This is a genomic window from Glycomyces artemisiae (assembly GCF_003002955.1).
GTDB classification, from domain to species: Bacteria; Actinomycetota; Actinomycetes; order Mycobacteriales; family Micromonosporaceae; genus Glycomyces; species Glycomyces artemisiae.
The window spans coordinates 115,023-228,857 of sequence record NZ_PVTJ01000005.1 but is presented as its reverse complement, the minus strand read 5'-3'; the positions used below and the strand labels follow the sequence as shown (position 1 = coordinate 228,857).

General features: G+C 70.5%; 104 protein-coding genes and 2 pseudogenes (2 of these 106 running past the window's edge). 32 read left to right on the top strand and 74 right to left on the bottom strand.

What is annotated here, in order from left to right; all coding sequences use genetic code 11:
* The 6 genes in view from B0I28_RS14590 to kdgD are tightly spaced (at most 53 nt apart) and all read right to left on the bottom strand, a layout consistent with a single transcriptional unit that may run on beyond the window.
* Positions 1-131: the beginning of a tripartite tricarboxylate transporter permease gene (locus tag B0I28_RS14590; protein ID WP_106364575.1), read on the bottom strand. The gene continues 1,372 nt to the left of window position 1, outside the view; only the first 131 of its 1,503 coding nucleotides appear in the window; the start codon lies at positions 129-131; its stop codon lies off the left edge, out of view.
* A gap of 12 nt (positions 132-143) precedes the next feature.
* Positions 144-674, bottom strand: a complete 531-nt coding sequence (locus tag B0I28_RS14585) for a tripartite tricarboxylate transporter TctB family protein (protein ID WP_106364574.1) — start codon at positions 672-674, stop codon at positions 144-146.
* Positions 671-1,666, bottom strand: coding sequence for a Bug family tripartite tricarboxylate transporter substrate binding protein (locus B0I28_RS14580; protein ID WP_181245793.1), 996 nt, complete (start codon positions 1,664-1,666; stop codon positions 671-673). Before B0I28_RS14580 ends, B0I28_RS14585 begins: the two co-directional genes overlap by 4 nt.
* Positions 1,667-1,712: 46 nt before the next feature.
* Positions 1,713-2,987 carry an enolase C-terminal domain-like protein gene (locus B0I28_RS14575; RefSeq protein ID WP_106364781.1) on the bottom strand — a complete coding sequence of 425 codons (1,275 nt, stop codon included), beginning with the start codon at positions 2,985-2,987 and terminating at the stop codon, positions 1,713-1,715.
* Between the two features lie 53 nt (positions 2,988-3,040).
* Positions 3,041-4,414 (bottom strand): aldehyde dehydrogenase (NADP(+)), encoded by a 1,374-nt coding sequence (locus B0I28_RS14570; RefSeq protein WP_106364572.1) that lies wholly within the window; start codon positions 4,412-4,414, stop codon positions 3,041-3,043.
* On the bottom strand, positions 4,411-5,328 hold the full coding sequence (gene kdgD / locus B0I28_RS14565) for a 5-dehydro-4-deoxyglucarate dehydratase (protein ID WP_106364571.1): 918 nt from the start codon (positions 5,326-5,328) through the stop codon (positions 4,411-4,413). Before kdgD ends, B0I28_RS14570 begins: the two co-directional genes overlap by 4 nt.
* A 98-nt stretch (positions 5,329-5,426) precedes the next feature.
* On the opposite strand from kdgD, the gene B0I28_RS14560 reads away from it, so the two are divergent.
* Positions 5,427-6,314, top strand: coding sequence for a LysR family transcriptional regulator (locus B0I28_RS14560; protein WP_106364570.1), 888 nt, complete (start codon positions 5,427-5,429; stop codon positions 6,312-6,314).
* Positions 6,315-6,648: 334 nt separating this feature from the next.
* Positions 6,649-6,915, top strand: a complete 267-nt coding sequence (locus B0I28_RS14550) for a hypothetical protein (RefSeq protein WP_106364568.1) — start codon at positions 6,649-6,651, stop codon at positions 6,913-6,915.
* Positions 6,916-7,376: 461 nt separating this feature from the next.
* On the opposite strand, the pseudogene B0I28_RS28485 reads toward B0I28_RS14550, so the two are convergent.
* Positions 7,377-7,607, bottom strand: a pseudogene (locus B0I28_RS28485) (DUF397 domain-containing protein); the annotation flags it as partial.
* A complete protein-coding gene (locus B0I28_RS14540; protein ID WP_181245792.1) occupies positions 7,607-8,524 on the bottom strand; it encodes a helix-turn-helix domain-containing protein in 918 nt (305 codons plus the stop codon). The pseudogene B0I28_RS28485 and the gene B0I28_RS14540, both read right to left, overlap by 1 nt.
* Positions 8,525-8,711: 187 nt before the next feature.
* Here B0I28_RS14540 and B0I28_RS14535 point away from each other — a divergent pair, with 187 nt between their 5' ends.
* Positions 8,712-9,071, top strand: coding sequence for a hypothetical protein (locus B0I28_RS14535; RefSeq protein ID WP_146148104.1), 360 nt, complete (start codon positions 8,712-8,714; stop codon positions 9,069-9,071).
* A complete protein-coding gene (locus B0I28_RS14530) occupies positions 9,061-9,351 on the top strand; it encodes a hypothetical protein (RefSeq protein WP_106364564.1) in 291 nt (96 codons plus the stop codon). Before B0I28_RS14535 ends, B0I28_RS14530 begins: the two co-directional genes overlap by 11 nt.
* Positions 9,352-9,406: 55 nt before the next feature.
* Here the strand turns inward: B0I28_RS14530 and B0I28_RS14525 are convergent, their stop codons facing one another.
* On the bottom strand, positions 9,407-10,390 hold the full coding sequence (locus B0I28_RS14525; protein WP_106364563.1) for a heme o synthase: 984 nt from the start codon (positions 10,388-10,390) through the stop codon (positions 9,407-9,409).
* Positions 10,391-10,603: 213 nt separating this feature from the next.
* Here B0I28_RS14525 and tkt point away from each other — a divergent pair, with 213 nt between their 5' ends.
* Genes tkt through pgl form a run of 6 tightly spaced genes read left to right on the top strand, consistent with a single transcriptional unit; the run spans position 10,604 to position 18,701 of the window.
* Positions 10,604-12,682 carry a transketolase gene (tkt, locus tag B0I28_RS14520; protein ID WP_219926768.1) on the top strand — a complete coding sequence of 693 codons (2,079 nt, stop codon included), beginning with the start codon at positions 10,604-10,606 and terminating at the stop codon, positions 12,680-12,682.
* Positions 12,683-12,733: 51 nt separating this feature from the next.
* Positions 12,734-13,855 carry a transaldolase gene (tal, locus tag B0I28_RS14515; protein ID WP_106364561.1) on the top strand — a complete coding sequence of 374 codons (1,122 nt, stop codon included), beginning with the start codon at positions 12,734-12,736 and terminating at the stop codon, positions 13,853-13,855.
* Complete coding sequence (locus B0I28_RS14510; protein ID WP_106364560.1) at positions 13,852-15,468, top strand: glucose-6-phosphate isomerase; 1,617 nt, start codon at positions 13,852-13,854, stop codon at positions 15,466-15,468. The genes tal and B0I28_RS14510 overlap by 4 nt, the downstream gene beginning before the upstream one ends.
* Positions 15,469-17,004, top strand: a complete 1,536-nt coding sequence (zwf, locus tag B0I28_RS14505; protein ID WP_106364559.1) for a glucose-6-phosphate dehydrogenase — start codon at positions 15,469-15,471, stop codon at positions 17,002-17,004.
* 12 nt (positions 17,005-17,016) lie between these two features.
* A complete protein-coding gene (locus B0I28_RS14500) occupies positions 17,017-17,961 on the top strand; it encodes a glucose-6-phosphate dehydrogenase assembly protein OpcA (protein ID WP_106364558.1) in 945 nt (314 codons plus the stop codon).
* On the top strand, positions 17,958-18,701 hold the full coding sequence (pgl, locus tag B0I28_RS14495; protein ID WP_106364557.1) for a 6-phosphogluconolactonase: 744 nt from the start codon (positions 17,958-17,960) through the stop codon (positions 18,699-18,701). The genes B0I28_RS14500 and pgl overlap by 4 nt, the downstream gene beginning before the upstream one ends.
* A 180-nt stretch (positions 18,702-18,881) precedes the next feature.
* Here the strand turns inward: pgl and B0I28_RS14490 are convergent, their stop codons facing one another.
* Positions 18,882-19,235, bottom strand: coding sequence for an RNA polymerase-binding protein RbpA (locus B0I28_RS14490; protein WP_106364556.1), 354 nt, complete (start codon positions 19,233-19,235; stop codon positions 18,882-18,884).
* 186 nt (positions 19,236-19,421) lie between these two features.
* Positions 19,422-20,015 carry a TetR/AcrR family transcriptional regulator gene (locus tag B0I28_RS14485; RefSeq protein ID WP_106364555.1) on the bottom strand — a complete coding sequence of 198 codons (594 nt, stop codon included), beginning with the start codon at positions 20,013-20,015 and terminating at the stop codon, positions 19,422-19,424.
* 88 nt (positions 20,016-20,103) lie between these two features.
* Here B0I28_RS14485 and B0I28_RS14480 point away from each other — a divergent pair, with 88 nt between their 5' ends.
* Positions 20,104-21,480, top strand: a complete 1,377-nt coding sequence (locus B0I28_RS14480; RefSeq protein ID WP_106364554.1) for an MFS transporter — start codon at positions 20,104-20,106, stop codon at positions 21,478-21,480.
* 18 nt (positions 21,481-21,498) lie between these two features.
* A complete protein-coding gene (locus B0I28_RS14475) occupies positions 21,499-22,506 on the top strand; it encodes an NADP-dependent oxidoreductase (protein WP_106364553.1) in 1,008 nt (335 codons plus the stop codon).
* An 87-nt stretch (positions 22,507-22,593) separates the two neighbouring features.
* On the opposite strand, the gene B0I28_RS14470 is transcribed toward B0I28_RS14475, so the two are convergent.
* Both B0I28_RS14470 and B0I28_RS14465 read right to left on the bottom strand, forming a co-directional pair.
* On the bottom strand, positions 22,594-22,836 hold the full coding sequence (locus B0I28_RS14470) for a hypothetical protein (protein WP_106364552.1): 243 nt from the start codon (positions 22,834-22,836) through the stop codon (positions 22,594-22,596).
* A gap of 78 nt (positions 22,837-22,914) precedes the next feature.
* Positions 22,915-23,331, bottom strand: a complete 417-nt coding sequence (locus B0I28_RS14465) for an Hsp20/alpha crystallin family protein (protein ID WP_106364551.1) — start codon at positions 23,329-23,331, stop codon at positions 22,915-22,917.
* Positions 23,332-23,461: 130 nt separating this feature from the next.
* Here B0I28_RS14465 and B0I28_RS14460 point away from each other — a divergent pair, with 130 nt between their 5' ends.
* Complete coding sequence (locus tag B0I28_RS14460) at positions 23,462-23,791, top strand: MerR family transcriptional regulator (RefSeq protein WP_219926766.1); 330 nt, start codon at positions 23,462-23,464, stop codon at positions 23,789-23,791.
* A 65-nt stretch (positions 23,792-23,856) separates the two neighbouring features.
* Here B0I28_RS14460 and secG read toward each other — a convergent pair whose 3' ends face one another.
* The 28 genes from secG to B0I28_RS14320 all read right to left on the bottom strand — a co-directional run bounded on the left by secG (position 23,857) and on the right by B0I28_RS14320 (position 50,229).
* Positions 23,857-24,102, bottom strand: a complete 246-nt coding sequence (gene secG / locus B0I28_RS14455) for a preprotein translocase subunit SecG (RefSeq protein WP_219926789.1) — start codon at positions 24,100-24,102, stop codon at positions 23,857-23,859.
* Between the two features lie 235 nt (positions 24,103-24,337).
* Positions 24,338-25,123, bottom strand: a complete 786-nt coding sequence (gene tpiA, locus B0I28_RS14450) for a triose-phosphate isomerase (RefSeq protein WP_106364548.1) — start codon at positions 25,121-25,123, stop codon at positions 24,338-24,340.
* Between the two features lie 2 nt (positions 25,124-25,125).
* Positions 25,126-26,322, bottom strand: coding sequence for a phosphoglycerate kinase (locus tag B0I28_RS14445; RefSeq protein WP_106364547.1), 1,197 nt, complete (start codon positions 26,320-26,322; stop codon positions 25,126-25,128).
* Between the two features lie 7 nt (positions 26,323-26,329).
* The gene (gene gap, locus B0I28_RS14440) at positions 26,330-27,325 is read right to left on the bottom strand and encodes a type I glyceraldehyde-3-phosphate dehydrogenase (RefSeq protein ID WP_106364546.1); all 996 of its coding nucleotides are present in this window, start codon (positions 27,323-27,325) and stop codon (positions 26,330-26,332) included.
* Between the two features lie 283 nt (positions 27,326-27,608).
* Positions 27,609-28,595 (bottom strand): DNA-binding protein WhiA, encoded by a 987-nt coding sequence (whiA, locus tag B0I28_RS14435; RefSeq protein WP_106364545.1) that lies wholly within the window; start codon positions 28,593-28,595, stop codon positions 27,609-27,611.
* Between the two features lie 3 nt (positions 28,596-28,598).
* Positions 28,599-29,516 (bottom strand): gluconeogenesis factor YvcK family protein, encoded by a 918-nt coding sequence (locus B0I28_RS14430; protein WP_106364544.1) that lies wholly within the window; start codon positions 29,514-29,516, stop codon positions 28,599-28,601.
* 6 nt (positions 29,517-29,522) lie between these two features.
* Positions 29,523-30,461 (bottom strand): RNase adapter RapZ, encoded by a 939-nt coding sequence (gene rapZ, locus B0I28_RS14425; RefSeq protein WP_106364543.1) that lies wholly within the window; start codon positions 30,459-30,461, stop codon positions 29,523-29,525.
* Between the two features lie 93 nt (positions 30,462-30,554).
* Positions 30,555-32,441 (bottom strand): excinuclease ABC subunit UvrC, encoded by a 1,887-nt coding sequence (gene uvrC, locus B0I28_RS14420; protein WP_106364542.1) that lies wholly within the window; start codon positions 32,439-32,441, stop codon positions 30,555-30,557.
* A 37-nt stretch (positions 32,442-32,478) separates the two neighbouring features.
* On the bottom strand, positions 32,479-33,405 hold the full coding sequence (locus B0I28_RS14415; RefSeq protein WP_245888979.1) for a serine protein kinase RIO: 927 nt from the start codon (positions 33,403-33,405) through the stop codon (positions 32,479-32,481).
* Between the two features lie 214 nt (positions 33,406-33,619).
* Positions 33,620-34,426, bottom strand: coding sequence for an ABC transporter permease (locus B0I28_RS14410; RefSeq protein WP_106364541.1), 807 nt, complete (start codon positions 34,424-34,426; stop codon positions 33,620-33,622).
* On the bottom strand, positions 34,416-35,204 hold the full coding sequence (locus tag B0I28_RS14405) for an ABC transporter permease (protein WP_106364540.1): 789 nt from the start codon (positions 35,202-35,204) through the stop codon (positions 34,416-34,418). Before B0I28_RS14405 ends, B0I28_RS14410 begins: the two co-directional genes overlap by 11 nt.
* Positions 35,205-35,207: 3 nt before the next feature.
* On the bottom strand, positions 35,208-36,017 hold the full coding sequence (locus B0I28_RS14400) for an ABC transporter permease (protein ID WP_106364539.1): 810 nt from the start codon (positions 36,015-36,017) through the stop codon (positions 35,208-35,210).
* On the bottom strand, positions 36,010-36,807 hold the full coding sequence (locus B0I28_RS14395) for an ABC transporter permease (RefSeq protein WP_106364538.1): 798 nt from the start codon (positions 36,805-36,807) through the stop codon (positions 36,010-36,012). The genes B0I28_RS14400 and B0I28_RS14395 overlap by 8 nt, the downstream gene beginning before the upstream one ends.
* The gene (locus B0I28_RS14390; RefSeq protein ID WP_106364537.1) at positions 36,804-37,802 is read right to left on the bottom strand and encodes an ABC transporter ATP-binding protein; all 999 of its coding nucleotides are present in this window, start codon (positions 37,800-37,802) and stop codon (positions 36,804-36,806) included. The genes B0I28_RS14395 and B0I28_RS14390 overlap by 4 nt, the downstream gene beginning before the upstream one ends.
* On the bottom strand, positions 37,753-38,703 hold the full coding sequence (locus B0I28_RS14385; RefSeq protein ID WP_106364536.1) for an MFS transporter permease: 951 nt from the start codon (positions 38,701-38,703) through the stop codon (positions 37,753-37,755). Before B0I28_RS14385 ends, B0I28_RS14390 begins: the two co-directional genes overlap by 50 nt.
* Entirely contained in the window at positions 38,700-39,170 is a 471-nt protein-coding gene (locus B0I28_RS14380; protein WP_146148103.1) for a hypothetical protein, read from the bottom strand. The genes B0I28_RS14385 and B0I28_RS14380 overlap by 4 nt, the downstream gene beginning before the upstream one ends.
* A gap of 43 nt (positions 39,171-39,213) precedes the next feature.
* Entirely contained in the window at positions 39,214-40,119 is a 906-nt protein-coding gene (locus B0I28_RS14375; protein ID WP_106364534.1) for an HTTM domain-containing protein, read from the bottom strand.
* Positions 40,116-40,580 (bottom strand): hypothetical protein, encoded by a 465-nt coding sequence (locus tag B0I28_RS14370; protein WP_146148102.1) that lies wholly within the window; start codon positions 40,578-40,580, stop codon positions 40,116-40,118. Before B0I28_RS14370 ends, B0I28_RS14375 begins: the two co-directional genes overlap by 4 nt.
* Before the next feature lie 30 nt (positions 40,581-40,610).
* Complete coding sequence (locus tag B0I28_RS14365; protein ID WP_106364532.1) at positions 40,611-41,018, bottom strand: thiol-disulfide oxidoreductase DCC family protein; 408 nt, start codon at positions 41,016-41,018, stop codon at positions 40,611-40,613.
* Positions 41,019-41,028: 10 nt separating this feature from the next.
* Complete coding sequence (locus B0I28_RS14360; RefSeq protein WP_106364531.1) at positions 41,029-41,847, bottom strand: shikimate dehydrogenase; 819 nt, start codon at positions 41,845-41,847, stop codon at positions 41,029-41,031.
* Positions 41,844-43,112, bottom strand: a complete 1,269-nt coding sequence (locus B0I28_RS14355) for an endolytic transglycosylase MltG (RefSeq protein WP_181245791.1) — start codon at positions 43,110-43,112, stop codon at positions 41,844-41,846. The genes B0I28_RS14360 and B0I28_RS14355 overlap by 4 nt, the downstream gene beginning before the upstream one ends.
* Positions 43,113-43,120: 8 nt before the next feature.
* On the bottom strand, positions 43,121-43,600 hold the full coding sequence (ruvX, locus tag B0I28_RS14350; protein WP_106364529.1) for a Holliday junction resolvase RuvX: 480 nt from the start codon (positions 43,598-43,600) through the stop codon (positions 43,121-43,123).
* Positions 43,601-46,282: an alanine--tRNA ligase gene (gene alaS / locus B0I28_RS14345; RefSeq protein WP_106364528.1), complete on the bottom strand. Its 2,682-nt coding sequence runs from the start codon at positions 46,280-46,282 to the stop codon at positions 43,601-43,603.
* 29 nt (positions 46,283-46,311) lie between these two features.
* Complete coding sequence (locus tag B0I28_RS14340; RefSeq protein WP_106364527.1) at positions 46,312-46,605, bottom strand: hypothetical protein; 294 nt, start codon at positions 46,603-46,605, stop codon at positions 46,312-46,314.
* Positions 46,606-46,657: 52 nt separating this feature from the next.
* Complete coding sequence (locus B0I28_RS14335) at positions 46,658-47,146, bottom strand: DUF948 domain-containing protein (protein ID WP_181245790.1); 489 nt, start codon at positions 47,144-47,146, stop codon at positions 46,658-46,660.
* 154 nt (positions 47,147-47,300) lie between these two features.
* On the bottom strand, positions 47,301-47,861 hold the full coding sequence (locus tag B0I28_RS14330; RefSeq protein ID WP_106364525.1) for a hypothetical protein: 561 nt from the start codon (positions 47,859-47,861) through the stop codon (positions 47,301-47,303).
* Entirely contained in the window at positions 47,851-49,257 is a 1,407-nt protein-coding gene (locus B0I28_RS14325) for a replication-associated recombination protein A (protein ID WP_245888978.1), read from the bottom strand. The genes B0I28_RS14330 and B0I28_RS14325 overlap by 11 nt, the downstream gene beginning before the upstream one ends.
* 105 nt (positions 49,258-49,362) lie before the next feature.
* The gene (locus tag B0I28_RS14320) at positions 49,363-50,229 is read right to left on the bottom strand and encodes a hypothetical protein (protein ID WP_106364523.1); all 867 of its coding nucleotides are present in this window, start codon (positions 50,227-50,229) and stop codon (positions 49,363-49,365) included.
* Between the two features lie 211 nt (positions 50,230-50,440).
* On the opposite strand from B0I28_RS14320, the gene B0I28_RS14315 reads away from it, so the two are divergent.
* Entirely contained in the window at positions 50,441-51,505 is a 1,065-nt protein-coding gene (locus B0I28_RS14315; RefSeq protein ID WP_245888977.1) for a PQQ-dependent sugar dehydrogenase, read from the top strand.
* An 83-nt stretch (positions 51,506-51,588) separates the two neighbouring features.
* Here B0I28_RS14315 and B0I28_RS14310 read toward each other — a convergent pair whose 3' ends face one another.
* The 6 genes from B0I28_RS14310 to metF all read right to left on the bottom strand — a co-directional run bounded on the left by B0I28_RS14310 (position 51,589) and on the right by metF (position 57,913).
* Positions 51,589-52,908 (bottom strand): serine/threonine-protein kinase, encoded by a 1,320-nt coding sequence (locus B0I28_RS14310; protein ID WP_146148101.1) that lies wholly within the window; start codon positions 52,906-52,908, stop codon positions 51,589-51,591.
* Positions 52,909-53,125: 217 nt separating this feature from the next.
* Positions 53,126-54,922: an aspartate--tRNA ligase gene (gene aspS, locus B0I28_RS14305; RefSeq protein WP_106364520.1), complete on the bottom strand. Its 1,797-nt coding sequence runs from the start codon at positions 54,920-54,922 to the stop codon at positions 53,126-53,128.
* 167 nt (positions 54,923-55,089) lie between these two features.
* Positions 55,090-55,611, bottom strand: a complete 522-nt coding sequence (locus B0I28_RS14300; protein ID WP_181245789.1) for an SAV_6107 family HEPN domain-containing protein — start codon at positions 55,609-55,611, stop codon at positions 55,090-55,092.
* Positions 55,612-55,867: 256 nt separating this feature from the next.
* Complete coding sequence (locus B0I28_RS14295; protein ID WP_106364519.1) at positions 55,868-56,248, bottom strand: tetratricopeptide repeat protein; 381 nt, start codon at positions 56,246-56,248, stop codon at positions 55,868-55,870.
* 38 nt (positions 56,249-56,286) lie between these two features.
* The gene (locus tag B0I28_RS14290; RefSeq protein WP_106364518.1) at positions 56,287-56,895 is read right to left on the bottom strand and encodes a hypothetical protein; all 609 of its coding nucleotides are present in this window, start codon (positions 56,893-56,895) and stop codon (positions 56,287-56,289) included.
* 112 nt (positions 56,896-57,007) lie between these two features.
* A complete protein-coding gene (gene metF / locus B0I28_RS14285; RefSeq protein ID WP_106364517.1) occupies positions 57,008-57,913 on the bottom strand; it encodes a methylenetetrahydrofolate reductase [NAD(P)H] in 906 nt (301 codons plus the stop codon).
* A 95-nt stretch (positions 57,914-58,008) separates the two neighbouring features.
* Here metF and B0I28_RS14280 point away from each other — a divergent pair, with 95 nt between their 5' ends.
* On the top strand, positions 58,009-59,061 hold the full coding sequence (locus tag B0I28_RS14280; RefSeq protein WP_106364516.1) for a polyprenyl synthetase family protein: 1,053 nt from the start codon (positions 58,009-58,011) through the stop codon (positions 59,059-59,061).
* A gap of 35 nt (positions 59,062-59,096) precedes the next feature.
* Here B0I28_RS14280 and B0I28_RS14275 read toward each other — a convergent pair whose 3' ends face one another.
* Positions 59,097-61,610, bottom strand: coding sequence for a tetratricopeptide repeat protein (locus B0I28_RS14275; RefSeq protein ID WP_106364515.1), 2,514 nt, complete (start codon positions 61,608-61,610; stop codon positions 59,097-59,099).
* A gap of 156 nt (positions 61,611-61,766) precedes the next feature.
* Between B0I28_RS14275 and B0I28_RS14270 the strand changes: the two genes are divergently transcribed.
* The gene (locus tag B0I28_RS14270) at positions 61,767-63,038 is read left to right on the top strand and encodes an MFS transporter (protein WP_181245788.1); all 1,272 of its coding nucleotides are present in this window, start codon (positions 61,767-61,769) and stop codon (positions 63,036-63,038) included.
* A 356-nt stretch (positions 63,039-63,394) separates the two neighbouring features.
* Positions 63,395-64,093 (top strand): hypothetical protein, encoded by a 699-nt coding sequence (locus tag B0I28_RS14265; RefSeq protein WP_106364513.1) that lies wholly within the window; start codon positions 63,395-63,397, stop codon positions 64,091-64,093.
* Between the two features lie 131 nt (positions 64,094-64,224).
* Here B0I28_RS14265 and B0I28_RS14260 read toward each other — a convergent pair whose 3' ends face one another.
* From B0I28_RS14260 to B0I28_RS14225, 9 genes and pseudogenes are all read right to left on the bottom strand, one after another.
* Positions 64,225-65,412, bottom strand: a complete 1,188-nt coding sequence (locus B0I28_RS14260; protein ID WP_106364512.1) for a PrsW family intramembrane metalloprotease — start codon at positions 65,410-65,412, stop codon at positions 64,225-64,227.
* Positions 65,409-66,002, bottom strand: coding sequence for a hypothetical protein (locus B0I28_RS14255; protein ID WP_106364511.1), 594 nt, complete (start codon positions 66,000-66,002; stop codon positions 65,409-65,411). The genes B0I28_RS14260 and B0I28_RS14255 overlap by 4 nt, the downstream gene beginning before the upstream one ends.
* Before the next feature lie 140 nt (positions 66,003-66,142).
* The gene (locus B0I28_RS14250) at positions 66,143-67,240 is read right to left on the bottom strand and encodes a branched-chain amino acid aminotransferase (RefSeq protein WP_106364510.1); all 1,098 of its coding nucleotides are present in this window, start codon (positions 67,238-67,240) and stop codon (positions 66,143-66,145) included.
* 183 nt (positions 67,241-67,423) lie between these two features.
* The gene (locus tag B0I28_RS14245; RefSeq protein ID WP_106364509.1) at positions 67,424-68,461 is read right to left on the bottom strand and encodes a 3-isopropylmalate dehydrogenase; all 1,038 of its coding nucleotides are present in this window, start codon (positions 68,459-68,461) and stop codon (positions 67,424-67,426) included.
* A gap of 174 nt (positions 68,462-68,635) precedes the next feature.
* Positions 68,636-70,234 carry a phosphoglycerate dehydrogenase gene (gene serA, locus B0I28_RS14240; protein WP_106364508.1) on the bottom strand — a complete coding sequence of 533 codons (1,599 nt, stop codon included), beginning with the start codon at positions 70,232-70,234 and terminating at the stop codon, positions 68,636-68,638.
* 356 nt (positions 70,235-70,590) lie between these two features.
* Positions 70,591-71,016 (bottom strand): regulatory protein RecX, encoded by a 426-nt coding sequence (locus B0I28_RS14235; protein ID WP_106364507.1) that lies wholly within the window; start codon positions 71,014-71,016, stop codon positions 70,591-70,593.
* 3 nt (positions 71,017-71,019) lie between these two features.
* Positions 71,020-71,127: pseudogene (locus tag B0I28_RS28625) on the bottom strand (hypothetical protein); the annotation flags it as partial.
* On the bottom strand, positions 71,102-72,160 hold the full coding sequence (gene recA / locus B0I28_RS14230) for a recombinase RecA (RefSeq protein ID WP_106364506.1): 1,059 nt from the start codon (positions 72,158-72,160) through the stop codon (positions 71,102-71,104). The pseudogene B0I28_RS28625 and the gene recA, both read right to left, overlap by 26 nt.
* 120 nt (positions 72,161-72,280) lie before the next feature.
* Positions 72,281-72,484, bottom strand: a complete 204-nt coding sequence (locus tag B0I28_RS14225) for a DUF3046 domain-containing protein (RefSeq protein ID WP_106364778.1) — start codon at positions 72,482-72,484, stop codon at positions 72,281-72,283.
* A gap of 91 nt (positions 72,485-72,575) precedes the next feature.
* On the opposite strand from B0I28_RS14225, the gene B0I28_RS14220 reads away from it, so the two are divergent.
* From B0I28_RS14220 to B0I28_RS14210, 3 genes are all read left to right on the top strand, one after another.
* A complete protein-coding gene (locus B0I28_RS14220; RefSeq protein ID WP_106364505.1) occupies positions 72,576-73,148 on the top strand; it encodes a TetR/AcrR family transcriptional regulator in 573 nt (190 codons plus the stop codon).
* Between the two features lie 37 nt (positions 73,149-73,185).
* Positions 73,186-74,658, top strand: a complete 1,473-nt coding sequence (locus B0I28_RS14215; RefSeq protein WP_146148100.1) for a M48 family metalloprotease — start codon at positions 73,186-73,188, stop codon at positions 74,656-74,658.
* A gap of 195 nt (positions 74,659-74,853) precedes the next feature.
* A complete protein-coding gene (locus B0I28_RS14210; RefSeq protein WP_219926764.1) occupies positions 74,854-75,300 on the top strand; it encodes a DoxX family protein in 447 nt (148 codons plus the stop codon).
* Between the two features lie 37 nt (positions 75,301-75,337).
* Here the strand turns inward: B0I28_RS14210 and B0I28_RS14205 are convergent, their stop codons facing one another.
* From B0I28_RS14205 to B0I28_RS14185, 5 genes are all read right to left on the bottom strand, one after another.
* The gene (locus B0I28_RS14205) at positions 75,338-77,113 is read right to left on the bottom strand and encodes an Hsp70 family protein (protein ID WP_106364502.1); all 1,776 of its coding nucleotides are present in this window, start codon (positions 77,111-77,113) and stop codon (positions 75,338-75,340) included.
* A 133-nt stretch (positions 77,114-77,246) separates the two neighbouring features.
* Positions 77,247-79,121: a DEAD/DEAH box helicase gene (locus tag B0I28_RS14200; protein ID WP_245888976.1), complete on the bottom strand. Its 1,875-nt coding sequence runs from the start codon at positions 79,119-79,121 to the stop codon at positions 77,247-77,249.
* A gap of 309 nt (positions 79,122-79,430) precedes the next feature.
* Positions 79,431-80,465, bottom strand: coding sequence for a GNAT family N-acetyltransferase (locus B0I28_RS14195; protein ID WP_106364500.1), 1,035 nt, complete (start codon positions 80,463-80,465; stop codon positions 79,431-79,433).
* 57 nt (positions 80,466-80,522) lie between these two features.
* Positions 80,523-81,545 (bottom strand): GNAT family N-acetyltransferase, encoded by a 1,023-nt coding sequence (locus B0I28_RS14190; protein WP_181245787.1) that lies wholly within the window; start codon positions 81,543-81,545, stop codon positions 80,523-80,525.
* A gap of 84 nt (positions 81,546-81,629) precedes the next feature.
* Positions 81,630-82,649 (bottom strand): GNAT family N-acetyltransferase, encoded by a 1,020-nt coding sequence (locus B0I28_RS14185; RefSeq protein WP_146148098.1) that lies wholly within the window; start codon positions 82,647-82,649, stop codon positions 81,630-81,632.
* 154 nt (positions 82,650-82,803) lie between these two features.
* On the opposite strand from B0I28_RS14185, the gene B0I28_RS14180 reads away from it, so the two are divergent.
* Positions 82,804-83,388, top strand: coding sequence for a SigE family RNA polymerase sigma factor (locus B0I28_RS14180; RefSeq protein WP_245888975.1), 585 nt, complete (start codon positions 82,804-82,806; stop codon positions 83,386-83,388).
* On the top strand, positions 83,381-84,580 hold the full coding sequence (locus B0I28_RS27280) for a hypothetical protein (protein WP_181245786.1): 1,200 nt from the start codon (positions 83,381-83,383) through the stop codon (positions 84,578-84,580). Before B0I28_RS14180 ends, B0I28_RS27280 begins: the two co-directional genes overlap by 8 nt.
* Positions 84,581-84,643: 63 nt before the next feature.
* Here B0I28_RS27280 and B0I28_RS14170 read toward each other — a convergent pair whose 3' ends face one another.
* From B0I28_RS14170 to B0I28_RS14160, 3 genes are all read right to left on the bottom strand, one after another.
* The gene (locus tag B0I28_RS14170; protein WP_106364496.1) at positions 84,644-84,847 is read right to left on the bottom strand and encodes a cold-shock protein; all 204 of its coding nucleotides are present in this window, start codon (positions 84,845-84,847) and stop codon (positions 84,644-84,646) included.
* 264 nt (positions 84,848-85,111) lie between these two features.
* Positions 85,112-87,079, bottom strand: a complete 1,968-nt coding sequence (locus B0I28_RS14165; protein ID WP_425433443.1) for an ABC transporter ATP-binding protein — start codon at positions 87,077-87,079, stop codon at positions 85,112-85,114.
* 136 nt (positions 87,080-87,215) lie between these two features.
* On the bottom strand, positions 87,216-87,476 hold the full coding sequence (locus B0I28_RS14160) for a helix-turn-helix domain-containing protein (protein WP_106364494.1): 261 nt from the start codon (positions 87,474-87,476) through the stop codon (positions 87,216-87,218).
* 105 nt (positions 87,477-87,581) lie between these two features.
* On the opposite strand from B0I28_RS14160, the gene B0I28_RS14155 reads away from it, so the two are divergent.
* Entirely contained in the window at positions 87,582-88,805 is a 1,224-nt protein-coding gene (locus B0I28_RS14155) for a hypothetical protein (RefSeq protein ID WP_106364493.1), read from the top strand.
* 128 nt (positions 88,806-88,933) lie between these two features.
* Here B0I28_RS14155 and B0I28_RS14150 read toward each other — a convergent pair whose 3' ends face one another.
* Positions 88,934-90,553 (bottom strand): ABC-F family ATP-binding cassette domain-containing protein, encoded by a 1,620-nt coding sequence (locus B0I28_RS14150; protein ID WP_106364492.1) that lies wholly within the window; start codon positions 90,551-90,553, stop codon positions 88,934-88,936.
* 262 nt (positions 90,554-90,815) lie between these two features.
* Between B0I28_RS14150 and B0I28_RS14145 the strand changes: the two genes are divergently transcribed.
* Complete coding sequence (locus tag B0I28_RS14145) at positions 90,816-91,637, top strand: M23 family metallopeptidase (RefSeq protein ID WP_181245785.1); 822 nt, start codon at positions 90,816-90,818, stop codon at positions 91,635-91,637.
* Between the two features lie 91 nt (positions 91,638-91,728).
* Here B0I28_RS14145 and B0I28_RS14140 read toward each other — a convergent pair whose 3' ends face one another.
* From B0I28_RS14140 to B0I28_RS14130, 3 genes are all read right to left on the bottom strand, one after another.
* Positions 91,729-92,721, bottom strand: a complete 993-nt coding sequence (locus B0I28_RS14140) for a LacI family DNA-binding transcriptional regulator (RefSeq protein ID WP_106364490.1) — start codon at positions 92,719-92,721, stop codon at positions 91,729-91,731.
* On the bottom strand, positions 92,721-95,558 hold the full coding sequence (locus B0I28_RS14135; protein ID WP_106364489.1) for a glycoside hydrolase family 3 protein: 2,838 nt from the start codon (positions 95,556-95,558) through the stop codon (positions 92,721-92,723). Before B0I28_RS14135 ends, B0I28_RS14140 begins: the two co-directional genes overlap by 1 nt.
* Positions 95,559-95,841: 283 nt before the next feature.
* Complete coding sequence (locus tag B0I28_RS14130; protein WP_219926763.1) at positions 95,842-97,089, bottom strand: ROK family transcriptional regulator; 1,248 nt, start codon at positions 97,087-97,089, stop codon at positions 95,842-95,844.
* Between the two features lie 282 nt (positions 97,090-97,371).
* Between B0I28_RS14130 and B0I28_RS14125 the strand changes: the two genes are divergently transcribed.
* From B0I28_RS14125 to B0I28_RS14105, 5 genes are all read left to right on the top strand, one after another.
* On the top strand, positions 97,372-99,057 hold the full coding sequence (locus B0I28_RS14125; RefSeq protein ID WP_106364488.1) for a type 2 periplasmic-binding domain-containing protein: 1,686 nt from the start codon (positions 97,372-97,374) through the stop codon (positions 99,055-99,057).
* A gap of 159 nt (positions 99,058-99,216) precedes the next feature.
* The gene (locus B0I28_RS14120; protein WP_219926762.1) at positions 99,217-100,122 is read left to right on the top strand and encodes an ABC transporter permease; all 906 of its coding nucleotides are present in this window, start codon (positions 99,217-99,219) and stop codon (positions 100,120-100,122) included.
* On the top strand, positions 100,119-101,054 hold the full coding sequence (locus tag B0I28_RS14115; RefSeq protein ID WP_106364486.1) for a carbohydrate ABC transporter permease: 936 nt from the start codon (positions 100,119-100,121) through the stop codon (positions 101,052-101,054). The genes B0I28_RS14120 and B0I28_RS14115 overlap by 4 nt, the downstream gene beginning before the upstream one ends.
* 138 nt (positions 101,055-101,192) lie before the next feature.
* On the top strand, positions 101,193-102,146 hold the full coding sequence (locus B0I28_RS14110) for an ATP-binding cassette domain-containing protein (protein WP_106364485.1): 954 nt from the start codon (positions 101,193-101,195) through the stop codon (positions 102,144-102,146).
* The gene (locus B0I28_RS14105) at positions 102,143-102,949 is read left to right on the top strand and encodes an ABC transporter permease (RefSeq protein WP_106364484.1); all 807 of its coding nucleotides are present in this window, start codon (positions 102,143-102,145) and stop codon (positions 102,947-102,949) included. The genes B0I28_RS14110 and B0I28_RS14105 overlap by 4 nt, the downstream gene beginning before the upstream one ends.
* On the opposite strand, the gene B0I28_RS14100 is transcribed toward B0I28_RS14105, so the two are convergent.
* Positions 102,939-105,809: an AfsR/SARP family transcriptional regulator gene (locus B0I28_RS14100; RefSeq protein ID WP_181245784.1), complete on the bottom strand. Its 2,871-nt coding sequence runs from the start codon at positions 105,807-105,809 to the stop codon at positions 102,939-102,941. The genes B0I28_RS14105 and B0I28_RS14100 overlap by 11 nt on opposite strands.
* Before the next feature lie 290 nt (positions 105,810-106,099).
* Here B0I28_RS14100 and B0I28_RS14095 point away from each other — a divergent pair, with 290 nt between their 5' ends.
* Positions 106,100-106,588 (top strand): Imm1 family immunity protein, encoded by a 489-nt coding sequence (locus B0I28_RS14095; RefSeq protein ID WP_181245783.1) that lies wholly within the window; start codon positions 106,100-106,102, stop codon positions 106,586-106,588.
* A gap of 74 nt (positions 106,589-106,662) precedes the next feature.
* A complete protein-coding gene (locus tag B0I28_RS14090) occupies positions 106,663-107,208 on the top strand; it encodes a GNAT family N-acetyltransferase (RefSeq protein WP_106364481.1) in 546 nt (181 codons plus the stop codon).
* A gap of 210 nt (positions 107,209-107,418) precedes the next feature.
* On the opposite strand, the gene xylA is transcribed toward B0I28_RS14090, so the two are convergent.
* Genes xylA through B0I28_RS14075 form a run of 3 tightly spaced genes read right to left on the bottom strand, consistent with a single transcriptional unit; the run spans position 107,419 to position 112,298 of the window.
* Positions 107,419-108,591, bottom strand: coding sequence for a xylose isomerase (gene xylA, locus B0I28_RS14085; RefSeq protein WP_106364480.1), 1,173 nt, complete (start codon positions 108,589-108,591; stop codon positions 107,419-107,421).
* A 13-nt stretch (positions 108,592-108,604) separates the two neighbouring features.
* Complete coding sequence (xylB, locus tag B0I28_RS14080; RefSeq protein ID WP_106364479.1) at positions 108,605-109,996, bottom strand: xylulokinase; 1,392 nt, start codon at positions 109,994-109,996, stop codon at positions 108,605-108,607.
* A 4-nt stretch (positions 109,997-110,000) separates the two neighbouring features.
* Positions 110,001-112,298 carry a TIM-barrel domain-containing protein gene (locus B0I28_RS14075; RefSeq protein ID WP_106364478.1) on the bottom strand — a complete coding sequence of 766 codons (2,298 nt, stop codon included), beginning with the start codon at positions 112,296-112,298 and terminating at the stop codon, positions 110,001-110,003.
* Positions 112,299-112,527: 229 nt separating this feature from the next.
* On the opposite strand from B0I28_RS14075, the gene B0I28_RS14070 reads away from it, so the two are divergent.
* Positions 112,528-112,998, top strand: a complete 471-nt coding sequence (locus B0I28_RS14070; protein ID WP_106364477.1) for a Dps family protein — start codon at positions 112,528-112,530, stop codon at positions 112,996-112,998.
* An 83-nt stretch (positions 112,999-113,081) separates the two neighbouring features.
* Here B0I28_RS14070 and B0I28_RS14065 read toward each other — a convergent pair whose 3' ends face one another.
* Positions 113,082-113,835: the 3' portion of an endo-1,4-beta-xylanase gene (locus B0I28_RS14065; protein ID WP_219926761.1), read on the bottom strand. Its footprint extends 680 nt past the window's final position; the window shows 754 of its 1,434 coding nt (coding positions 681-1,434); its start codon lies beyond the right edge, outside the window; the stop codon is at positions 113,082-113,084.

Sequence of the window (113,835 nt, the reverse complement as noted above, 5' to 3'; positions counted from 1 at the left end):
ATCGTCGCGGCCGGGCCGAGGCCCGGGAGCACGCCGATGAGCATCCCCACGGTGACGCCGATGAGGCAGAACAGGAGGTTCTGCGGCTCGAACGCCACCGCGAAGCCGGAGAGCACGGTTGAGAAGTCCATGGTCCGCTCCGGCTAGAACGCGATGATGTGCGGCAGCGGCACACCGAGTCCGAGGATGAACAGGGCGTACGCGACGGCGGTGGCGGACACGGCGACCGCGGCGCTCGTCAGCCACGACTCGCGGCCGAGGAACCGCAGCCACGCGAACAGCAGCAGCAGCGTCGGCAGCTCGAACCCGACGACCTCGAACAGCGAGGCGTAGACGGCGAGCGCGGCCGCGGCGGCGAGCACCGCGCCCGTCCCGCGCGTGAACGACTCCGTGCGGTTCGCGGGCGCGGCCTCGAAGACCTTGGCGGACAGGGCGACCACCACGATCGCGACGCCGCAGGCGACGAGGAGCGCGGCGACGACGAGGGGCCACAGGCCCGGCCCGGGGTCGGTGAGGCTGCCGAGCTTCAGGCCGAACGCGAGCCATGCCGCGAACGCGCCGAGCGCGATCGGCAGCGCCCCGGCGACGACGGCCTGCGCGCGCCCGCCGGCCCGCGGCTCGTCGGCCCCCTCCTCCTGGGGCGCTTCGGCGTCGGACATGACGGCCTCGCTCATGCGCCGTCGCCGAGCTGGAGTCCGGCGTCCTCGACCAGGGCGGCGTACTCGGCGGCGGCCTCCGAGAGGTGCGTCTTGGCCTCCAGGTTGTCGACCTCCCAGCGGTCCATGTAGTTGTCCTGGAGGAACTGGCCGTACTCGGCGCCCTCGCGGGCCTCTTCGAACGCGAGCGAGAGGACGCCGGCGGTCTCGTCCGGGACGTCGGCGGGGGCGACGATGAAGCGCCGCTGGTCCACGACCACGTCGAACCCGGCCTCGACGGCGGTCGGCACGTCCTGGAGGAACGGGCTGCGCTCCTCGGAGAACACCGCGATCGGGCGCAGTTCACCGGCCTCGACCTGCGGCATCGTCTCGGCGAGCGAGGCGGACACGGCGTCGACCTCCTGCCCGAGGAGGGCGGTGACGGCGGAGGCGCCGCCGTCGAACGGCACGTCGGTGGCGTCGATCCCGGCGCCGGTGAACAGCAGCTGCGCCGAGAGCTGCGAGCCGGTGCCGACGCCGGTGGTCGCGTAGTTGACCGAGTCGGCGGCGAGCAGGTCCTCCAGGGTCTGGTACGGCGAGTCGGCGTGCACTACGAGGACGTACGCCTCGTTGGTGAGCGTCGTGATGATCCGCAGGTCGTCGATGATGACCGCCTCCGGGTCGTCGACGGCGAGCGGCGTGATCGCGAACAGCGACTTGACGGCCAGGGCGATCGAGTAGCCGTCGGCCTTGCCCGCCAGCAGCTCTTTGAGGCCGACGGCGCCGTTGGCGCCGGGCTTGTTGGTGACGGCGAGGGACTGGCCCAGGGGCTCTTCGGCGGCCTTGGCGATCGCGCGGCTGATGAGGTCGCCGGACCCGCCCGGGTCGAAGGGCACCATGAAGTCGACGGCTCGCTTCGGGAAGTCGCTCTCCGCCGCGTCGGCGCCGCCCTGGACTTGGCAGGCCGCGAGGGCGGCGAACGGGGAGACGGCGGCCGCGGCGAGCAGCCCGCGTCGGGGGAAGGGGTTCATGCGTTCTCGACTCCTCATTGAGTGTGTTCAGTTCGTAGGGACGGTGTCAGGCCAGGCAGGGGCGCTTCGGGTCGAAGGTCCAGCCGGGGACCAGGTACTGCATGGCCGCGGCGTCGTCGCGCGCGCCGAGGCCGTGCTTGAGGTAGAGCTCGTGCGCGGCCTCGACCTGGTCCAGGTCGAGGTCGACGCCGAGTCCGGGCGCGTCGGGCACCGGGATCCGCCCGTCGCGGATCTGCAAGGGCGCCTTGGTGAGGCGCTGGCCGTCCTGCCAGATCCAGTGGGTGTCGATCGCGGTGATCGCGCCGGGGGCGGCCGCGGCGGCGTGGGTGAACATCGCCAGCGACACGTCGAAGTGGTTGTTGGAATGGGAGCCCCAGGTGAGGCCCCACGCCTCGCAGAGCTGGGCGACGCGCACGGAGCCGGACAGGGTCCAGAAGTGCGGGTCGGCGAGGGGGATGTCGACGGCTCCGGCGCGCACGGCGTGGCCGAGTTCGCGCCAGTCGCAGGCGATCATGTTGGTGGCGGTGGGCATCCCGGTGGCGCGGCGGAACTCGGCCATGACTTCGCGTCCGGAGTACCCGCCCTCGGCTCCGCAGGGGTCCTCGGCGTAGGCAAGAATGCCGCTTAGGTTACGACACAGGGCAATTGCCGCTTCGAGGGACCAGGCCCCATTGGGGTCCAGGGTGATTCTGGCTTCCGGGAACCGCTCGGCGAGCGCGGTGACCGCGGCGGCCTCTTCGGGGCCGGGGAGGACGCCGCCTTTGAGCTTGAAGTCCTTGAAGCCGTAGCGGTCGTAGGCGGCCTCGGCGAGCGCGACGACCGCGCCGGGGGTGAGGGCCTCCTGGTCGCGCAGGCGGAACCAGTCGTCGACGCCTTCGACATCGCTGTCGCCGTCGCGGTACGGCAGGTCGGTCTTCCCCTTGTCGCCGATGAAGAACAGGTACCCGAGGACGGGCACGTGGTCGCGTTGGACGCCGTCGCCGAGCAGGGCCGCGGCCGGGACGTCGAGGAACTTCCCGAGCAGGTCGAGCAGGGCCGCTTCGAGTGCGGTCTCGGCGTGGACGGCGACGCGCTGGTCGAAGGTCTGGCGGCCGCGTCCGGCGGCGTCGCGGTCGGCGAACGTGCGCCTGACGTCGGTGAGGATCGCGTTCCAGGTGCCGATGGGCTTGCCGACCACCAGTGCGCGCGCGTCTCCGATGGTGTCGGCGATGGCCTGCCCGCCGGGGACCTCGCCGACGCCGGTGGCGCCGGAGTCGTCGGTGAGGATCACGAGGTTGCGGGTGAAGAACGGGCCGTGTGCGCCGGACAGGTTGAGCAGCATGGAGTCCCGCCCCGCGACGGGGACGACGCGGAGGCCCGTGACGACGGGGGTGCTCACCGCAGCTCCTCCGGGAGGAGTGCGGCCGGGAAGTCCTGGTAGGCGACGGGGCGCAGGAACCGGTCGATCGCGAGCGTGCCCACGGAGGTGGTGCGGGCGTCGGTGGTCGCGGGGAACGGCCCGCCGTGGACCGTCGCCTCGCCGACCGCGACCCCGGTGGGCCAGCCGCCGTGGACGATCCGCCCGGCGAGCAGTTCGAGCCGCGGCACGAGCCGGGCGGCCTCCTCGGCGTCGCCTGCTCCAGTGTGGATCGTGGCGGTGAGCTGGCCTTCGAGGACGTCGATGATTCGGTGCGTCTCCACCTCCGAGTCGACCGCGACCACGAGCGACGTCGCCCCGAAGATCTCCTCGCGCAAAGCGGGCTCGGCAAGGAACGTGGCGGCGTCGGTGCGGTACAGCGCGGCGGCGGGCTCGCCGGTCCCCTGGGCGACGAGTTCGGTCCCGGGGAGGGCGGCGAGGCGCTCGCGGCCGGTCTCGTAGGCGGCGCGGATGCCGTCGGTGAGCATGGGCTGCGCGGGCGTCTCCGCAAACGATGAGGCGGCGGTCTTGAGGAACGCGTCGAGCCCGTTCCCGGTGCGCGCGAACACGAGTCCGGGGTTCGTGCAGAACTGCCCCGAGCCGAGGACCGCGGACGCGGCGAAGCCGCGGGCGAGCCCTTCGGCGTCGTCGGCGAGCGCGCCGGGCAGGAGGAACACGGGGTTGACGCTCGACATCTCGGCGTATACCGGGATCGGCACGGGCCGCGCGGCGGCGGTCGCGGCGATGGCGAGCCCGGCGGCGCGGGAGCCGGTGAACGCGACGGCCTTGATCCCGGGGTGGGCGACGAGCGCCTGGCCGAGGGTGCGGCCGGGGCCGAACAGGAGCGTGAAGACCCCTTCGGGCAGGCCGTGCTCCTTCAGTGCGTCCCGGATCGCGTCGCCGACGAGGCGCGACGTGTCCGGGTGCGCCTCATGGGCTTTGACGACGACGGGCGCCCCCGCGGCCAGCGCGGCGGCGGTGTCGCCCCCGGCCGCGGAGAACGCCAGCGGGAAGTTGCTGGCGCCGAACACGGCGACCGGCCCGAGCGGCACGTGCCGCAGCCGCAGGTCGGGTTCGCCGGGGGCGGTGCGGGGCCGGTTCCAGGCCGGGTCTTCGAGGAGGCGGGCGAACATGCGGAGCTGGTTGCAGGTGCGGCCGCGCTCGTTCTCGGCGCGGGCGACCGGCAGGTGGGTCTCGCGGTGCACGGTCTCCGGCAGGTCGGGGATGGCTTCGATGCGGTCGGCGATCGAGTCGAGGAACGCGGCGCGGACGCGCGGGGCGGTCTGCCGGTAGGCGGCGAACGCGGCGGTTGCGGCGGCGACGGCCTGGTCGACTTCGGGGAACGTGCTCATGCGGCGGCCTTCCCGATCAGTGCTGCGAGCGCGGCGAGCTCGTCGTCCCGCAGTTCGGTCAATGGCGGTCGGACGGGCCCGGCGCTCCGTCCGACCGCGCGCATCCCGGCCTTGACGATCGAGACGGCATAGCCCTTACCGAGGTTGCGGATCTCCAGGTAAGGGAGGACGAATTCGCGCAGGCGGCGGTAGACCTCGCCGGAGTTCTGGGCGCGCACGTCGTCGTAGAACGCGAGCGCGAATTCGGGGACGAAGTTGAAGATCGCCGAGGAGTAGGTGGTGACCCCGAGCTGGAGGTAGGGAAGCGCGAACGTTTCGGCAGTAGGAAGACCGCCGATGTACAGCAGCCGGTCGCCCAAGGTGGCGTACAGCCGGGTCATGAACTCGATGTCCCCCACGCCGTCCTTGAACCCGATGAGGTTCGGGCAGGCGTCGGCAAGGCGCGCAACGGTGTCGACCCCGTACACCGCGTTCGCGCGGTGGTAGACGATGACGCCGAGCGAAGTGGCGTCGCAGACGGCCTTCACGTGCGCGAACAGCCCGTCCTGCCCGGCCTCGGTCAGATACGGCGGGAACAGCAGCACCGCGTCCGCACCGGCCTCCTCGGCGTCCTTCGCGAAGGCGGCGGCCTGCGCGGTGCCGAGCCCGGCGGGGGCGACGATCGGGACGGCCCCGGCCGATTCCTTCACGGCGGCCCGCACGACCTGCGCGGTCTCCGCGGCGGTCAGCGAGAAGAACTCGCCGGTGCCGCCCGCGGCGAACAGCCCGGCGGCCGGGAACGACGCCAGGTGCGACAGGTTCTCGCGGTACGCGGCCTCGTCGAACGACAGGTCGTCGCGGAAGTGCGTCACCGGGAAGGACAGCAGCCCGGAACCGAGGGCCGTCTGGATCTCCGCGGGGGCGAATCGGGTCATTCGGGGGGAACTCCTGTGGTCGTAGGGATGGGACGACACTAGAAGCAGTTCCCATACCCGTCAAACACCGTTTGGACATCACCCGATACCTTCAGGGCATGACCGAAGGCAGTTACACCCTCGACCAGCTCCGCGGCTTCGTCGCCGTCGCCGAAGAGGGCCATTTCGGGCGCGCGGCCACCCGCCTCCACATGACCCAGCCGCCCCTGAGCCGCCAGGTCCAGCGCCTGGAGCGGACGATCGGCTTCGAACTGTTCACCCGCAACTCAACCGGCGCCGACCTCACTCCCGCAGGCCGCGTGTTCCTGGAAGAAGCCCGCCGCCTCCTGACTTCCGCCGACATGGCCCCGCTGCGAGCCCGCCGAGTAGCGGCGGGAACGGCCGGAACGATCAGGATCGGCTTCACGGCCGTCTCCGCGCTCACGGTCCTCGGCGAGTGGATCAAAACGGCAGCCGCGGAACTCCCCGAAGTCGACCTGGTCCTCAGCGAGATGGTCACCCACGCCCAACTCGACGCGCTCCTCGCCGGAGAGATCGAAGTGGGCCTGGTCCGCCAGGTCCCCCGCTCAGAAATCCTCGACGCCCGCTTGGTCTCCACGGACACCCTGGTCCTGGCGGCCCCGAAGGAGCACCCGCTCACCCGCCTCGGCCGCGCCCCCGCGCTCGCCGACATCGCCGAGCACGACGTGGTGACCTACTCCCCCAGCGAGGCCTGGTACTTCTACGAGCTCGTGGTCGCGGCCTTCCGCAACGCGAACGTCAAGCCCCGCTACGTCCAGCACATCAGCCAGGTCCACACCGTCGCCGCCGTCGTCAACGCCGGCCTCGGAGTCGCCCTCGTCCCCAGCTCCGCCGCGACCCTCGCCCTCCCCAACCTCGAATTCCTCACCATCCCGGACATGCCCCGCGACACCGTGGAACTCTTCTGCACCTGGAGAACAGCCCACACCAACCCCGCGCTGGCCGCCCTCCTCGACCGCGTTTGAGCACACAATCCGCGAACCGACCATCCCCTTCAGCGAGACCGCCATCGATGCCGTTGGTGTGCGATCCTCATGTAGCTCAGATTGCCGAACGAGGGGCGAATGATGTGGACTTCTTGATTGCGACATGGCGTCGAGTGCGGCCCTGGATCTCGGCTATGGCGGTGTGCGCCATGATTATGTACGGCTACTACCTTGCCGGTGACCGTGAGCCGGATGCGATCGCGAGGGGGACCTGGGGCACTGCTCTGGTCGGAGTCCCCTCGCTCGCCGTGCTTTGGATTCTCGATCGGAGCGTTCAGGCCATCGAGACTCGGCGAAAGGCCCGCCGAGACACATGAGGTTCATCGCCGAACATGCCCTTGCGCTAGGGCTGACCCTCACCGGTGCATGCATCGCATTCGCGATCGCGCGGTTCCTCTTCTACCCGCGGGGATCGAAGAAACTCATCGCCGACATCTTGATAGTCGCGTTCCTCTTCCTCGCCACCACCTTCTGGTTCGTGGTCAACCGTGACTACATCGTCGAGCACGACACCACCTTCGCGGATCTCGTCGAGGAACCGCGAACTTCCGTGCCGCCCCAGACTGGTACCGAGGAGTGAAAAGCCGCGTTCAGCGAGTTCGCACTGCTCTGGCCTGAGGGAGAAGCGCTCCAGACCGAACGGCCAGAGAATCTGATCAGCTTCGACCCCGAGACCGGCGGCTACTACGCGGGTGAGGGGACGGCGGAAGGTGCAACCCTCTTCGCCGCCATCGGCTTCGAAGGCGACGAGGTCGACTGGTTCACCTGTCATGCGGTCGGGTCCGCACCGCAACCACCGAGGACTTCCTCAACACCTGCTGGACCGCTGCGGCGGTCACCGGCGCCGACCAGGCCGCAGGCGCCGAGTGGTTCGCATCGGTGCTTGAGCCCGGAGCGGGCGAGCCGAACCAGATCATGCAGGGCAGCGAAACCGTCTGCCCCGCCGAGCTGCTCGCAACCTCGCTGAGCTCGGCTGAGACCTATCTCAACATGCAGTTCAGCATTACTCCTGCGCCGGACTGCTGAGGAGCTTAAGTCGGTGAAGTCGAACTCGCCGTCTTTGGCCCCGGCGAGGAAAGCGGTCCATTCGGCGCGGGTGTACACGATCACCGACCCCTCGGGGTGCCGCGAGTGCCGCACCGCGACCCGGCCAGAGCCGTCAGCCAGAGGACCGGCCTCCACACACTGCCCGCCGTTGTCGGAGCTGCGGGTACTGGTGCGCCAAGGGATTCCAGCCAGCTCCGATGCCGAGAGCTGCTGATCGGTGCTCATCAAGACTCCTTCAAGCGGTTCGCGATCATTTGCCGGGATCGCTTGGGGCTGAGCGCCTGGCTATCCAGATCATTCCACACATCGCTGAACCGCTGGACGGTCGGTTCTTCGATGAACAGCGGCCCACCGAGGGTGTCGATGTAGGCGACTGGCGTGTAGGGCTCGGGCAGCTCGAACAGGGTGAAGGTTCCTTGATGCCCGGCATGCGGCGCCCGGTCGACCGGCATGATCCGCACCTCGATGTTGTCGCGTTCGCTCTGCTCGATCAGGTGCTCCAGTTGTGCACGCCAGATTGCGGCGCCGCCGATCGGCCGGTTGAGCACATACTCTTCCAGGATCACCGCGAAGCTCGGTCCACCATCGTCTGAGAGCACTCGCTGGCGATCGATTCTGAGGTCGACCCATCGTTCGATTTGGTCTTCGCTCGCCTTCCGCTCGTCCACGTTCCGGATCAGCGCCTCGGCATAGGCGCGGGTCTGGAGGAGGCCGTGGACGACCATGACCTGATAGGCGCAGATCCGGTCCGCGCGGCTTTCGAGCCACGGGAGGTTGATGAATTCTTCTCCCAGGTCGTCGCGATGCTGATCCCACCAGCCCTTCTGCCACGAGTCTTTGCATATCTGCTCGAAGCCCTCGCGCTCCTTCCGATCCGACACGCCGTAGAGGGAGAGCAGGGCCTGCAGGTCGATAAGGCGGATCGGGAACTCACCGTTCTCGTATCGGCTGATAGTGCTCGCATCCCGCTGGAGGTATTCGCCGACCGCTTTGAGCGGGAGTTTCTTGGAGTTCCGGAGCTCGCGCAGCTTCTCGCCGAGCCACTGCGAGCGAAGGCTCGGTCCGGGGTTGGATACGCCTGCCATTTCGCCTCCATCGTTCTGTCGGGTGATCGACAGAAACTTCGCGGCTCGTCGCGCCACGCAATCTTGATTCACTCACAACCGTGTGCCATGATACCAACTAGGCGTGAGAAGTCGATCACCGGATTCTGGTGACAGGGTTCGCGGAAGCGGGCATTTCGCGTCTTCCACCGAAAGCAGCCGGGGCGGGTCGAATGGCCTAGGAAACCTGTCCCGCCCCGGCCTAACAGACAGCGGAGGTTGATCCGTGTCCACATCTATTGTCGCGCACGCGCCCGACAATCCCAACCATGATCGGCGCGGGGCCGACCCGCTCGTGCGAGGGATCTTCGGCGACCGGCAGAACCAGTTCACCGTCCGGGCCTCCAGCGCCACCGCTCCGGACTCGTTCCAGGTGTCGGTCGCCGAGAACCCGGCCAATCTCGTGCTCATCGTGTCCGGGCTCAACACCGGGCACCTCCACGCCACCTGGGGGCAGGGCTGGCGGGGCTTCGCCCCCGACTGGAAGGCCTGGTTCGAGGACTCGGCCTTCGGCGTGTTCTACAACGGCCGCGCCATCGACAACCGGCCCCGGCCCGAAGGGCGGGTGCGGTTCTGTGACGGCTAGATCCCCCGAGACCGAGTCCCACCCGGACTCCGACGGGTGGCTCGGGGACTTCCGCCGCGGCCCGGCGGTGTTCGCCCTTTACCGGGAGACCACCTACGCACTGGGTCCTGCCGAGTACCGGATCGAATGCAACGACGGCGTCGGGCCCAAAGCGATCTGCCGGTTCGTCGACGAACCCGAGCCGGTGCCCGAATGGGTCCCCGGCTGGGCGGGCGATCCGTGGTGCCCATGGATCCTCGAACAGGCCCGGCGACTCATCGCCGCACCAGAGAACACCTGAACACGGATCGGCGGGGCGGCCCTTCGGGCCGCCCCGCCGATTGCGTTCGCTTGTCCTACATGAGGAAGGAGTCGACCGCCAGCGCCAGGAACAGAAGCGTCAGGTAGCTGGTGGACCAGTGGAAGAGGCGCATGGGCTTGGGGTCCTCGCCGCGGTTGACGCGGCCCAGGAGCTTGTGGCACTCCCAGACGAACATGCCGCCCGCGACGACGGCGACCGTGCCGTAGAGCCAGGTGGCGCCGAGGGGGACGGCGATGAGGGAGACGGCGAGCATGGCCCAGCCGTAGACGACGGACTCGACGGCGACGCGCTTCGCCGGGGCGACGACCGGGAGCATCGGGATGCCGGCGGCGGCGTAGTCGTCCTTGAACTTCATGGCGAGGACGTAGAAGTGCGGGGGCTGCCAGAGGAAGACCACCGCGAAGAGGATCCAGGCCATCCAGGACATGTGCCCGGTGACCGCGGCCCAGCCGATGAGCACGGGGGCCGCGCCGCACGCGCCGCCCCAGACCGTGTTGTACGGGGTGGTCCGCTTGAGCCAGATCGTGTAGACGACGTCGTAGTAGACGATCGCGCCGAAGGTGAGGAGCGCGGCGAGCCAGTTGACGAGCAGGCCCATGCCGAGGACCGCCACCGCGCCGATGACGAGGCCGAAGACCAGGGCGTTGCGCGGCTCGATCTGGTGCTTGGCGAGGGGGCGCCGCGAGGTGCGGGCCATGAGCTGGTCGATGTCGCGGTCGATGTAGCAGTTGATCGCGTTGGCCGACCCGGCGGCGAGCGCGCCGCCGATGAGGGTCGCGAGGACCGCGGTCAGCGACGGGAGCGCGTCGAACTCCATCCGGGCCGCGACGAGCATCGCGGGGATGGTGGTGATGAGGAGCAGCTCCACGATGCGGGGCTTCGTCAGCGACACGTACGCGCCGACGATCGTCTTCCAGCCGGGCCGGGCCGCCGCGGCGGCTTCGGGGTCGGGCAGTGAGATGCGCTTGCGGGCGGGCCGGGGGGTGTCGGCGACGGCCTGGGTCGGGTCCTCGTTCATCACGGCCCACCATACGGGCGGTGAGGTTGTGACCCGGCCGCGGGTCACGGGCCCCTAGCAGGCGCTTTCCAATGCGAGGACTGCTCGTGGGCGGGTTCACAACGAGCGGAATTCCGCCTCCCGAGAGAGTGCGCATAAAGTTCACCGCGTGTAGGTAGGGTCAGAAGACACACGTCAAGGGCCCAAATACGACGAGTACCAAGGAGTATCGCAGTGGCACAGTTCGAGTGGACCGAACTCGATCAGAAGGCGGTCGACACCGCCCGGCTGCTCGCCGCCGACGCCGTCCAGAAGGCCGGCAACGGCCACCCCGGCACCGCGATGAGCCTCGCCCCCGTGGCGCACACGCTGTTCCAGAAGGTCATGCGGCATGACCCGAGCGACCCGCACTGGGAGGGCCGCGACCGCTTCGTGCTCTCCTGCGGCCACTCCAGCCTGACGCTGTACGTGCAGCTGTACCTGGCCGGGTACGGCTTGGAACTGGACGACCTGAAGAGCCTGCGCCAGTGGGGTTCCCTCACCCCCGGCCACCCCGAGGTGGGCCACACCGCCGGCGTCGAGACCACCACCGGTCCGCTCGGCCAGGGCCTGGCCACCGCGGTCGGCATGGCGATGGCGGCCCGCCGCGAGCGCGGCCTGTTCGACCCCGAGCCCGAGCAGGGCGAGAGCCTGTTCGACCACTTCGTGTACGTCATCGCCTCCGACGGCGACATCGAGGAGGGCGTCACGCACGAGGCCTCCTCGATCGCGGGCGTGCAGGAGCTGGGCAACCTGGTCGTCATCTACGACGACAACGAGATCTCCATCGAGGACGACACCCGCATCGCCCTCGGCGAGGACGTCGCCCAGCGCTACGAGGCCTACGGCTGGCACGTGCAGCACGTCGACTGGCGCGACGGCGACGGCTACAAGGAGGACCCGAAGGCCCTCTTCGAGGCCATCGAGAAGGCCAAGGCCGTCACCGACAAGCCGTCCTTCATCCGCCTGAAGACCATCATCGGCTGGCCCGCGCCGAAGAAGCAGAACTCGTACGCCGCGCACGGGTCCGCGCTCGGCGCCGACGAGATCGCCGCGACCAAGGAGATCCTCGGCTTCCCCGCCGACGAGTCCTTCTACGTCGAGGACGCCGTGCTCGCGCACACCCGCGAGGCCGTCGCCCGCGGGCGCGAGGAGCACTCGGCCTGGCGCACCGACTTCAACAACTGGGGCGCCGCGAACCCCGACCGCAAGGCCCTGCACGACCGCCTGTGGGCGGGCGAGTTCCCCGAGGGCTTCGAGGACGCGTTCCCCGAGTTCGAGCCGTCCGCGAAGGGCGTCGCCACCCGGTCCGCGTCCGGCAAGGTCCTCTCGGCGCTCGCGCCGGTCCTGCCGGAGCTGTGGGGCGGCTCGGCCGACCTCGCCGGCTCCAACAACACCACGATGGACGGCGAGCCGTCGTTCCTGCCGCTGAGCCGCCAGACCAAGGCGTACCCGGGCAACCCGTACGGCCGGACCCTCCACTTCGGCATCCGCGAGTTCGCGATGGGCACGATCCTCAACGGCATCAAGCTCCACGGCCCGACCCGCCCGTACGGCGGCACGTTCCTCGTGTTCTCCGACTACATGCGCGGCGCGGTGCGCCTGGCGGCCCTCATGAAGACCCCGGTCGTGTACGTGTGGACGCACGACTCGATCGGCCTCGGCGAGGACGGCCCGACCCACCAGCCCGTCGAGCACCTCGCGGCCCTCCGCGCGATCCCGGGCCTGGACGTGATCCGCCCCGGCGACGCGAACGAGACCGCCGTGGTCTGGAAGACCCTGCTCCAGAAGCAGGACCGCCCGGCCGCGCTGGCGCTGACCCGCCAGAACATCCCGGTGTGGGACCGCGCGAAGTTCGCTTCGGCCGAGGGCGCCGCGAAGGGCGCGTACACGCTGCTCGACACCGACGGCACCCCCGACGTGATCCTGCTCGGCTCCGGCTCCGAGGTCCAGCTCGCGGTCGAGGCCGCCGAGACCCTCGCGGGCGAGGGCGTCAAGGCCCGCGTGGTCTCCGTCCCGTCCATCGAGTGGTTCGAGGAGCAGGACGACGACTACAAGGAGTCGGTGCTGCCCAAGGCCGTCAAGGCCCGCGTCTCCGTCGAGGCGGGCATCGCCCTCTCGTGGCGCGGCCTCGTGGGTGACGCGGGAGTCAGCGTCTCCCTGGAACACTTCGGTGCCTCCGCGCCGTTCGAGAAGCTGTACGAGGAATTCGGGATCACCGCCGCCGCCGTCGCGGATGCGGCCCGCTCCTCCATCAAGAAGGCACAGCAGTAATACAACTGAACTGAAGCGGATCAAGTACTAGCTGGAAAGCTGGAGGAACCGATGAGCGCGAACGAGAACCTCGCGGGCCTGTCGGCCGCGGGCGTGTCGGTCTGGATCGACGACATCTCCCGGCACCGACTGGAGTCGGGCAACCTGAAGGACCTCATCGCCGGATCTTCGGTGGTGGGCGTGACCTCGAACCCGACCATCTTCGCCACCGCCATCTCCAAGGGAGACGGCTACGACGGGCAGATCGCCGACCTGGCGGTCCGCAAAGTGAGCGTCGAGGAAGCCGCTCGCGCCATCACCACCTACGACATCCGCTGGGCCGCCGACGTCCTGGCCCCGGTCTTCGAGCAGACCGGCGGCCAGGACGGCCGCGTCTCGATCGAGGTCGACCCGCGGCTCGCCCACGACACGAAGGCGACCATCGCGGAGGCCAAGTACCTGTGGTGGGCCGTCGACCGGCCCAACACCATGATCAAGATCCCGGCCACCGAGGCCGGCCTCCCCGCCATCACCGCCGCGATCAGCGCGGGGATCAGCGTCAACGTGACGCTCATCTTCTCCCTGGAGCGGTACCGCGGCGTCATGGACGCCTACATGGCGGGCCTGGAGGGCGCCAAGGCCGCCGGGCACGACCTCTCGCAGATCCGCTCCGTCGCCTCGTTCTTCGTGTCCCGCGTGGACTCCGAGATCGACAAGCGCCTCGACGCGATCGGCACCGACGAGGCCAAGGCCCTCAAGGGCAAGGCCGCGATCGCCAACGCGCGCCTGGCGTACCAGGAGTTCGAGAACGCGTTCGCGTCCCCGCGCTGGGAGGCCCTCGCGGCCGCCGGGGCCGTCCCGCAGCGGCCGCTGTGGGCGTCGACCTCGGTGAAGAACCCCGACTACCGCGACGTCATGTACGTCGAGGACCTCATCGCGCCCGGCACGGTCAACACCATGCCCGAGGGCACCATCCACGACTTCGCCGACCACGGCGAGGTCGAGGCCGACACCATCCGCCCCCACTACGCGGACGCGGCCACGGTGATGCTCCAGCTCGAACGCGTGGGCATCGACTACGCCGACGTCGTCAAGGTCCTGGAGGACGAGGGCGTCGAGAAGTTCATCGTCTCCTGGAACCAGCTCCTGGAGCAGATCGAGTCCAAGCTCGAAACGAGCGGAGAACAGAAGTGAGCGACCCGATGGGCAGAATGGAAGCCGCAGGAGGACTGGCGGTCACCACCGGCGTCGACGTGAACGGCGGCGTCGACCGGCTCAAGAACGACGACGTCCCCGCCAGGCTCGCCGCCAAGGACGCCACCCTGTGGGGCCCCGAGGCCGAAGAGGAGGCGGCGATCCGGCTCGGCTGGGTCGACACGTTCGTCAAGTCCAAGGAACTGGTCGCGCCGCTCGCGAAGCTCCGCGCCGACTTCGCCGAGCAGGGCATCGACCACATCGCCCTGTGCGGCATGGGCGGGTCCTCGCTCGCCCCCGAGGTCATCTCCCGCACCCTCGACCTGGGCATCTCCGTGCTCGACTCCACCGACCCCGGCCAGATCCTGGCCGAGCTCGGCGAGGCCTCGCTGCGCCGCACCGCGGTCGTCGTGTCCTCCAAGTCCGGGTCCACCGTGGAGACCGACTCCCAGCGGCGCGCCTTCGAGGCCGCGTTCAAGGGCGTCGGCGTCGAGGACTTCGCGAGCCGCTTCGTGTTCGTCACCGACCCCGGCTCCGAACTGGAGAAGCTCGCGAACGCGCAGGGCTCGCACCTGTTCCTCGCCGACGCCACCGTGGGCGGGCGCTACTCGGCGCTCACCGCGTTCGGGCTCGTCCCGACCGCGCTCGCGGGCGCTGACATCGCCGAGCTCATCGACCAGGCCGAGACGTTCGCGACCTCGATCACCAGCGACGCCGACAACCCGGCCGTGGTCCTCGGCGCGGTCATCGCCGCGCAGCCGACGATCACCATCGCCGACGACGGCACCGGCATCGTGGGCCTGGGCGACTGGGCCGAGCAGCTCATCGCCGAGTCCCTCGGCAAGGACGGCAAGGGCACCCTCCCGGTCGTCCTCGAAGGCCCGGCCGCGCCCGGCGCCCGCGGCTCCGACCGCGTGTACGCCACCGTCGGCGGGTCCTCCACGGGCCTGCCGCAGTCCGGCTCCTCGCTGGCGATGCCCGACGTCGTGGTCAACGGCCCGCTCGGCGCGCAGTTCCTCGCGTGGGAGCTCGCGACCGCGTACGCCGGGTACCTGATCGGGATCGACCCGTTCAACCAGCCGAACGTGACCGAGTCCAAGGAGAACACCAAGCGCATCCTCGCCGACGGGCTCCCCGACGAGCGCCCGCACGCCGTGGACGGCGCCGTGGAGATCTACGGCTCGCACGCCGACACCGTCGCGGGCGCGCTCGGCGAGGTGCTCACCAACGCCGACAACGCGGACGCGTACATCGCCGTCATGGCCTACCTGGACCGGATCGACGACGCCGAGGTCGCGAAGCTCCGCGCGGGCCTGGCCGAGCGCACCGGCGCGCCCGTCACGTGGGGCTGGGGACCGCGGTTCCTGCACTCCACCGGCCAGTTCCACAAGGGCGGCCGCCAGACCGGCGTGTTCCTCCAGCTCACCGGCGCCGTCGGCGTCGACCTGGAGATCCCCGACCGCGAGTTCACCTTCGCGGGACTCCAGGCCGCGCAGGCCGCCGGGGACCGCCAGGCCCTCGCCTCCCGCGAGCGCCCGGTCGTGCGCCTGCACCTGACCGACCGCAAGCGCGGCATCAACCAGCTCGTGCACGCCCTGAGGGAGCTGAGCTAGATGGGTGACCACGTACTCGCCAACCCGCTGCGCGACCCCGCCGACCGGCGCCTGCCGCGCATCCCCGAGCCGTGCGCCCTGGTGATCTTCGGCGTCACCGGCGACCTCGCCAAGAAGAAGCTCATCCCGGCGATCTACGACCTCGCCAACCGGGGCCTGCTCCCGGCGTCGTTCGTGATCGTCGGCTTCGCCCGCCGCGACTGGGGCGACGAGACCTTCGAGGAGATGTCCCGCGAGGCCGCCAAGTCCCACGCGCGCACCCCGTGGCGCGAGGAGGTGTGGGCGCGCCTGTCCGGCAACTTCAAGTTCGTGCAGGGCGCGTTCGACGACGACGAGGCGTTCGACGCGCTCGACGCCACCGTCGACGAGCTGCGCATCACGCACGGCATCGTCGGCAACGCCGCGTTCTACTTCTCGATCCCGCCGCTCGCGTTCCCCACGGTCCTCAAGCAGCTCAAGCGGACCGGCATGTCCGACAACCGCCAGGACCGCGGCGGCTGGCGCCGCGTCGTCGTCGAGAAGCCCTTCGGCGAGGACCGCGAGTCCGCGAAGGAGCTCAACCAGCTCGTCGACGACGTGTTCACCGCCGAGGACGTGTTCCGCATCGACCACTACCTCGGCAAGGAGACGGTGCAGAACATCTTCGCGCTGCGCTTCGCGAACGCCATGTTCGAGCCGATCTGGAACTCCAACTACGTCGACCACGTGCAGATCACCATGGCCGAGGACGTCGGCATCGGCACCCGCGCCGGGTTCTACGACGACAACGGCGCCGCCCGCGACGTCCTCCAGAACCACGTCCTCCAGCTCCTCGCCATCGCGGCCATGGAGCAGCCCAACGGGTTCGAGGCCGAGGAGATCCGCACCGAGAAGCTGAAGGTCCTGCGGGCCATCAAGCTCCACGACGACCTGGAGTCCACCGCGATCCGCGGCCAGTACACCGACGGCTGGGTGCAGGGCCGCCCCGTCAAGGGCTACCTGTCCGAGGAGAACATCCCGCAGACCTCCACCACGGAGACCTACGCGGCGGTGCAGCTCGGCATCCAGAACCGGCGCTGGAACGGCGTCCCGTTCTACCTGCGCACCGGGAAGCGCCTCCCCAAGCGGGTCACCGAGATCGCGGTGGTCTTCAAGGAGGCCCCGCACATGCCGTTCGCCGACTACGACACCAAGACGCTCGGCAACAACCAGCTCGTGATCCGCGTGCAACCCGACGAGGGCATCACCGTCAAGTTCGGGTCGAAGGTCCCGGGCACCGGCATGGAGCTGCGGGACATCTCGATGGGCTTCGGCTACGGCGAGACGTTCACCGAGTCCAGCCCCGAGGCGTACGAGCGGCTCATCCTGGACGTGCTCCTGGGCGACAAGACGCTGTTCCCCGACGCGCAGGAAGTCGACGCGTCGTGGGCGGTCATCGACCCGCTCGAAGCGTACTGGCAGTCCACGAAGCCCGAGCCGTACGAGTCCGGCACGTGGGGCCCCGCCGGGGCCGACCTGATGCTCCAGTCCTCCGGCCGCCGCTGGCGCCGGGCGTAGAAGGGTCCTGACATGCATCTGAAGGACACCACCACCGGCGACATCATGAAGGCCCTGGAGAAGCAGCTCCACGAGACCGGCGGCGGCGCCTCCGGCCTGGCCCTCAACCTGGTCGCCCTGACCACCGAGGACGAGCGCGAGGAGGTCGAGAAGGCCGCCTCGTTCGCCGCGCAGGAGCACCCGTACCGGCTGATCCTCGCGATCCCCCGGGACGTGGACGCGCCCGAGCCGCGCATCGACGCCGAAGTGACCGTAGGGGAACGGCTCGGGTCCGCCGAGGCGATCATCCTGCGCCTCGACGGCCCGGCCGCCGCGCACCTGACCTCGATCGTGCTGCCGATGCTCGCACCGGACGTGCCGGTCGTGACCTGGTGGCTGCTCGACCCGGTCCGCTACGGCCTGGAGCACGAGCTGCGCTCGTTCGCCGACCGCCGCATCACCTACTCGGCCCGCGCGGCCGACCCGGTGCAGTCGCTCTACCGCCGCGCCGAGTCCTACGCCGCGGGCGACACCGACATCTGCTGGACCCGCATCAGCCTGTGGCGCTCGCTCATCGCCAGCGCCTTCGACGGGGTCACGCAGTCGGTCGAGAAGATCACCATCAAGGCCGACGACGGCGACCCGTCGGCGCAGCTCATGGCCGCGTGGCTGCACACGCGCCTGGGCGTCGCGCCCGACGTGGTCGACACCGAGGTCGAGCGCAACTCCGAGCACCTGCCCGCGATCGCCTCCGTGGCGTTCACGATGGCCGGCGGGGAGACGATGGAGGTCGAGCGGAAGTCCGACGGGACCACGGTCCTGCGCCAGGCGGGGCTCCCGAAGCGCCGCCAGACGCTCCAGGGCCGGACCCTGGGCCAGCTGCTCGCCGAGGAGCTGCGGCACATCGACCCCGACACCGCGTACCGGCGGGTCCTGGACACGTTCCAGGAGCAGTACGCGGCGGAGCACGCGGTATGAGCCGCTCGGGCGCGGTGATCGTCCACGAGGGCGCCGAGGTGCTCGCGGAGGCGGTCGCGTCGCGGCTCATCAACCGGCTCGCCGACGTGCAGGCGCAGCGGGGCGAGGCGTCGATCGCGCTGACCGGGGGCCGCATCGCGGCGCGCGTGTACCAGTACGTGCTGGAGTCGGAGATCCGCTCGGTCGTGGACTGGTCGAAGGTCGACTTCTGGTGGGGCGACGAGCGGTTCCTGCCCTCGGGCGACCCGGAGCGGAACGAGACCCAGGCGCGCGCGGCGTTCCTGGACAAGCTCCTGATCGATCCCGAGCGGGTGCATCCGATGGCCGCTTCGGACGTGGTGGACACGCCCGAGGAGGCGGCGGCGCTGTACGCGGCCGAGCTGGAGGCCGCTTCCGGCGGTTCCGGTCTGCCCGCGTTCGACCTGCTGCTCTTGGGGATCGGCGAGGACGGCCACGTCGCGTCGCTGTTCCCGGGCAACCCGGCGCTCGACGCCGAGGGCGCGGCCGTGGGGGTGCGCAACTCCCCCAAGCCGCCGCCCGAGCGCGTCTCGCTGACGCTGGAGGCGATCAACGCCGCTTACACGGTGTGGATCATCGCTTCGGGCGAGGGCAAGGCGGCGGCCGTGGACGAGGCCCTGTCGGAGGGCGAGCTCCCGGCGGGCCGCGTGCAGGCCCAGGGCCACACGCGCTGGCTCGTCGACAAGGACGCGGCGGCGCAGCTGAAGCACCTGGAGTTCTAGCGCAAGCGTAAGGGCCCGGATCGTGCATCCTATAGGAAATAGGATGCACGATCCGGGCCCTCGGTCTGTTCGGCCTCCCTTGCGGGCGCTGTCGCGCTGGGGTGGTGGGACCCTGTCAGCGGTGCGCGGCCGGCGCTCCGATCACCCAACCTAGTGACGGGCGGTCTGGTGCGGGGTGGTTCAGAAGAGGGATCGTTCGCCGCGGGCGGCGGCCCTGGCGGCGAGCGCTTCGGCGAGGAGGTCTTCGGCCTCCTCTTCGCTGCGGCGCTCGCGTACGTAGTTCAGATGGGTCTTGTACGGCTTGACGGTTCGCTGTTCCGGGGGATTGTCCTGGTCGGGGCCGGCGGGCCAGCCGCAGCAGGTGCAGTCCCATTCCTGCGGTACTTCCACGTACAGTGCGAATTGCAGTACGGTCTCGTGTCCTTTGGCGCACCAGTACTTGATGTTCTGCCGGGGCACCGGCTCGCCGCGCTCGGTGTGGAGACCGGGGATGGCGCCGATGCGGGTGCCGCGGATGGCGTGTCCGTTGGACATATGTGTGATCGCTCCTCACAGACAGGGGATCTACTGTGGATGTAGACCGGGCGCGACCACGGTTGCGGAGCGTCAGCGGGAGGAAGACCGTGACTCCCCGAGGGCGTGGCCGTGGAGTCACCGGCCGGAGCGGCTGGGGCACCGCCCTGAGCAATTCTATGACGTAACCCACACAGTGGCAAGATGTCATGTATGGGGGTTGTGCGACGGCGCGGCGAGCACCGATTGCACCGTCGCGTCGACGATGCGGGCGGCGTCGGCGGTCGCGATGCGGCCCCCGCGATGCTCTTCGGCGGCGCCGTGGAGCACGTACTGGACGACGTTCACGAGCCAGTCGACGGGCAGGTCGGTCCGGAACACGCCTTGATCGCGGCCGCGGCGCACGAGTTCGGCGACGCGGTCACCGGCGCCGCCGTGGAGTTCGCGGATGCGCCCGGCCGGGAGGACGCCTTGGGCGGAGGCGAGCAGGGCGGCCGATTCGGCGACGAGCTCCCAGCTTGAGGCGAGGAGCCTGCTGAGCGCGTCGCGGGCGTCGCCGCTCAGGTCCACCGCGGAGAGGGTCGCCTCGCCCGCTTCGAGGACCGCGACGAGTGCGGCCTCGACGAGGTCGGCGCGGGTCTTGAAGTGGCCGTAGAGGGTCATGCGCCCGACGCCCGCGGCTTCGGCGATGGCGTCGATGGTCGCGTCGGGGTCGCGGCTGAGCAGGTCGCGGGCGGCGGCGGTGATGCGGGCGATGCTGCGTTCGGCGTCGGCCCTGCGGCGCGGGCGGGTGCTCGTCATGGCACCAGCCTATCTCGTACGGGAATATACGAGATAAGCTCCCGGTTGTAACTCGTACTTCCTCATACGATTTAACGGAGACCCGTCAATGGACACCGACCAGACCACGCCCGAACAGGAGCACCGCCACCCCGCGCGATGGCGGATCCTCGCGTTCCTCGGCATCGCGCAGCTCATGCTCATCCTCGACGTCACCGTCGTCGCGATCGCCTTGCCGCACATCGATACCCAGCTCGACATGAGCCGCCAGGCCCTCACCTGGACCGTCAGCGCCTACACGCTCGCCTTCGGCGGCCTCATGCTCCTCGGCGGCCGGCTCGCCGACCTCGTCGGCGCCAAGCGCGTCGTCATCGCCGGACTCGTGGTCTTCACCGCGGCGTCGCTGGTCACCGGCCTCGCCGAAACCTCGGCGATGCTCCTCGGCGGGCGCGTGGCCCAAGGCGTGGGCGCGGCGCTCCTGTCGCCCGCGGCGCTCTCGCTCGTGGTGCGGCTCTTCGAAGGCGACGAGCGGAACAAGGCTCTCGGCGTCTGGTCCGCCCTCGGCGGCGGCGGCGCGGCCCTCGGCCTGCTCCTCGGCGGCGTCCTCACCGCCGGACCCGGCTGGCCCTGGGTCTTCTTCGTCAACGTGCCGATCGGCCTGGTCGTGCTCGTCGCCTTGGCCGCCATGGTCCCCGCACAGGGCCCCGCCCCGTACGGCGCCCGGCTCGACGTCCTCGGCGCGCTCCTGGTCACCGCGTCCTCCGGCGCCCTGATCTACGCGCTCATCAACGCGGGCGACGCCGGATGGCTCTCCCCCGCCACCGGCTGGCTGGTCCTTGCGGCCGTCGCGGGCTACGCGCTGTTCGCACTGTGGCAGCGCAAGTCGAGCGCGCCGCTGATGGACCTCGCGCTGCTGCTCCGGCGGCCGGTCGCCACCGGGACGTTCCTCATCCTCATGGCGACGGTCCTCATGATCGCCGTGTTCTTCCTGGGCACCTTCTACTTCCAGCACGCCCTCGGCTACGGCGCCCTGCGCACCGGCCTCCAGTTCCTGCCCGTCGCCCTCGCGACCATGGTGGGTGCCAACCTCACCGGCCGCACGATCGCGAAGCTCGGATCCCGCCCGCTCGCGGTCGCGGGCCTCGTCGTCGCGGCAGCGGGCCTGGCCGTTCCGGCGCTGTGGCTCAACCCGGTCGCGGCGACGATCGGCGTGGCCGTGGCGGGCGCCGGAACGGGCGCCCTGTACGTGGTCGCCTCTGCGACCGCCCTCGGCCAGGTCGCCCCCCACGAGTCCGGGATCGCCTCGGGCCTGGTGAGCACCTTCCACGAGTTCGGCGCCTCCTTGGGCGTCGCGATCGTCTCCAGCGCCGCAGCCGCCGCCATCGCGGGAAACTCGCTCGACGGGTTCACCAACGGCTTCATCGTGATCGCAGTCGCCGCGGCCGTCGGCGCCGTGATCGCCGCACTCCTGACGCCCCGCAAGTAGATGAGAGAAGGTAGACGCATGCAGACCGCAAGGCAATGGCAGCTCGCCCGCCGCCCGCAAGGGGCCGCGACCGCCGAGGACTTCGCCCTCGTCGAGGTGACCGTCCCCCGACCCGGCCCCGGGCAGGTGGTCGTGCGCAACACCCGCCTGTCCGTGGACCCGTACATGCGAGGACGCATGGACGACAAGCCCTCCTACATCGCCCCGTTCGAGCTGCACAGTCCCCTGGAGGGCGCCGCGGTCGGCGTGGTGACCGAGTCCCGCGCCGACGGCTTCAAGCCGGGCCAGGTCGTGGAGCACTTCGCGGGCCTGCGCGAAGTGTCGGTGCTCGACGCGGCGGCGGTCTCCCCCGTATCGCTCGACGGGCACGAGCCCGAGACGTTCCTGGGCCCGCTCGGCACCACCGGGTTCACCGCCTGGCTGGGCACCACGGAGATCGCGCCGGTCCGCGAGGGCGACACGGTGTTCGTGACGGGCGCGGCCGGGGCCGTCGGGGGCCTGGCCGGGCAGATCGCGCGGCTCCGCGGGGCCGCGCGCGTCATCGGCAGCGCCTCCGGAGCCAAGGTCGAATACCTGGTGGACGAGCTCGGCTACGACGCCGCGTTCGACTACCGCGGCACCGATCCCGCGGAGGAGCTGTCGCGGCTCGCACCCGACGGCCTCGACATGGTCTTCGACAACGTCGGCGGCCCGCAACTGGAGGCCGCCCTCGGGCGGTTGCGGCTCGGGGCCCGGATCGCCTTGTGCGGCATGGCAAGCCAGTACGACGGCCGTGAGCCCTACGGGATCACGAACCTGTTCGAGCTGACCAAGCAGCGCGCCACCGCGCGCGGTTTCATCGTCAGCGACCACTACGACCAGCTCGCGCAGTTCCGCGAGGAGGTCGGCGGCTGGCTGCACGACGGGCGGCTGTCGTACCGCGAATCGGTATTCGAGGGCATCGAGAGCGTCCCCGAGGCGTTCCTCGGCATGCTGCGAAGCGGCGCGCCGACCTCGGGCAAGGTCATCGTGCGCCTAGAGGGATGAGCACCCCGGTCCCGCTGCCGCCCAGCGGAAAGCGTCGGCCTCCGCCCAGGGACACCCCGAGCACCGGGCGGAGGCCGTGCGGCCGGATCAGGCGGGAACGAGGCGGTCTTGAGCGCCCGGTCGGCGCTCAGGGGAGATGACGCACTCGCCGCACCGGTGCTCGCCGCCGAGGTCGGGGGCGACGCCCCAGCCCTCCGCTTCGGCGGCCGAGCACAGCACCGGCCAACTGAAGTACGAGTCGTCGCCGCAGCGGAACAGGGCTCCGCACCCGTCGCAGGACAGCTCGTACTCGACACCGCCGTCAAGGCGGTCGTGACAGGCTCCGCTCATGTCATATGCCTCCAAACCGGGGCGCGTCCGGCCGTGGCCCGGGGCGCCCCGGATCTCCAGATGCCGCGGCGGGCGCGGCTACTGCTCGATCTCGCGCTTGCCGGTGCCGATCAGCACCTTGCGCGGTTTGGCCTCTTCCGCCACCGGGATCCGCAGCGTGAGCACGCCGTCCCGGAAGGACGCCTCGACGTGCTCGGTGTCGAGGGCGTCGCTGAGGAAGATCTGCCGCATGAACACGCCGGTCGGACGCTCGGAGTGGATCACCTCGCGGTCGCCCGCGTCGGCCGCGCGGCGCTCGGCCCGGACGGTGAGGACGTTCCGCTCGACCTCAAGGTCGATGTCGGCCTCCCGGACGCCGGGCAGGTCCAGCTCGACGGTGAAGGAATGCTCCTCCTTCCACGCGTCCATCGGCATCATGAGCTGGGAATCGTTGCGGGACAGGAACTGCTGCGCGAGACGGTCGAGCTCTCGGAACGGGTCCGTACGCATCAGCATCGAAGGTCACCTCCTGGATGAGACCTGAGAACGTAACGACACAAAATTTATAGCGCGCGTTTGAGATTTCGTCAAGCCGTCGGAGAGAGATAAACTGGATTCGTCAGGAGCACAGGCAGCAGGAGGAAATGTGGCACCGGATTCGCGGCCTCTCGACCGACACGCGTCCGACCACGCGGTGTACGGCATCTCGGTGGCGGCCGAGCTGATGAACCTCGCGCCGCAGACGCTGCGCGTCTACGAGGCCCGCGGCCTCATCGAGCCGAGCCGCACCGCCGGCGGCACGCGCCGCTACAGCGACGACGACCTCGGCCGCATCCAGCGGATCGGCGAACTGCTCGCCGGAGGGCTCAACCTCGCCGGGATCAAGCTGGTCCTGGAGATGGAGGTCGAGAACCAGCGCCTGCACTCCGAGCTCGGCGACGTGCGCAAGCGCCTGGAGCGCTACGAGGGCTCCTGAACGCGGCACGAAGGAGGGCCCCGACCGCGGTGCGGTCGGGGCCCTCCTTCGAAGTCTTTGGGGCTCTACACGAGCGTGCGGAGCAGGAGCCCGAAGGCGATGATGCAGGCGAACCAGATGATGCCCACACCGATGGTGATCCGGGTCAGGTTCTTCTCCGCAACGGAGGAGCCCGCCGCCACCGATGACATGCCGCCGCCGAACATGCTCGACAGACCGCCGCCCTTACCCTTGTGCAGCAGCACCATCAGGATAAGAATCGCGCTGGACAGCAGCAGGATGACCAGCAGGGCCCAAGTCAGAACCGTCATCATCAGTGATCGGGTGTCCTCTCAGCAAATCTGGCCCGGTTTGGGGCTTGGGCCACGCACGAGTCTAGCGGAGCAGCGGTTTATCGCCGAATGCGGTGTCCCTGGGTAGCGACAACGCCGTACATAGGTCGCTGGGTAGGGACATTCGATATGCAAGGAGCCGCCGTACGTCGTTGTACGGCGGCCCTGTCTGCGTCCCGCAGTGCTCAGCTCGGGCACTGCGGGCGAAACTTTCTTACGCTCCCGCGTGCTCCGGGAAGCGGACGATCTTGGCGAACTCCTCAGCGTCGAGCGAAGCGCCGCCCACGAGGGCGCCGTCGATGTCGGCCTTGCCCATGATCTGGGCGACGTTGGAGGACTTCACCGAGCCGCCGTAGAGGATGCGGACCCGCTCGGCCACGGCGCCGAACTTCTCGGCCAGGGCCGAGCGCAGGGCACCGATGACCTCCTGGGCGTCTTCGGGGGTGGCCGTGCGGCCCGTCCCGATGGCCCAGACCGGCTCGTACGCGACGACGACCTTGGCGAGCTCTTCCTCGGTGAGCCCGTCGACGGCGGCGATGAGCTGGCTGACCGTGTGCGGGACGTGGTTCCCCGCCTCGCGGACGTCCAGGGCCTCGCCGACGCAGAGGATCGGGCTGATGCCGTTGTTGAGCGCCTGGCGGACCTTCGCGGCCACCAGCTCGTCGGACTCCTCGTGGTACTGGCGGCGCTCGGAGTGGCCCACGGCCACGTACGAGCAGCCCAGCTTCGCGAGCATCGAGCCGGCGATCTCGCCGGTGTACGCGCCCGACGGGTGCGCCGACAGGTCCTGCGCGCCGAAGCCGATGGTCAGCTTGTCGCCGTCGACCAGCGTCTGCACGCTGCGGATGTCGACGAACGGCGGGAGGACGACGGTCTCGACCGCTTCGAGCTGCTCGCGGGTGAGGCTGAAGGCCAGCTTCTGCACCAGCGCGATCGCTTCGAGGTGGTTGAGGTTCATCTTCCAGTTGCCGGCGATGAGCGGCTTGCGGGTCTCAGTCATGTTCACTTCTCCAGTGCGTCCAGGCCGGGGAGCGTCTTGCCCTCAAGGTATTCGAGGGACGCGCCGCCGCCGGTCGAGATGTGGCCGAAGCCGTCCTCGGGCAGGCCGAGGGTGCGGACCGCCGCGGCGGAGTCGCCGCCGCCGACCACGCTGAACGCCTCGGAGTCCACCAGCGCCTGGGCGACGGTCTTCGTGCCCGCGGCGTAGTCGGGGAACTCGAAGACGCCCATGGGGCCGTTCCAGAACACGGTCTTCGCTCCGGCGATCCGCTCGGCGAACAGCTTCGCGGACTCGGGGCCGATGTCGAGGCCCATGCGCTCGGCCGGGATCGCGTCGACGGCCACCGTGAGCGGCTCAGCGTCGGCGGCGAACTCGGCCGCGGTGGTCGTGTCGACCGGCAGCAGCAGTTCGACGCCGAGTTCGGCGGCGCGCTCCAGGTAGGTCTTGCAGGTCTCGATCTGGTCCTTCTCCAGCAGCGACGAGCCGACCTCGTGGCCCTTGGCCGCGAGGAACGTGAACATCATGCCGCCGCCGACGATGAGCGTGTCGACCTTGTCGAGCAGGTTGTCGATGACCGCGAGCTTGTCGGAGACCTTCGCGCCGCCGAGGATGACGACGTACGGCTGCTCGGGCTTGCCGGTGAGCTTCGAGAGGACCTCGACCTCTTTGGCGATGAGCCAGCCCGCGTAGTGCGGGAGGAGCTTCGCGACGTCGTACACGGAGGCGTGCTTGCGGTGGACCGCGCCGAACGCGTCGTCCACGTACAGGTCGCCGAACGCGGAGAGCTGGCCGGCGAACTCGGCCCGCTCGGTGTCGTCCTTGCTGGTCTCGCCCTTGTTGAAGCGCAGGTTCTCCAGCAGGAGGACGTCGCCGTCGCCCTGGGCGACGGCCTTGGCCTCGGCGTCGGTGCCGACCGTGTCGGCCGCGAAGGCGACCTCGCGACCGAGGACCTCGCCGAGGCGCTTGGCCACGGGGGCCAGCGAGAAGGCGGGGTCCGGGGCGCCCTTCGGGCGGCCCAGGTGCGAGCAGACCACGACGCGGGCGCCGGCTTCGGCGAGCGCCTTGATCGTGGGCGCGACGGCGCGGATGCGGCCGTCGTCGGTGATGGTCTTCCCGTCCAGAGGCACGTTGAGGTCGGCGCGTACGAGTACGCGCCGACCGTTGACGCCCTCCTGGAGGAGTTCGTCGAGCGTCTTCATCAGACTGCTAGCCGACCAGCTTGACCAGGTCGACGAGGCGGTTCGAGAAGCCCCACTCGTTGTCGTACCAGCCGAAGACCTTGACCTGGTTGTCGATGACCTTGGTCAGGAGGCCGTCGATGATGCAGGAGTGCGGGTCGGTCTCGATGTCCTTGGAGACGATCGGGTCCTCGGTGTAGTACAGGATGCCCTTGAGCGGGCCCTCGGCGGCGGCCTTGAGCGCGGCGTTCACTTCCTCCTTCGTGGTGGCCTTGGAGGCCTCGAAGGTGAGGTCGGTGATGGAGCCGGTCGGGACCGGGACGCGCAGCGAGTAGCCGTCGAGCTTGCCGTTGAGCTCGGGCAGCACCAGGCCGACGGCCTTGGCGGCGCCGGTCGTGGTGGGCACGACGTTCAGGGCGGCGGCGCGGGCGCGGCGCGGGTCCTTGTGCGGGCCGTCCTGGAGGTTCTGGTCCTGGGTGTAGGCGTGGATCGTGGTCATCAGACCCTTCTCGATGCCCACGGACTCGTTCAGGACCTTCGCCATCGGGGCGAGGCAGTTGGTGGTGCAGGACGCGTTCGAGATGATGTGGTGGTTCTCGGCGTCGTACTTGTCGTGGTTGACGCCCATGACCACGGTCAGGTCCTCGTTCTTCGCCGGGGCGGAGATGATGACCTTCTTGACCGAGCCGCCCAGGTGGGCGGCGGCCTTGGTGCCGTCGGTGAAGAAGCCGGTCGACTCGATGACGACCTCGGCGCCGACCTCGTCCCACGCGATGTTGGCGGGGTCGCGCTCGGCGAACGCCTTGATGGTCTTGCCGTTGACGGTCAGCTCGCCAGCGCCGACCTTGACCTCGTAGGGGAGGCGACCCAGGATCGAGTCGTACTTCAGCAGGTTGCCGATGGTCTCGGCGTCGCCCAGGTCGTTGAAGGCGACGATCTCGATGTCGGCACCGGAGGCGAGAACCGCCCGGAAGAAGTTGCGCCCAATGCGGCCGAAGCCGTTGACGCCAACGCGGATGGTCACGTGCCCATCTCCTCGCTAGAACAGGATCGGATATCTGAATGAGACCGGAGGCGGTCTCGCACGCGATCCGTTCAGCCGAAGAGCGACGGTGGAACAGATCGCTGTTCGGCCACGTCGCCGAGCACTCCTTGACCCTAACCGCTCCGGTTCGCAGACCTTCCGCGGCGGGTTCCCCCGATCATGTCACACCCGGGACGGGGGTGTGACATCGCGGTTAAGCCTAACCCGTGAGCAGGCGGTCGAGGCGGGTACGCCATGCGTCGCGAATCGGGGCGAAGCCGCCCTATGCGACCAGCATTTCCTCTTCGGCGACTACGTCGTCGGGCCCGGGGACGCCGGTCTCCTGGGCGCGTTTCGTCGCCATGTTGATGAGGCGCCGGATCCGGCCCGCGATGGCGTCCTTGGTAAGGGGCGGGTCGGCGAGCGCGCCGAGCTCTTCGAGGGAGGCCTGGCGGTGTTCGAGGCGCAGGCGGCCCGCGGACGCGAGGTGCTCGGGGACGTCGTCGGCGAGCACTTCGAGGGCCCGGGTGACCTTCGCGGCGGCGGCGACGGCGGCGCGCGCGGAGCGGCGCAGGTTCGCGTCGTCGAAGTTCGCGAGCCGGTTGGCGGTGGCGCGGACCTCGCGGCGGACGCGGCGCTCCTCCCAGGTGAGGACGGAGGCGTGGGCGCCGAGGCGGGTGAGCAGCTCGCCGATGGCGTCGCCGTCGCGGATGACGACGCGGTCGACGCCGCGCACGTCGCGGGACTTCGCGGCGATGCCGAGGCGGCGGGCCGCGCCGACGAGCGCGAGCGCGGACTCGGGGCCGGGGCAGGTCACTTCGAGCGAGGAGGACCGGCCGGGCTCGGTGAGCGAGCCGCGGGCGAGGAACGCGCCCCGCCAGGCGGCCTCGGCGCAGCACGGGTAGGCGCCGACGACGTGGTTGGGCAGGCCCCGGACGGGGTAGCCGCGCTGGTCGGTGAGGCCGATCTGCTTGGAGAAGGCCTGGCCGTCGGCCATGACGCGCAGCAGGTAGTGGTTGTTGCGGCGCAGGCCCGCGGCGACGAGGACGTGGATCTCGGACTCGTAGTTGTAGAGCTTGTCGATCATCCGCTTGGCGCGGCGGGCGACGTTCCCGGCGTCGACCTCGGCCTCGACGACCACGTTGCCCTGTCCGACGAGGTGGAGGCCCCCGGCGAACCGGAAGAGCGCGCCGAGTTCGGCGCGCTGGCAGCAGGACTTCGCGACCTCGATGCGACTGAGCTCGTCCTTGACCTCCGCGGTCATCGCCATTCGTTAACCACCATCTTCGACCAGCAGGTTTCCCAATACGGCGGCCAGGGATCCGACGTCGTGCGTGACGCCGTCGGCGGCGAGGTCCGCCGCGACCAACCGGGCCTCCAACGATTGTGCCGCACTGTTCAACGATCCGGGATCGTCGAGGGTTCGGGCGTCGCCTGACACGACGTAGTGAAACCGGACACCTTCAGCGTATCGCCGCAGCGTGTCGACGTGCCCGGCGAGCGTCAGGCCGTCGGTCTCCTTCTCTTCGGAGAGGTTGAGCACCACGATCTTGCGGGCCTTGGAGGCGGCGATGGCCTCGCGCAGCGAGGGCAGGAGCAGGTGCGGGATCACGGAGGTGTACCAGGAACCGGGCCCGAAGACGTGCCAGTCGGCCTCGGCGACCGCTTCGAGGGCCTCGGGGCAGGCGGGGGCGTCGGCGGGCAGGAGGCGCACGTCCGCGACCTGGCCGTCGGCGACCGCGACGTCGTGCTGGCCGACGATCGTGCGGGTCCCGGCGCCTTCGGCGAGGTCCGCCTCGATGTCGAGCGGCGTGCACGACATGGGCAGGACGCGGGCGCGGGAGCCGACGATGCGGCCCGCGGCGGCGACGGCGTCGACGGGGTTGGCGTGCCGTTCGAGCAGCGACAGCAGCACGATGTTGCCGACCGGGTGCCCGGCGAGGAAGTCGTCACCACCGAAGCGGTGCGAGAACAGCTCCGCGGCCTCCGCGCGGGACGGGTCGGCGGTCGCGACGAGGGCCTTGCGCAGGTCCCCGGGCGGCAGGACGGGCCTGGTCGCGCGTATGTCCCCGGAGGAGCCGCCGTCGTCGGCCACGGTGACGACGGCCGTGAGCTCGACGTCGAGCCTCGAAAGCGCGCGCAGCGAGGCCGACAGGCCCCGCCCGCCGCCGAACGCGACCACTTTCTGCATCAGCGGTTACCTCGGATCGGGGGTGTCGGTGGTGCGGTGACGGAGTAACTCGTTCCCGCGGTCCCGGTGGTGGGTGTTCGCGGGGAACCCGGCCGCGTTCAGGCGCTTGGCGATCTCCTCGGAGATGGCGACGCTGCGGTGCTTGCCGCCGGTGCATCCGATGGCGATCGTCATGTACCGCTTGCCTTCCCGCTCGAAGCCCTGGGTGGTGCCGAGCAGGAGCGCCGTGTACGACTCGACGAACTCCTCGGCGCCGTCCTGGCCGAGCACGTACTCGGAGACGTCGGGGTCGGTGCCGGTGTGCTCGCGCAGGGCCGGGACCCAGTACGGGTTGGGAAGGAATCGTACGTCAGCGACGTAATCGGCGTCGCGGGGGATGCCGTACTTGAACCCGAACGACATGCAGGTGAACTGGAGGCGCGGCGACGACGGGGCGAGGAACGCGTCCTCGACGCGGGCGCGCAGCTGGTTCTCGTTCAGGTGCGTCGTGTCGAACAGGGTGTCCGCGGAGCCGCGGGCCGGCTCCAGGAGGCGCCGCTCGGCGGCGATGCCGTCTGCGAGCATCCCGTCCCCCTGGAGCGGGTGGGCCCGGCGGACCTTCTCGAAGCGGCGGATGATGACGTCGTCGTCGGCGTCGACGAACACCAGGTGCGGCTTGAAGCCGCCCTTGCGGAGGTCCTCGATGACGCCCACGAGGTCGGTCATGAACGCGCGCGAGCGCACGTCGAGGACCATCGCGGTCCGGCGGACCTCCTCGCCGCCCGCGGCGGCCAGCTCGGCGGCCTGGCCGACGAGCGACTCCGGGAGGTTGTCGATGACGTAGTAGCCGACGTTCTCCAGTGCGCGGGCCACTGTCGAGCGTCCGCCGCCGGAGATGCCGGTGACGATGACGAGGTCCAATTCGCTGCGGTCGCTCGAACCCGCATGCACTGCTGCCACACCCATAAGTCAAGTATCCCCGAGTTCGTTCCAACCGCCGTGCTGACACGGCCCCGGCCCTGCGGCCGAATTGACAAGCGTATAGCTACCAGAGCCGTCTCAAGAGCCGTTGTCGTCGGGATTACGCAGATGTGTCTGCAAAGCCTCCGCCAGTTTCGGCCCGATACCGGGCACAGCCTCCAAATCGGACAGTTCGGCCTCGCGGATGCGCTTCACGGACCCGAACTGCTTCAGGAGCGCCTTCTTCTTCGACTCCCCCAGGCCCGGCACCGAGTCGAGTGCGGAGGCCGTCATCTTCTTGCGCCTCCTGGTGCGGTGCAGGGAGATCGCGAAGCGGTGGGCCTCGTCGCGGACGCGCTGCATCAGGTACAGGGCCTCGGAGGTGCGCGAGAGGATCACCGGGAACTCCTCGCCGGGCAGCCAGATCTCCTCCAGGCGCTTGGCGAGCCCCGCGAGGTTGATCGTGTCGATCCCCAGCTCCTGGAACACCTGGTCGGCGGCGGCGACCTGCGGCTGGCCGCCGTCGACGACGAGCAGCTGCGGCGGGTAGTGGAAGCCGCGCTTGGGCTCCTCGTCGCCGTCCTCGACAGGCGATCCGGCGGGCTGGTCCCCGAGCTTGGAGAGGCGGCGGCGCAGCGTCTCCTGGAGCGACGCGAGGTCGTCCTTGCGCTCGCCCTTGATGACGAAGCGCCGGTACTCGCTCTTGCGCGGCAGGCCGTCCTCGAACACGACCATCGACGCCACGACGTCCTCGCCCTGGGACTGCGACACGTCGTAGCACTCGATGCGCAGCGGCGCCTCCGGCAGGTCCAGGGCGTCGGCCAGCTCTTCGAGGGCCTTCGAGCGCGACGTCAGGTCACCGGCGCGCTTGAGCTTGTGCCGCTGGAGGTTCTCCAGCGCGTTCTTCTCCACGGTCTCGGCGAGGGCCCGCTTGTCGCCGCGGCGCGGCACGCGCAGGTCGACCTTCGCGCCGCGGCGCTCCGACAGGAGCTCAGCGAGGGCCTCGTGGTCGTTCGGCAGGGCCGGGACCAGGACCTCCTTGGGCACGACCTCGTTCTGCTCGCCGTAGAACTGGAGGCAGAACCGCTCGACGATCCCGGCCAGGTCCACCGGCTCGGCCTTGTCGATGACCCAGCCGCGCTGGCCCCTGATGCGGCCCTTGCGCACATGGAAGACCTGGACGGCCGCTTCGAGCTCGTCGTCGGCGACGGCCATGACGTCGCAGTCGACGTCCTCGGCGAGGACCACGACCTGCTGCTCCAGGACCTTGTCGAGGGCGGCGAGGTCGTCGCGCAGGCGCGCGGCCCGCTCGAATTCGAGGGCCTCGGAGGCCTCCTGCATCTCGGCGAGGAGGCGGCGGCGCACGGGCGCGGTCTCGCCGGACATGAACGCGCAGAAGCCGTTCACGAGTTCGCGGTAGTCCTCGGCGGAGATGCGGCCGACGCACGGCGCGGAGCACTTGCCGATGTCGGCGAGAAGGTTCGGGCGGTTGATCCGGTTGCAGCGCTTGAACTCCGTGTCGGAGCACGTGCGGATCGGGAAGACCCGGGTGAGCAGGTCGAGGGTCTGGCGGATGGCCCACGCGGACCCGAACGGCCCGAAGTAGCGCACCCCTTTGCGGCGGTTGCCGCGCATGACCTGGGCGCGCGGGAACTCCTCCCCCACGGTCACGGCGAGCCACGGGTAGGACTTGTCGTCCTTGAACATGACGTTGAAGCGCGGGTCGTACTCCTTGATCCAGGTCCACTCCAGCTGGAGTGCCTCGACCTCGGTGGCGACCACGGTCCACTCGACGCTCCGCGCGGTGGTCACCATGCGGCGGGTGCGCTCGTGCAGGCGGGTCTCGTCGGCGAAGTACGAGTTCAGGCGGTTCCTGAGGTTCTTCGCCTTGCCGACGTAGATCACGCGCCGGTCGCGGTCCCGGAACCGGTAGACGCCCGGCTGCGTGGGGATCGTGCCGGGGGCGGGACGGTAATCAACTGCCACAACACAAGGCTATATCCCGCCCCCGACACCACCGCCGTTACGGCCTGGCCGCCAGCGCCAGGACCTCCGCGTGGAGGTCGTCGACCAGCGCGCGGTCGATCCCGCGGTTCGCGAACCAGGAGCCGAGGTTCTCGACGTCCCGGCTCAGGAAGTCCATCCCGAGCGGGTTCGCGTAGATGTCGACGACCTGCGGGAGGTCGAGGACGATGAGGCGGCCCTCGTGGACCACCGTGTTGTACGGCGAGAGGTCGCCGTGGGCGAAGCCGAGCTCGGTCATGCGGCGCAGGGCTTCGGCGGCCTGCTCCCACAGGCTCTCGGCCTCGTCCGGCTCGGGCCGGGTCTCGGCGAGCCGGGGCGCGGCGGTGCGGCCGTGCCCGATGAACTCCATGAGGACCTCGGTGCCGTGGACCTGCACGGGGTAGGGCACGGGGACCCCGACCTGGTAGAGGCGCTTGAGCGCGTCGAACTCGGCCGCGGCCCAGCGGCCCGCGGCCTGTTCGAGGCCGAACGTGGTGCGCTTGGCCATGGCGCGGTTGTCGCGGGAGCGCTTGGCGGCGCGCCCGACGGTGTAGTCGCCGGCCCGGTTGAACTGGGTGTGCTCGGCGCTGCGGTAGCGCTTGGAGGCGAGGATCACGGCCCGGTCGGTGCCGGGGAGTGCGCGTTCGACGAGGAACACGTCCGCTTCCTTGCCGGTCTTGAGGACGCCGAGCTCGTAGTCGACGGCCCCGTGGTCGGTGATGACCCAGTCCGGCAGGGGCTCGGGGCCGCGCTGGAGCGGCTCGGAGTCCCACCAGATCGACCATCGGTCCCCGGCCGGGGGGCGGTCGTCGTTCGGGATCTCGTCGAAGACGGTGCGCATCGACTCGTAGCGTTCGCGCTCCTCATCGGAGAAGACTTCGCGGGACCCGCGGTCGCGGCGCTTGGTGGACTGGAAAGAGTCAGAGAATTGCTGCTTGCGAGGCAAGGTGAATGGCTCCTGTGAGGAAGTCCGTCCGCCGCGAAGAGAAGATTAGGAGGCGGCGACGGGAGGTGAACTGGGATTCATGGCGTGGGCGTAGACAACGACAGCCATCAGTAACACCTCCATTCCTCACGAGCCCCGGGGCGATCCGCCTCCGGGCAACGGATGCCAGGTTAGCGGATCGCGCCCGGGGCGCGCAAGTCTTTTATTTGCGGTCCTAGTGGCCTGCGGAGTCGTAGGCGCGCAGGCCCATGCGGAAGACCCAGACGGCGACGGCGGCGGATATGCCCGCGGCGACCGGGGCGGTGGCGATCCACCACGGGTCGAGCCGGCCGGTGAGGATCTGCGCGGGGATGAAGCTGGCGAACGCGAGCGGGAGGCCGAAGGTGAGGACGAGGCGGACCGCGGCGGGGAAGATCGTCAGCGGGAAGCGCATGGCCTCGTTCTGGAGTTCGGTGACCATGAACGCGATGACCGGGGAGCGGCCCTTCATCCAGAAGTTCGCGGCGTTCCCGAGCGTCAGCAGGGAGGCCTGGATCACGATGGCGCACACCATGAGGAGCAGGCCGACGGGGACGGCGGACCAGCCGAGGCCCGCGCCGGTCCAGCCGATGGCGAGCATGACGACGCCGAGGGTGGCCTCGCCGAAGACCTGCATGCCGACGTGCTTGGAGCCGACCTGGACGATGACGGGCGCGGGCCGGGTGATGCGGTAGTCGATGTCGCCTTCGACCACCATCTTCCCGGTGTCCCAGATGCCGTCCCAGAACAGGGCCGTGGAGGACCAGGAGGTGGCGAGGAACCCGGCGAGGACGAGCATCTCGTGGTAGCCCCAGCCGTCGATGGTGTTCACGTTCCCGAACAGGATCGTCAGGAACGCGAACAGCATGATCTGCCAGAACGTGCCCGCGACGGCCATGACCCAGAAGTCGGCCGGGTACTCGCCGATCGAGCGCAGGTAGGCGCCGATCGAGCGGCGGTAGACCCCGAACGCGTGCCGGGGCCCGGAGAGTTCAGCCGCCATGGACGGTCACCTTCTTCACGAGCTGGGACCAGATGAGCCTGCCGAGGACCCACAGGCCGACGGCCCAGGCCGCCTGGGCGGCGAGGAGCCCGAGCGCGCCCGCGGTGCCGACGCGGCCGAGGTAGATCGAGGCGGGCGTGGTGGTGAAGTGGACGAACGGGAGGGACCAGGCGACCCCTTGGAGCCACCCGGGCATGAGCGCGAGCGGCACCATCATCCCCGAGAAGAACGCGAGCATCGTGTCGCGGGCCCACTGGATGCCCAGGTACCGCTGTGTCACGAAGCAGGTCAGGATCGACAGGTACGAGATGCCGAACGCGAGCGGGAAGATGAGCAGGAGGCTCACCGCCGTCAGGGCCGCGGCGAGCGGCGAGACGGGCCCGGCGGGCCGGAACAGCACGACTGCGGCGGCGGTGCCGATGAGCGCGGCGGGGACCGAGGCGAGCATCCCGCCGATGTACTCCCCCGCGCGGGCGCGCTGGAAGTCCACCGGCTTCGTCAGGTCGACGGCCACGAGTCCGTCGAGGATGCGGTTCGCCATCTCCCAGTCGGAGCCGGCCCACGCGAGGGTCGAGGTGAGGAAGCCGATGATGAGGTACGCCTTCATCGCCTGCCAGTCGTAGCCGCCCATCTCGCCGTCGCCGATGAGGTGGTTCCACACGGCGAGGCCGGCCAGGAGCGACCAGCCGCCGAAGACCACCGAGAAGATCCACGTGGACTTGTAGGCGATCTTGCGCTTGAAGGAGATCGTCGCGAGCGCGACGTCGACGCTTGCCATGTGTCAGTGTCCAGACGAGTCGTAGGAGCGCAGCCCGAGGCGGTACACGCCGACCGCCGCGAGGACCGACGCGGCGGCGGCCAGGGGCGGGCCGACGAGCCACCAGGGGCCGAGGTGGCCGGTAAGGACCGCGACGGGCACGAAGTTGACGAACGCGACGGGCAGCACGAACATGGTCACGAGCTTCACCGCGGCGGGGAACAGCGCGAGCGGCAGTGTCATCGCGTTGTGCTGGAGGTCGAGCATCACGAACGCGAAGACCGAGTTGGTGCCCTTGATCCAGAAGTTCACCGCGCACAGCATCGTGATGAGCGCGCATTCGATGACGATCGCGCACGCCAGGCCGAGGACGCCCGCAGGGACGGCGGCGAGGCCCATGCCCGCGCCGATCCACCCGTAGACGGCCATGACGAGCCCGAACGCGACCTCGCCGAAGCCCTGCATGCCGATGTGGGAGCTCGCGACCTGGACGACGACCGGCGCGGGGCGGGTGATGCGGTAGTCGATCTCGCCCTTGAGGACGTACGTGCCGGTGCTCCAGATGCCGTCGCACAGCAGCGCGGTCGAGCCCGCGGCCACGGTGAGGAGCCCGGAGAGCATGAGCATCTCGTGGTACCGCCAGCCCGCGACGTCGGGGACGGCGGCGAACAGGACGGTGAGGAACGCGAACTGGAGCACGTTCCACATCACGCCCGCCGAGGCCATGACCCAGAAGTCGGCCGGGTACTCGGTGATGGCGCGGATCTGGGCGACGATCGAGCGGCCGTAGACGCCGCCAGCGTGGCGCACCGGATGGGTCGTCGTGTCAGCCACCGTGCACCGTCACCTTCTTGACCGCCTGGTTGAAGATGAGCCGCGCCCCGAACCACATCCCGGCGGCCCAGGCCGCCTCCGCCGCGAGGAGCCCGAGGGCGCCGGCGGTGTCGACGTGGCCGAGGTAGATCGCCGACGGCGTGGTCGTGAAGTGCGGGAACGGCAGGGCCCAGGCGATGGCCTGGAGCCAGGAGGGCATGAACGCCAAGGGGATCATCATCCCTGAGAAGAAGCCGAGGAGGGCCTCGCGCAGCCACATGACCCCCAGGTACCGCTTGGTCCAGAAGCACACCAGGACCGTCAGGTACGTGATGCCGAATGCGAGCGGGAACACCAGGAGGAGGCTGACGGCGGTGAGGATCCCGGCCGTGACGGAGACGGGGCCGGGCGGGTCGAACAGCAGCCAGGCCCCGGCCACGCCGAAGACCACGGTGGGGACCGTCGAGCACATCGATCCGATGTACTCGGCCGCGCGGGCCCGCTGGAAGTCCACCGGCTTGGTCAGGTCGATCGCGACGTGGCCGTCGAGGATGCGGTCGGCGATCTGCCAGTCGGCCGCGCCGAAGACCATGGTCGCGGTGATGAACCCGATGATGACGTAGGCGCGCATGGCGTCCCAGTCGTAGCCCGAGAGCGCGCCGCCGGAGAGGAGCTCGCGCCACATCGCCATCGAGACGAGCATGGCGCCGCCGCCGAGGACGAGGCCCACGAGCCACTGGGTCTTGTAGGCCAGGCGGCGCTTGAACGCGATGACCGCGAACGCGCGGTCGACCGCGAAGGCACTGCTCACTTGGTGAGTTCTCCCGCGTAGAGGCGGCGGATGACGTCCTCGATGGATGGTTCCGAGAGGGACAGGTCGCGCGGCGAGAGTTCGGCGGTGAGCCCGCCGAGGACCTCCGCAGTGGTGAAGCGCGCGGACTCGTAGGTCACCACGACTTCGCTGGGGGCCTCGCCCGCGGCCCACTCGTACTGCGGGTACTTCAGTTCCAGCGCAGGCACATCCGCGGCCTCCTCCAGGAACAGCTTCACGGCCTTGGTGGTGATGTAGTGGGCCTTGAGCTGCGTGATCGGGCCGTCGTAGGCGACCGCGCCCTTGTCGATGACGACGATCCGCTCGCAGACCTCCTCGATGTCGGCGAGGTCGTGGCTCGTCAGGAGCAGCGTCGTGCCGTCGTCCACGAGCTCGCGCAGGAACGCCCGCAGGCGGTCCTTCACGGAGATGTCCAGGCCGATCGTCGGCTCGTCGAGGTAGACCATCTTGGGCGCGTGGATGAGCGCGCACGCCAGGTCCGCGCGCATCCGCTGCCCCAGTGAGAGCGTGCGCGCCAGCGCGGGCATGAACTCGCCGAGGTCCAGCAGCTCGTCGAAGCGCGCGATGCGGGCCTTGTAGTCCGCGTCGGAGACGCCGTACATGTGCTTGAGGAGCTTCAGGGACTCCTCGACGGGCAGGTCCCACCACAGCTGGGTGCGCTGGCCGAAGAGCACGCCGATGTCGTGCGCGTTGGCGATGCGCTCGGTGTGCGGGTCGCGGCCCATCACCCGGACGGTGCCCTCGGAGGGGCGCAGGATACCGGTGAGGAGCTTGACGGTGGTGGACTTGCCCGCGCCGTTGGGTCCGACGTACGCGACCGATTCGCCCGGCTCGATCGACAGGTCGATGCCGTCGACCGCGGTGTAGTTCTTGTACTTGCGCTGGGCGAGGTGCTTGACCGCGCCCTTGAAGCCGGAGGCCTTGTCAGGTCGCCGGAAGGTCTTCGTGAGGTTGCGGGCTTCGAGAATCGGCATTGTTCAACGGTATGGAAATTGGAGCGCTTTCCTCAACTCGTTTCCCGCGCTTCAGTCTGCGAACCAGGTCACGGGGCGAAACGCGCTCCAGGGGCAGGAAGCAGGCCATGGCGACCATATGGGGCAGGAAGCTGATGCCGACGGCGAGGTACACGGAGACGTGGAAGCAGTACAGGAACGCGACCGCCGCGTACTTGAGGCGTTTGGCGGCAATGAACATGATGATCGGCGTCAGCAGCTCGAAGCTCACCATGCCCCACTGGACGGCGCGGAGCATCCACGGGTAGTCGAGCATCCAGGTGGAGAACTCGGTGCCGCGGCGGATGATCGCCCAGGTCATGGTCGCGGAGTTGACCCATTCGAAGCCGCCGTAGCGGAACTTGGCCCAGGCGGCGAAGAAGTAGGTGCAGATGACGCCGATCTGCACGAGGTTGAAGCCCCAGCCGACGTGCTCGGCGAGGTGCTCCCGGTCGCCCCACTTCGCTTTCGGCATGGTGGGCAGGAGGAACAGGAGCAGCAGGAACGCGAACTTGCCGTGGTCGACCTTCCCGTAGGACATCGCGATGATCATCCACTCGAAGTACGCGGCGGCGACGATCCAGCCGAACAGGCGCGGCCGCCAGCCGAACATCATGGGGACGGTGGCCGCGAGGAGGACCACGAGGGTGCCGACGACGATCCAGTAGTTCGGGACGGGGAAGACCGGCAGGACGCGGGCGATGAACAGCGGCTGGTAGAGCTCGCCGGGGACGTGGCGGTGGCCGAGGATCCACGGCATGTACCACCACCAGTCGACCCAGATGAAGGCGCCGGCGAGGAACCGCATGGCGGCGACGCGGCCGAGGGCGACGGGCTGGAAGAACCAGCCGACGGCCTTCTGCTGCAAGGGGAGCTGGGTCACGCGTCGGCTCCGTCCCGGGTGTAGGCGGCCTCGACGACTTCGAGGACCTCGCCGGTCTGGTGGCCGTCTTTGAGCTCGTAGCGGCGCTCGATGATCTCGACGGTGACGATCTCGGGCTTGTCGGGGTTGGCGTTCTCGTACGCCTGCGCGATGTATTCGAGGAGCGCGGGGTCCTCGATGAAGCGGCTCTTCTGGCCTTCGAGTTCGGCGCGGCGGAACCCGGTGACGGCCTCGGTGAGCTTGAACCGCTCGCCCTCTTCGTTCACGGCCTCGACGCGGGTCGATCCGGCCCAGCCGTCGAGCGACATCGAGCCGGAGTACATCTTGAAGGGCGCGAACGGGAAGTAGTCGTCGCCGCCCCAGAAGGTGGTGGCGGTGACGAGCGCGAGGACGACCATGGTGATCGAGACGCGCAGGACGCGTCCCTTGGGCCGGACCCTGGAGATACGGGGTAGGTAAGGGGACACGGCAAGAGTATGGCACGGGCCCGCCACGAGGGGCGGACCCGCGTCAGGCGTCGAACTGGGGTTCGGGCTCGCGGGCCTTCGGCGGTTCGGCGCGGCGGCGGTCCTTGAGGCGGCGGAGGATCGCCTTCGGGTCGATGCGCTCCAGCGGCAGGAAGCAGGCCATGGCGACCAGGTGCGGCAGGAAGCTGATGCCGATCGCGAGGAACACGGTGAGGTGGAAGCAGTAGAAGAACGCGACGATCGCGTACTGGACCCGCTTCCACTTGTACACGAACAGGACGACCGGGGTGAGCAGCTCGAACGCGATCATGCCCCACTGGGCGACGTGCAGCAGCCACGGGAAGTCGAGCATCCAGTCCGAGAAGACCGTGCCGCGGCGGATGATCGCCCACGTGAACACCCCGGAGTTGGCCCAGTCGAAGCCGCCGTAGCGGAACTTCGCCCACGCGGACAGGAAGTACGTGAGGACCACGGCGATCTGGACGAGCTTGAAGCCCCACCCGGCGCGCTCGGAGAGGTGCTCCCGGTCGCCCCACTTCGCGTGCGACGGCATGAGGCAGAGCACCAGGAGCAGAGTCATGAACCCGAAGCTGGCGTGATCCACTTTGCCGTAGGAGTTGGCGATGACCATCCACTCGAAGTACGCGGCGAACAGGATCCACCCGAACAGCTTGGGCCGGTAGCCGAACATCATCGGGACGGCCGCCGCGAGCATCACGATGAGCGTGCCGGTGACGAGCCAGTACGTGGGGGTGGGCAGCGGCAGCACGCGGCCGACGAACAGCGGCTGGTACAGCTCGCCGGGGACGAAGCGGTGCCCGAAGATGAAGGGCATGTACGCCCACCACTCGATCCACACGTAGAGCCCGGCGAGGAACCGCATCGCGGCGACCCGGCCCAGCGGCACGGGCTCGAAGAAGAAGCCGTTCACGGCGCTGCGGACGCTCACGCGGTCCCCTCCTCGGTCCAGGCGGCGACGACCTCTTCGGTCTCCTCGCCGGTGCGCGCGCCGTCGACCAGCTCGTACCGTTTCGTGATGATCTCGGCGGCGACGATCTCGGGCTCGTCGGGGTGCGCGGCCTCGTACGCCTCGGCGATGTAGGCGAGCAGGTCCGGGTCCTCGCGGAAGCGGGTGAGCTGCCCTTCGAGCTCGGCCCGGCGGAAGCCGGTGTCGTTGTCGCTGATGGCGATCCGCTCGCCCTCGGCGTTCTCCAGGAACACGTTGGTGGAGTCGGCCCAGCCGTCGGTGTCGTGGGCGCGGGAGTACATCTTGAAGGGCGCGAACGGGAAGAAGTCGTCCTCGCCCCACACGGAGGTCGCCATGAGCGCCAGGACCATCGCGAGGGCGGCGCCGACCCGGACGGTCCGGCCGGCGCGCGTCAAAGGGCGTTCGGTGCGGTCAGCGGACATCGGGGAAGTATGGCACGGCCTCGTCGGCGGTCAGCCGCTGCTCTGCTGCCCGCGGAGGCGGTCGCGCTCGGCCTGCGGCAGGGAGCACGCGGCGGTGCCGCCCGGCAGGCGGTGCCGGTTGCGCGCGATGAACCGGTACACGGGCCAGGCGATCCACGAGACGGGCTTGAGGGACAGGGCCCACCCGATGGGCCGCCAGTACCACTGGGCGCGGCGCAGGAGCACCGCGATCGCGTCCGGGCCCGAGCGCTGGAAGTTCAGCTCGACCCACATGACGGCCGCCTCGGCCTCCTCCTGGGTGACGCCGAGCGCCACCAGGTCGGCCCACTGCCACGGGACGACGCGCGCGGTCGTGCGCACGTGCTTCTCCAGGAAGTTCGCCGACGTGGTGCAGAACGCGCAGTCGCCGTCGTAGAGGAAGACGTGATCTTCGTGCATCGTCGGTCCTTCACTCGGTCCGGGACGGGACCGCGTCGTAGAGTGCGCGGCGCATCGCCGCCACCGGGGCGTCCGCGACGCCCGTGAACTGGGTCCACTGACGCACCGCCTGCGCGAGCAGGAGCGCGAGCCCGTCGAGGACGCGCACGCCCTCGGCCTCGGCCCCGGCGGCCAGCGGCGTCGGCCACGGGTCGTACAGGATGTCGAACAGGACGGCGTCGGCGGACCAGTCGGGCCGGAGGTCGTCGGTGACCCCCTTCGGGACCGTGGCGACGACCAGGTCGGCCCGCCCGGCCCGGGCGGCGTCCTCCCAGTCGGCGGCCTTCAAGCGTAGCCCCAGGCGCGAGGCGACCGGTTCGAGCTCGCGCACGGCCTCCCGGCGGCGCGCGTACACCGTGACCGACGACGCTCCGAGCTGCTGCGCGGCCGCGAGCGCGCCGCGCGCGGACCCGCCCGCGCCGAGCACGGCGACCTCCTCGGCCTCCTTCATGCCGATCTCCGCGAGCGCGTCGACCATGCCGGGCGCGTCGGTGTTGTCGGCGAGGCGGCGTCCGCCGCGCAGGACGAGCGTGTTCGCGGCGCCGATCGCCTCGGCGACCGGAGTGGCCTCCGTGGCGACGTCGAGCGCGACCTCCTTGAGCGGCATGGTGAGCGAGAGGCCCGCCCACGACTCGTCGAGGCCGTCGACGAACGCGGCGAGACCGGACTCGTCGCACTCGTGGCGCGTGTACGTCCAGTCGGCGAGCCCCGCCGCGGCGAAGCCCGCGTTGTGGATGACCGGCGAGAGCGAGTGCCCGATGGGCTTGCCGAGGACGGCGGCCTTCATCATTGGATGCCGTTCTCCTCGGCGATCTCGATGTTCGCCTGGTGCTCCTCGTAGGTCGCCGCGAACAGCGCGGAGCCGTCCTCGTAGGCGGTCACGAAGAACAGCCAGTCGCCCGCCTCCGGGGCCACCGCCGACTCCAGCGCCGCGGCACCGGGGTTGGAGATCGCGCTCGGCAGGTACCCGGCGTGCTCGGGGGCCGAGGGGGACCACGGGTTGTCGGGGTCGCGCATGACCGAGCCCCAGTCGATGTCCTCGCCGGAGGTGATCGCGTCGTCGCCGTTGAGCAGGCGCCCGTAGTTCCAGATCGCCTCGGACTCGAAGCAGTTGCAGTTCGTCTGCTCGTGGTCGTACGGGTTCAGGTACATCTTGTTGTACATGACCTGGGCGATCTTCGGGTCGTCGGTGGCGATGCCGGACTCGGACTGGACGATCGAGGCGACTTGGAGCGCCATCCACGGGTAGATCTTGAACTCGCCGTTCGTGGGCGGGTAGAACGTCTGGTTCTCCATCGCGCTCGGGTCGTAGTCGGGGTCCGGGTCCTGGATCGAGGAGAGCTTGTCGAGGAAGCCGATCTCGTCGATGGTCTCGTTGAACCGCTTGACCATCTCCGTGAGCATGGCCTCCGCGGTCCAGGTCTCGTCGAACTCGTACGCCGACGGGAACAGGAAGCCCTCCACGGACTTCACCTGCCGGTCCGAGAAACCCTCGAACCAGATCGGGTCGACGCCGAGCGCCTCGGGGTCCTGCGCGGCGGCCTCGAAGTCCGCGATCGGGACGCCGGTGTAGGAGGAGAGGATCTCGTAGATCTCGAAGGACCGCTTGCCTTCGGGGATGACGACGTGGTCCATCGTGAGGTTCGCCGGATCGGTCATGAACGCCAGCGCGGAGGCCGCGGACATCTCCTCCTCCATGGCGTAGGAGCCCGCCTGGATGGTGGTGCCGGAGTCGCCGTCGTCCTCGGAGGCGTTGAGGAACGCCTTCGCGGAGGCGACCACGCCCTGGGTTTCGAGCTCGGAGGCGATGTCGGAGACGAGCCAGCCGGACTCGACGGTGATCATGACCTGGTTGCCGTTGCCGTCGCCGGTGAAGTCCTCGGCGACGAAGTAGTCCTTGACGATGTTGTTGTACGCCCACCAGCCGCCGACGCCGAGGACGCCGAAGAGGGCGACGACCAGGGTCATGGCGATCAGGGACTTGCCGGAGTCCTTGCGGCGGTGGCTGCGCGGTGCCGCCGAGCGCTCGTCCTCGGTCCTGAAATCGCCGAGCATCCTTGTCCCTACCTCCGCCGACGGTCCAACCATTGCTGGAGGATCTCGACCGCGGCCGCCTGGTCGACGATGGAGCGCTTCCGCTTCCCGCGCACCCCGCCTTCGTTCAGGCGGCGGGTGGCGACGGCGGTCGTCATGCGCTCGTCGGTCAGGGTCACCGGCGTTGGCGAGACGTGGTCGGCGAACCGTTCCACCCAGGCTCGGGTGTGGGCGGCTGCCGGCCCCTCCTCACCCGAAAGAGTAACGGGTAGGCCGACGACGATTTCGACCACATCGTATTCCCGGGCCGTTTCGGCGATTTCTTGAATATCGGCCGGAATGTGCTCACCAGCGGTTCTAAGGTCGCGACGAACCGTCGCGACCGGAGTGGCCAGGAGACCGTCCGGATCGCACACGGCGACCCCGATGCGGGCCTTGCCCAGATCGATGCCGAGACGGCGGCCCCGCACCCACTCGGTGGGTGCGGGGCCGGTGCTTGCGTCTTCCATCTACGCGCCGATGGCGCGGACGACCGCGTCCAGCAGCTGCGGGGCCTGGTCGGCGGGCACGCCGCCGCCCTGCGCGACGTCGTCGTTGCCGCCGCCCTTGCCGGACAGCGCGGCCTTCACGAGCGCCGCCGCCGAGACGTGCTGCGCCTTCGCGGCCGCGTTCGCCGCCACGACGATGCTGGCCTTGCCGCCGGCAGTCGCGACGACCGCCGCGACACCCGGCTGGTCCTCGGGCAGGTGCCCGCGGATCTGCATCGCGAGGTTCCGCACGTCGCCGCCCTTGGTGCCCTCGGGCGCCTGGACCGCGGCGACCTTCACGGCCCCGACCTGCTTGGCGTTCTGCGCGAACTCGGCCGCGCGGCCGGACACCAGCTTCGCCTGGAGGCCCGCCAGCTCGCGCTCGGCGTCCTTGGAGCGCTGGAGGATCGCGCGGACGCGTTCGAGGACGTCGCCGCGCTGCGCACCGATCTCCTCGGCGATCTGCGAGACGAGGTCGCGTTCACGGGCGAGGTAGCGGTACGCCTCCATGCCCGTCGCGGCCTCGACGCGGCGCTGGCCGGAGCCGACCGAGGACTCGCCGGTGAGGACGAGCGGGCCGATCTGCGCCGAGTGCGAGACGTGCGTGCCACCGCAGAGCTCGCGCGACCAGGGGCCGCCGATCTCGACCACGCGGACGGTCTCGTCGTAGGTCTCGCCGAACAGCGCGACCGCGCCGAAGTCCTTCGCCTCGGGCAGGCTCATGTACTTGACAGAGACGGGCAGGTCGTCGCGGACGGCCTTGTTCGAGACCTCCTCGATCTCGCTCTTGGTCTCGTCGGAGAGCTTCGCGCGCCACGAGAAGTCCAGGCGCAGGTAGCCGGGCCGGTTGAACGAGCCGGACTGGAGCGCGGTCGGGCCGAGCACCTCGCGCAGCGCCGCGTGCACCACGTGGGTGCCCGAGTGCGCCTGGCGGGCGCCGAGGCGCCATTCGGCGTCCACGGTCGCCTCGACGCGGTCGTCGAGGACGAGCTCGCCTTCGAGGACGCGCACCTGGTGGACCACGAGCTTCTTCACGGGCCGCTGCACGTCCACGACCTCGCCGAAGAAGCTGGGGCCGGTGAGCTTGCCCGCGTCGGCGTGCTGGCCGCCGGACTCCGCGTAGAACGGGGTCCGGTCGAGCACGACCTCCACGATCTGCCCGGACTTCGCGACCGGGACCGGCTTGCCCTCGGAGAGGATCCCGATGACGCGGGACTCGGTCTCCAGCGTCTCGTAGGCCTTCCAGTCGGTCGGGCCCTGGTCCTGGAGGAGCTGCCAGTACGCGGACAGGTCCGCGTGGCCCGTCTTGCGCGCGGCCGCGTCGGCCTTCGCGCGCTGGCGCTGCTCCGCCATGAGCTGGCGGAAGCCCTCCTGGTCGACCGAGAGCCCCTGCTCCTCGGCCATCTCCAGGGTCAGGTCGATCGGGAAGCCGTACGTGTCGTGCAGCTCGAACGCCTTGGACCCGGACAGGGTCTTCCCGCCCTCGGTCTTGGTCTCGGCGACCGCGGTGTCGAGGATGGTGGTGCCGTGCTTGAGGGTCTTCAGGAACGCCTCCTCCTCGCCGTACGCGTAGGAGGAGATGCGCTCGAAGTCCTGCGCGAGCTCGGGGTAGGACTTGCTCATGCAGTCGCGGGCCACGGGGAGCAGCTCGGGCAGCGCGGGCTTGTCGTAGCCGAGGAGGCGCACGGAGCGGATCGCGCGGCGCATGATGCGGCGCAGCACGTAGCCGCGGCCCTCGTTGGAAGGCACGACGCCGTCGCCGATGAGCATGAGCGCGGACCGCACGTGGTCGGCGACGACGCGGAAGCGGATGTCGTCCGGGTGCGACTCGGAGGCGGTGTGCGAGGTGGAGACGCCGTAGCGCTTCCCCGTCAGCTCCGACGCCTTGTCGATGAGCGGGCGGACCTCGTCGATCTCGTACATGTTGTCGACCCCTTGGAGGATCGACGCCATGCGCTCCAGGCCCATGCCGGTGTCGATGTTCTTCTTCGGCAGGTCGCCGAGGATCTCGTAGTCCTTCTTGGCAGGGCCCGCGCCGCGCTCCTGCTGCATGAACACGAGGTTCCAGAACTCCAGGTAGCGGTCCTCGTCGACCTCGGGGCCGCCCTCGGGGCCGTAGTCGGGCCCGCGGTCGTAGTACAGCTCCGAGCAGGGGCCGCAGGGTCCGGGGATGCCCATGGACCACATGTTGTCTTCCTGGCCCCGGCGCACGATGCGGTCGAGCGGGAGCCCGATCTGCTTGTGCCAGATGTCGATCGCCTCGTCGTCGTCGAGGTAGACCGTCGCCCAGATGCGGTCGCCGTCCAGGCCCAGGCCGCCCTGCTCCACCGAGCCGGTGGTCAGGTCCCAGGCATAGCGGATCGCCTGCTCCTTGAAGTAGTCCCCGAAGGAGAAGTTGCCGTTCATCTGGAAGAACGTGCCGTGGCGCGAGGTCTTGCCGACCTCGTCGATGTCGGGCGTGCGGATGCACTTCTGCACCGACGCCGCGGTGTCCCACGGCGGCTTCGCCTGGCCGAGGAAGTAGGGCACGAACTGGACCATGCCCGCGTTGATGAACAGCAGGTTCGGGTCCTCGATCGCCGGGAGCGGTGCGCTGGGGACCACCGTATGGCCGTTGGACTCGAAGAACTTCAGAAACCGGCGTCGGATTTCAGCGGTCTCCATGGGGCACCTCCTTCAAGGTCTCGCTACTGCTAGAACAACCGGCCCGCGGCCCGGTCGTCGTCTTCGTCTTCTTCTTCGGTGAGGAGCGGCGCGATGTCGTCGCCGCGCTCGATCGCCTCGTACAGCTCGGCCTCCTTGGCCTGCTTGGCCTCGGAGACGTCGGCCCAGAACGATTTGAGCGATTCCCTCATTCCAGCACCGGCATCGCCGATCCGCTCGGCGACCCCGCCCGGAGTGACCGACTCCGCCGCCTTGGTGATCTTGCGGACCACCACGACGCCGACCACGACACCGATGCCTACCCAGATCATCCGCTTGAGCACGGGGACCCCTCAATCCGTTTTACGAACGATGTCACTTCGAAGCGCGGCGGTGCTATTTCGCTGCACGGCGGCGGGCCTTCGCGGACCGCTTGGCCTCGCGCTTGGTCTGGCGCGACGCCTCGACCATGCGGCGGACCTGGTCCTCGTCGTAGCCCTGGTTGCGCTTCTTCACGGCCGTGCGCAGGCCGAAGCCGAACGCGGCGGCCTTCACCAGCGGCGAGCCGACGGCCGAGACGACCAGGCTCGTGATGTTCGCGACGTTCGAGGAGATGTGGGCGGCGTTCCCGGTGATCGCCGAGACCTTCTCCAGTTCGCCTTCGACCTGCACGAGGGAGGCGTTCACGTTGTCGAGCGTCGTGTTCGCGTTCCGCAGGATCGGGCCGATCTCATGGTCGACCTTGTCGAGGATGCCGTTGACGCGCGCGACCGTGCCGTTGAGCTTCCGGATGAGGCCCACCGCGAGCATGAGGCTGAAGATGAAGAACGCGACCGCGGCGATGAGCAGCGCGACTTCCCAAAGGCCGACATTGTTGAACTCCACTGCCAACGTCTCGCCTGGCACAGCTCTTCCCCCTTGCTGAAGCATTGACCGACCGGTGCGGCTGGTGAATGGACCCGGTTCTCGCGTAGAAGCGACGCAGCCACGACCTTACCTTGCGGGATCGGACATCCGACGCAACGGGGCGCGGCCCGGCCTATCCGGCCTCGGTGAGGGCGCGGCGGTCCTCCGCGAGGCGCGGCAGGGCCGCCTGGGCGGCGACGACCGCGGTCACTTCCGAACCGACGCACAGCTCGTACCGGTCGTCGCACTCGACGGGGACGACCCACAGCTCCAGGTACAGCTCGTCGCGCACATAGCAGCCCTCCTCGCCGATGCCGCCGACGCACGTCCCCGGCTCGGCCGGGGCCCACCCGGCGTTGAGCACGGCCTCCCAGTACACCTGGGACGTGTCCTCGACGGTCCCCTCGGACTCCCAGGTGCGCATGCGGACCCGGCACTCCCCCACGCACCAGCGCGAGCCGTACGTCTCGTCGGCGACGCTCACGGCGGCCCACGCCGGGACGGCGAGCTCGTCGGCGGCGCGGCGGGTCGGGTCGACGGTGACGGCGCGGCCGAGGAACAGGACCGCGGCCACGAGCAGCACCGCCGAGACGCCGATCGCGATCACGCCCATGCGCAGCCGCTCGATCCGGGCCCCGGTGCCCTCCAGCGCCGCCGCGAGGCGGCCCGGCCGCGGCGGGCGGTCAGTCGCCATCGGCGGGCTTCCGGCCCTCGTCGGCCTTGCGGACGATGCGGCGGAGCTTGTCGAGGCGGGGCCCGATCTCGCCTTCCAGGCCGTGGCGGGTGGGCCGGTAGTAGTCGCGTCCGGCGACGACGTCGGGCGCGTACCGCTGCGGCACGACGCCGCGCGGGTCGGCGTGCGGGTAGACGTAGGCGGCGCCGTGGCCGAGGTGCTTCGCGCCGCCGTAGTGGGCGTCGCGCAGGTCCGGCGGGACCGGGCCGATCTTCCCTTGGCGCACATCGCGAATGGCCTCGTCGATCGCGGTGATCACCGCGTTCGACTTGGGGGCGGTCGCAAGGTGCGCGACGGCCTGCGCGAGGTTGATGCGGGCCTCGGGCATGCCGATGCGCTCGACCGCGGTCGCGGCGGCGGTCGCGGTCTGGAGCGCGGTCGGGTCGGCCATGCCGACGTCCTCCGAGGCGAAGATGACCAAGCGGCGGGCGATGAACCGCGGGTCCTCCCCGGCGACGACCATGCGCGCCAGGTAGTGCATCGCGGCGTCGACGTCGGATCCGCGGAGGCTCTTGATGAACGCGGAGGCGACGTCGTAGTGGCCGTCGCCGTCCCGGTCGTAGCGGACCGCGGCGGTGTCGATGGCGGCCTCGACGACCGCGACGGTGATGGTGTCGTCCTCGCCGACCGAGAGGGCCGCGGCTTCGAGGGCGGTCAGGGCCTTGCGGGCGTCCCCGGCGGCGGTGCGCACGAGGTGCTCGCGGGCTTCGGCCTCAAGGGTCACTTCGCCGTTCAGGCCGCGCTCGTCGGCGACGGCGCGGTCGACGAGCTCGCCGATGTCCGTGGCGTCGAGCTCCCGCAGTGTCAGGAGCACGCAGCGGCTGACCAGCGGCGCGACCACGGAGAAGTACGGGTTCTCGGTGGTGGCGGCCAGGAGCGTGATCGTGCGGTCCTCGACGGCGCCGAGGAGCGAGTCCTGCTGCGTCTTGGTGAAGCGGTGGACCTCGTCGATGAACAGGATCGTCTGGGGGCCGCCGGTGCGGCGGATGCGGCGGGCCTCGTCGATCGCGGCGCGCACGTCCTTGACGCCGGAGTTGAGGGCCGACATCGCGCGGAAGCGCCGGTCGCCGGACTGGGCGACCAGGTGCGCGATCGTGGTCTTCCCGGAGCCGGGCGGGCCCCACAGGATCACCGAGAGCGGCTGGCGGCCCTCGACGACCTGCCGCAGCGGCGACCCCGCGCCGAGCAGGTGGTCCTGGCCCACGAGCTCGTCGAGGGCGCGCGGGCGCATGCGCACCGCGAGCGGCTCGTCGCCGGTGGCGGCGCCGGTGCCGAGGATGCCCGACTGCTGCGGATCGGGCGGCTGGGCGATATCGAACAGGCCTGGTGCGTCCATCTCGCCTTCAGCGTAAGCCATGCGCATGAGCGGACCGCACAACCGAGACGTTGCTGTGGGCTGTCGTCCGGACGCGCAAAGGGCCGCCGCACCGGTCGGTGCGGCGGCCCTCAAGGCGTGCGGGGGCTACATGCCCGAGCGCATGAACTCCTCGAACGGGACGAGGTTGTCCGTGTCGGGGGCCGCGATGTCGTACGAGCCGCCGATCTCGGTGATCTCGGAGGTCATCTCCATGACGATGCCGTCCATCTCGGGGAGGGCCATGGTCATCGACTTGAGCAGGCCGTTGTCGTCGAGGGTCACGGTCACCTCGGTGCCTTCGAGCGCGGTGGCGTCGGCGTCGGGGATGTCCTCGACGAAGGGCGCGAGCGCCTCGGAGTCGGCGGAGAGGGTGCCGGTGAAGGTGTTGTCGCCGGTCTCCTCGACGTTCTCCAGGCTGCTGAGCATGGTCTCGGTCTGGGCCTTGAGGTCCAGGCCGCCGAACTGGCCGTAGACCTCGGCCATGTCGCCCTCGGTCATGTCGAGGGTGAACCAGGCGTCCTCGCCGTACTGCTCGGCCATGCCGTCGAACATGCCGCCGCTGAACTGCATGTAGGCGGTGTCGCCGACGATGATCGACTCGGAGTGCATGTCGCCGAACAGGGAGGCCATGCTCGGGTCGATCTCCTCGCCGGCGGCCTCGGCCATGGCGCTCATGGAGATGTCGCCCACGGACTTGGCGTTCTCGCCGTCGACCGTGGTGGTCATGGTGACGAACTCGGAGCCGCTGACGGTCATGGACGACTCCATGACGTAGGAGTCGTCGTCGAGCCCGGTCACGGCGGCCAGCACGGCCTCCTGCGGGGACAGGGCCGCGGCGGCCTCGTTGTCCGCGGTGTCGCCGGACCCGCCTCCGGCGGTGTCGTTGGAGCCGTCGCCGCAGGCGGCGAGGCCGAGGCCGAACGCGGCGACGGCGACGACGCCGGTGAGGCGCAAGGAGGTGCGGGAGTGCATGGGTGTGCTCCTGGGGTCTGGGGATCTGCGTTCCTGCTCTGAGCTTAAGGGACGCGGGCAACGCGCCGGGGTACGGCTCCGTTCACATGACGGGACCGTTGCCGGTGGACATCACGGGCGATACCTGCTTAGGATGGCAATTCCATCGAAATACCTCAATGTCATGATTTCTCCGCTTCCGTACCGGCACCACGAGAGAGAAGGAGCAGCCATGCGACGCAGACTGCCCGCCATCGGCGCGGCGCTCGCCGGGATCATGCTGGCTTCGGGCGCCACCGCGGCGTCCGCGCAGGACGAGGCCCCCGCGCAGAACCCGGCATTCGACTTCGCGAACGGCGACACCGTCGCCACCGGCCTTACCATCCCTTGGGGGCTCGCATTCCTCCCGGACGGCGTCTCAGGCCTTGTGGCCGAACGCAACTCGGGCGACGTGCTGCGCATCGGCACCGATGCCGACCCGGCCGTCCTGGGGACGCTCGACGTCGTCGGCGGCACGAGCTCGATCGACGAGCGCGGGCTCCTGGGCCTGGCCGTCTCGCCGACGTTCGCGACCGACGGCTGGGTCTACGCATATCTGTCCACTGCGGAGGACAACCGGGTCGTGCGGTTCACCCTCGAATCGTTCGACCCCGAGCCGGTCGTCACCGGCATCCCCTCCGCACTCAACCACAACGGCGGCCGCCTTGCGTTCGGGCCCGACGGCAAGCTGTACATCACCACCGGCGACGCGAACGACACCGCGAACGCGCAGGACCTCGACAGCCTCGGCGGGAAGATCCTGCGGGCGAACCCCGACGGCTCAGTGCCCGAGGACAACCCGTTCGAGGGATCGCTGGTCTACACGTGGGGCAACCGCAACGTCCAGGGCCTGTCCTGGGACGCCGACGGGGACCTGTACTTCTCGGAACTGGGCCAGAACACCTGGGACGAGCTGAACTTCGGCGTCGCAGGCGGCAACTACGGCTGGCCCGAGGTCGAGGGCACCGGCGGGGGGCCCGAGTTCGTCGACCCGATCGCCACCTGGTCGACCGCGGAGGCGTCCCCTTCGGGCGCTGAAGTCGTGGGCGACACCGCCTACATCGCGGCCCTGCGCGGCCAGCGCCTGTGGACGGTCCCGGTCGCCGACGGCGAAGCGGGAGAACCGGTCGCGGTCCTTGAGTCGACCCTCGGCCGCATCCGCACGGTCGAACTCGGACCGGACGGCTGGCTGTGGGTGACCACCTCGAACGGCAACGGGACCGACAAGGTCTTGCGGTACAGGCCGATCGAGGCTTAGCGAACGCGCTGCGGCCCGCGGATCGTGCATCCTATAGGAAATAGGATGCACGATCCGCGGGCCGCGCTGTGCGCCTGCGAATGTCAGCCGGTAGCGGCCTCGCTGGTCGGCTCCTCGGTGGTCGGATCTTCCGACGTCGGATCCTCGGAGGTGGGCTCTTCCGTAGTCGGCTCCTCCGTTGTGGGTTCCTCGGTGGTCGGCTCCTCGCTCGGCGTCTCCGAGGTCTCCTCGTCGGTGGTCCGGTCCCAGGTGTCGTCGTCGTCCTCGGTGGTCGTTTCGTCTTCGGTCGGCGACTCGCTCTCGGTCGTGACCGTCTCTGCGGGCGAGGACGTGTTGTCGGTGATGTTCCCCGAAGGATCGTCGTTGTTGGTATTGATCCACCAGATCAGGCCGCCGATGAGGGCCAGAGCCGCGACGATGCCCGCGATGATGAACCACATCGTGGCGCGGTTCTTCTCCTCGGTCTGGCCGAGCTGGCTCGTGGGCTGCGCGGCGGTGTCGCCGCCCGCGCCCGCGGCCATGGCGCCGCCGAGGAGGGCCGTCTGGTCGGAGCCGAAGTACTGGGTCTGCTGGCCGTCGGGCGGGGTCGATCCGGCGGCGGGGAGGGCGCCGGTGACGACGCGGCCCTCGCGGGCGGAGCGGGCCATGTCGGCGGCCGAGCCGTAGCGGGCGCGCGGGTCCTTCTGGAGGGCCTGGAGGACGACCTGGGCGACCCCGGGCGGGATGTCGCGGGAGAGCGGGGGCGGGGCCTGGGTCATGTGGCCGTTCATGACCGCGACGGGCGTGTCGGAGACGAACGGCGGGCGGCCCATGAGGGCCTCGTAGGCGACGATGCCGAGCGAGTAGAGGTCGCTGGCGCCGGTCAGCTCGGCGCCGTTGAGCTGCTCGGGTGAGGCGTACGCGAGGGTGCCCATGACGGTGCCGGTCTCGGTGAGGCCGGAGGCGCCGCGGGCGGCGGAGATGCCGAAGTCGACGATCTTGGCGGCGCCGGTCTCCTCGTCGACGAGGAGGTTCGCGGGCTTGATGTCGCGGTGGATGATGTCGTGGCGGTGGGCCGTCTCCAGGGCGTCGGCCGCGGCGGCGACGATCTGCATGACCTCGGCGGGCGGGAGCGGGCCGCGGTCGCGGAGGATCTCGGCGAGGGACCGGCCGCGGACGAGCTCCATGACCAGGTAGGAGATGAGGCCGTCGTCGCCCTCCTCCTCGCCGTAGTCGTAGAGCGCGACGATGCCGGGCGACTGGAGCGCGGCGACGGCGCGGGCTTCGAGCTGGAACCGGGCGCGGAACTTGTCGCTGTTGGAGAGTCCGGCGTGCAAGATCTTGATGGCGACGGTGCGGCCCAGCCGGGTGTCGGTGCCCTTCCAGACCTCCCCCATGCCGCCCGCGGCCAGTCGTTCGTCCAATCGGTAGCGCCCCGCCACCGAGGTCCCGCTCTGCACGTCGAACCCGCTCCTCTTACTCCTGCATCGGCCGGATGTTACATATATCAGCCGTCAACGCGCCGCGGCCACTTCCCAAGGACTCCTGCCAGTTCGGAAAACGCTGAGGGGCGGCCGGGCACTCCGAAAACGAGTGCGGCCCGAGCCGTCGGCTCGGGCCGCGCACTACGACATCGTAGGGCTAAGAGGCAACGGGGTCGGTACCCGCTTCCTCCTCTTCCGTCTCCGGAACGTAGTCGATGCCCGCCTCTTCGCGTTGTTCGGGCGTGATCGGCGTGGGGGCCGAGGTCAGCGGGTCGAAGCCGCCGCCGGTCTTCGGGAACGCGATGACGTCGCGGATCGAGTCGGCGCCGGACAGGATCGCGCAGACGCGGTCCCAGCCGAAGGCGATGCCGCCGTGCGGCGGGGCGCCGTACTTGAGGCCTTCGAGAAGGAACCCGAACTTCTCCTTGGCGTCCTCGTGGGTGAGGCCGAGCACGTCGAAGACGCGGGACTGGACCTTGCCGTCGTGGATACGGATGGACCCGCCCGCGATCTCGTTGCCGTTGCAGACGATGTCGTACGCGTACGTCAGCGCGTGCTCCGGGTCGGTCTCGAACTTGTCGATCCACTCGGGGTTCGGGGAGGTGAACGGGTGGTGGATCGCGGTCCAGCCGCCGTCGTCGGTGCGCTCGAACATGGGGGCGTCGACGACCCAGCAGAACGCCCACGCGTCGGGGTCGATGAGGCCGGTGCGCTTGCCGAGTTCGAGGCGGGCGGCGCCGAGCAGCTCCTGGGCCTCGCGGCGGTCGGCGGAGGCGGCGAAGAAGACCGCGTCCCCGGCCTTGGCGCCGACGGCGTCGGCGAGCCCGGCGAGGTGCTCCTCGGAGAGGTTCTTGGCGACGGGGCCCTTCGGCTCGCCGGTCTCGGCGTTGAAGGTGATGTAGGCGAGGCCCTTGGCGCCGCGCGCCTTGGCCCAGTCCTGCCAGCCGTCGAGCTCCTTGCGGGTCTGGGATGCGCCGCCGGGCATGACGACCGCGCCGACGTAGCCGCCCGCGTCGATCGCGCCGGCGAAGACGCGGAACTCGGTGCCGCGCAGGTAGTCGGTGAGCTCGACGAGCTCCTGGCCGAAGCGCAGGTCGGGCTTGTCGGAGCCGTACCGGTCCATGGCGTCGTGCCAGGTCAGCCGCTGGATCGGGGTCGGGATCGCGTAGTCGGCGAGTTCGGCCCACAGCGCGGAGACGATGCGCTCGCCGAGGGCGATCACGTCGTCCTGGTCGACGAACGAGGCCTCGATGTCGAGCTGGGTGAACTCGGGCTGGCGGTCGGCGCGGAAGTCCTCGTCGCGGTAGCAGCGGGCGATCTGGTAGTACTTCTCGAAGCCGCCGACCATGAGGAGCTGCTTGAACAGCTGCGGGGACTGCGGGAGCGCGTACCAGGAGCCGGGCCGCAGGCGGGCGGGCACGAGGAAGTCGCGGGCGCCCTCGGGGGTGGAGCGGGTGAGGGTCGGGGTCTCGACCTCGACGTAGCCCTCTTCGGCGAGGAGGTTGCGCGCGATGTGGTTGGCCTTGGAGCGCAGGCGGATCGCGTCGTTGGGGCCGGTGCGGCGCAGGTCGAGGTAGCGGTGGCGCAGGCGGATGTCCTCGGAGACGTCCACGTGGTCGTCGATTTGGAACGGCAGCGGCGCGGACTCGGAGAGCACGTCGAGCGCGGTCGCGCTGATCTCGATCTCGCCGGTCGGCAGGTCCGGGTTCTCGTTGCCTTCGGGGCGGCGCGCGACGGTGCCGGTGATCGACACGCAGTACTCGTTGCGCAGCTTCTGGGCGGCCTCGGCGGCCTCCGAGTCGCGGAAGACGACCTGGACGACGCCCGAGGCGTCGCGCAGATCCACGAACTCCACCCCACCGTGATCGCGGCGACGCGCCACCCATCCGGCGAGGGTGACTTGCTGGTCGACGTCAGCGGCACTCAGCGTGCCGGCGAGGTGTGTCCGATACACGGCCTCAGAACCCCTTAGCGATTGGACTGGTGAAACACCGGCGCCTGTCAAGCGCCAGCGCCAATCGTATAACCGCCGGTGCGCACCGGTCGCGCGCATATCGCCGGGCACGGCAGGGGTCACCCGGAGGGGTCGGGCCGTCAGCGAGCCCGTTCCCTCACGCCGCTTCAGCGAGCCAGAGCGCTGAACCCAAGCAGTCGGACCACGACGTCGAGGAAGCGCCGCGCGTCGGCGACGATGGAGTCGGCCTCTTCGGGGGTGACGATGTCGGGGATGCCCGCTTGGGCGAGGACCCGCTTGCGGGCGGTGCGGGCGAAGTGGGAGGCCCACTCCTCCAGCTCGGGCGCGACGTTGCGCAGGAGCTCCCAGGTGCTCGACGGGCGGCCGGGGCGGCGCCTGCCGGTGGCGTCCCCGGCGCGGACGGCGAGGACGGCGACGGCGACGCGCAGCGCCGCCATGTGGGCCTCGGCGTAGCGCTCGCCGGGGCGCACGCGCTCGGCGGCGTCGTCGAGGTCGGCGCGGGCGGTGGCGAGCAGTTGCAGCGGGGAGCGGTTCGGTAGTTGGTCGGCGGGAATGCGCAGGCGGGAGTTGGAGACGGTGCCGGCCTGCACGAGTCGGGGGGAGGAGCCGGTGCCGGCGGTCGACACGGTCGATGCGGATCGGGTGGCTCCGGGTCGGGAAGCAGCCATGGTGGCCTCCTAAACCTCTGTTCGAACTTGCGTTCGAGAAATATGGAACCACAGGGGTACGACATTTCCAACCCCCAACTTCGCACAAAATCAGCGCATCGCTACGGATTGTCGCCCATCCGACAGCAGAACCCTTGCGCAGCAATGCGAAAGGGCCGCGGACAATGCAGTCCGCGGCCCATTGTGTTCCCTTCCGCGTCACGCGGTGTTCGAACAGTCCCGGCACGGGCGGCCGCGCTGGAGCCGCCCGAGCGGGCTACTCCGTGATCTCGTCCACGAGGCGCAGGTGGCCGCGCGCCTCGTCGTTGCGTCCCATCCGCTGAAGGGTGCGGCCCAGGAGCAGGCGGGCGTAGAAGTCGGCAGGGTTGGCCTCGACCATCTTCTCCGAGAGCGCCAGCGCCTTGTTCAGCTGCGCCGACTTGAAGTAGGCGCGGGCCGCCACGAGCATGACGTCCGGATGCTCCGGGTGGTCGCGCAGGAGCGGCTCCAGGAACTTCAGGGCGGCGTGCGGGTCCTTCTGGGCGAGCATCTCCTCGGCGTCGCGCAGGCGCTGGGTCTCCTCGGGGACCTGCCGTCCGCGCGCGGCGGAGTCGATGAAGGCGGCGATCTGGTCGTCGGTGATGTCGTCGGAGCGCATTCGACCCTCAACGCCCGGGGGCGCGGGATCATTCCCGGTCAGTCGTTGCGCAGGGCCGCGCCGACGACGATGACGAGCTGGAGCAGGCCGAGCGCGGCCAGGAGCATCCACGCGGTGATCGCGATCGTCACGACCCCTTCGGTCCACTCGGCGTACTGGCCGCCTCCGGCGACGGCGATGACGCCGCACGCACCGAGGCCCAGGGCCACGACCACTTCGCGGACCGAGCGCTCCCCCATCGTGGTCATGCCGAGGTCGTTGAGGCCGACCTGCCGGGCGCGCATGCGGGTGAGGACGTACATCCAGCACAGGGCGCCGGTCACGGTGACGGCCCAGCCGGGCGCGCCGAGGAGCCACAGGGCGAGCAGCCAGGCGCCTTCGGAGCAGCGCGCGGCGAGGGGTTCGAGGACGAGGACCCGCCGCGACAGGCTCGTGGAGCGGGCGGCCAGGAGCATGTAGGAGGCGTCGGCGAGGGCCGTGACCGCCAGGAGCGGCAGGGCGATGAGCACGACGGGTCCGCCGACGACGACGCAGACGGGGATGAAGAGGCTCGCGGTGAGGCCGACGCCGACGACCGCGCCGGGCTGGAACCGGGTGGAGAGGATGACCCGGCCTACAAGGGAGTCGGCGGGCACTCGGGTGCGCATGGGTCTTGTTGTAGCAGACGGCATCACACGCGTATTCGCAGCATCGGACATAGCAGAGGACTCTACGTGTTGCGGCAGTGACCGCAATCCCCCAGTCGTGTCGTCCGGTTCCCTATGGGCGCAGGTTCTTCCAGACGCGGCGCGTCGACCGCGAGTGGTTCAGGGTCGTGAAGTGCAGCCCGGGGGCGCCTTCTTCGAGGAGGCGCGCGCCCATGGCGGTGGCGACCTCGACGCCGATGTCGCGGACCGCGTCGCGGTCGTCGGCGACGGCGCGCAGGCGCTCGGCGAGGGCCTCGGGGAAGACCATCCCGGTGAGGACCGCGAACCGCTCGATCTGCTTGATGTTCGTGATCGGCATGATGCCCGGCACGATCGGGATGTCGCATCCGGCGGCGGCGACGGCGTCGCGCAGCCGCAGGTAGTCCTCGACGTCGTAGAAGATCTGCGTGATCGCGAAGTCGGCCCCGGCGCGGCACTTCTCCACGAAGTAGCGGACCCCGGTGTCCCAGTCGACGTCCCGCGGGTGCCCGTCGGGGAACGCGGCGACGCCGACGCTGAAGTCGCCGGACTCCTTGATGAGCTCGACGAGCTCGCGGGCGTGCAGGATGCCCTCGGGGTGCTGGACCCAGTCGGCGCGCGGGTTGCCCGGCGGGTCGCCGCGCACCGCGAGGATGTTGCGGACCCCGACGTTCGCGAAGTGGCCGATGAGGTTCCGCAGCTCGGCCACGGAGTGGTCGACGGCGGTGCAGTGCGCCATCGTCAGCAGCGTCGTCTCCGAGTTGACGAGGTTCGTGGTGTCGACGGTCTTGAGCCGCGTGGACCCGCCCGCGCCGTAGGTCACCGACACGTAGTCGGCGCCGAGGCGCTCCAGGTCGCGGATGGTCCGCCACAGGACGCCCTCGGCGGCCTCGTCGCGGGGCGGGAACAGCTCGAACGAGAACTTGGGCTCGCCGGACCGCAGCAGGTCGCCGATCTTGGCGGCCTTGACCGGCATCACGCTGGGCGTCCCGAGTGTCATGACCCAACGGTAACGGGACTGACACACGTGTGCTGACCTGCATTCGCGGACACCCAACAGGTGGGACGCGCGGAAGCTCGTCTAGCGTTCGGAACGTGGAGCTCAACGAGCGCGTCGACGCGGCCCTGGCGGCCTTCCTGGACCGGCAGGCCGCGGTCATCTGCGGCATCGACGAACGGCTCGGCGTCTACGCCGACGCGGTGCGCGACTTCGTGCTCGGCGGCGGGAAGCGGCTGCGGCCCGCGTTCGCGTACTGGGGCGCCCGCGGGGCGGGCCTGGAGGACTCCGACGAGCTCGTCGCCTGCGTCTCCTCCCTCGAACTGCTCCAGGCGTCCGCGCTCATGCACGACGACCTCATCGACGGCTCCGACACGCGGCGCGGCGCCCCCTCGATCCACCGGCGCTTCGCGTCCCTCCACGAGCGCGAAGGCTGGTCGGGACGGCCGCTGGAGTTCGGGTCGGCGGCCGCGATCCTCCTCGGGGACCTGTGCCTGGCCTGGTCCGACGAGCTGTTCTGCTCCGCGGGGATGCCGTTCGAGAAAGTCGCGGCCGCGCGGAGCGACTTCGACCTGATGCGCACCGAAGTGAGCGCCGGGCAGTACCTCGACGTGCTCTCGGAGGTGCGCCGGGACGTCTCCGAGGCCACCGCCGCGAAGGTCGCCCGCTACAAGTCCGCGAAGTACACGATCGAGCGGCCGCTGCTCATCGGGGCGTCCCTCGCGGGCGCCCCCGAGCGCGTCCGCGCGCACTACTCGGCGATCGGGCTGCCGCTCGGCGAGGCGTTCCAGCTCCGCGACGACGTACTCGGCGTCTTCGGCGACCCCGCGCAGACCGGCAAGCCCGCCGGGGACGACCTGCGCGAAGGCAAGCACACGTTCCTGGTCGCGCGGGCCTGGGCCGCGGCCGACGCGGGCCGCCGGTCGGTCCTGGACGCCGGGCTCGGGGACCCGGACCTCGACGCCGAGGGCGTGGCGCGGCTGCGCGCGGTCCTCATGGACACCGGCGCGCTGGCGGACACCGAGCACCGCATCGAGGCGCTCGCCGCGGAAGCGGAAGCGGCCCTGGAGGACTCGCGGGCCGACGTCGACCCCGCGGCCCTGGAGGTCTTCGCGGGCCTCCTCGTGAAGGCCGTGAAGCGCGACTTCTAGGCCGGCGGCCGCAGGCCTCACGCTGCGACACCGCTTCAGAGGTCGGCGAGTCTGCGGCGGAGGTCGTCGGCGCCGGCGTGGCCGATGTCGGTGAGGATTCCCAGCGCCTCCTGCAACGCCTCGCGGGCGGCGTCGGGGTCACCGGCCGAGAGGTGGAGTTCGCCGAGAGACGAGAGCACCTCGCCCTCTCCCCGGCGCGATCCGGCTTCGCGAACGCGCGCGAGGGCCAGGTGGTAACAGGAGCGTGCGCGTTCGTACCGGCCGAGGCGATGGTGGATGAAGCCGAGGCTGTCCAATACGGCGGCCTCCAGGTGGGGGCGCAGGTCGGATTCGACCGCTTGGCAGGCATCGAGTGCTCGTTCGCAGTATTCGATCGCCTCCTTGTACTCGCCGAGCTGGGCGTGATACCAGCCGACCGCGTTCAGCGCGCGGGACACGCCGATGCGGCTGCCTTGCGCACTGGAGAGCTCCAGAAACCGCTGGGAGTGTTCAAGTGCCGCGCCGTGACGTCCTTGCAGCGCGGCCAGGTTGGCGAGACCGTGGTGGGTGGCCGCCTGCGCGATACGGTCTTCGGCCGCGACGGCGAGCCGCAACGCCCGGAGCAGGTGCGCCCGGCTGTCCTCGAAACGCCCGAGCCCCGTATAGCTCCAGGCCAGGACCCGATGAGAGTGGACCTGCGCGGCCGAATCGCCGATCCGCTCCGCGGCGCCCAGGGCTGCGAGCTGGAGGACGACCTGGTCGCGCATGTGGCCGCGCACGTAGTAGAAGCCGGAGAGCGCCCAGCCGGACTGCCAGACCTGGACGTCGAGTTCGCCTTCCGGTTGGCGGAGCACGACGGCGGCCATGCCCGCATGCTCCGTCTGGAACCAGGCCCGCGCCGCCTCCCGCTCGGTGAGGGATTCGGGGGCGGTGCCGGGGCTCGGCACCCCCAGCGGGATGGCGAGCTCGTCGATGCTCGGTCGAATCATCGCGGCCGCGGGGCAGGCGGTGTGCGTGTAATGGTCCAGCAGCCGCCGCATGGCCTTTCGGCGCTCGGCTTCCGGGTCGGTGCGCTCGGCCAGCGCGGTGGCGTGCTCCCGGAGGAGGTCGTGGAGGGAGTAGCGCCCTTCGGGGCTCTGGGTGAGCAGGCTGGCCCGGGTCAGTTCCATCAGGGCGGCGGCGGTGTCGTCGGCGCTCATGCCGGTGAGGCTGGTCGCCAGTGCCGGGGACAGGTCGAGGCCCGGGTGGAGGCCGAGGAGGCGGTAGGTGCGCTGTGCCGGGGCGGAGAGGTGGCGGTAGGACCGGTCGAACACCTCGGCGACCGAGGTGGACGGGTCGGTGGGGCCGACGTTCAAGCGGCCGAGTCGGTTCTCGGTGAGCATGCGGGCGTAGTCGCCGACGGAGGCGGTCCGTGCGTGGTGGGTTCGGTGGTTCGCGGCCGCGATGTGGATGGCGAGCGGCAGGCGGCCGCAGGCGTCGGCGAAGGCCGCTATCTCGTCTGCTTCGGCGTCGTTGGCGATCGGCCGTCCCAGGAGGCCGCGCAGGAGCGAGGCGGCTTCGGCGCCTGAAAGGGTGTCCAGGGGCAGGTGGACGGTGCCGGAGTGGGTGGCGCGCAGTCCGTCGAGCTGGCTGCGGCTGGTGATGAGGACCAGGCAGTCCGGCTCGGTGGGTATGAGCGGGCGGACCTGCGGTTCGGCGTGGGCGTTGTCCAGCACGATCAGCATTCGCTTGCCGCGCAGTGCCTCCTGGTAGCGCGCGGCCAATGCGTCGGGGTCGTCCGGCACGGCCTCCGGGTCGACGCCCAGTTGTTCGAGCAGGCCGGCGAGCGCCTGGTGCGGGTCGGTCGGAGGCAGGTCGGCGTAGCCGTTGAGGTTGACGTACAGGCAGCCGTCGACGAAGCGCGCTTTGACCGCCCGGCTGCGCGCCCAGTGCACGGCGAGCGCGGTCTTGCCGACGCCGCCGATGCCGGTGAGTGCGGCGACGACCACCGACCGGCCGCGTCGGTGCTCGCGCAGCAGGCGGTCCAGGCGTCGCTGCTCTTGGTTGCGGCCGAAGAAGGCCCTGTCGTCGGCCGGGAGTGCGCGGGAGGGCCAGTCGGCGACGGGCTTCTCGGCGTTGAGCGAGGTGCCGGTGAGGCGGCGGCGGACTTCGTCGAGCTCGACGCGCTCGCGCAGGCTCAGACCCAGTCGCGGGTTGCTGAGGAGCTGGTCGAAGCGGTCGGGGGCGTCGCCGGTCGGGGGCTTGGGGAGGTACTCGCCGCGGATCCAGTAGTAGATCGTCACCCGGCTGACGTTCTCGGTGGTCTCGGCGATCTGCCGGACACTGCAGCCGGAGTCGGCGATGCGGGCGCGCAGCCAGCCGCCGAGCTTGGCCGGGGTGTCGAGGTGGGCGAACGCGCCGTCCTCGTCGCCGGGCCGGTGGCCGGCGAGCCAGGACCGGACGGTCTCCTCGCTCACGCCGAGCTCGTCGGCCACTTCGGCGACGGTCCGGCCGCTGTCGGAGAGGTGCACGGCCAGCCAGGAGGAGAGCTGCGCGATGGCGCTGCCGGATCGGCGGGGTTCGGGATTCACGGGTCTCCGCTGGCGGGGGCGGCGGATGGGCGAGTTCAAGATAGTTCAGCGGAAGCTTGCCGTCAACGGCCGCAGCGGATGCAATGGCGTCGTCCGTCACAGTTCCTCCCCGACGGTCCCACCCGTCCCGGCTTCGGGTCGACACCTAGGAGACGCATGTCAGAGCAGGCGGCCCGATTCCGCGACGTGTTCGCCGTCGGCGAGTTCCGGGTGCTCTGGATCGCTCAGGCGCAGTCGCGCATCGGCGACCAGTTCGCGCGGGTCGCGCTGTCGCTGCTGGTGTTCGAACGGACCTCGTCGGCGGCGCTCACCGCGCTGGTCTACGCCTCGACCTACCTGCCGCCGCTGCTCACCGCACCCCTGCTCGCGGGCCTGGCGGACCGGTACTCACGCCGCACCGTCATGTGGACTGTGGACGTACTGCGGGCGGTCCTCATCGGGCTCATGGCGGTTCCGGCAATGCCGCTGCCGGTGCTCGGCCTCCTCGTGGTGGCCGTCGCCTGCCCCGAACCGCTGTTCTCCTCCGCCCGCATCGCGACCCTCCCCAAAGTCCTGCCCGGCGGGCGCTACCAGGTCGGCATGGGCATCACCGGCGCCACGGACGGCATCGCGCAGATCGCCGGGTTCGCCCTGGGCGGGGTCGTCGTGGCCGCCACCGGCAGCCCGCATCTGGTCCTGGCCGTCAACGCGCTCACCTTCCTGGTCTCGGCCGCGCTCGTGCGCTGGGGCCTGCGCCCGCACCTGCCCGAGACCGGCGGGGACACCGGGAGCAGCGCCCCGAAGGGCCGGTTCGCCCTGGCCGGAGTCCGGCTCGTGGCGAGGAACCGGAGCCTGATGGGCCTGGCCGCGCTGGCCTGGACGTTCGGGTTCTACGTCGTCCCCGAATCGCTCGCCGCCCCGTACGTCGCCGAGATCGGCGCGGGAGCGTCCGCCGTCGGCCTGCTCATGGCGGCCGACGTCGCCGGGATGGCGATCGGCGGACTCCTGGTGGCCCGTCTGGGAACCGAGGTGCGGCGGCGGCTGACGGTGCCGCTCGCCTTCGCCGCCGGGCTCCCGCTCGTCGTGACGTTCGCCGAGCCGGGCGTCTGGGCTGCGGTAGCGCTGTGGGCGGTCTCCGGCCTGTGTTCGAGCTTCGTCGTCATCGCCGAGGTCAGGTTCGTGCTCCAGGTGCCCGACGAGATCCGCGCCCGCGCCATCGGCTTCGCCGCCGCCGGCCTCCAGACCGCCCAGGGGCTGGGGATGGCGCTCGCCGGCGTCCTCGCCGAAGCGCTGTCCCCGGCCTTGTCGATCGCGTTGTGCGGCGCGGCCGGCTCGGTCGTCGCGCTCGCGATCGGCCTCGTCTTCAGGCTCGCCGCACCGGACGAGCCGCAAGTCTCCGAGCGGTCGGCGCCTCCCGCCGAGGACCGCTCGGAACCGGTCAGGACATGAGCGACACAGGAGAGGAGGGAACACGATGAACCACATGCAGAAGGACACGAGCTGGGGCAAGGACACCAGCTGGGGTAAAGACACCAGCTGGGGCAAGGACATCACCTGGGGCACCCGCTAAGGGCGACTCCCGTCGGGCCCGTGCCGAATTGTCGGCACGGGCCCGACGGCGTCCTGAGCCGAGCGGCCTCAGCCCGCGACATCATTCCGACCGTCAGTGGACGATCGCCGTCTCGCCCGGTCCCCCGTTCGGAGTCGGTCGTTCGCATGACCCCCGCACGGGTGACCTGACGGTTACCCTTCGTCGCCCCGATCGTTGATCCGAGTGAAGGACACGAACGGACGGTGGGAGACACGTGGGACTCTTCGGTGCCATCGGGCGCGAGACCAAGGGCGCGGTCCGCTCGCTCGGCTACGACTTGCGCCGCTCGAAGCGGTTCCGGCGGATCGGGGTGATCGCGGTGGCGACCGTCGCCGGCGGGGTCATCGCGACAGGAGCGCTCGTGCGCGGCGGCGCGGGTGTGCCGGGCATCGCCGACGGCGACGACGCGGACATCATCGAGGGCTGGTTCGGGCTCGGCTCGGACACGACGGGCCAGGACGCCGAAGCGGCCGACACGGCCGCGGAGGAGGAGGCGCCCCGGGGCGGCGACGCCGCCGACCCGAGCGCGGAGGAGTCGACCGCGGGAGCGGCGACCCAGGGCCGCGGGAGCGGCGGCGGCACGGGCGGCCGCTCCCCCGACCTGGTGCCCATCGGCGGCGACGACGGCACCCGCGGCCCCACCGAGGAGGAGAGCTCCCCGACCCAGGAGCCGACGACGGAGGAGCCCACCGAGGAGCCGACGGAGACGACGCCCACGGAGGAGCCCACCAGCGGCGAGCCGACCCAGGAGCCGACGAGCGAGGCGCCGACGACCGACCCGGGCTCGTCCGAGTCGGTGACCATGAGCCACACGCCGAGCGAGGAGCCGTCGAGCGAGTCGGCGAGCGCGCCCGCGCAGGCCGAGAAGGGCTCGGTCGCCCCGATCCCCCGCAAGGGCCCGGTCGGCGGCTGACCGCTGGTTCTACGCGGCCACCGCTCCTTTCGTCCGGGCCGGTCCGGCGCTGATCGGGCCGGGCAGGTCCTGGCCGCGGTCTTCGCCCCGGCCCGTCCGGCACTGATCCGGCCGAGCAGGGCCGGCCGCTCCTACTTCTTCGCCGCCACAGCGCCTTTGGCCTGGTCGAGCTCGGCCCGGATCGCGGTGATGTTGCGCTTGACGGCGGCCACGTCGGGGCTGTCGCCGTCGCGGTCGCCGCGGCGCTGGTCGCGGGCGACGAGCGTCGCCAGGCTCACCAGCTCGTGCTGGAGCTGGCGCAGCAGCTGCGAGGCGTCCTTGCCCCAGCGCTTCTGGGCCCGCTTGCGGGCCTTGCGCCGCGAGTGCAGCGACCGCATCTCGGTGAGGTCCTCGGTCGTGATCACCGCTTCATCCTCATCGGACATGGTGGTGACGAACCAGCGCCACTCGGCGCGGGCCGCGAAGTGGTACAGCACGAAGAACAGGCCGAGGATGATCAGGCCCTTGCCGTAGGTTAGCGGGATCGCGAGCCCCGCGGGGAACGAGGACGGCATCGGCAGGTTCCACAGGCCGTGCATCGCCAGCGCGAGCGCGAACAGGCCGACCATGACGCCGAGGCGGGTGCTGAACGAGCGCCGCGTCTGGGTCACGAAGAACGCGATGCCGAGCCCGGCCGCGCCGGTGTACAGCGGGTGCGAGAACGGGGCGGCGACGAGCACGCGCGTGAACGTAACGGTGAGCGCCCCGGCCATGTCGGAGTTGGGGTTCAGGGCCGCGAAGTTCACCGCGTACGTGAGGTTCTCGACGACCTGGAAGCCGAGGCCGACGAGCGCGCCGTAGATGAGGCCGTCGATGGAGCGGTCGAAGTGCTCGCGCACGATGAGCACGAGCATGACCACGCCGAGGGCCTTGAGCCACTCCTCGTTGATCGGGCCGACGATCGCGGGCCCCCAGGTGCGGGCCCATTTGGCGTCGGCGAGTTCGGCGAGGACGACGAGCGCGGCGTTGTTGGCGAGCATCGCGAGCGCGACGGCGACGATGCCGCCCCAGGCCATCGCGGCCGCGCGCACGGTCGGCGGTTCGCGTTCGAACAGGTCCAGGCGGGAGAGGATCTGGAGGAACACGATCGCGAGGACGGCGTTGACGGCGATGGAGGCCCACAGGGCGGTCGCGATGTCGCCGTAGTCGGGCGAGAAGATCCGGCCGAGTTCGAGCAGGCCGTAGACGAGGCAGGCGACGAACAGCCAGTAGGCGGGTCGCCTGATGCGGATGAACGCGCCCTGGGACTCGACGACGACGCGTTCGGTGCGGACGGTCACTTGCCCTCCAGCTCGAAGGTGGCGACGTACGGCTCGGGGTCGACGTCGGCGGCGGCGGGGTCGGAGCCGGGGGCGATGAGGACGAGGATCGCGGCGGCGCCCTTGTCGTTGCCCACCACGGTGATCGACCCGGCGGAGTCGATGCCGATGATGTCGGCGCGGTACCCGGCGAGCCCGGCGGCCGCGTCGGTGTAGGCGCGGATGTTGTTGTAGATGTAGCCGTTCTGGGCGATGACGGGCTGGACGCGGCGGTCGAGGAGCCGTTCGAGGCTGTCGACGCCGGAGTCGACCTCGACGGAGGCGGTGAGGTGGTCGCGCACGAAGTTCTGGCGCTGGTCGGCGAAGTGGACGCCGGGGCTGGTCCAGCCCGAGCCGGGCAGCTCGTATTCGAGGCTGGCCCCGGCGACGGGGTAGGACTGGAGGAACAGGGTGTCGCCTTCGCCGATGTTCTGCACGGAGTCCCCAAGGGCCCGTTCGAGTCCGATCCACACGGCGACGGGCAGGACGACGGCGACGGCGGCCACCACGGCCTGCCACATGCGGCCGCGCTCCAGCCCCAGCCGGTTCAGCCGGATCGTGACCTCAGCCAATGCGTCCCCTCCCCGAGCCATTGACACACGTGGAATCAAAGGTACGGGAAGGGGACCATGGTTTGTCCGGTTTTCACGCGGACGCGGAGTCCGCTGTCGGGTAGCTGACTGTGCCGCGGGAACGCGCGCGTCGCCCCTGGTCAGTCGAGCTTGGTGATCCAGTTGTGGGTGTCCTCGGTGCGCCCGTACTGGAGGTCCAGGAGCGTCTGGCGCAGCTGCATCGTGAACTTCCCGGCCTCGCCGCCGCCGATGGTGAACGAGCCCTTGCGTCCCTTGACGGTGCCCACGGGCGTGATGACGGCGGCGGTGCCGCACGCGAACGCCTCGGTGAGCAGGCCCGACTCGGCGTCGTCCCGCCAGCGGTCGATCGAGTACTTCGTCTCGCGGACCTCCCACCCGGCTTCGGTGGCGAGCGTGAGGATCGCGTCGCGGGTGATCCCGGCGAGGATGGTGCCGAGCTCGGGGGTGTAGAGCACCCGCTCGTTCTCGTACGCGAAGAACAGGTTCATGCCGCCGAGTTCGTCGACGTACTTGTACTCCACGGCGTCCAGGAAGATGACCTGGTCGCAGCCGTGCTCGATCGCCTCGGACTGGGGCAGGAGGCTCGCGGCGTAGTTCCCGCCGGCCTTCGCCGCGCCGGTGCCGCCCGGTCCGGCCCGGTTGTACTCCTCGGACACCCACAGCGTCAGGGGCTTGGGGCCGCCCTTGAAGTACGCGGCGGCCGGGGAGGCGATGAGGAGGTACAGGTACTCCTTCGCGGGCCGCACGCCGAGGAACGACTCGGAGGCGATCATGTACGGGCGCAGGTAGAGGGTGGCCTCGTCCTGGCTCGGGACCCAGTCGCCGTCCGCGGCGAGCAGCTCGCGGATCGACGCGAGGAACCACTCCTCGGGGAGGTGCGGCATCGCCATGCGGTCCGCGGAGATGTTGAGGCGCCGCGCGTTCGCCTCGGCGCGGAACAGGCCCAGGGACCCGTCCTCGTGGCGGTAGGCCTTGAGGCCCTCGAAGATCTCCTGGGCGTAATGCAGGACCGCGGCCGCCGGGGAGAGCGTGAGCGGCCCGAACGGCTTCAGGGTCGCGCTGTGCCAGCCGCGGCCCTCGGTCCAGGTCATGGTGAACATGTGGTCGGTGAACACGGTCCCGAAGACGGGGTTGGCGAGGATCGCCTCGCGCTCGGCGTCCGGGGTCGGGTTCGGGTGCGGCTCGCGCCTGAGGTCGGGAAGACCGTCGGTGGTCATGATCTGTCCTTCGGATTCACAAGGTCGGGTGTGTGCTTGTCGTTACTGGTCCTGATGCTTAACTTACCGCTCGTTCAGGTGGTCGGGCGGCAGCCTGTCATCTGGGGCCTGACACGGGAAAACGCCCGGCGAGGCGTTCTGGTCGAACGCGGGCCCGCCGGGCGCTGAAGCTGTTGCTTGGGTCTAGCTGAGCTGTCCGGCGACGTCGGCGGCTACTCGGTCGCCTACCTCGCCGGTGCGGATCTGGGTCCCGCTGTCGCGGGACGCGAGCTCGCGCTCCACCGCGGCGTTGACGGCCGCGGCGGCGTCGGCGCGGCCGAGGTGCTCCAGCAGGAGCGCGGTGGAGGAGATCGCGGCGACCGGGTCGGCGATCCCCTGCCCGGCGATGTCCGGGGCCGAGCCGTGCACGGGCTCGAACGTCGACGGGTGCGTGTGGTCGGGGTTGATCGAGCCGGTCGCGGCCAGGCCGATGCCCCCCGTGACGGCGGCGGCGATGTCGGTGAGGATGTCGCCGAACAGGTTGTCGGTCACGATCACGTCGAAGGTGTGCGGCCGGTTCACCAGGAACATCGCCGCGGCGTCCACGTGCTGGTACTCGGTGGTCACGTCCTGGTACTCGGCGGCCACGTCGTCGAACGCGCGCTTCCACAGGCCGCCCGCGTGGACCAGCACGTTCGTCTTGTGGACGAGCGTCAGGTGGCCGCGGCGGCGGCGGGCGCGCTCGAACGCGTCGCGGACGACCCGCTCCGTGCCGTACCGCGTGTTCAGGGACTCCTCGGTGGCGATCTCCGCGGGCGAGCCGGTGTGGAGGTTCCCTCCGGCGCCGGTGTACAGGCCCTCGGTGCCCTCGCGGACGACCACGAAGTCGATGTCGCCGGGCTTGACGTCGGCCAGCGGCGAGGACGCGCCCGGGTACAGGCGGCTCGGCCGCAGGTTCACGTACTGGTCGAACTCGAAGCGGAGCTTCAGCAGCAGGCCGCGTTCGAGGACCCCCGGCGGGACGGTCGGGTCGCCGATGGCGCCCAGGAGGATCGCGTCGTGCTCGTCCAGTTCGGACAGCACGCTGTCGGGGAGGATCTCGCCGGTCCGGTTGTACAGGCGCGCACCGAGGTCGTACTCGGTGTACTCGTAGCCCGGGAGGGCCACGGCGAGCACCTTCTGCGCCTCGGCGGTGACCTCTTGCCCGATGCCGTCGCCGGCGATGACCGCGATCCTGCTCATGGTGCCTCTCTGGTTTCCGTTTCCTCGACGCCGCGCACTCGGACCCGTCCGGCATCGCGGCCGGGAACGGGGAATGCGGGGCGGGTGCGTTCACCATAACGCACCCGTCCCGCATTCCGACGAACGGCTCTCAGCAGATGGAACGGCTGAGACGCAGGGGATTCAGTGAATCCCTCAGTCCTGGAGGGTCACGGCCTTCGCGCCGGTCGCGCCCACGGAGTCCTTCACGCGGCCCAGCACCTCGCTCGGCACCGGCGCGTCGAGCGCCATCGCCATGACCGCCTCGCCCCCGGCCGCCTTGCGCGCCACCTGCATCGCGGCGATGTTGATGTTCAGGTCGCCGATCGCGCCGCCGATGAGGCCGACCACGCCGGGCCGGTCCGTGTAGCGCAGGAACAGCAGCGACCCGTCCAGGTCGATGTCCAGCTCGAACCCGTCGATGTCCGTCAGCCGCGGGCCGCCGTGCGGCCCGGGGCTGATCGTCCCCGAGACGGTGAGGCCGCGGCCGTCGACCATCGCGCCGCGCAGGGTGACCAGCGTCTGGTACTCCGGCGACTCCTGCGACGTGTACAGGCCGACCTCGACCCCGCGCTGCTCGGCCACCAGCGGCGCGTTCACGTACGTCACCGAGTCGGCCACGTCCACGAACAGCCCCTTCGAGGCCGCCAGCTGGAGCACCGTCACATCGTGCGCGACGACCTCCCCGCGGACCTCCACCGTCACCGACTGCACGGCCGAGCCGGCCAGCGAGTTGAACGTCCGGCCCAGGCGCTCCGCGAGCGACAGCAGCGGGCGCACCTCCTCGTGGACCACACCCCCGGCCTGCACGTTCGCCGCGTCCGGTACGAACTCGCCCGACAAGGCGAGCTTCACGCTCTTGGCGACGGCCAGGCCCGCGTTGTCCTGGGCCTCGCGCGTGGAGGCGCCCAGGTGCGGCGCGGCCACGACGTTGTCCAGCGCGAACAGCGGCGAGTCGGTGCACGGCTCCTTCACGAACACGTCGAGCCCGGCGGCGGCCACGCGGCCGTCCTGAAGCGCCGCGGCGAGCGCGTCCTCGTCGATCAGCCCGCCGCGCGCGGCGTTGACGATCCGCACGCCCGGCTTGACCTTGTTGAGCGCGTCCTCGCCGATGATCCCCACGGTCTCGGGGGTCTTCGGGAGGTGGATGGTGATGAAGTCGGCGAGCGACAGCAGCGTGTCGAGGTCGACCAGGCGCACCCCGAGCTTCGCGGCGAGCGCGGGCTGGGCGTACGGGTCGTACGCGACGACGTCCATGTCGAACGCCTGCATGCGGGTGGTGACCAGCTGCCCGATCTTGCCGAAGCCGATCACGCCGAGGGTCTTGCCCTGGATCTCGACACCGGTGAACTTCTTGCGGTCCCAGCGGCCGGCGCGCAGCGACGCGTCGGCGCGCGCGATGTGGCGGGCGCTGGCGAGCAGCAGCGTGATGGCCTGCTCGGCCGCGGACACGATGTTCGACGTGGGCGCGTTCACGACCATGACGCCGCGCTCGGTGGCGGCGGGCAGGTCGACGTTGTCGAGGCCCACGCCCGCGCGGGCGACGACCTTGAGCTTCGGCGCGTGTTCGAGCGCGGCGGCGTCGATGGTGGTCGCGGACCGGACGATCACGGCGTCGGCCTCGACCAGCGCGGCGTGGAGGGAGTCCACGTTCGTCCCGTCGATCTCCCGGACGTCGAAGTCCCCGGAGAGCACCTCGATCGCAGCGGGCGCGAGCGGGTCGGCTATGACCACGACAGGTTTCGGTTCGGTCATGGATACCTCGCAAAGGTAAGGAGCAACGGAGGACCGGGCGCGGCGCTGCGTCGTCAGCGGCAATGGTATGTCGATCGCGTTAACGGCTCCTTACCGACCTGCCGCATTCCGGATGATGGAACACCTCGACCCTGCCGCTTCCCCGTCCCGCCCTCCGGCCTACACCGCCGCCACACCCGATGTCGCACCCCCGAGCAACACTCGAAAGCGGGGGCGCCACCGAACCCGAGCATCCCTCAATCCGCAACCGCCCCCGGTTTCGATGGTGCCCGCAGGCACCGACATCCTGTTCGAAGCCGCTGTCGCACCCCCGCGGGATGCTTGCAAGCGGGGGCGCCAGCGAACGCGAGTCGCCCTCACTCGAAGTGGGCGTCCTCGTCCAGGAGCTCCGCGGCGTCGCTCTCGGCCTCTGCAAGGACCTGCTTCACCACAGGGATCGCGATGCCGGAGCCGTAGCCCTTGCGGGCGAGCATGCCCACGAGCTTGCGCAGCACGGCGTCGTCGCTCTGGCCCGCCAAGGACCGGTAGCGGCGGCGGGCGAGTTCCAGGGCCGCTTCGCGTTCGTCCTCGTCGCTGACCTGCTCGACGGCGGCGTCGATGAAGTCCGGGTCGACGCCCTTGCGGCGCAGCTCGCCGACCAGCGACCGCTTCGAGAGGCCGCGGGAGCGGTGGCGGGACTCGACCCAGGCGCGGGCGAAGACGGCGTCGTCGATGAGGCCGACCTCCGAGTACCGCTCCAGGATCTCGGAGACGATGTGCTCCTCGAACCCCTTGCGGCGCATGGAGTCGCCGAGTTCGGTACGCGTCCGGGGACGGCCCGACAGCAGTTGGAGACAGTACTGCCGGGCCTCTTCCGGGTCGTTCGGCTTAGAAGTCGACCGGGGCTTCTTCAATCTCGTCCTCGATCGACGCCGGGGCGTCGGCGGCGGCCGCGTCGACGCCGAGCTTCTCCTTGATGCGCTTCTCGATCTCCAGCGCGAGGTCCGGGTTCTCCTTGAGGTTCGCCCGGGCCTTCTCCTTGCCCTGGCCGAGCTGGTCGCCCTCGTACGTGTACCAGGCGCCCGACTTCTTGACGATGCCGTGCTCAACGCCCATGTCGATCAGCGAGCCCTCCTTGGACACGCCGATGCCGTAGAGGATGTCGAACTCGGCCTGCCGGAACGGCGAGCCGACCTTGTTCTTGACGACCTTGACGCGGGTGCGGTTGCCGACGGCCTCGCCGCCGTCCTTCAGCGTCTCGATGCGGCGGATGTCGAGGCGCACCGAAGCGTAGAACTTGAGCGCCTTACCGCCGGCGGTGGTCTCGGGCGAGCCGAACATGACGCCGATCTTCTCGCGGAGCTGGTTGATGAAGATCATCGTGGTGCCCGTGGTGTTCAGGCCGCCGGTGATCTTCCGCAGCGCCTGGCTCATGAGCCGGGCCTGGAGGCCCACGTGCGAGTCGCCCATCTCGCCCTCGATCTCGGCGCGCGGCACGAGCGCGGCCACCGAGTCGATGACGATGAGGTCGACGGCGCCGGAGCGGACCAGCATGTCGGCGATCTCCAGGGCCTGCTCGCCGGTGTCGGGCTGCGAGACCAGCAGGTCGTCGACGTTCACACCCAGCTTCTCGGCATAGATCGGGTCGAGCGCGTGCTCGGCGTCGATCATCGCGGCCACGCCGCCCTCGGCCTGCACGTTCGCCATCGCGTGGAGCGCGATCGTGGTCTTACCGCTGGACTCCGGGCCGTAGATCTCGATGATGCGGCCCTGCGGCAGGCCGCCGACCCCGAGGGCCACGTCGAGCGCGATGGATCCGGTCGAGATGGTCTTGACGTTCTGCTTGGGCTTCTCCCCCAGTCGCATGACCGAGCCCTTGCCGAACTGCTTGTCGATCTGGGCCAGCGCGAGATCGAGCGCCTTGGCCTTGTCCTGAGCGGAGTTCATCCCGCCTCCCTTGGATCCTGTCTGCTTAGCCATGTCGAATACGGTAGCCGCACCCTCCGACAAGGTAGGACAACGGCTTGTTCGAACACGGCGCAACTCGCAACACGAGGGATCCGCCGATCAGCGCACGAGCCGCGCCGGGATCCGCTCGGGCCAGGCCCGGCACACCGCCATCCACACCGCTTTCGCGTTCTCGCCTTCGGCGAGCGCCTGGTCGATGGTGCGGCCGCCGAGCTGCCCGATGGTGGCGTCGGAGGCCACCGACCTGGCGTAGGCCGGGCCGAAGGTCTCGTCCATCCGCTCCCAGAAGTCGCTGAGTTTCACGCGCCGCTCCCCCGTCGTCCGCACCTGTCCATGGGGACAACGGTAGGCGACTCGTTGGCCCGGGGCCAATCCCAGGTGGCAAGATTGCCGGGTGCCTCGCGTCAGCCAAGAACACCTCGACTCGCGCCGCCAGCAGATCCTGGACGGCGCCCGCTCGTGCTTCGCCAAGTTCGGGTACGAGGGCGCGACGGTGCGGCGGCTCGAAGAGGCCACGGGGCTCTCGCGCGGGGCGATCTTCCACCACTTCAGGGACAAGGACGCGCTGTTCCTGGCGGTCGCGTCGGTCGACGCGGCCGAGATGGCGGCGACGGTGGCCGAGCGCGGCCTGGTCGGCGTCATGCAGGACCTGACCGCGGGGGCCGACAAGCCGGAGATCTCCGGGTGGCTGGGGACGCAGCTGGAGGTCGCGCGGCGCCTGCGCACCGACCCCGAGTTCGCCGAGGCCTGGGGCCGCCGCCGCGAGGCCATCGCCGAGGCGAGCCGCGAGCGCCTGGAGCACCAGCGCGAGGTCGGCGTCCTGCGCACCGACGTCGACATCGAGGTCCTCGCGGGCTTCCTCCAGCTCATGTACGACGGCCTCGTCCGCTACCTCGCGACCGGCCGCGACGACCTGGAGATCACCCGAATCCTCCAACTGGTCGAAGAAGCGGTCCGCCGCCACTGAGGACTGGATCCGAACCGGGCTCGTCTACGATTCCGGCGTGAACCCCTCCGCATCACTCCGGCCCCTTCCTGCACGGACGGCCTCGAAGTTCGCCTGCGCGATGACCCTCCTGCTGCTGTGGGGGTTCGCGCCGTGGACGCTGCTGTCGGCGGCACTGCTGGGCGCCCTCGTCATCCCGTTGGCGCAGTCGATCGGGGCGCCGACGCCCGGCGTCCTCTTCGGCGCCGTCATCGTTGCGGTGGTCGCACTGCTCCCGCCCGTCGCGGCGTTCCGCGACGTCTCCGCGCCGCTGCAGGGCGAGCCAGTGGACCGGGAACGGGCCCCGGAGCTGTGGGCACTGGTCGAGGAGGTCGCCGCCGCCGTCGGCGGGACGGTCCCCGACGAGATCCTCGTCGACAACGACTCCGGTCTCTACTCGCAGCGAGTCTCGCGCCGTGGGATGCGGCGGGCCACGCTCCTCCTCGGCATCGGCGTGTTCATGCCCCGGACGGTCGGCCTGTTCCGGGCGATGCTGGCGGTCCACATGAGCGGCTCGGCGACGTCGCTCCGGTCGATCGAGGGCCGGGTCTGGGATGGGCACCTCTACCTTCAGACGCTGTTCGCGAAATACCCCATCAATCCGCTGAACCTGCTGCTGTGGCCGTACGCCAAGATCTGTTTCGCGGCGACATCGCGGATCACGGGCGCCAGAGTGCTCGCGGGCGACCAGGCGGCGGCCGCGTACGCGGGCGGCCCGAACACGTGGTCGACGATCGCCGAGATCCAGGTGCTCGACCGCATGTGGGACCGGTTCTGCAAGGCGCACTTGGACCCCGCAGTAGAACAGGGTCTGCTGCCGTTCGACATCGCGGGCGGGTTCTCCCGCTTCCTCGACGCGCTGCCGGAGGAGCGGGCGGCGCTGCGCGCCGAGCCGCTGTCGGACAAGACCGGTTGGAGTGCGACGCATCCGTCGCTCGCGCGCAGGGTCGCCGCGCTCGTCGGCGTGCCGGACAAGACCCGGCCGGGCGACGAGGCGCCGGCGCTGAGCCTGTTCACCGATTACCGCCCTGTCGCGGCGATGGTCGACGTCATGTGGAAGTCGCCCGGCACGGTCCGCGCCTCTTGGGAGGAGGTCGCCGACCGGGTGGAGCGCAATCGACACGAGGAGCGGGCGGCTCGCTCCTACCAGGTGATCGGCGGGCTGCTGGGCCCGTCGCGGGCGAGTTTGGCAGGGCTGCTGGCGGACATCGACTCCGGCCGCCGCGACGCGCTGTTCCTGGAGCTGGACCGGCGCGGGTTCCCGGCGGGCGGGCTCGCCTCGATGGTCGCCGTGGCGGCGTTCAGGTCGCAGGAGATGCGCGCGGAGATCCGCTGGGGCGAGGGGACCGGGCTCGTCGGCGCCGACGGGAAACCGTTCGCCCCCAAGGAGCTCATCGCGCCGCTGTTCGCGGCCGAGCCGGACGCGGACGCGTTCCGGAAGGCGCTCGCGGACCGCGGCGTGGACCTCCACCGGGCGGTCGCCGAGGGCTGAGCACATGCGGCCGAAGACGACAGGATACTCCTGTCGGCCTTGCCTGTGAGCAGGTCTTTACCGCGCAAATCACGTTAGATATCTGAAGGTGGGTCATATTTACACAGACCCCTACTCGTTGGTATGCTCGCGGGTTAGTTGAACAGTCAACTAAGCCTGTCCTTGTATGGGGCAGCATTCGCAATGGGAGGCAATGTGATCGCAAGACTCCAACCGATCGGGCTGCTCATCGGGCGCGTGGCGCTCGGGGTCGTGTTCATCGCGCACGGGTGGCAGAAGTGGAGCACCAACGGGATCGACGCGACCGCGCAAGGCTTCGAGGGCATGGGAATCCCGGCACCCACGCTGTCCGCCTACTTCGCGGCCACGACCGAGCTCGTCGGCGGTTTCCTGCTCATCGCGGGGGCGCTGCTGCCGCTGGTGGGGCTCGCGCTCGCCGCGGTCATGCTGGGCGCGATGTACTTCGTGCACCTCGACGGCGGGTTCTTCTCGATGAACGGCGGCTACGAGTACGTGCTGACGCTGGCCGTGTTCGCCATCGCCATCGGGTTCTCCGGCGGCGGGCTGCTCGCGCTTGACAGCTTGTGGCTCAACAGGAAGAAGGACGAGGAGGCGGCCGAGCCGGCCGCCGCCGCGGCCTAAGTGGAGACGTCCGGGCGGGCCCCACCGCCCGCCCGGGCTAGCACTCGGCCAGGCCGCCGAGGGAGTTGACGTCGGCCGGGTCGATGATGAGCCAGACGAACGGGATGTAGCCGAACTCGTTCTCCCCCAGGACGACCCGGACCATGACGTCCGAGGCGTCCTTGCCTTCGTGGTAGTCCCAGTAGCCTTCTTCGCCTTCGTTGCCGCGGGGCGTGATCAGGTCCGCGGTCTCGTAGCAGACGAGTTCGAACACCGTGCCCACCGCCGCGTAGCCGATCGCGGTCGGGTCGGAGGCGGAGCCGCGGATGCCCGGCTCGCCGCCCTGGCCGGCGCAGTACAAGCGGGTCTGCGGGCAGTTCCAGTAGACCTCGCCGGTGATCACCTCGGGCGCGGCGGAGGTCGTCGTCTCCTCCGGTTCAGGCGTGTTCGTGGCGAGAGGTGAGGCGGGGTCCTCTGTTTCGACGGTCTCGGATTCCTCAGTCCCGGTTGGGTCCTCTTCCGCCGCTTGGCCGTCGAGGCTTCCCAGCCACCATGCGCCGCCGCCGACCAGCGACGCCGCGAGCACCGTCGCGATGGCGAGGAGCGCCACGGGGAGGCCGCGGCGCCGCGGCGGAGGCGGGGGTTGGACGACCGGCTGCACCACGGTGACCGGGGCTGTCGGCGGCGGGACCGCGGCGGGGGTGAGCGGGAGCGCCGGAGGCGGGACGGCCGCGGGGGTCACGGGTTGGTCCGCGACGGCCACGGCCCCTTCGCCGACCACGAGTTCGGGCTGCTCGATCATCGTCGGCGCGATGCCGAGCTCCTGGTGGATCATCGTGGCGGCCAAGGGCATCCGGCTCGCGCCGCCGACCATGAAGACGCCCGCGACCTGGTCGGGCGAGAGCCGCGCCTCGCGGATCACCGCCTTCGTGATCGCCACGGTCTGCGCCAGGAGCGGCCGGGCGAGGAGGTCGAGTTCGGCGCGGGTCAGGAGTTCTTCGGCGGCGAAGCCCGGGACGAGGACCTCGGTGGTCGAGCGGCGCGACAGCCGCTCCTTCGCTTCGCGCACTTCGTCGTAGAGCTGGAACCGGGCCCGCAGCACCTCGCCGCCCGCGTCGGGGTCGAGCAGGGCCCGCCAGGCCGACGAGCGCTCCTCGGTCCCCGCGAAGCGCCCGCCGAGGTAGTCGACGAGCGCCTGGTCCAGGTAGTGGCCGCCGACGCGGTCCGAGCCGTCGACGGCGAGGACCTCGAAGCCGCCCGGTCCGAAGGCGACCGCGCTCGCGTCGAACGTGCCCGCGCCGAGGTCGTAGACGACGAGGGCCCGGCCGGGCTCGATCCGGTGCCCGAGGACCTCCGCGAAGTAGCGGGCCGCCGCGACGGGTTCGGGCAGGAGCAGCGGGGCGGGCAGGCCGGCCGCGAGGGCGGCGTCGGTGACGATGTGGCGGCGGTTCGGGCCCCAGGCGGCGGGGACGGTGACCGTGACCGACCGGGGCGGCCCGGCGATCGCGGTGCACTCGGCGAGGACGCGGCGCAGGACGGCGCGCACGGCGTCGCCGATCGGGACCTCCCTGTCCCCCAAGAGGAGCGAGGGCGCGTCGAGGCGGAGCTTCGGATTGCGTTCGTAGCGGTGCGGGTGGCGGCGGGCCTCCCTCGCCGCGTCCCTGCCGACCAGTAGTGATCCATCGTGGTCGATATATATTCCTGACGGCAGGAGCGGATGGCCGTCGAAGAGGATCTGGTGCCGCCGCCCGTCGCCGCGCAGGACCGCGGCCACGGTGTTGTGGGTGCCGAAGTCGATGCCGAGGGCGGCGGCCGAGCGCGAGGCGGCGTCCATTCAGGACCTTTCAGGGGTGCGGGGCTGCGGTCCCGCAAGGGTACTTCGGGCGCGCCGCGCCCGGTTCCCCCAGGAGAAGACGACCGAGGCCGACGGGGGAATCCCCGTCGGCCTCAGTTCACGTGCTCAGTGCCTACCAGCGGTCGCGGCGGTCGCGGTCGCCGTAGCCGCGGCGCTCGCCGCGGTCCCGGTCGCCGTAGCCGCCCCGGCCGCGGTCGTCGCCGCCGCGGAAGCCGCCCTCGCGGTTGCCGCGGTAGCCGCCGTTGTCGCGGCCGCCCTGGTAGCCGCCGCCGCGGTTGCCGTAGCCGCCGCCTTCGCGGTTGCCCTGGTAGCCGCCGCGGCCGCCCTCGCGGTCGCCGTAGCCGCCGCGGTTGCGGTCGCCGTAGCCGCCGCGGTTGTCGCGGTCGCCGTAACCCCCGCGGCCGCCTTCACGGCGCTCGCCGTAGCCGCCGCGGCCGCCCTCGCGGTCGCCGCGGTACCCACCGCGGCCGCCGCCCTCGCGGTTGCCCCGGTAGCCGCCCCGGCCGCCGCCCTCGCGGTTGCCGCGGTAGCCGCCGCGGTCCTCGCGGTCGCGGCGCGGGCCGCGGTCGTCGCGGCGCTTGGACGGGCCTTCGAGGATCTCGCGCTCGGCCTGCTCGCGCAGGCGGGCCGCCTCGGCGCGCAGGCCCTCGGCGTCCTCCTTCAGGCGCTCGATCTGGCGTTCGAGGCGCTTGACCTCGTCGTCGTTGCGGGTCGCCTGGTGCTCGGAGGACACCGCGCGCAGGTCGGTGAAGTTCCGGGCGCCCATGAGCGCGGTCAGCTCGGCGTCGAAGTTGTCGTTGACGTAGTGGCGCGTGGCGTCCACCCCGGCGCGCTCGATGAGGCTGAACATCGACCGGTTCTGGTGCGGCAGCACCAGGGTCGCCACGTGGCCGGACTGCCCGGCGCGCGCGGTGCGGCCGGCGCGGTGCAGGTAGTCCTTGTGGGTCTTCGGCGGGTCGACGTGGAGGACCATGTCGACGCCGTCCACGTGGATGCCGCGGGCCGCGACGTCGGTGCACACGAGCGCGTCGAGGCGCCCGTTCTTGAAGCGCTCCAGGACCTTCGAGCGGTCGGCCTGGGTCATGCCGCCGTGGAGGCCCTCGGCGTTGACGCCCGCCTCGCGCAGCTCCTCGGCGATGCGGTCCACCGCGAGCTGGGTCCGCACGAACACCATCGTCAGGCCCGGGCGGGCGGCGACGGCGGCCGTCATGGTGGCCTTGTCGCGCGGCCCGATGAGCAGCAGGTGGTGGCTCATCGTGGTGACCGAGCCGGCCGGCGGGTCGACCGAGTGGACGACCGGGTCGGACAGGTACTTGCGGACGAGGACGTCGATCTCCTCCTCCAGCGTGGCGGAGAAGAGCATCCGCTGGCCGCCGGTGGGGAGCTGGTCGAACAGCTCCTCGACCTCGGGCAGGAAGCCCATGTCGGCCATCTGGTCGGCCTCGTCGAGGATCGCGAGCTCGACGTCTTCGAGCGAGCACTCGCCGCGGCGGATCAGGTCGCGGAGGCGCCCCGGGGTGGCGACGAGCATATCGACCCCGGCGCGGAGCGCGTCGATCTGGCGGGAGAACGCGGTGCCGCCGCAGACGACCTTCATCTCGATGCCCACGGCGTCGCCGAAGGTCTGGAGCGACTCGGCGACCTGGATCGCCAACTCGCGGGTCGGGGTCAGGATGATCGCGCGCGGCCGCTTGGCCTTGGTGCGCCCGCCCGCGGCGAGGCGCGACAGGGTCGGCAGGCCGAAGGCCAGGGTCTTGCCCGAGCCGGTCTGGCCGCGGCCGAGGATGTCGCGGCCGCTGATCGCGTCCGGGATCGTGGCGGCCTGGATCGGGAAGGGCGTGATGATGCCCTGCTCGGCCAGCGCGGCCGTGATCTTCTCGGGGAGGCCGAGCTCCTCGAAGGTCGGGCCCTCGGGGGCCTGGACCTCGTCGGTCTCGACGGTGAACTCCTCCGTGAGCGCCGCGTCGGCTGCGGGAGCCTCGGTCACCGCGGCCTCCGACGGGGAGGATTCGAGGGTTTCAGTGGTTTCGGGGGCAATGTCGGATTCACTGATGGCAGCATCCGGCACGGTTTGGTCAAGAGTCATGGTTCGCCTTCCGCGAGAACGACTTCGTAAGTGACGCACGTTCCGCGGAATATCGGTTTCACCATGAGCCGACGGTGATGGGGCGGGACGCGCCTGATCGGGCCTCTGCAATGAAGAACTAGGGCCAGCTAAGAACAATAGCCGACCGTGAGAAGCGGTCGCCACTCTCACGGTCGGCTTGTGCCTGGAGACACCCTTTCGGGGGTCGGGCTAGGCGTCGAGCTTGCGCTGGAACTCCGCGCCGCCGTCGAGGATCTCGTAGCCGAGGGCGACGTTGATGCCGATCATCGGGGCGTTGACGTCGGCGTTGTCGGTCCAGATGTGGCGGACCTGCGGGAAGTTCTCGCGCACGAGGCGGAGGTTGAGGATCTTCAGGAGCGTGCCGAGGCGGTGGCCGCGGTGCGCGGGGTTGACGATGGTGATGCCCTGGAACGCGTCCGGGTACTCCGGGTCGCTGTAGGCGAACACGGCGGTGTTGGCGACGGCCTCGCCGGTGGCCTTGTCGATCGCGATGGTCTGGACGGCGTTGACGCCCATGGCCTCGTTGCGGTCGGCGCGGGCGTTCTTGAGCTCGGCGTCGATGGTCTCCGGTCCGAGCTCCAGGTCGCCCAGCGGGACCTCTTCGAGGATCGTGGAGTCGATGCGGGCCATGGTGTCGACGAGGTGCTCGGGCGTGCGGCCGATCCAGGAGACGATCTCGTAGGCGTCGCCCGCGGCGGCCTGGGCCTGCTCCAGGAGGGCCTGCTCGGCCTCGGGTTCGAGGGCGTCGACGGCGCAGCGGCGGTTGATCCAGGTGAGGGCCTGCTCGAAGCCGTGCTTCTCGGCGAAGAGCTGCCCGGCCTTGGACCGCTCGACGCCGTCTTCCCAGGTGAGGCGGGTGTCGATGGTGAGGGTGGTGCGGCCGCGGCGCTTCGCGTCTTCGATGAAGTGGTTCAGCAGGTCCGAGCCGATGCCCTGGCGGCGGTGGTCGGGATGGACGTGGATGCTGGCCCATCCGAAGTGGAGGTTCTCGCGCCTCGGGTAGCCGGCCTCGGCCAGGCCGACGGCTTCTCCGTCGCGGACGGCCACGAAGGTCGGGCCGTGCTCGGCGGGGTCGGGGTGGACCAGGCCCAGCGAGAAGTTCCCCCAGTGGGGTGCGGGGGCCTCGGGTGCGTCTGCGGCGTGCGCGGCGCGCAGCACCTCGAACGCGCTTGCGACGAGGTCGTCGTCGGCGGGGTCGAGTTCGACGATCTGGATGTTGCTCATCTGCACAGTCTGACCAGGGGGTATGACACTCGGCAACCGAATTACGGAATCGTCCTGTCAGGCCTGGAGCTTGCGCTGGTAGATGCTGAGGGCGTCGACGGCCTCGTAGCCGAGGAGGTCGTTGATGGCGACCATGTGGTCGTTGACGTCGGCGTTCTCGGTCCAGACCTCGGCGACGCGCGGGAAGTGCTCGCGGAGCTGGCGGAGGTTCGCGAGCTTGAGGAGCATGCCGAGGCGGTGGCCGCGGTGGTCGGGGTCGACGATGGTGATGCCCTGCGCGGCGTGGACGGCTTCGGGGTCGGTGTACGCGTGGATGTCGGTGTAGGCGGCGACCTCGCCGGTGGCGCGGTGGACGGCGGCGGCCCTGACGGGGACCTGGTGGATCGCGGCGTACCTGGCCTCCTTGGCGCGGGCCCGTTCGACGTCGACGCGTTCTGGCTCCATCTGGATGTCGCCGGAGGGGACCTCGGTGCGGGTCATGGCGTCGAGGCGGCAGTAAGACTCGATGAGGTCGTCGGGGGCGGGCCCGGTCCAGGTGCGGACCTCGTAGTCGGCCGCGGCGGCGACCGCCTGGTCCCACAGCCGCCGTTCGGTCTCGGCGTCGAGGGCGTCGGTGCGGCTGCGGCGGTGGACGTTGACGAGGGCGAGCGCGAAGCCGTTGCGCTCCAGGAAGTTCGCGCCGGTGTCGGGGCGGCGCGGGCCGTCGCCCCAGGTGGTGAGGGTCCCTGCGACGAGGTCGGTGCGGCCGCGCTCGGAGGCGTAGGCCGCGAAGTGGTCGAGGAGGGCGGTGCCGATGCCGCGGCGGCGGTGGTCGGGGTGGACCATGAGCTCGGCCATAGCGAGGTGGGGGTTGTCGCCGACCAGGAGGGCGATGCCGAGGTACCCGGCGAACGCGCCGCCGTCGTCGGCGGCGAAGTACGCGACCTCCATGCCGGGCCGCTCCTGCCGGAGCTCGGCGCGGAACGACCGCTCGACCGGGCGGCGGTTCTCGGGCGCGTCGACGGCGAGGACGGTGTTGATGAGGGCGAGGATGTCGCCCGCCGTGCGGTCGTCGGCCGGGTCCACAGGGGTGATCTGCATGACCCGAGTATGGCCCGGACCGTCCATGACCGGGGTCCGCCGCAGGCGCCCGTGGATGCGTGAACCCAAGGGCGCCTGAGCGGTTCAGCCCTTGAGCTGGTATTCGGCGTTGGCGTCGACGGTCGTGTAGCCCATGAGTTCGTTGATGGCGATCATGGGCGCGTTGACGTCGGCGTTGTCGGTCCAGATCCACTGCGTGGTCGGCGAGTGCTCGCGCACGAGGCGCAGGTTCGCGAGCTTGAGGAGCAGGCCGAGGCGGTGGCCGCGGTGGTCGGGGTCGACGATCGTGATGCCCTGCATGCCGTTGACGGTGTCGCCGTCGTCGAGGGCGATCTCGGTCCAGGCGCGGACCTCGCCGGTGGCGCGCTCGACGGCCACGGACATGACCCAGAGGCGGCCCTCGGCCTCGTTGACGGCCTCCTTGGCGCGGAACTTCTCGGGCGTGATCTGCTCGACCTCGAAGTCGAGCTCGCCGAGGGGGATCTCGTTGACGATCATGGTGTCCATGCGGCACATGGTGTCCAGGAGGTCGTCGGGGACGGGGCCGATCCACTGGCGGATCTCGTAGGCGTCCCCGGCCTTCGCGAGGGCTTCGGCGTGGCGGCGCTCCTCCTCTTCGGCGCCGAGCGGGTCGATCGGGCTGCGGCGGTTGACGGTGGTGAGCGCGAGCGTGTAGCCGCGCGATTCGAGGAGCGCGGCGCGGGCGCCGTCGCGGGCGGGCCCGCCCTCCCAGTGGACGGGCGCGGAGGACACGATCGTGGTGCGGCCGTGCGCGCGGGAGAACGCCTCGACGTGCGCGAACAGGTCGGCCTCGACGGTCCCTTCGCGGTGGTCGGGGTGGACGTGGACCTCGATGCGGCTGAGGTCGAGGTTCTCCTCGGTGAAGAAGTTGACGCGCGCGACGGCGACGGCCTCGCCGTCGTCGCCGACGGAGGCGAACCAGTGGCGGGCGCGGCCGGGCATGAGGTGGGTGAACAGGGTCCGGAAGAACCGCTCGGTGTACGTGGGGTTCTCGGGTGCGTCGGCGCGGTTCGCCGCGGTGAGGATGGCGAAGGACCGGTCGATCAGATCGGTGTCGTCCGCGTTGAACTCGATGATTTTCACCGACACAGTGTGCAGTGCGGACGCGGCGGCATCAATCGGTTTCCGGATCGGCCGTTCGGGTGATGATGGTCAGCCGTTCGTAGGATGCGCTGCGGCGTGCCGATTCCCGTCTTGCTTGGTATCCACCCATACCCACTCCATGAACGGAACGAATGTGAGCGAACCTTCTGCCCCGCCGGGGGCGCCGCCGACGCGGCAGGGCGAGTTCGAGGACTTCGTGCGGGCCAGGTCGCGGTCGCTGTGCGCGTCGGCCTACCTCCTGACGGGCGACCGCGGCCTCGCCGAAGACCTCGTGCAGGACGCCCTCGCCCGCACCTGGCGGGCGTGGAAGCGCCTACACCGCACCGCGAACGCCGAGGCGTACACCCGGCGCACCATGTACCACCTGCACGTCAGCCGGTGGCGGCGCACGAAGGTCGCGGAGATCGCCGTCGACGCCGTGCCCGAGCGGGCCGCGCAGGAGCCCGACACGGCGCTGCGCCTCGCCGTCCACGCGGCCCTGCTGTCGCTGCCGCCGAACCAGCGGGCCGCGATCGTCCTGCGCTACTTCGAGGACCGGACCGAGGCCGCCGCCGCGGCCGTCCTCGACTGCCCGGTGACCACGCTGCGGGCCCGCGTCCAGCGCGGCCTGCGCAACCTCAGGAACCGCTTCCCCCACCTCGTGCTCGGGGACGCGGATCTCCAACTCGCCCAATGGGAGCGCGAGTTCAACAGCCAGATGGGAGAGCGCAATGCCTGAGTCGATCCGCTCGCTGCTCCACGACATCGGGGACGACCACGCCGAGCCGGAACGCGACCTCGCGGCCGGCGCCTACAGGAAGGCGCGAAGCATGACCCGCAAGCGCATCGCGGCGGGCGCCGCCACCGTCGCCGCCGCCCTCGCCATCGCCGGGACCGGCACCGCCGCCTGGCTCGGCGACGAGCACGACCCGGGCCCCGGCCCGGCCGAGCAGTCGACGACCGAGAGCCCGGAGGAGGTCACGACCTCCGAGGGCGAGCCCGACGAGGGTTCGAACTGCACTGTGAGCGTGAAGGACTGGGACGACCTGGACTTCACCTTCCCGGCTCGCGGCGACTCCGGCACGGCCGGTCCGCTGACCGCGCTGCCCGACGGGATGCTGTTCCGCGGCTACGACGCGGAAGCCGGCGAAGCCACCTACCTGGTCTCGGACGGCGGGGCGACCGTGCTCGACGCGGGCGACTACCTGTACGAGCCGGCGCCCGACGGCGACCGGTCCGTCTGGATCGACCGCGCCAGCACCTGCGGCGGGGTCTACGCGGAACTGGGCGACTCGGACCTGGAGGCGCTGCCGGTGTTCTCGATGGACACCGTGGCCTGCCCGATCACCTGGTCGCCCGATTCCAACCGGGTGATCTTCACCGAGACGGGCCCAGAGGAGGGCGCGACGACGGGGTTCCACTCGTACGTACTCGACGTGAGCACCGGCGAGCTGACCGACCTTCCGGAGGAGCTGTACTGCACCGCGAAGTGGCTCCCGGACGGCGAGCACCTGTGGGACGACCAGGGCACCGTGATGCGCTACGACGGCACCGAGCCGGTGGACGTGCCGGAACTCGGCGAGGGCGACAACGCGATGTACTACATCGCCTCGGGCATGTCGGCCGACATGGGCGAGGCGTGCGTCCACCAGACCGAGGGCGACAGCCACGGGTGGCGCTGCGACAAGTACTTCGACATGGAGACCGGCGAGGAGATCGACCTGCCGGTCGTCGGCGGGTTCACCCAGGGAGAGACGCGCCAGGTCGAGTTCCTGGAGGACGGGTCGATGCTGATCCTCAACCAGACGCCGACCGCGGCCACCGTGTACCTGGTCGGCCCAGGCGGCGAACTCGTCGACGAGATGGCCCTGCCGCAGGGTCTCCTCACCGTCGACCACGAGATCGAGCTGCTGTCCTGGTACACCGGCTGACCCCGGACACCACAGAAGCCGCTGTCCTTCGGAATGAAGGGCAGCGGCTTCGTGCTCGATTGCCTAGAGGGCGCGCAGGTTCGCGGCCTGCGGGCCCTTCTTGCCGGCTTCGATCTCGAACTCCACGCGCTGGTTCTCTTCCAGGGTGCGGTAGCCGTTCCCCGTGATCGCGGTGAAGTGGACGAAGATGTCCGGACCGTCGCCGTCAGGAGCGATGAAGCCGAAGCCCTTGTCCGCGTTGAACCATTTAACGGTGCCTTGCGCCATTACTGCATTTCCTTGCGATGTTGATGTTCAGACCCGCCGCGGACCCGGTCCAGGGGGTACCTAGCTGGGGCGTTGGCGTAGCGGTCTGAGGTGTGCCGCCATTGCTGGCGCTTCACCGCTTCGGCGAATACTGAACCGAAGCGGCCTTTGGACCCTACAGTACGCCTGCATTCTTCAAACCTGTCAGCACGAAATCATCCTCACGTGTAAGGCCTTGACCTGCAACGATGTGGTTTCGCTCTGAGCAGATATGGCCCATGTCACTCATGCGGCGGTCGAAAGGGGCCCGTCCGGACCGATTTCGACCTCTTCGGAGCGGTCCTCGCTGCGCTCCTCACTGAACTCCTCGTTCGATCCGCTGCGCCCCTCGAACTGCGTCTTGTAGAGCTCCGCGTAGAGCCCGCCGCGGTCCACCAGGTCGTCGTGGGTGCCGGACTCGACCACTTCGCCGTCCTCAAGGACGACGATCGTGTCGGCGCGGCGCACAGTGGAGAGCCGGTGGGCGATGACGAGCGAGGTGCGGCCCTCCAGGGCCGTGTCGAGGGCGCGCTGGACGGCGGCCTCGGACTCGGAGTCGAGGTGGGCGGTGGCCTCGTCGAGGATGACGATCGGCGGGGCCTTGAGCAGGACGCGGGCGATCGCGAGGCGCTGCTTCTCGCCGCCGGAGAACCGGTAGCCGCGCTCCCCCACGACCGTGTCGAGCCCGGAATCGAGGCGGCGCACGGTGTCGCCGATCTGCGCGCGGTCCAGGGCCGCCCAGATCTCCTCGTCGGTGGCCTCGGGGCGGGCGTACGCGAGGTTCTCGCGGACGGTGTCGTGGAACAGGTGCGCGTCCTGGGTGACCATGCCGATCTTCGCCGACAGGGACTCGCCCTTGAGGTCCCGCACGTCGACGCCGCCGACCTCGACGGCGCCGCCGGTCACGTCGTACAGGCGCGGCACGAGGCCCGCCATGGTGGTCTTCCCGGCGCCGGAGTGGCCGACGAGGGCCACGAGCTGGCCGGGGGCGACGTCGAAGGAGACGCCGCGGAGGATCTCGCGGCCGCTGTCGGAGCGGTCGGGGCGGGCCAGGTCCTCCAGGCTGGCGAGGGAGACCTCGTCGGCGCCCGGGTAGCGGAAGCGCACGTCGCGGAACGCGATCGAGGCGGCCCCGTCGGGCAGCTCGCGGGCGTCGGGCTTCTCCTCGATGAGCGGCTTGAGGTCGAGGACCTCGAAGACGCGCTGAAAGGACACGAGGGCGCTCATGACGTCGACGCGCACGTTCGACAGGGCCGTCAGCGGCCCGTACAGGCGCGTGAGCAGCAGCGCGAGAGTGACGACGGTGCCCGCGCTGAGCTGCCCGGCGAACACGAGCGCGCCGCCGAGGCCGTACGCGAGGGCCTGCGAGAGGCCCGCGACGAGGGTGAGCGCGACGATGAACGTGCGCGCGTACATCGCGGTGGTGATGCCGATGCCGCGCACGCGGTCGGCCTTCCCGGCGAACTCCGCGGACTCGGTGTCGGGGCGGCCGAAGAGCTTCACGAGCATCGCGCCGCCGACGTTGAACCGCTCGGCCATCTGGGTGTTCATGGCCGCGTTCAGGTCGAAGGACTCCTTGGTGAGCGCGGCGAGCTTGCGGCCGACCCACTTGGCGGGCACCAGGAACACCGGGACGAGGACCAGCGACAGCAGCGTGATCTGCCAGGACTGGAAGAACATGACGCCGATGATGAGCGCCACCGCGATGCCGTTGGAGACGAGCCCGGAGAGCGTGCTCGTGAACGCCCGCTGGGCGCCCATGACGTCGTTGTTCAGGCGCGAGACCAGCGCGCCGGTCTGCGAGCGGGTGAAGAACGCGACCGGCTGGGACTGGACGTGGTCGAACACGGCCCGGCGCAGGTCGAAGATGATGCCCTCGCCGAGCTTCGCGCCGTACCAGCGCATGGCGAGGTTGAGCAGGCCCTCGGCGAGGGCGAGGCCGGCGATGATCGAGGCGAGCCTGATGACGCCGCTCTGGGTGCCGTCCGCGCCGGTGAGCTCGTTGACGATGTCGCCGGCGAGGACGGGCGTGGCGACGCCGATCGCGGCGATGAGCGTGACGAGCCCGATGAACAGGGCGATGTCGCGGCGGTAGGGCCGCGCGAACCGCAGGATGCGGCGCTTCACGCCGCGGCTGAGTGTGACGCCTTTGAGGTCGTCCGCGCGCCGCATCGAGCGCATGGCGTCCCAACCGGCGGGTCCCATCGATGACACTGGGCCTCCCGTGTGCAAGTGCCCAAGTGCGGTCGTCGTCCGGTCAGGTCGGTGGCAGTCCGCGGCAGTCCGGTGGTGGGGCTTGGGCCGTTTCGTCGTTCGTTATCCGAACGTGGAACGCCCGGAGGAGCCCAGGTTATTTCCCGCCGCCCTTGCGCGCGCCGCCGCGGGTCCGGAAGTCGACGCCCGCTTCCGCCAGCAGTCGGTGCACGAAACCGTACGATCGGCCTATCGTTGAGGCGATGTCCCTGATGCTCCGGCCCTGCTCGTAGGCCGCGGTGACGCGGCCGGTGAGCTCGCGGCGCTCGTCGCCGCGGACCTGCCGGTTCGGATCGGTCTTCGCGGCGCCCGCATCGGCGGGGACGCCCTCGGGGGGAGGAATGGATTCGGGGGTCATGAGTCCTTTCCCGGATACGGAGGGTGATGAAAGGTGTGTTGTGAAGTTTGCCGGAGTTCTCTCGCCCGGCGGACGTTTCTGTCGGATACCCGATAGTTTCGTGACGTGACCGCACCGCAGACCTCATTCACCGACCGGGTCGACGCCCTCGCCCCGGCGCGGCGCCCTTCGCGCCTGCGCGACCTGGGAATCTGGCTGTGCCTCACCATGGTCGTGCTGACCATGGCGTCGGTGGCGGTCTCGACGACCGAAGTGGTCGGTCCGACGACGCTCCCGTGGTGGCCGGCCCAGAACCTCTCGCTGCGGGTGACGCCCGGCATGGTGGTGGCGCCGCTCGCGGCGGCGGCCGTGCTCGGGGTCGCGACCCGCCCTGCGGCCGTGCGGATGTCGTGGCACGTGCTGCTGGTGCTGTCCTATCTGGCCTCCATCGCGTGGTCGGCCGCACTGCACACCAATGTGGACCCGACGACGATGTCGACGGCGACCGACGGCGCGCGCGGCGCGATCGCGCTCCTGGTGTCGTACACCGGTTCCGAAGCGGGCCTTGCGATCACGGTTATCGCCCTGTCGTGCCTGTCGGTGCCGCTGGTGCTCGTCGCGGTCAAGTCCGTGTCCGGCCCGGTCGCGGCCCGCGCGCTCGCGCCGGTGCTCATCCTCGGGCCGTGGGCCGCGTGGGCGACGCTCGGCGTCGACGGGATCGCCGCCGCCGCGTGCGCCGCGGTCCTCGCGTGCGGCGCGGTGGCCTCCGAGCGGCGCGTCAAGGGCTGGGACGCGTTCTGGGGCGCCGCCGCCGCGGGCGGGCTCCTCGGGATCGCCGCGCTCCTCTCGTACGGCGCCGCGTGGTTCGCGGTCTCGCTGCTGTGCCTGTACTTCGCGCGGCGCCGACCCGGGCAGATCCTGGTGTCGGCGGGCGCGGCGCTGGCGGTGCTGGCGCTCGCCGCGATGACCGGGTCCTCGTGGCCGTACGGCCTCGTGGACACCTACAACGCGGCCATCGGCGAGATCGCCGCGCACCCTGGGCAGCTGTGGTGGGTGGCGCTCATGCCCGCGCTCGTGGCCGTGGCGTGCGGCCCGGCGATCGTGGAGAGCCTGCGCCGCTTCGGGACCAGCTCGGCGTGGCCGCTCATGATCGGCCCGCTCCTGGCGCTCATGATCGCCCCGCTCAGCGGCTCGAACCCCGAGCACCCCGAGTACGGCTGGATCGCCCTGTGCCCGTGGCTCATCGTCGCCGCCACCGCGCGGGCCGACCGCAAGCACTCGGTGCGGGCCCCGATCATCAGCGCCGCCGCGGGCGCGTGCGCCGCGATCGTCCTGATGTACTCGGGCTGATAACCACCCCTAACCCCCACCCGCCCCGGGGAAGATAGGAGCGATCCTGCCCGCCGGGTCCGACAGGAACCGGCCCCGCCGGGCCGGTTGTCGCCCGAAAGCGGGACGTCCCGCGAGCGGGGCTCGGATCAGGCGAGCTCGACGAGCTCCATCAGGTCGTCGGACCACAGGTCCTCGTCGCCGTCCGGCAGCAGGATCGCGCGCTCGGGGCGGAGGGCCTCGACCGCGCCCGGGTCGTGGGTGACCATGACGATCGCGCCGGTGAAGCCGTCGACCGCGTCGAGGACCTGCTGGCGGCTCGCCGGGTCGAGGTTGTTCGTGGGCTCGTCGAGGAGGAGCACGTTCGCGCCCGAGCAGACCAGGCTCGCCAGCGCCAGGCGGGTCTTCTCGCCGCCGGAGAGGACGTGCACGGGCTTGTGGACGTCGTCGCCGGGGAACAGGAACGCGCCGAGGATCTTGCGCAGCTCCGAGTCGGGCAGGTCGGCGCCGGAGTCGGAGGCGGCGGACTGCATCTGCTCCAGGACGGTGCCGGTGTGGTCGAGCGTGTCGTGCTCCTGCGCGAAGTAGCCGATGCGCAGGCCGTAGCCGGGCTCGACGGCGCCGGTGTCGGGTTCGAGGGTCCCGGCGAGCATCCGCAGGAGCGTGGTCTTGCCCGCGCCGTTGAGGCCGAGGATGACGACGCGGGAGCCGCGGTCGATGGCGAGGTCGACGCCGGTGAAGATCTCCAGCGAGCCGTAGGACTTGGACAGGCCCGTGGCGGTGAGCGGGACCTTGCCGCAGGGGGCGGGCTGCGGGAGGCGCACGTCGGCGACCTTCTCCTGCAGCAGGTCCTCTTCGAGGTTGTCGATCATGGCCTCGGCGCGGCGGAGCATGCCCTTGGCGGCCTTGGCTTTCGTGGCCTTCGCGCCGAGCTTGGCGGCCTGGCGGGTGAGGGCCTCGGCCTTCTTCTCGGCGTTGGCGCGCTCGCGGCGGCGGCGCTCGGCGTCTTCGGCCCGCTGGCGCTGGTAGGCCTTCCAGCCGAGGTTGTACTGGTCGATCACGGAGCGGGTCGGGTCGAGGAACCACACGGTGTTGACGACCTCGTCGAGGAGTTCGACGTCGTGGGTGATGAGGACGAGGCCGCCCTTGTGCCCGGCGAGGAAGCCGCGGAGCCAGTTGATGGAGTCGGCGTCGAGGTGGTTGGTGGGCTCGTCGAGGAGGAGGATGCCGTCGCCGTCGTCGGAGAAGAGGATGCGGGCGAGCTCGACGCGGCGCCGCTGGCCGCCGGAGAGGGTCTCCAGGGGCTGGGCGAGGATGCGGTCTTCGAGGCCGAGCTTGGAGCAGATGCGGGCGGCCTCGGACTCGGCCTGGTAGCCGCCGCGGGCGGAGAACTGCTCTTCGAGGCGGGAGTAGCGGCGCACGAGCTTGTCGCGCTGGGCGTCGTCGGCGACCTCGGCGAGTTCGACCTCGGTCTTGGCGAGGTCGGCGAGGAGCTGGTCGAGGCCGCGGGCGGAGAGGACGCGGTTGCTCGCGGTCTGGGTGAGGTCGGCGAAGCGCGGGTCCTGCGGGAGGTATCCGAAGGGGCCGTTGTTCTCGATCTTCCCGCTGTAGGGCTGGGTGAGGCCCGCGAGGACGTTCATGGTGGTGGTCTTGCCGGCGCCGTTGCGCCCGACGAGTCCGATCCTGTCGCCGGGCTGGACCCGCAGATCGGCCCCGGACACGAGGATGCGCGATCCGGCGCGCAGCTCAAGACCGGTGGCGGTGATCATGGGGCACTCCTCAAAGCGGGTTTCGGGCCGATTGGCCGCAGGCGTTCCAAGTTTAGGCGGCGGCGTGGGTCACGGTCGCGCCGATATAACCGAAGACACCATTTGCGAGGGACTGTTCACGTTCTGTCATCGGCCTCCTCCTTTCGGAGGAACCGCGGCCGCCCCCGGGTGCCGACCTCGCCCGCAAGGGGACCAGTTCGAGTGTGGTTTCGCTGGTCGAGCCGGGTTTGTCCGGATTGGATCCGGTAGGTTTCCCGGTCTTATGGGCAAGCATGACGACACCTGCGAGAACGCAGGACGCGAACTGACCAGCCGCCGACTCCGCGCCGTGATCCGGCGCCGCCGCATCCGTCGCGAACGTCACACCTGGCGTCTCGTGAGCGGGGGCCTGGCGGCGGCGATCATCACCGGCTGGGTGGTGTCGGCCCTCTCCGGGCAGGCCGCGGCGCAGGCCGCCGACTCAGAGGTCGACATGGACGCCACCGTGGTCCAGGCCGACTGGAAGGTGGACGACGTCCTGGCCGGCATGGCCGCGGACTACGCCGCCGAGCAGGCCGAGGCCCAGGCGCAGGCGCAGGCCGAAGCGGAGGCCAAGGCCGCCGCCGAGGCCGAGGCGAAGGCCGCCGCCGAGGCCGAAGCGCAGGCGCAGGCCGAGGCCGAGGCCGAAGCCGCCGCGGAGGCCGAGGCGGCCGCGAATCCGTGGGGCCTGCCGTCGACCGCGTCGATCACCTCCTACTACGGGATGCGCAACGGCTCCATGCACGGCGGCACCGACTTCGGCAACAACGAGGGCGACGAGATCGTCTCCGTGGGCGCGGGCACCGTGACGTACGTCGGCTACGAGGCCGGCGGCTACGGGAACGTGGTCTACGTGGACCACGGGAACGGCGTCGAGACCCGCTACGCGCACGCCTCCGAGGTGCTCGTGAACGTGGGCGACGAGGTCGAGAAGGGCGACGCCCTGATCCTGGCCGGCACCACCGGCAACTCGACCGGCCCGCACCTGCACTTCGAGGTGCTCATCGACGGCGAGAAGGTCGACTCCCTGGCCTGGCTCCAGGAGCAGGGGCTGGACGTCGGGTAGCGGCGCGACGAAAGCTGCACTCTCCCCGCACGGGGAAGACGGCGGCCCGGAGGACCACCATCCTCCGGGCCGCCGTTCTGCCTTGCGCGCCTTAGCGGATCGTCAGCTGCGGTTCGAGGAGCGTCGAGTCGGGGACGTCGAGGCCGTCGAGCTTGCGCATGAGGTGGCGCACCGCGGTCTGGGCGAGCGTCTCGGCCGGGACGAGCACCGACGGGAGCTGCGGGTGGACGCGCTCGGCGACCTCGTCGGGGCCGATGACGACCACGTGGAAGTCCTCCCCCACGCGCTTCCCGGCGTCGGCGAGCGCGTGCATGACGTGCCCGACCGCGGGCTCGTTGTGGACGGCGAGCCCGGTGAGGTCCGGCCGCGCGGCCAGGAGCTCCTTGACCGCGCGCTGCACCTCCGTCGGGTAGTTCGGGCAGGGCCGGACCTCCGCGCGGACGCCGGGGCGGCCGAGGAAGCCCTCGCGGACCCGCTCGGCGAAGCCGGTGCGCCGCTCGTAGACCGCTTCGGCGGCGCCGAGGAGCGCGATGTCGCCGCAGCCGCGATCGGCGAGGTAGTCGGCGCAGGCGCGGCCCGCGGCGGTGAAGTCGAGGTCGACGCAGGTCAGGTCCTTCGAGTCCGCGGGGAATCCGATGAGGACGTTCGGGAGTCCCAGGCGGCGCAGCACTTCCACGCGCGGGTCGCGGACCTCGACGTCCATGAGGATGAGGCCGTCGACCATGGCCGAGGCGGCGACGCGGGCCAGGCCCGCGGGGCCCTCGTCGGCGGTCATGAGGAGCACGTCCTGGTCGTGGCGGCGGGCCTCGGCGACCGCCCCGGCCGCGAACTGCATGAGCACCGGCAGGTGCATGCCGTCGCGGATCGGGAACATCATCGCGATGACCCCGGCCCGCCGGGACGCGAGCGAGCGCGCCCCCGCGTGCGGGTGGTAGCCGAGGTCGGCGACGGCCTGCATGACCCGCCCGGCGGTCTCCGGCGAGATCGACCGCTTCCCCGAGATCACATAGGACACGGTGGAGGCGGCGACCCCGGCGCGGGCGGCCACGTCGGCGATGGTGACGCCGCGGCCAGGGCCGGCCACTACGACTGCCCGCCGAAGGTCAGCGACGCGAGGCGGACGGGGCCGGACTCGAACGTCACGTACAGGTCCTTGACGCCTTCGGCGCCGCCGAAGTCCACGGTCACCTCGGCGTAGTCGTAGACGCCCGCGGTCATCGGCGTGTCGATCTTCGCGAGGACGTCGCCGTCGAGCGGGTCGTCCACGCGCAGTTGCAGCTGCGAGGCGTGGCCCGAGACGCGCGCGGTCACCGTGGTGTATCCGGGACTGAAGTCGCAGTCCCCCAGCATGATCCAGCCCCCGGCCTCTTCGGCGGCGATGACGTCGCCGGAGGCGCGGGTCTCGTCGCGCCACAGCACGCCCGCGTAGGCGTCGTTGGAGGCGGCCGCGAGCGGCTTCCCGAGGTCGCGGGGACCGGCGGTCTCGCCGTCGATGCGCACCGACGCGGACAGGACGATGTTCGTCGCCGAGCGCCCGACCATGAGGCGCTGGCGGCTCTTCTCGACGATCATGCGGCCGGTCGTGTTGTCCCAGTGGGCGAGGTCGTCCACGGCGACGGTGAAGGAGACGGTGCGGGTCTCGCCCGCGGCGAGGCGCACCTTCCGGAATCCGCGGAGCTGGCGCAGCGGCTGCTTGACGCGGGAGCCGCACTGGTGCGAGTAGAGCTGCACGGTCTCGACGCCGTCGCGGCCGGAGGCGTTCGTGACGTCGACGGTCACCGTGAGCTCGTCGCCCGAGCCCGCGCGATCCTTGTCCACCTTGAGGTCCGCGTACGTGAAGTCCGCATAGGACAGGCCGTGGCCGAACGGGTAGAGCGGCTGGCCGAGGTAGTACAGGTAGGTCGCGTCGGAGGCGACGATGTCGTAGTCGAGCATCACCGGCAGCTCGGCGGCGTCGGTGTACCAGGTCTGCGGGAGGCGGCCCTCGGCGTCGCGGTCGCCGTACAGGACGTCGGCGAGCGCGTTCCCCCACTCCTGGCCTCCGTGGCCCGACCACACCACGGCGGGCACGTGCTTGGCGGCCCAGTTCACGGCGTAGGGGTAGGAGGAGGACATGACCAAAATGGTATTCGGGTTGGCCTCGACGACTCTGCGCAGGAGCCATTCTTGGCTGTTCGAGAGGTTGAGGTCGGCGCGGTCCTCGGTCTCGCGGCCGTTCACGAGCGGGTGGTCGCCGAGCACTACGACGGCGACATCGGCGTCGCGGGCCAGGTCGGCGGCGATGTCGTGCGAGCGGACCACGTGGTCGATGTCGAACGCCGCGGCCTCAGACTGGCTGTCCACCAGGATGAGCCGGTTGTCGATGACGCCGATCCACTTGCCGTCTTCGGCGCCGTCGGGCCGGTGGAGGTGCTTGATCGCGATCTTCCCGCCCTCGACGTCGATGAAGCGGAAGGTCTCGTGGACGTCGAACTCGTGCGGGCCGGGCGAGTCGGCGCCGACGGTCCCGTCGAGGCGCCCGTCCAGGTACTTCCCGGTGGCCGCGGAGCGGAACGTGTAGGACCAGCCGCCCCAGTCGAAGACGTCGAACTGCGCGGCCGCGCCGAGCGTGTCGGTGATGGTGAGCTCGGCGCCGTCGGGCGCGGCGGTGACATAGCCCTTGTTGTGTCGCAGGCGGATGCGGTCGACGCCCTCGCTGTAGACGACCTCGGCGCGCGCGGCGAGGGCCTGGCGGGCGGTGGCGGCGTACGGGAGCGTCCCGGAGTACCAGTCCTGCATCTGGACGTCGGCGAGCGGGCCGATGACGGCGATCTTCTCGGGGGCCTTGAGCGGCAGGATGCCGTCGTTCTTGAGCAGGGTGATCGACTGGGTGGCGGCCTCGCGCGCGAGCGCCTGGTGCTCAGGGGAGTTCACCGCTTCGCGGCCGATGTGCGCGTACGGGTCCTCGGGGTCGAACTCGCCGAGGCCGAAGCGCACGACCAGGTTGCGGCGCACCGCGGTGTCGATGTCGGACTCGTCGAGCAGGCCCCGGTCGAGGGCGGCCTGGACGTGGGCGAGGACGCCTTCGGCGCGGTCGTCGTCCTGGGTGAAGGAGTCGAGGCCGGCCTTGACGGCGGCGGCGTACGCGGTGGGGAGGTCCTCGAAGTAGCCCTGGAGCTGCGCGAGGTTGTTGGGCGCGTAGGCGTCCGAGACGATGAAGACCTCGTCCGCGGTCCAGGTGCGCAGCTCGGTGTTCACGAGGGGGGTCACGTGCGCGGGGCGGCCGTTGACAAGGTTGTAGGAGAGCATGACCGCGACCGCGTCGCCGCTCGCCAGTGCCGGGCGGTGGGCGGCGAACTCGTACTCGCGCAGCACGCGCGGGGGCATGTTCGAGGAGGTGGTGCAGCGGTCGGCCTCGTTGCCGTAGGCCAGGAAGTGCTTCACGGTGGGCGCGGTCTTCCACACGGAGCCGTTGTCGCCCTTGAGGCCGCGCGCGTAGGCGCCGCCCATGAGCCCGGTCATCCAGGCGTCCTCGGAGTAGCCCTCCTCGTTGCGGCCCCAGCGGGGGTCGCGCAGCGGGTTGACGGTGGGGGCCCAGACGTTGCGCCCGACCTTGACGGGGTCCTCGTGGTTGAAGGCGAGGACCTCGTCGGCGACGGCGGCGCCGACCTCTTCGACGAGCTCGGGGTTCCAGGTGGCGCCGAGGGCGACGACCTGCGGGAAGACGGTGGCCTCGCCGAGCCAGGCGAGCCCGTGGAGGGCCTCGGTCCCGGTCTTGAAGGGGCCCATGCCGAGCCGTTCGACCGGCCGGTGGTACTGGTGCAGCAGGCCGATCTTCTCGTCGAGGGTCAGCCGGGCGAGGAGGTCGGAGACGCGCTCCTCGCGGGGGAGGGCGGGGTCGCGGAATGGCAAGTCGCGGAAGGCGGGACGCGGGTCGGTCATGAGGGTCTTCCTTGCTTGGACGTCGCTGTCGCTGGCTGTGTCTTGCGTCATCGAAGCGCTTCGAAGATCAGGGTGTTCCACCTGGTGGCGGCTTTTTCATTGAAGAAGCTTGTCGAAGCGCTTCGATTGAGGAATGCAAGATTTCTACACCCCGGCCCGCCCGCCGGTCAAGGCGGACGGGGCGCGGCAGCGTGGATGTTCGGTGGTTTTCGTCCGTTTCCGCAGGCGTCACCTGCGGAAACGGCCGGGGTAACAGTTCTGAAACAACCGGGCGGATCGGGCGTTACCGGCCGAGCGGGGTCGGCATGAGCCCGGCGTCGATGTCGTTGAGGATGCCGGTGGCGGCGCCGAGGGCCGGGGCCTCGTGGCCGAGCGCCGAGACGACGACCTCGGCCCCGCCCGCGCCGGAGGCGTGGGTGCGGGCCGCGAGCTCGGTCTCGGCGGCGGGGCCGATCCACGGGCTCAGCGCCTGGTAGTGGCCGCCGAGGACGACGGCCTCCGGGTTGAGCAGGTCCACGGCCAGGGCGATGCCCGCGCCGAGGGCGCGGCCGATCCGGTCCAGGGCCTCGGTGACGCGCGGTTCGCCCGCGCGGGCGCGGGTGACGATGTCCTCGACCTCCGCCTCCACCTCGGTCCCGGCGATGTCGTCCGATTCGGACAGCTCATCGAGGACGGCGCGGATGCCCGCGAGGTCCTCGACGCGCCCGATCCGGCCGTCGACCTCGACCAGGAGGTTCCCGATCTCGCCCGCGAACCCCGAGGCGCCCCTTCGCAGTTCGCCGTCGACGATGAGCCCGGCGCCGAGTCCGATCTCACCGGTCAGGTAGATCACGTTGGACACGCCGGCCCAGGACCCGAAGCGCTGCTCGGCGACCGCGCCCAGGTTCGCGTCGTTGTCGGCGGTGACCGCGTACTTCGGGTCGCGCATCGCCTGGCGCAGGCGGCCGGTGAGGTCGAAGTCCGACCAGCCGAGCATCGGGGCGCGCTGCACGACGCCGTCGTTGTCGATCATGCCGGGAACGGCCACGGCGAGCCCGAGGATCTGGCGCCCTTCGGAGTCCATGCGGTCCACGGCGCGCTTGGCGAGGCCCGCCAGCGCCGAGACCGACTTGCCGGGGGTGGCGCCCGCGCCGTCGTGGGCGCGGCGCCAGGACAGGAGGCGGTTCCCGGCGAGGTCCACGGCGACGAGCGTCATGTAGTCCACGTTCACCTCGACGCCGAGCGAGGCGTAGTAGCCGGTGTCGACGGACAGGAGGACCGCGGGGCGGCCGATGTTGCCGATGACCGAGCCGGACTCGCGCAGGACGCGGCGCTCGATGAGCTCGGCGACGAGCGAGGACACCGTGGCCTTGTTCAGGCCGGTCTTGGCGGCGAGGTCGGCGCGCGAGCACCGGCCCTCGGCCCGGACCTGGCGGAGGACGAACCCGAGGTTGTTGGCGCGCACGTCGGTGAAGTCGGCCCGCTTGGCGCGCCCGGGCGCCTCCTCGGCATCGCCCGGACCGGCGGACTTCGCCGCTATCCGCATCGCCATGTTGTCCTCCTGTTGCGAGCTCGTGGCCCATCGTGTCCGAAGCCGGTCTCGTTGGGCATTGTCGTGGATGGCGACAAGCGGTCGTCGGGCAGTCCCTGACAGTGGTCTATGTGCACGTTCAACTACAAGGCCCGTTCCCGAATCGTGATCAATCCGCGCCCGATTCGCGTGACCCCCCCGCTTGTGGGGCCTGCCACCGTGCGCTACTTTAGTTTATCGAATAGCCGAACTAATTAGCGGCTAACCCCCTCACGAATTCAGTCAGACCGAAAGGACAGCAACGTGGCTACTCCCTCCGACAGGTCGCCCCTCCGGCGCCGCTCCCTGTTCAAGGTGGCCGGCCTCGGTGCCGCGGGTGCCGCGGGCCTGCCCCTCATCGCCGCGTGCGGCGACATCGAGTCGGGCGGCGGCACCTCGCAGGCCACGGACGGGTTCGACTTCCTGCCCACGTACAAGGAATGGCCCCTCCCGGTCGAGCCCGACCTCGTCGGCGAGCCGCCGAACCACCCGTCCGGCTTCACGACCTACCCCGACCCGGTCCCCGCGATCGAGGCCGTCCCCTCCAACAGCGGCACCTTCGAGATCACCGTCCCGATGTGGGGCGAGGCCCCCTCCAGCGACGACCCGTACTTCGCGGCGATCGCCGAGGCCAGCGGCGGCACCACGGTCAACCTCCGCCAGGCCGACGGCAACACCTTCGCGGAGACCTCGGTCCAGTGGCTCAACGCCAACGAGTTCGGCGACGGCATCATGCTGTTCAGCTGGATGCTCTTCGCCCACCCGAACTTCCAGGAGACGGTGGTCAACTCGTTCTACGACCTGACCGACATCGTCAAGGGCGACATCTCCGAGCGCTGGCCGCTCCTCGCCGGCCTCCCGACCGCCTCCTGGGGCCAGTCGGTGTGGTCCAAGGACCCGGCCGACCCCGAGACCGCCCGCGTCTTCGGCATCCCCGGCTCCTTCTCCGGCGGCCCGGGCAACGCCATGTTCGCCCGCACCGACCTGCTCGAAGCGGCCGGCCAGGCCATGCCGACCACGGTCGAGGAGCTCCTCGACGTCGCCCGCGCCGTCTCCGACGACGCCAACGGCCGCTGGGCCTTCGGCGGCACCGACTACCTCACCCCGCAGTGGTTCGGCCTCGCCGGCGGCGACGGCTGGGCCTACATCGACGGCAAGCTCGTCCACAACTGCGAGCGCCCCGAGTACACCGAGTGGCTCGAATTCCGCCGCACCATCTGGGACGAGAAGCTGGTCCACCCGGACCTCCCCTCGGGCACGCTCGACGGCCAGGCCCTGCACAAGGCCGGGACGATCGTGTTCCAGCTCGACGGCATCTCGTGGTGGCAGGGCTTCATCGACCAGACCACCGCCGAGGGCACCGGCGGCACCATCGCCCCGCTCGGCGCGCTGTCCGCGAAGGGCCGCGAGCCGCTCGTGCACGTCAACACCGGCGTCGACAGCTGGACGTTCCTCAACAAGGACCTCTCCAAGGAGCAGGTCGAGGAGTTCCTGGACTTCGCGAACTTCTGCTCCGCGCCGTACGGCACCACCGAGTACGAGCTCATCAACTACGGCATCGAGGGCACGCACTTCACCTACGGCGCCGACGGCACCCCGGTCTTCAACGAGCTCGGCACCTCCGTCGTCCAGGCCCCGGTGAACCACAAGACGATGTCCGGCCACGTGCAGCAGTTCCTCACGGGCACGCCCGAGATGGTCCAGGCGCGCTTCGAGTACAACGCGTCCGTGAAGGACTTCGCCGAGGTCAACATCTTCGAGGGCATGCGCGTCGAGGGCCCCGCCGACTTCAAGTCGGCCGGCCAGGTCCTCATCGACCAGCAGAACGACATCGCCTTCGGGCGCGCCGACCTGTCCGCGATCCCGGAGATGGTCGAGACCTGGAAGGCGAACGGCGGGGAGACCGGCCGCGAGCACTACACCGCCGCATACGACAAGCTGCACGGCTAAGACGCCCGGCCGGGCCGCGGGACCGCCCGCGGCCCGGCCTCCCGTCCCCGCAGGCACTCACCGACTGGACTCTCACAAGCGATGGCAGCTCTTCAGACCTCAGCGCCCCCGGCCCCGAGCGGGGGGCGGGAACGCGTCCGTATCAGGAACAAGCGGACGGTGGCCCAGCGCCTCCGGCACGACTGGCCCCTGCTGCTCCTGACGCTCCCCGCGCTGGCGCAGCTCGCGGTGTTCTTCTACTGGCCCTCGGCCTGGAACATCATCGCGTTCATGGACTACAGCCCCCACCGGCCGTTCTGGGAGAACCCGTTCGTGGGCTTCGCGTGGTTCGAACGCCTCTTCGCCAACCCGTACTTCCTGCCCGCGCTGCTGAACACGCTCAAGTACGCGTTCGCGAACCTGCTGTTCCTGTTCCCGCTGTCGATCGTCCTGGCGCTCGTGATGCACAGCGTGATCTCCACGAAGGTCCGCAGCCTCTTCCAATCCGTGGTCTACCTGCCCTACTTCTTCTCGTGGGTCCTGGTCGTGACCGTGTTCGTGCAGGTCCTCGGCTCGGACGGGCTGGTCTCCAACTGGCTCCTGGGCTTCGGCGGGGATCGGATGACGTTCACCTCCGACCCCGACAGCTTCCTGTTCCTGGCCTGGCTCCAGTGGGCCTGGAAGGACGCGGGCTGGGGCATGATCATCTTCCTGGCGGCGCTCGCGTCGATCAACCCGAGCCTGTACGAGGCCGCGGCCGTCGACGGCGCGAGCCGCTGGCGGCGGATGTGGCACATCACCCTGCCGGGCATCCGGCCGGTCATCGTGCTCCTGCTCATCCTCCACATCGGCGGCATCCTCAACGTCGGCTTCGAGCAGTACCAGCTGCAGCGCAACGCCGTCGGCTTCCAGACCACCGAGGTGCTCGACACCTTCGTCTACTACCGCAGCGTCATCGGCACCGACGGGCCGTCCTTCGGCACCGCGGCGGGCCTGTTCAAGGGCGTCATCGGCCTGATCCTGGTCCTCGTCGCCAACAACGTCGCCCACCGCCTCGGAGAGCAAGGGATCTACCAGAAGTCATGACCGCCACCGACATCCGACTCAAGCCCCGCCGCAAGAACGCGCGCCCCGTCTGGGACGAGGAGCCCTCGTGGCTCGGGAAGGCCGTCAAGGCGCTGTTCCTGATCTGCTACGCGGCGGCCATCGTCCTGCCGATCTGGGCGGTCGTGGCGACCAGCTTCGCCAGCGAGGAGGCGCTCACCCGCGCCGGCGGGAACCTGCTGCTCATCCCGACCGACCTGAGCTTCCAGGCGTACCAGGAGATCTTCGACGGCGGCGCGCTCACCAAGTCGCTGCTGCTGACGCTGGGCCTCACCGCGGGCGGCACCGCGCTGTCGATGATCCTCACGATCGGCGCGGCGTACGGGCTCTCGCGGCCCGGCTCGCTGCTCCACCGGCCGCTGCTCATGCTCGTGCTCTTCACGTTCCTGTTCGCGCCGGGCCTGTATCCGAGCTTCCTGGTGGTCCAGAAGCTCGGCCTGTTCGACAGCTACCTGTCGCTGGTGCTCCCGATGGCGCTCAACGCGTTCAACCTGATCGTGCTGCGCTCGTTCTTCATGAACAGCGTCCCGATCGAGCTGCTCGACGCCGCGAGGATGGACGGCGCGGGCGAGTTCCGCACCCTGTTCAAGATCGTGCTGCCGATGTCGAAGGCGATCCTCGCCGTCATCGCGCTGTTCTACGCCGTCGGCTACTGGAACATCTACTTCTCCGCGGTGCTGTACATCCCCGGCCTCGACACGCAGCCGATCCAGGTGGTGCTCCAGCGGATGCTCATGTCCACGCAGGGCCTGCCCGGGGCCGCCGCCGACGTCTCGCAGTACCAGACGCAGGCGCCGGACTCGGCGCTGAAGATGGCCGTGGTCGTGTGCACGATCGTCCCGATCGTGATCATGTACCCGTTCATCCAGAAGCACTTCACGAAGGCCGTCATCACCGGCGCCATCAAGGGCTAGATTCCGCACCTGAAGGGCCGCTCCCGCATCGCGGGGGCGGCCCTTTCACGTGCCGTGACAGCGGCGTGAAAGGACGGTGAAAGGCAAGGGCGCCAAGGTGGACGCACACCCACCGAATACCAGAGAGGCGCCCTGCAAATGAAGTATGCGATCGAAGTCCGGGGGCTGGTGAAGTCCTTCGGCGAGGTCCGCGCCCTCGACGGCGTCGACCTCGGCGCGGCCCCCGGAACGGTCCTGGGGCTGCTGGGCCCCAACGGGGCCGGGAAGACCACGGCCGTGCGGGTCCTGTCGACCCTGTCCGTCCCCGACGCGGGCAGCGCCCGGGTCCTGGGTCTCGACGTCGTGCGCGACGCCGCGAAGGTCCGCGAGCGGCTGGGCCTCACCGGCCAGTACGCGGGGGTCGACGCCGGGCTCTCGGGAGCGCAGAACCTCGTCCTCATCGCCCGGCTCCTCGGCGCGTCACGGGCGCAGGCGAAGGCCCGCGCGCACGAGCTCATCGAGCGGTTCGACCTCGCGCACGCCGCCGCCCGGCCCGCGGGCGGCTACTCCGGCGGGATGCGGCGGCGCCTCGACCTGGCGGCGTCGATCGTGCGCCGCCCCGACGTGCTCGTCCTCGACGAGCCGACGACCGGGCTCGACCCGACCAGCCGCAGCGGCCTGTGGGAGGTCGTGCGCGAACTCGTGGCCGAGGGGACCACGGTCCTGCTGACCACGCAGTACCTCGAAGAGGCCGACCAGCTCGCCGACTCGATCGCCGTGATCGACTCCGGGAGGGTCATCGCCTCCGGGACGCCCTCGCAGCTCAAGCAGGCCGTCGGCGGCCTGGTGCTGCGGATGCGCCCGGCCCGGCCCGAGGCGCTCCAGCAGCTCGCCGAGCTCGCGGACTGGACCGTCGGCGCGGCCCCGCGCATCGAGAACGACGAGGTCGCCGTCCCGGTCGCGCACCCCGGCGAGGCCACCGCGGTCATGGCCCGGGTCGTGCAGGCCGGGACGGACCTGGCCGCGTTCGGCCTCCATGAGCCCACATTGGACGAAGTGTTCCTGTCGCTGACGGGGCACCGCACCGAGCAGAAAGAGGAGGTGGCCGCATGACCACTGCGACCAGCACCGCCGCCACGACATGGACCACGACGCGCGGCCCGCTCGCGCAGGCCGCGTCGATGACGGCGAGGTCCCTCGCCTCCATCAGGCACCAGCCCGCGCAGCTCGTCGACTACCTGATGATCCCGATGATGATCCTGCTGTCGATCACGTTCTTCATGGGCGGGCAGATGATGGGCTCCTGGCAGGCGTTCCTCGACTACGCGGGGCCGACGCTCATCGCCATGGGCCTGTTCTTCGCGATCGTCTCCACCGGGCTGGGCCTGTTCGCCGACATCAAGACCGGCGTGTTCGACCGGCTCACCGCCATGCCCGTCTCGCGGTTCGCGCTGCTGGCCGGGCGGGTCGCTGCCGACATGATCAAGCACCTGTGGGCGCTCCTCATCGTCGGCGGCGTCGCGTTCGCCATCGGCTACCGCGCCGACGGCGGCGTGCTCGGCGTCGCCGGGGCGGCGGCCGCGGTCATGCTGTTCCTGTTCGCGTCCTCGTGGTCGATGGCCCTGGTCGGGCTCACCGCGAAGTCCGAGGAGCAGATCCAGACGTGGATGGTCAGCCTGCTCATGCCGCTCGCGTACACCTCGACGATGTTCGTGGAGATCGAGACGCTCCCCGGCCCCGTCCAGTGGTGGGCCCGCGTCAACCCGCTCACCGCGCTCGCCGACACCATGCGGGTGCTGCTCGCGGGCGAGACGCCCGGCGGCGAGGCCCTCGCGCTGCTCGGCTGGTGCGCCGCGATCCTCGCGGTGTTCGTGCCGCTGTCCCTGCGCGCCTACAGGAGGAAGCTCACGAGCTGAACGGCCAGTTCGAGCCGTGGAGCATCGCGGCGGCCCGGGCCTCCAGGTCCGGGTCGCCGCCGTCCTGCGCCACGTGCACGAGCTCGCGGTACAGATGCACGGCCACCTCGGAGAAGTCCAGGAACTGCGGCAGGTCGGCCTCGGCCGACAGCAGCTCGTCGCGGGCCTCTTCGAGCCTTCCCAAGCGGCGCAGGCAGATCGCGGCAGACGTGCGGGCCGCGATGACGTTCTCGGAGTTGCCGACCCGCTCGGCTCGCGCGGCCAGCTCCCGCATCTTCTCCAGCACCGCGGCGGGCTCGGCGCCGTGCCGGGCGTCGAGGCGCCACAGGTACTCCACGATCACCGACTCGGCCAGGTCCGCCCCGAACTCGGCCTCGGCGGTCAAAGCTCGGATCAGGAGCGCGCGGGCCCCCTCGTAGTCGCCCGCGGACATCCGCCCCGCGGCGAGGCCCTGGAGCGTGATGATGAGGCCGAAGCGCTCCCCCAGCCGCGTGAAGATCCGGTTCGCCTCCGCGAGGTCGGCGAGCGCCGCGCCCGGACCCGAGACGCGCTCGGTGTACTCCGAGGCGAAGAGGAGGCCGATCCCGCGGACCCACGCGTCCCGTTCGGGGTCGAGCGCGGCGAGGACCGCGTGGAGCGCGCCCTCGTCGTCCGCGAGGAGGGCCCGGATGAGCGGGATCATGAGCAGCAGCGGGTCGGCCTCGTAGAGGCCGTGCTCCTCGCAGAGCGCTTGCGCCTCGGCGAAATCTGCCTGGACCTCGGCCGGGTCGAGCCAGCCGGACCACAGGCCCCAGGTGCCCGCGAGGACGATCTCGGCGCGGCGCAGCGGGTCGACCTCCCCCGGCATGGCGCGCACCTGCACCGCGAGCTCCTGGCCTTCGCGGCGGTGGCCGCGCATCCACCAGTACCAGGACAGCGGCGTGATGGAGCGGTGCGCGGCGGGGGCGTTCCCGGCGGCGATCATGCGGCGGATCGCGGCGGTGAAGTTGCCGTGGTCGGCGGCGAGGCGGTCGAGCCACACGACCTGCTCGGCGCGCATCAGGTGCGGCTCGGCCTCCGCGGCGAGGTCGGCGTAGTGGGCGGCGTGGCGCTCGTAGCGCTCGGCGGTCTCGCCCGCCTCCGACAGGCGCGCGGCGGCGTACTCGCGCACGGTCTCCAGGAGCCGGTAGCGGCCGCCGGGGAGGCGCTGCACGAGCGACTTCTCCACGAGCCCGGCGATGTCGTCGGCGTCCGCGGAGCACACCGCGCAGGCCGCGTCGAGGTCGGCGGAGCCGTTGAAGACCGACATGCGGGCGAGGACGCTGCGCTCGCGCGGCTCCAGCAGGTCCCAGCTCCAGTCGACGACGGCGCGGAGGGTCCGCTGGCGCGGCTCGGCGGTGCGGGGGCCGCGGGCGAGGAGCCCGAAGCGGTCGCCGATGCGGGCTGCGAGGTCCTCGATGCTCAAGGCGCGCAAGCGGGCCGCGGCCAGCTCGATGGCGAGCGGGAGGCCGTCGAGGGCGGTGCAGAGGTCCACGACGGCGGCGGCGTTGGCGGCGTCGACGACGAAACCGGGGTCGCCGTCGCGGGCGCGCTCCTCGAACAGGCGGATCGCGTCGTGGCCGCGGACCTCCTCCAAAGGCGCGTCGCGGTCGGGCAGCGGGAGCGGGCCGACGCCGACGACGGTCTCCCCCGTGATGCCGAGGGCCTCGCGGCTGGTCGCGATGACGCGCAGGGCCGGGACGCGGGCGAGGAGGTGCGCGAGGAGCCCGGCGGCGGCCTCCACGACGTGCTCGCAGTTGTCGGCGACGAGCACGAGGTCCCTGCCCCACAGGGCTTCCACGAGGCGGGTCCGCGGGTCGTCGCTGCGCCGGGCGGTGACCGACTCGGCGAGGCCGAGGGCGTCGAGGACGACTTCCGGGAACTTCCCGGGGTCGGTGACCGGCGCGAGCTCGACCATGCGCACGGTCTGCCCGGAGGCCGCGAGCCGGTGCGCGGCCTCGACGGCGAGCCGGGTCTTGCCGGTGCCGCCGGGCCCGGTGAGGGTGACGAGCCGGTGGCGTTCGAGGAGCGCAGGCAGCTCGGCGAGCTCGGCGTCCCGGCCGATGCACGCGGTGAGCGGCCGCGGGAGGCGGTCCGGCTGCGACTCGGGGACGACGGGCTCGATGCCGCGCAGCACGTCGAGGTGGGCTTCACCCAGGACCGGGGACGGGTCGACGCCGAGGTCGTCGGCGAGCTTGGCCCGCACCTGGTCGTAGACGGCGAGCGCGTCGGCGCGGCGGCCCGAGGCGGCGAGCGCGCGCATGTAGCGGGCGGCGTCGGGCTCGTCGAGCGGGTCGGCGGCGTGGCGGGCGGCGAGGTCGGCGAGGACCGCTTCGGCGCCGTCGAGACGCAGGCGGGCCTCGATGTGGAGGGCGGCCACGGCTTCGCGGCGCACGGCGAGGCGCACGACGGCGGCGTCGGCGAACCCCTGCTGTTCGAGGTCGGCGAGCGCGGGGCCGCGCCACAGCGCGAGTGCGGCGGCGGCGAGGTCCCTGACCGCAGTCGGGGAGTCCTCTCTGGAGGCCGCTTCCGCTTGCGCCGCAGTGCGGTCGAATTCCTCGACGTCGGTGTCGACGCGCGTGAGGCGGTAGCCGCCGGGGCCGTGGACGACGCGGTCGCCGAGGACGCGGCGCAGACGCGACAGCTGCGTGTGGAGGGCCCCGGCGGCATTGGCGGGCGCCTCGTCGGGCCAGAGGGCGGCGATGAGGGCGTCGGCGGTGACGTGCCGGCCGGGGTCGAGGGCGAGTCGGGCCAGGAGGACGCGCTGGCGGCCGGCCGGGACGGGGATCTCGGCGCCGTCGTCGCCGGTGATCCGCACCGGTCCCAGCAGCTCCACTCGCATACGGCTATTTTGCCTTCCGCGCATGCGGAACGGGGAGCCGGTCCGGACGGCGGCCGTGCGGCGGCTCCTGAGTGGAATCTGCTACTTGCATGGACAGGTTGTCACGGCATATCAGTGCTTTTCTGTCAACTTCCCGACTGATCGAACAAACCGCCTGACCGCGCACGTACTGTCGTTCACAAACTCCGACAATCTGAGGTGCGGTGTCCTCCATGGCGATCCGAGTCGAATACCAACACGATTCACACTCCCGCACGTCCGCCTCTCCTGTCTCGGAAGGAGCACCGCCCATGAGCGCTGGCCCCGCGGGCGCGCATGTCGCCGGATACTGCGCCGAGTTCAGGCTCCAGACCAGGGACCACGGCACGCAGATCCTCCTCGCGTACGACCCTGACGGCGTGGCCGCCGCGGTCGCGACGATCGTCGCCGCGGACCTCGTGCAGGTCGCGACCGCGCTCGTGCGCGACCGCCCCGGGTACGAGCCCGGCGGGCGGCCCGACCACGGGCTGAAGATCATCGCGGACCGCGAGACCGAGGTGGGCGCGCTGGCGTACTACGGCCCGGGCGGCGAGGACTACGGTCCGGGCGCCTGGGTGTCGTATTCCGACCAGCGCTGGGCGCCGCAGATCCGCCTGTACCGCGACATGGACACCGCGAGCATGTTCCCGCCGGACGCGCACATCGCGCTCAGCTCGCTGGCGCGGGCGGTGGAGGACTTCCGGGCGACCGGCGGGCTGCGCCCGTCGATGGTGGCGTGGCGGCCTTCGACGGTGTGGTGAACTCCCGTGTGGTCCGCGCCCGGACTGCGGGACGGACCTGCGCCCCTAGCCGCGCGGCTGGCTAAGCTTTCGCCATGAGCAGCACCGATGTGGTCGCCGTGCGCTTCGCGCAGGCCGAGGACGTCCCCGCGATCTGCGCGATCGTGAACCACTACATCGCCGAGTCGTCGAGCAACTTCCGCACCGAGCCCTACCCGGTCGAGGAGTGGGCCGAGCAGCTGGCCGCGGGTCGGGAGCGCTACCCGTACCTCGTGGCCGAGGCCGCCGGGGCCGTGGCCGGGGTGGCGTACGCGAGCCCGTGGCGCCCGAAGCAGGCGTACGCGTGGACCGCGGAGTCGACCGTGTACGTCTCCCCCGCCCACCAGGGCCTGGGGATCGGCTCGAAGCTGTACACCGAGCTGCTGGCCCGCCTGGAGAAGCAGGGGTTCAGGAGCGTCATCGCCCAGATCACGCAGCCGAACCCGGGCAGCGAGGCCCTGCACCGGCGGTTCGGCTTCGAACTGCTGGGGACGATCCGCGACGCGGGCTTCAAGCACGGGGACTGGCACGGCGTGGGGATCTGGCAGCGGGACTTCGGCCTCGCGGGCGTCCCGGAGCCGACGCGTCCCGTGGAGCGCTAGCGCCCCGGTGGTTCAAATGAACCTCTCATGGTTCTCACCGGGTCTGTGAAGGGCCCGTCCGTACTGTTCGGGCCAAGGGGAAATCGAATCCTCCTGAGGGTGACAGCGCCGCAAGGCGCAGATCCTACTGATGGGTGTGGGGTTGCGAATCGGGCCCGGAGCTGCTGCTCCGGGCCCGATTCCATGTCCGCTGAAGTTCAACCCGACGGTCTAGCGCACGCCGTAGAGGTGCTCCAGGGCGAGCTGGTCGAGCGCCTCGAAGGCCATGCCCTTGGCGGCGAGGCCCTCGACGTCGACCTCGACGGACTTGAGGTCGGCCCAGGTCTCGCCCTCGCCCAGGGTCGGGACGGCGAGCTGGTCGACGCGGGCGGCCTTGAGGGCCTCCTGCACCTCGGGGTCGGCGCGGAACGCGGCGACCTTCTCCTTGAGGATCTTGTAGTTGCGCATGCACGCGGCCGCGGAGACCCACACGCCCTTGTCGTCCTCGGTGCGCGGGGGCTTGAAGTCGAAGTGGATCGGGCCGGTGTACTGGCCCTTGGCGATGCCCTCCTCGACGGCGTCGACGACCCAGAAGGCGCCGCCGACGTTCCCGGCGCCGAAGCGCAGGTCCTGGTCGTAGCGCGGACCGGTCTGGCCGTTGAGGTCGATGTGGTAGAGCTTGCCGTGCCACAGGGCCTGGCGGATGCCCGCGGCGTAGTCGAGCCCGGCCATCTCCTCGTGCCCGATCTCGGGGTTGATGCCGGTGAGCTCGGGGCGCTCCAGCTCGTTGATGAACGCGAGCGCGTGGCCGAGGGTCGGCAGCAGGATGTTCCCGCGGGGCTCGTTCGGCTTGGGCTCGATGGCGAACCGGATGTCGTAGCCCTGCTCGACGACGTAGTCGCCGAGGACGTCGAAGGCCTCCTTCATGCGGGCCATCGCGGACTGGACGTCCTTGGAGCCGCCGGACTCGGCGCCCTCGCGCCCGCCCCACGCCACGTAGATCTCGGCGCCCAGCTCCGCGGCGAGGTCGATGTTGCGCATGACCTTGCTGATGGCGAAGCGGCGGACGTCGCGGTCGTTGTGGGTGAACCCGCCGTCCTTGAAGATCGGGTGGCCGAACAGGTTCGTGGTCGCGGTGGTGACCTTGAGGCCGGTCTCGTCGAGGGCCTTCTTGAACGCGCCGATCTTGGCGTCGCGCTCGGCGTCGGTGGCGTCGAAGGGGAACACGTCGTTGTCGTGGAAGTTCACGCCGTAGGCGCCGATCTCCGCGAGCTCGCGGACGGCCCGGTCGGCGGCCATGTCGGCGCGGGTGGCCGAGCCGAAGACGTCCTGAGCCGCCCAGCCGACCGTCCAGATGCCGAACGAGAACTTGTCCTCGGGCACCGGTGCGTACTTGTCGGTCATGATCGTTCCTTTGCTATTGGTGCTTTTCCCAAGAGGCGGTTTCGTTCCTCAAGGTCGCGTACTGCTCGGACACTGAAGCGGCGGTGCCGGTGAGCCGCTCCGTGTCCCCGTTCTTCCACTGCGGCGGGTTGTCCCGGCCGGACAGGGCCCAGGCCGCCTGCTTGGCGGCGCCGAGGGCCACGTACTCGGCCGAGGGAGGGACTTCCACGTCGACGCCGAACACGGTGGGGGCGATCCGGCGGACGGCTTCGGAGGCGGCGGCGCCGCCGATGAGGAGGACTCTGCGGGCCTCCAGGCCTTGCGCGGCCATCGCGGCGAGGCCGTCGGCCTGGGCCGAGAGCATCCCTTCGACGGCGGCGCGGGCGAGGTCGGCGCGGGTGGCGCCGGTGGTGATCCCGGCGAGCACGCCGGTGGCGTTCGGCCGCGCGGGCGTGCGCTCGCCGTCGAGGTACGGCAGGAGGGTGAGGCCCCCCGCGCCGGGCTCGGCGGACAGGGCGAGCGCGTCGAACTCCGCGTGGTCCACACCGAGGAGGGTACGGAACGTGTCGAGGACGCGGGCGGCGTTCAGCGTGCAGACCAGCGGCAGGAACCGGCCGGTGGCGTCGGCGAACCCGGCGACGAGCCCGGAGGGGTCGTTCGCGGGGACGTCGGAGACGCCGAAGACGGTGCCGGAGGTGCCGAGGGAGACGGCGACGTCGCCGGGGCCGAGGCCCAGTCCCAGCGCGGCGCCGGCGTTGTCGCCGGTGCCGGGGGCCACGGCCGCGCCCCAGGGGGTGCGGCCGACAGTCTCGTTCGGGGCGGCGACGCGCGGGACGGCGAGCTCGCGGCCGAAGGCCTGGATGAGGCGCTCGGTCGTGTAGGCGCCGGTGTGCGGGTTCCAGTAGCCGGTGCCCGAGGCGTCGGAGCGGTCGGTGGTCGCGTCGGCGGCGGTCGCGCCGCGGAGCTTCATGGTGAGCCAGTCGTGCGGGAGCATCACCGAAACGGTTTTGGCGGCGTTTTCGGGCTCGTGCTCGGCCATCCAGGCGAGCTTGGTGGCGGTGAAGGACGCGGCGAGGACGAGGCCGGTGTCGGCGGCCCACGATGCGGGGCCGCCGTGCTCGGCGGTGAGCCGCTCGGCCTGGGGGGCCGAGCGGGTGTCGTTCCACAGGAGCGCGGGCCGCACGACCCGGTCGTCGGCGTCGAGCGCGACCATGCCGTGCTGCTGTCCGGAGACGGCGACGGCGTCGGCGCGTTCGAGCAGGCCGCGCCCGGCTTCCTGGAGGGCGTCCCACCAGGCTTCGGGCGGGCACTCGGTCCCGTCGGGGTGCGCGGCCCTGCCGGAGTCGACGATCTCGCCGGTCTCGGCGTCTACAAGGAGGACTTTCGTCGACTGGGTGGAGGAGTCGACTCCGGCGACAAGGCTCATGTTCCTACTTACGCTCCAGCTCGGCCTTCGCGGGCGCGCCCGCAACATCGATGACGCTCACATTAGCGATGTCCGCCGGACCGGTCGAAACCAGGGTCACCAAAGTTTCAGAAACTTTTTCGATCGCGATGGTCGTGTCGCCGTCGACGTCGGAGATGACGGTGCCCTCGGTCGGGGTCCCCCAGAGTTCGAGGGTGATGCCCGCGAAGGGCTCCTCGCCGATGGTCTCGCCGGGCTCCACGCGCGGGATGACCGCGCCGTAGCGCACGAACAGCGGGAAGGTCTCCAGGTCGTGGCGGGTGTCGAGGTAGCGGCCGCCCTCGTGGACCTCCTTGGTCCAGAAGTCGATCCACTTCCCGGCCGGGAGGTAGACCTTGCGCTCGCCCGACGGGTCGTTCACGGGCGCGACGAGGAGGTCGGTGCCGAGGCGGAACTCCTGGTCGGCGGTCCACGAGACCGGGTCGGCGGGGTCGTCGACGTTGAGGGCGCGCAGGACCGGCTCGCCGGTGCGCGAGGACTTCACCGCGGCGGTGTACAGGTACGGCGCGAGCGAGTAGCGCAGCTTCAGGGACTCCACGGCGAGGCGCTCGGCCTCCTCGGAGAACTCCCACAGCTCGCGGGTGGTGGTGCCGTGGTAGCGCAGCAGCGGGGAGAGCGCGCCGAACTGGGCCCAGCGGATGTACAGGTCGTCGGTGGGGGTGCCGTTGAAGCCGCCGGTGTCGTGGGACCAGAACGGGATGCCCGACAGGCCGTGCGAGAGGCCGCCGCGGATGGTGCCGCCGAGGCCGTTCCAGGTGGTCTGGACGTCGCCGGACCACTGGGCCGAGTGGCGCTGCCCGCCGAGGAACGAGGAGCGGGCCCACACGAGCTCGTGGCCGTTGACCTCGCGGGTGACCTCGACGACCGCGTCGTTGTAGAGCAGCGTGTACACGTTGTGCAGCTCGGTGCCGGTCATGCCGTTGTGCGCCACGGCATCGGCGGGCACGCCTTCGGCGAAGTCGGTCTTGTAGAGGGCCGCGCCGGCCTGGAGGGGGCCGCGCAGGAGGTCCTGCCACCACGCGGTGGCGTCGGGGTTGGTGAAGTCGACGATGCCGCTGGGCTCGTGCGAGCCGTTCCAGACGTCGGCAACGTACGTCTCGCCGCGGGCGTTCTTGAGGAAGTAGCCGCGCTCGTCGCCCTCGGCGAACACCGCGGACTTCGCCGAGATGTAGGAGTTCATCCACAGGCAGACCTTGAAGCCCTGCTCGGCGAGGGCCGCGAGCATCCCGGCGGGGTCGGGGAAGCTCTCGTCGTCCCACTGCATGTCGGACCAGTGCGGCTCGCGCTGCCAGAACGTGTCGAGGTGGAGCACGTCGCAGGGGATGCCGCGCTCGCGGATCTTCTTGGCGCGCTCCATGACCCGCTCGGCGGTGTCGACGAAGAAGCCCGAGGAGATCCAGGTGCCGAAGGCCCACTTCGGGGGGAGCGAGGGGCGGGAGGTGAGGCCGTCGAAGCGGTCGAGGACGGTGGCGGGGTCGCCCGCGAGCACGAAGTACTCCAGCACCTCGTCGGGGACGAGGATCTCGACGGCCGAGTGGGTCTGCTGGGCCATGTCGAACTCGACGGGGGCGCCCGAGTTGACGAGGACGCCGTAGCCGCGGTCGGAGACGTAGAACGGCACGTTCTTGTAGGCGCGGATGGACTCCGAGCCGAACGCGTCGAAGTTCCACATCACGGGCCGCTGGCCGCGGGCGTTGAGCGGCGCGAAGCGCTCGCCGAACCCGGCGAATGCCTCGTCGGGGGCGGGGGTGAACGACTCGTGGTAGGCGGCCGGCTCGCCGTCGACGAGGGAGCGCCCGAACGGGAGGGTGCGCAGGCGGCCGGAGATGTCCTGCTCGCCGGGGTTCTGGGAGAGGAGGGTCCTCCCGGAGGCGTCGGTGTAGTGCAGGGACCAGGAGTCGAGGGTCGCGACGGCGCGCAGGGCCCCGGCGTCGACGGTGACGGTGCCGTCCGCGACGGTGACCTTCGCGCCGCCGTAGGTCCCGGCGTGCACGAGCTCGATGATCTGCTCGGCCGCGGGCCGGGCGGCCGGGTCGGCGGCGAGGCGGGTGCGCACGACGCCTTCGGCGACGGCCGCGATGGAGACGTACAGCTCCTCCCCCGCGCTCGTGGCGGCCTTGAGGAGGACGGCGTCGGCGCCGGCCTCGACGACCTGGGCGCTCGTGACGGACGACAGGCCCTGCTCGCCGTTGGCGCGCTGGGGCAGCTCCGGGGGGTCGGCGACGAAGAACTCGCGGGCGACCAGCGGCGGGCGGTAAGGCATTCGTTGCTCCTGCTCGTTCAGGGTGCGGAGGGCGGCGGCCGGGCCTGGGACGGCACGACACGCATTAGTTTATCGACTATCCCAACAAATGGCGAGCGGGGGAGGCGGCCGGGGAAGGCGGCACTGCCCGGACCGCCGCGGGGCCGAGTTTGCCACCGGACGAGCCGGGGAAGACTACGATCTGCTTGTCACTGCCGGAACCGACTGCTGCTCTGCGAGGTGCACCGATATGTCGACCGTTCGCTCCAGCCTCACCGACGAGAACCGCGACACGACCGCGAAGGCGCTGCAAGGCGCGCTCGTCGACCTCATCGACCTGTCGCTGGTCGGCAAGCAGGCGCACTGGAACGTCTACGGCAAGAACTTCCGCTCGCTCCACCTCCAGCTCGACGAGATCGTGCTGTCGGCGCGCAACGCCGCCGACCTCGTGGCCGAGCGGGCGATCGCGATCGGCGTCAGCGCCGACGGCCGCGCGAGCACCGTGGCCGAGTCCTCCTCGGTCCCCAAGATCCACGACGGCACCATCTCCGACACCGAGGTCGTGTCCCTCATGATCGAGGCGTACACCGCGATCATCGCGAACATGCGCGAGCGCATCGAGACCACCGAGTCCGCCGACCCGGTCTCCCAGGACCTGCTCATCGGCATCACCGCCGAACTGGAGAAGCAGTCCTGGATGTTCCAGGCCGAACTCGGCTGACCGCCGCACACCGACGCAGCCGGGGCCCGGACGATTCCGTCCGGGCCCCGGCCTTCTACTGCGAAGGGAGCGGGGTCAATGGGTCACGCGGGCGTGCACGTGACCGTCGGGACCGAGGCGGTCGCGCCGTCCGGTTTGGTGATGTTGAAGCCGAACGTCGTGGACTGGCCCGAGGCGAGCGTCCCGTTGTAGGCCGCGTTCGAGCCGGTCACCGTCGCGCCGGTCAGCGTGCCCTGGATGCTCCAGGCGTTGGAGATCCGCTCCGATCCGGGCCAGGTCCACGACACCGTCCAGCCGGAGAGGTTCTGGTTGGCCTTCACGGTCCCGGCGTACGTGGCGCCGGTGTTCCAGGGGCTCTGGACCGACAGGGTCGCGGTGCAGCCGCTGCCGGTGGGCGGCGGGGTCGTGGTGCCGGGCGTGGTGGTCCCGGGGGTCGTGGTCGGGTTCGTGACCGTGCCGCCCCAGGCGTTCAGGACCGAGGTGTACGCGGGCTTCTTCGAGTAGTCGTCGTTGAACAGCAGCGGCGCGCCGTAGCCGGGGAAGACCCCGGGGACCCACGAGTCGCCGTCGCGCACGCCCCACACGGTGATGCCGGAGCAGTCGGCGAGGTTCTTGCAGATGTTCGCCACCCGCGCGTAGTCGCTGGCCTGCTGCGCGAGCTCGTTCGCGTCGGCCGGGGTCTGGAGGCGGATGTCCAGCTCGGTGATGCGGACCTTCAGGCCCAGGTTGACGAAGCGCTGGAGGTTCGCCTCCATGTCCGAGGGCACCTGCCCGAGGATGAGGTGCGACTGGAAGCCCACGCCGTCGAGCAGGCCCTGGTTCACCAGGCCCTGCGCG

Excerpts from the sequence above, each read along its gene's own strand:
- B0I28_RS14465 (WP_106364551.1), bottom strand. The coding sequence starts at position 23,331 with ATGCTGATGCGTACGGACCCGTTCCGAGAGCTCGACCGTCTCGCGCAG.
- B0I28_RS14485 (WP_106364555.1), bottom strand. The coding sequence starts at position 20,015 with ATGACGAGCACCCGCCCGCGCCGCAGGGCCGACGCCGAACGCAGCATC.
- B0I28_RS14105 (WP_106364484.1), top strand. The coding sequence starts at position 102,143 with ATGACCACTGCGACCAGCACCGCCGCCACGACATGGACCACGACGCGC.
- B0I28_RS14570 (WP_106364572.1), bottom strand. The coding sequence starts at position 4,414 with ATGAGCACGTTCCCCGAAGTCGACCAGGCCGTCGCCGCCGCAACCGCC.
- B0I28_RS14270 (WP_181245788.1), top strand. The coding sequence starts at position 61,767 with ATGTCAGAGCAGGCGGCCCGATTCCGCGACGTGTTCGCCGTCGGCGAG.
- kdgD (WP_106364571.1), bottom strand. The coding sequence starts at position 5,328 with ATGACCCGATTCGCCCCCGCGGAGATCCAGACGGCCCTCGGTTCCGGG.
- B0I28_RS14490 (WP_106364556.1), bottom strand. The coding sequence starts at position 19,235 with ATGTCCAACGGACACGCCATCCGCGGCACCCGCATCGGCGCCATCCCC.
- B0I28_RS14290 (WP_106364518.1), bottom strand. The coding sequence starts at position 56,895 with ATGCGCACCCGAGTGCCCGCCGACTCCCTTGTAGGCCGGGTCATCCTC.
- xylA (WP_106364480.1), bottom strand. The coding sequence starts at position 108,591 with ATGACCGACAAGTACGCACCGGTGCCCGAGGACAAGTTCTCGTTCGGC.
- B0I28_RS14235 (WP_106364507.1), bottom strand. The coding sequence starts at position 71,016 with ATGCGCCGCAAGGGGTTCGAGGAGCACATCGTCTCCGAGATCCTGGAG.
- B0I28_RS14095 (WP_181245783.1), top strand. The coding sequence starts at position 106,100 with ATGAGCGCTGGCCCCGCGGGCGCGCATGTCGCCGGATACTGCGCCGAG.
- B0I28_RS14365 (WP_106364532.1), bottom strand. The coding sequence starts at position 41,018 with ATGCACGAAGATCACGTCTTCCTCTACGACGGCGACTGCGCGTTCTGC.
- B0I28_RS14355 (WP_181245791.1), bottom strand. The coding sequence starts at position 43,112 with ATGCTCGGCGATTTCAGGACCGAGGACGAGCGCTCGGCGGCACCGCGC.
- B0I28_RS14580 (WP_181245793.1), bottom strand. The coding sequence starts at position 1,666 with ATGAACCCCTTCCCCCGACGCGGGCTGCTCGCCGCGGCCGCCGTCTCC.
- serA (WP_106364508.1), bottom strand. The coding sequence starts at position 70,234 with ATGACCGAACCGAAACCTGTCGTGGTCATAGCCGACCCGCTCGCGCCC.
- B0I28_RS14560 (WP_106364570.1), top strand. The coding sequence starts at position 5,427 with ATGACCGAAGGCAGTTACACCCTCGACCAGCTCCGCGGCTTCGTCGCC.
- B0I28_RS14110 (WP_106364485.1), top strand. The coding sequence starts at position 101,193 with ATGAAGTATGCGATCGAAGTCCGGGGGCTGGTGAAGTCCTTCGGCGAG.
- B0I28_RS14480 (WP_106364554.1), top strand. The coding sequence starts at position 20,104 with ATGGACACCGACCAGACCACGCCCGAACAGGAGCACCGCCACCCCGCG.
- B0I28_RS14360 (WP_106364531.1), bottom strand. The coding sequence starts at position 41,847 with ATGATGAAGGCCGCCGTCCTCGGCAAGCCCATCGGGCACTCGCTCTCG.
- B0I28_RS14300 (WP_181245789.1), bottom strand. The coding sequence starts at position 55,611 with ATGGCTGCTTCCCGACCCGGAGCCACCCGATCCGCATCGACCGTGTCG.
- B0I28_RS14145 (WP_181245785.1), top strand. The coding sequence starts at position 90,816 with ATGGGCAAGCATGACGACACCTGCGAGAACGCAGGACGCGAACTGACC.
- B0I28_RS14550 (WP_106364568.1), top strand. The coding sequence starts at position 6,649 with ATGAGGTTCATCGCCGAACATGCCCTTGCGCTAGGGCTGACCCTCACC.
- B0I28_RS14295 (WP_106364519.1), bottom strand. The coding sequence starts at position 56,248 with ATGCGCTCCGACGACATCACCGACGACCAGATCGCCGCCTTCATCGAC.
- metF (WP_106364517.1), bottom strand. The coding sequence starts at position 57,913 with ATGACACTCGGGACGCCCAGCGTGATGCCGGTCAAGGCCGCCAAGATC.
- B0I28_RS14370 (WP_146148102.1), bottom strand. The coding sequence starts at position 40,580 with ATGTCCGCTGACCGCACCGAACGCCCTTTGACGCGCGCCGGCCGGACC.
- B0I28_RS14150 (WP_106364492.1), bottom strand. The coding sequence starts at position 90,553 with ATGATCACCGCCACCGGTCTTGAGCTGCGCGCCGGATCGCGCATCCTC.
- B0I28_RS14585 (WP_106364574.1), bottom strand. The coding sequence starts at position 674 with ATGAGCGAGGCCGTCATGTCCGACGCCGAAGCGCCCCAGGAGGAGGGG.
- B0I28_RS14195 (WP_106364500.1), bottom strand. The coding sequence starts at position 80,465 with ATGAGCAACATCCAGATCGTCGAACTCGACCCCGCCGACGACGACCTC.
- B0I28_RS14390 (WP_106364537.1), bottom strand. The coding sequence starts at position 37,802 with ATGCCGATTCTCGAAGCCCGCAACCTCACGAAGACCTTCCGGCGACCT.
- alaS (WP_106364528.1), bottom strand. The coding sequence starts at position 46,282 with ATGGAGACCGCTGAAATCCGACGCCGGTTTCTGAAGTTCTTCGAGTCC.
- B0I28_RS14170 (WP_106364496.1), bottom strand. The coding sequence starts at position 84,847 with ATGGCGCAAGGCACCGTTAAATGGTTCAACGCGGACAAGGGCTTCGGC.
- B0I28_RS14325 (WP_245888978.1), bottom strand. The coding sequence starts at position 49,257 with ATGGCTTACGCTGAAGGCGAGATGGACGCACCAGGCCTGTTCGATATC.
- B0I28_RS14470 (WP_106364552.1), bottom strand. The coding sequence starts at position 22,836 with ATGAGCGGAGCCTGTCACGACCGCCTTGACGGCGGTGTCGAGTACGAG.
- B0I28_RS14160 (WP_106364494.1), bottom strand. The coding sequence starts at position 87,476 with ATGACCCCCGAATCCATTCCTCCCCCCGAGGGCGTCCCCGCCGATGCG.
- B0I28_RS14445 (WP_106364547.1), bottom strand. The coding sequence starts at position 26,322 with ATGAAGACGCTCGACGAACTCCTCCAGGAGGGCGTCAACGGTCGGCGC.
- B0I28_RS14475 (WP_106364553.1), top strand. The coding sequence starts at position 21,499 with ATGCAGACCGCAAGGCAATGGCAGCTCGCCCGCCGCCCGCAAGGGGCC.
- ruvX (WP_106364529.1), bottom strand. The coding sequence starts at position 43,600 with ATGGAAGACGCAAGCACCGGCCCCGCACCCACCGAGTGGGTGCGGGGC.
- B0I28_RS14130 (WP_219926763.1), bottom strand. The coding sequence starts at position 97,089 with ATGGCGATGCGGATAGCGGCGAAGTCCGCCGGTCCGGGCGATGCCGAG.
- secG (WP_219926789.1), bottom strand. The coding sequence starts at position 24,102 with ATGACGGTTCTGACTTGGGCCCTGCTGGTCATCCTGCTGCTGTCCAGC.
- B0I28_RS14075 (WP_106364478.1), bottom strand. The coding sequence starts at position 112,298 with ATGCCTTACCGCCCGCCGCTGGTCGCCCGCGAGTTCTTCGTCGCCGAC.
- B0I28_RS14135 (WP_106364489.1), bottom strand. The coding sequence starts at position 95,558 with ATGACCGACCCGCGTCCCGCCTTCCGCGACTTGCCATTCCGCGACCCC.
- B0I28_RS14115 (WP_106364486.1), top strand. The coding sequence starts at position 100,119 with ATGACCGCCACCGACATCCGACTCAAGCCCCGCCGCAAGAACGCGCGC.
- xylB (WP_106364479.1), bottom strand. The coding sequence starts at position 109,996 with ATGAGCCTTGTCGCCGGAGTCGACTCCTCCACCCAGTCGACGAAAGTC.
- zwf (WP_106364559.1), top strand. The coding sequence starts at position 15,469 with ATGGGTGACCACGTACTCGCCAACCCGCTGCGCGACCCCGCCGACCGG.
- B0I28_RS14190 (WP_181245787.1), bottom strand. The coding sequence starts at position 81,545 with ATGCAGATCACCCCTGTGGACCCGGCCGACGACCGCACGGCGGGCGAC.
- B0I28_RS27280 (WP_181245786.1), top strand. The coding sequence starts at position 83,381 with ATGCCTGAGTCGATCCGCTCGCTGCTCCACGACATCGGGGACGACCAC.
- B0I28_RS14100 (WP_181245784.1), bottom strand. The coding sequence starts at position 105,809 with ATGCGAGTGGAGCTGCTGGGACCGGTGCGGATCACCGGCGACGACGGC.
- B0I28_RS14330 (WP_106364525.1), bottom strand. The coding sequence starts at position 47,861 with ATGGCGACTGACCGCCCGCCGCGGCCGGGCCGCCTCGCGGCGGCGCTG.
- B0I28_RS14405 (WP_106364540.1), bottom strand. The coding sequence starts at position 35,204 with ATGGCAAGCGTCGACGTCGCGCTCGCGACGATCTCCTTCAAGCGCAAG.
- B0I28_RS14320 (WP_106364523.1), bottom strand. The coding sequence starts at position 50,229 with ATGCACTCCCGCACCTCCTTGCGCCTCACCGGCGTCGTCGCCGTCGCC.
- recA (WP_106364506.1), bottom strand. The coding sequence starts at position 72,160 with ATGAACTCCGCTCAGGACAAGGCCAAGGCGCTCGATCTCGCGCTGGCC.
- B0I28_RS14575 (WP_106364781.1), bottom strand. The coding sequence starts at position 2,987 with ATGCTGCTCAACCTGTCCGGCGCACACGGCCCGTTCTTCACCCGCAAC.
- B0I28_RS14090 (WP_106364481.1), top strand. The coding sequence starts at position 106,663 with ATGAGCAGCACCGATGTGGTCGCCGTGCGCTTCGCGCAGGCCGAGGAC.
- B0I28_RS14070 (WP_106364477.1), top strand. The coding sequence starts at position 112,528 with ATGTCGACCGTTCGCTCCAGCCTCACCGACGAGAACCGCGACACGACC.
- B0I28_RS14250 (WP_106364510.1), bottom strand. The coding sequence starts at position 67,240 with ATGACCACCGACGGTCTTCCCGACCTCAGGCGCGAGCCGCACCCGAAC.
- B0I28_RS14245 (WP_106364509.1), bottom strand. The coding sequence starts at position 68,461 with ATGAGCAGGATCGCGGTCATCGCCGGCGACGGCATCGGGCAAGAGGTC.
- B0I28_RS14430 (WP_106364544.1), bottom strand. The coding sequence starts at position 29,516 with ATGCAGAAAGTGGTCGCGTTCGGCGGCGGGCGGGGCCTGTCGGCCTCG.
- B0I28_RS14525 (WP_106364563.1), bottom strand. The coding sequence starts at position 10,390 with ATGAACGAGGACCCGACCCAGGCCGTCGCCGACACCCCCCGGCCCGCC.
- B0I28_RS14205 (WP_106364502.1), bottom strand. The coding sequence starts at position 77,113 with ATGGACGCCGCCTCGCGCTCGGCCGCCGCCCTCGGCATCGACTTCGGC.
- tal (WP_106364561.1), top strand. The coding sequence starts at position 12,734 with ATGAGCGCGAACGAGAACCTCGCGGGCCTGTCGGCCGCGGGCGTGTCG.
- B0I28_RS14500 (WP_106364558.1), top strand. The coding sequence starts at position 17,017 with ATGCATCTGAAGGACACCACCACCGGCGACATCATGAAGGCCCTGGAG.
- pgl (WP_106364557.1), top strand. The coding sequence starts at position 17,958 with ATGAGCCGCTCGGGCGCGGTGATCGTCCACGAGGGCGCCGAGGTGCTC.
- rapZ (WP_106364543.1), bottom strand. The coding sequence starts at position 30,461 with ATGGGTGTGGCAGCAGTGCATGCGGGTTCGAGCGACCGCAGCGAATTG.
- B0I28_RS14315 (WP_245888977.1), top strand. The coding sequence starts at position 50,441 with ATGCGACGCAGACTGCCCGCCATCGGCGCGGCGCTCGCCGGGATCATG.
- B0I28_RS14410 (WP_106364541.1), bottom strand. The coding sequence starts at position 34,426 with ATGGCGGCTGAACTCTCCGGGCCCCGGCACGCGTTCGGGGTCTACCGC.
- tpiA (WP_106364548.1), bottom strand. The coding sequence starts at position 25,123 with ATGACTGAGACCCGCAAGCCGCTCATCGCCGGCAACTGGAAGATGAAC.
- whiA (WP_106364545.1), bottom strand. The coding sequence starts at position 28,595 with ATGGCGATGACCGCGGAGGTCAAGGACGAGCTCAGTCGCATCGAGGTC.